At 54.9% G+C, this 115,343-nt stretch carries 101 protein-coding genes and 10 pseudogenes (2 of these 111 cut by a window edge); 43 read left to right on the top strand and 68 right to left on the bottom strand.

Features of this window, described 5'->3' with window-relative positions:
* From M3A44_08860 to M3A44_08800, 13 genes are all read right to left on the bottom strand, one after another.
* Positions 1–3,198, bottom strand: partial view of a sulfatase-like hydrolase/transferase gene (locus M3A44_08860; GenBank protein ID MEQ6341746.1) — the 5' portion only. It extends 117 nt beyond the left edge of the window; 3,198 of the gene's 3,315 nt are visible here — the first part of the coding sequence; it begins with the start codon at positions 3,196–3,198; the stop codon falls past the left edge of the window.
* Positions 3,195–4,085, bottom strand: coding sequence for an FkbM family methyltransferase (locus tag M3A44_08855; GenBank protein ID MEQ6341745.1), 891 nt, complete (start codon positions 4,083–4,085; stop codon positions 3,195–3,197). Before M3A44_08855 ends, M3A44_08860 begins: the two co-directional genes overlap by 4 nt.
* Positions 4,086–4,179: 94 nt before the next feature.
* Positions 4,180–5,112 carry a glycosyltransferase family 2 protein gene (locus tag M3A44_08850; protein ID MEQ6341744.1) on the bottom strand — a complete coding sequence of 311 codons (933 nt, stop codon included), beginning with the start codon at positions 5,110–5,112 and terminating at the stop codon, positions 4,180–4,182.
* Positions 5,113–5,157: 45 nt separating this feature from the next.
* Positions 5,158–6,045: a glycosyltransferase family 2 protein gene (locus M3A44_08845; GenBank protein MEQ6341743.1), complete on the bottom strand. Its 888-nt coding sequence runs from the start codon at positions 6,043–6,045 to the stop codon at positions 5,158–5,160.
* A gap of 195 nt (positions 6,046–6,240) precedes the next feature.
* Positions 6,241–7,221, bottom strand: coding sequence for a hypothetical protein (locus M3A44_08840; GenBank protein MEQ6341742.1), 981 nt, complete (start codon positions 7,219–7,221; stop codon positions 6,241–6,243).
* On the bottom strand, positions 7,218–7,436 hold the full coding sequence (locus tag M3A44_08835) for a glycosyltransferase (protein ID MEQ6341741.1): 219 nt from the start codon (positions 7,434–7,436) through the stop codon (positions 7,218–7,220). The genes M3A44_08840 and M3A44_08835 overlap by 4 nt, the downstream gene beginning before the upstream one ends.
* 604 nt (positions 7,437–8,040) lie before the next feature.
* A complete protein-coding gene (locus M3A44_08830) occupies positions 8,041–8,826 on the bottom strand; it encodes a polysaccharide deacetylase family protein (protein ID MEQ6341740.1) in 786 nt (261 codons plus the stop codon).
* A complete protein-coding gene (locus M3A44_08825) occupies positions 8,823–9,788 on the bottom strand; it encodes a glycosyltransferase (protein MEQ6341739.1) in 966 nt (321 codons plus the stop codon). Before M3A44_08825 ends, M3A44_08830 begins: the two co-directional genes overlap by 4 nt.
* Before the next feature lie 7 nt (positions 9,789–9,795).
* Positions 9,796–11,646, bottom strand: a complete 1,851-nt coding sequence (gene asnB / locus M3A44_08820; GenBank protein MEQ6341738.1) for an asparagine synthase (glutamine-hydrolyzing) — start codon at positions 11,644–11,646, stop codon at positions 9,796–9,798.
* Positions 11,646–12,806 (bottom strand): glycosyltransferase family 4 protein, encoded by a 1,161-nt coding sequence (locus M3A44_08815; GenBank protein MEQ6341737.1) that lies wholly within the window; start codon positions 12,804–12,806, stop codon positions 11,646–11,648. The genes asnB and M3A44_08815 overlap by 1 nt, the downstream gene beginning before the upstream one ends.
* A gap of 40 nt (positions 12,807–12,846) precedes the next feature.
* Positions 12,847–14,526 (bottom strand): hypothetical protein, encoded by a 1,680-nt coding sequence (locus tag M3A44_08810; GenBank protein ID MEQ6341736.1) that lies wholly within the window; start codon positions 14,524–14,526, stop codon positions 12,847–12,849.
* Between the two features lie 62 nt (positions 14,527–14,588).
* Positions 14,589–15,524: a hypothetical protein gene (locus tag M3A44_08805; protein ID MEQ6341735.1), complete on the bottom strand. Its 936-nt coding sequence runs from the start codon at positions 15,522–15,524 to the stop codon at positions 14,589–14,591.
* Between the two features lie 586 nt (positions 15,525–16,110).
* The gene (locus M3A44_08800; GenBank protein MEQ6341734.1) at positions 16,111–17,298 is read right to left on the bottom strand and encodes a glycosyltransferase family 4 protein; all 1,188 of its coding nucleotides are present in this window, start codon (positions 17,296–17,298) and stop codon (positions 16,111–16,113) included.
* Positions 17,299–17,447: 149 nt separating this feature from the next.
* Here M3A44_08800 and M3A44_08795 point away from each other — a divergent pair, with 149 nt between their 5' ends.
* Positions 17,448–17,603 carry a hypothetical protein gene (locus tag M3A44_08795; protein MEQ6341733.1) on the top strand — a complete coding sequence of 52 codons (156 nt, stop codon included), beginning with the start codon at positions 17,448–17,450 and terminating at the stop codon, positions 17,601–17,603.
* Positions 17,604–17,760: 157 nt separating this feature from the next.
* Here M3A44_08795 and M3A44_08790 read toward each other — a convergent pair whose 3' ends face one another.
* From M3A44_08790 to M3A44_08760, 7 genes are all read right to left on the bottom strand, one after another.
* Positions 17,761–18,777: an FkbM family methyltransferase gene (locus M3A44_08790; protein ID MEQ6341732.1), complete on the bottom strand. Its 1,017-nt coding sequence runs from the start codon at positions 18,775–18,777 to the stop codon at positions 17,761–17,763.
* Between the two features lie 44 nt (positions 18,778–18,821).
* Positions 18,822–20,063, bottom strand: a complete 1,242-nt coding sequence (locus tag M3A44_08785; protein ID MEQ6341731.1) for an ABC transporter ATP-binding protein — start codon at positions 20,061–20,063, stop codon at positions 18,822–18,824.
* 64 nt (positions 20,064–20,127) lie between these two features.
* Positions 20,128–20,433, bottom strand: a complete 306-nt coding sequence (locus M3A44_08780) for a type II toxin-antitoxin system RelE/ParE family toxin (GenBank protein MEQ6341730.1) — start codon at positions 20,431–20,433, stop codon at positions 20,128–20,130.
* On the bottom strand, positions 20,430–20,663 hold the full coding sequence (locus tag M3A44_08775; GenBank protein ID MEQ6341729.1) for an addiction module protein: 234 nt from the start codon (positions 20,661–20,663) through the stop codon (positions 20,430–20,432). Before M3A44_08775 ends, M3A44_08780 begins: the two co-directional genes overlap by 4 nt.
* A gap of 174 nt (positions 20,664–20,837) precedes the next feature.
* Complete coding sequence (locus tag M3A44_08770; GenBank protein ID MEQ6341728.1) at positions 20,838–21,041, bottom strand: type II toxin-antitoxin system HicA family toxin; 204 nt, start codon at positions 21,039–21,041, stop codon at positions 20,838–20,840.
* Positions 21,034–21,240, bottom strand: coding sequence for a type II toxin-antitoxin system HicB family antitoxin (locus tag M3A44_08765; GenBank protein MEQ6341727.1), 207 nt, complete (start codon positions 21,238–21,240; stop codon positions 21,034–21,036). The genes M3A44_08770 and M3A44_08765 overlap by 8 nt, the downstream gene beginning before the upstream one ends.
* A 112-nt stretch (positions 21,241–21,352) precedes the next feature.
* Positions 21,353–22,171: an ABC transporter permease gene (locus tag M3A44_08760; protein ID MEQ6341726.1), complete on the bottom strand. Its 819-nt coding sequence runs from the start codon at positions 22,169–22,171 to the stop codon at positions 21,353–21,355.
* A 301-nt stretch (positions 22,172–22,472) separates the two neighbouring features.
* On the opposite strand from M3A44_08760, the pseudogene M3A44_08755 reads away from it, so the two are divergent.
* Positions 22,473–22,751, top strand: a pseudogene (locus M3A44_08755) (rubrerythrin family protein).
* A 123-nt stretch (positions 22,752–22,874) separates the two neighbouring features.
* Here M3A44_08755 and mfd read toward each other — a convergent pair.
* The 6 genes from mfd to M3A44_08725 all read right to left on the bottom strand — a co-directional run bounded on the left by mfd (position 22,875) and on the right by M3A44_08725 (position 31,500).
* On the bottom strand, positions 22,875–26,378 hold the full coding sequence (mfd, locus tag M3A44_08750) for a transcription-repair coupling factor (GenBank protein MEQ6341725.1): 3,504 nt from the start codon (positions 26,376–26,378) through the stop codon (positions 22,875–22,877).
* Between the two features lie 575 nt (positions 26,379–26,953).
* Positions 26,954–27,841 carry a thermonuclease family protein gene (locus tag M3A44_08745; GenBank protein ID MEQ6341724.1) on the bottom strand — a complete coding sequence of 296 codons (888 nt, stop codon included), beginning with the start codon at positions 27,839–27,841 and terminating at the stop codon, positions 26,954–26,956.
* A 323-nt stretch (positions 27,842–28,164) separates the two neighbouring features.
* Entirely contained in the window at positions 28,165–28,578 is a 414-nt protein-coding gene (locus M3A44_08740; protein ID MEQ6341723.1) for a hypothetical protein, read from the bottom strand.
* Positions 28,579–28,941: 363 nt separating this feature from the next.
* Positions 28,942–29,901, bottom strand: a complete 960-nt coding sequence (locus M3A44_08735; GenBank protein ID MEQ6341722.1) for a catalase family peroxidase — start codon at positions 29,899–29,901, stop codon at positions 28,942–28,944.
* A gap of 251 nt (positions 29,902–30,152) precedes the next feature.
* Complete coding sequence (locus tag M3A44_08730) at positions 30,153–30,743, bottom strand: hypothetical protein (protein MEQ6341721.1); 591 nt, start codon at positions 30,741–30,743, stop codon at positions 30,153–30,155.
* A gap of 55 nt (positions 30,744–30,798) precedes the next feature.
* Positions 30,799–31,500, bottom strand: a complete 702-nt coding sequence (locus M3A44_08725; protein ID MEQ6341720.1) for a YebC/PmpR family DNA-binding transcriptional regulator — start codon at positions 31,498–31,500, stop codon at positions 30,799–30,801.
* Between the two features lie 417 nt (positions 31,501–31,917).
* Here M3A44_08725 and M3A44_08720 point away from each other — a divergent pair.
* Positions 31,918–32,013 (top strand): annotated as a pseudogene (locus M3A44_08720) (antibiotic biosynthesis monooxygenase).
* A 37-nt stretch (positions 32,014–32,050) separates the two neighbouring features.
* Here the strand turns inward: M3A44_08720 and M3A44_08715 are convergent.
* The 3 genes and pseudogenes from M3A44_08715 to M3A44_08705 all read right to left on the bottom strand — a co-directional run bounded on the left by M3A44_08715 (position 32,051) and on the right by M3A44_08705 (position 34,560).
* A protein-coding gene (locus M3A44_08715; protein MEQ6341719.1) for an IS3 family transposase occupies positions 32,051–33,285 on the bottom strand; the annotation gives its coding sequence in 2 pieces (ribosomal slippage) (positions 32,051–33,003 and positions 33,003–33,285; 1,236 coding nt in all).
* Between the two features lie 80 nt (positions 33,286–33,365).
* Positions 33,366–33,469 (bottom strand): annotated as a pseudogene (locus tag M3A44_08710) (IS30 family transposase).
* A gap of 266 nt (positions 33,470–33,735) precedes the next feature.
* Positions 33,736–34,560 (bottom strand): annotated as a pseudogene (locus tag M3A44_08705) (ribonucleotide-diphosphate reductase subunit beta).
* 208 nt (positions 34,561–34,768) lie between these two features.
* Between M3A44_08705 and hrcA the strand changes: the two are divergent.
* From hrcA to lysA, 7 genes are all read left to right on the top strand, one after another.
* Positions 34,769–35,875: a heat-inducible transcriptional repressor HrcA gene (gene hrcA / locus M3A44_08700; protein MEQ6341718.1), complete on the top strand. Its 1,107-nt coding sequence runs from the start codon at positions 34,769–34,771 to the stop codon at positions 35,873–35,875.
* A gap of 340 nt (positions 35,876–36,215) precedes the next feature.
* On the top strand, positions 36,216–36,770 hold the full coding sequence (grpE, locus tag M3A44_08695) for a nucleotide exchange factor GrpE (protein ID MEQ6341717.1): 555 nt from the start codon (positions 36,216–36,218) through the stop codon (positions 36,768–36,770).
* Positions 36,771–36,887: 117 nt separating this feature from the next.
* Positions 36,888–38,813: a molecular chaperone DnaK gene (gene dnaK / locus M3A44_08690; protein MEQ6341716.1), complete on the top strand. Its 1,926-nt coding sequence runs from the start codon at positions 36,888–36,890 to the stop codon at positions 38,811–38,813.
* 165 nt (positions 38,814–38,978) lie between these two features.
* Positions 38,979–40,121, top strand: coding sequence for a molecular chaperone DnaJ (dnaJ, locus tag M3A44_08685; GenBank protein ID MEQ6341715.1), 1,143 nt, complete (start codon positions 38,979–38,981; stop codon positions 40,119–40,121).
* A 375-nt stretch (positions 40,122–40,496) separates the two neighbouring features.
* Positions 40,497–41,255, top strand: coding sequence for a transposase (locus tag M3A44_08680; protein ID MEQ6341714.1), 759 nt, complete (start codon positions 40,497–40,499; stop codon positions 41,253–41,255).
* 187 nt (positions 41,256–41,442) lie between these two features.
* Positions 41,443–41,580, top strand: a complete 138-nt coding sequence (locus tag M3A44_08675; GenBank protein MEQ6341713.1) for a lipoprotein — start codon at positions 41,443–41,445, stop codon at positions 41,578–41,580.
* 252 nt (positions 41,581–41,832) lie between these two features.
* A complete protein-coding gene (lysA, locus tag M3A44_08670) occupies positions 41,833–43,077 on the top strand; it encodes a diaminopimelate decarboxylase (protein ID MEQ6341712.1) in 1,245 nt (414 codons plus the stop codon).
* A 387-nt stretch (positions 43,078–43,464) separates the two neighbouring features.
* On the opposite strand, the gene M3A44_08665 is transcribed toward lysA, so the two are convergent.
* The gene (locus M3A44_08665) at positions 43,465–44,769 is read right to left on the bottom strand and encodes a GGDEF domain-containing protein (GenBank protein MEQ6341711.1); all 1,305 of its coding nucleotides are present in this window, start codon (positions 44,767–44,769) and stop codon (positions 43,465–43,467) included.
* Positions 44,770–45,009: 240 nt separating this feature from the next.
* On the opposite strand from M3A44_08665, the pseudogene M3A44_08660 reads away from it, so the two are divergent.
* Positions 45,010–45,266: pseudogene (locus tag M3A44_08660) on the top strand (diaminopimelate decarboxylase).
* Between the two features lie 333 nt (positions 45,267–45,599).
* Here M3A44_08660 and M3A44_08655 read toward each other — a convergent pair.
* Genes M3A44_08655 through M3A44_08645 form a run of 3 tightly spaced genes read right to left on the bottom strand, consistent with a single transcriptional unit; the run spans position 45,600 to position 46,253 of the window.
* A complete protein-coding gene (locus M3A44_08655; GenBank protein ID MEQ6341710.1) occupies positions 45,600–45,887 on the bottom strand; it encodes a hypothetical protein in 288 nt (95 codons plus the stop codon).
* Between the two features lie 8 nt (positions 45,888–45,895).
* Positions 45,896–46,114, bottom strand: coding sequence for a hypothetical protein (locus M3A44_08650; GenBank protein ID MEQ6341709.1), 219 nt, complete (start codon positions 46,112–46,114; stop codon positions 45,896–45,898).
* Positions 46,092–46,253: a hypothetical protein gene (locus tag M3A44_08645; protein MEQ6341708.1), complete on the bottom strand. Its 162-nt coding sequence runs from the start codon at positions 46,251–46,253 to the stop codon at positions 46,092–46,094. Before M3A44_08645 ends, M3A44_08650 begins: the two co-directional genes overlap by 23 nt.
* Positions 46,254–46,456: 203 nt before the next feature.
* Here M3A44_08645 and M3A44_08640 point away from each other — a divergent pair, with 203 nt between their 5' ends.
* Together M3A44_08640 and M3A44_08635 are read left to right on the top strand one after the other, a co-directional pair.
* Positions 46,457–46,954 carry a hypothetical protein gene (locus M3A44_08640; GenBank protein MEQ6341707.1) on the top strand — a complete coding sequence of 166 codons (498 nt, stop codon included), beginning with the start codon at positions 46,457–46,459 and terminating at the stop codon, positions 46,952–46,954.
* Positions 46,884–47,603 (top strand): hypothetical protein, encoded by a 720-nt coding sequence (locus tag M3A44_08635; GenBank protein ID MEQ6341706.1) that lies wholly within the window; start codon positions 46,884–46,886, stop codon positions 47,601–47,603. Before M3A44_08640 ends, M3A44_08635 begins: the two co-directional genes overlap by 71 nt.
* On the opposite strand, the gene M3A44_08630 is transcribed toward M3A44_08635, so the two are convergent.
* From M3A44_08630 to M3A44_08615, 4 genes are all read right to left on the bottom strand, one after another.
* Complete coding sequence (locus M3A44_08630; GenBank protein ID MEQ6341705.1) at positions 47,594–47,794, bottom strand: hypothetical protein; 201 nt, start codon at positions 47,792–47,794, stop codon at positions 47,594–47,596. The genes M3A44_08635 and M3A44_08630 overlap by 10 nt on opposite strands.
* Positions 47,795–47,934: 140 nt before the next feature.
* Positions 47,935–48,750, bottom strand: a complete 816-nt coding sequence (locus M3A44_08625) for an MnmC family methyltransferase (protein MEQ6341704.1) — start codon at positions 48,748–48,750, stop codon at positions 47,935–47,937.
* Positions 48,751–48,970: 220 nt separating this feature from the next.
* Positions 48,971–49,741, bottom strand: coding sequence for a hypothetical protein (locus tag M3A44_08620; GenBank protein ID MEQ6341703.1), 771 nt, complete (start codon positions 49,739–49,741; stop codon positions 48,971–48,973).
* Positions 49,742–49,776: 35 nt separating this feature from the next.
* The gene (locus M3A44_08615) at positions 49,777–53,607 is read right to left on the bottom strand and encodes a VWA domain-containing protein (protein MEQ6341702.1); all 3,831 of its coding nucleotides are present in this window, start codon (positions 53,605–53,607) and stop codon (positions 49,777–49,779) included.
* 121 nt (positions 53,608–53,728) lie between these two features.
* Between M3A44_08615 and M3A44_08610 the strand changes: the two genes are divergently transcribed.
* From M3A44_08610 to M3A44_08595, 4 genes and pseudogenes are all read left to right on the top strand, one after another.
* Complete coding sequence (locus tag M3A44_08610) at positions 53,729–54,070, top strand: hypothetical protein (GenBank protein MEQ6341701.1); 342 nt, start codon at positions 53,729–53,731, stop codon at positions 54,068–54,070.
* A pseudogene (gene tnpB / locus M3A44_08605) lies at positions 54,070–54,327 on the top strand (IS66 family insertion sequence element accessory protein TnpB). The gene M3A44_08610 and the pseudogene tnpB overlap by 1 nt, the downstream one beginning before the upstream one ends.
* A gap of 79 nt (positions 54,328–54,406) precedes the next feature.
* Positions 54,407–54,645 (top strand): annotated as a pseudogene (locus M3A44_08600) (IS630 family transposase).
* 196 nt (positions 54,646–54,841) lie between these two features.
* A pseudogene (locus tag M3A44_08595) lies at positions 54,842–55,163 on the top strand (AAA family ATPase).
* 172 nt (positions 55,164–55,335) lie between these two features.
* On the opposite strand, the gene purB reads toward M3A44_08595, so the two are convergent.
* The gene (gene purB, locus M3A44_08590; GenBank protein ID MEQ6341700.1) at positions 55,336–56,703 is read right to left on the bottom strand and encodes an adenylosuccinate lyase; all 1,368 of its coding nucleotides are present in this window, start codon (positions 56,701–56,703) and stop codon (positions 55,336–55,338) included.
* Positions 56,704–56,817: 114 nt separating this feature from the next.
* Here purB and M3A44_08585 point away from each other — a divergent pair, with 114 nt between their 5' ends.
* From M3A44_08585 to M3A44_08570, 4 genes are all read left to right on the top strand, one after another.
* Complete coding sequence (locus tag M3A44_08585; protein ID MEQ6341699.1) at positions 56,818–58,080, top strand: valine--pyruvate transaminase; 1,263 nt, start codon at positions 56,818–56,820, stop codon at positions 58,078–58,080.
* A 303-nt stretch (positions 58,081–58,383) separates the two neighbouring features.
* Positions 58,384–59,583 (top strand): IS4 family transposase, encoded by a 1,200-nt coding sequence (locus M3A44_08580; GenBank protein MEQ6341698.1) that lies wholly within the window; start codon positions 58,384–58,386, stop codon positions 59,581–59,583.
* A gap of 137 nt (positions 59,584–59,720) precedes the next feature.
* A complete protein-coding gene (locus M3A44_08575) occupies positions 59,721–60,767 on the top strand; it encodes a hypothetical protein (GenBank protein MEQ6341697.1) in 1,047 nt (348 codons plus the stop codon).
* A gap of 1 nt (position 60,768) precedes the next feature.
* A complete protein-coding gene (locus M3A44_08570) occupies positions 60,769–61,974 on the top strand; it encodes a hypothetical protein (GenBank protein ID MEQ6341696.1) in 1,206 nt (401 codons plus the stop codon).
* Between the two features lie 8 nt (positions 61,975–61,982).
* On the opposite strand, the gene nfi is transcribed toward M3A44_08570, so the two are convergent.
* The 4 genes from nfi to M3A44_08550 all read right to left on the bottom strand — a co-directional run bounded on the left by nfi (position 61,983) and on the right by M3A44_08550 (position 65,371).
* On the bottom strand, positions 61,983–62,642 hold the full coding sequence (gene nfi, locus M3A44_08565) for a deoxyribonuclease V (protein MEQ6341695.1): 660 nt from the start codon (positions 62,640–62,642) through the stop codon (positions 61,983–61,985).
* 5 nt (positions 62,643–62,647) lie between these two features.
* Positions 62,648–63,940, bottom strand: coding sequence for an ABC transporter substrate-binding protein (locus M3A44_08560; protein ID MEQ6341694.1), 1,293 nt, complete (start codon positions 63,938–63,940; stop codon positions 62,648–62,650).
* Positions 63,941–64,127: 187 nt separating this feature from the next.
* Entirely contained in the window at positions 64,128–65,225 is a 1,098-nt protein-coding gene (amrS, locus tag M3A44_08555) for an AmmeMemoRadiSam system radical SAM enzyme (GenBank protein ID MEQ6341693.1), read from the bottom strand.
* On the bottom strand, positions 65,222–65,371 hold the full coding sequence (locus M3A44_08550) for a hypothetical protein (protein MEQ6341692.1): 150 nt from the start codon (positions 65,369–65,371) through the stop codon (positions 65,222–65,224). Before M3A44_08550 ends, amrS begins: the two co-directional genes overlap by 4 nt.
* 28 nt (positions 65,372–65,399) lie before the next feature.
* Here M3A44_08550 and amrB point away from each other — a divergent pair, with 28 nt between their 5' ends.
* From amrB to M3A44_08515, 7 genes and pseudogenes are all read left to right on the top strand, one after another.
* A complete protein-coding gene (amrB, locus tag M3A44_08545) occupies positions 65,400–66,194 on the top strand; it encodes an AmmeMemoRadiSam system protein B (protein MEQ6341691.1) in 795 nt (264 codons plus the stop codon).
* Positions 66,187–66,756 carry an AmmeMemoRadiSam system protein A gene (gene amrA / locus M3A44_08540; protein ID MEQ6341690.1) on the top strand — a complete coding sequence of 190 codons (570 nt, stop codon included), beginning with the start codon at positions 66,187–66,189 and terminating at the stop codon, positions 66,754–66,756. The genes amrB and amrA overlap by 8 nt, the downstream gene beginning before the upstream one ends.
* Positions 66,757–67,086: 330 nt before the next feature.
* On the top strand, positions 67,087–67,665 hold the full coding sequence (locus M3A44_08535) for a hypothetical protein (protein ID MEQ6341689.1): 579 nt from the start codon (positions 67,087–67,089) through the stop codon (positions 67,663–67,665).
* A gap of 337 nt (positions 67,666–68,002) precedes the next feature.
* A pseudogene (locus M3A44_08530) lies at positions 68,003–68,305 on the top strand (hemolysin III family protein).
* Between the two features lie 54 nt (positions 68,306–68,359).
* A protein-coding gene (locus M3A44_08525; GenBank protein MEQ6341688.1) for an IS3 family transposase occupies positions 68,360–69,921 on the top strand; the annotation gives its coding sequence in 2 pieces (ribosomal slippage) (positions 68,360–68,813 and positions 68,813–69,921; 1,563 coding nt in all).
* 39 nt (positions 69,922–69,960) lie between these two features.
* Positions 69,961–70,323 (top strand): annotated as a pseudogene (locus tag M3A44_08520) (hemolysin III family protein).
* Positions 70,324–70,395: 72 nt separating this feature from the next.
* Positions 70,396–71,085, top strand: a complete 690-nt coding sequence (locus M3A44_08515; GenBank protein MEQ6341687.1) for a dienelactone hydrolase family protein — start codon at positions 70,396–70,398, stop codon at positions 71,083–71,085.
* 35 nt (positions 71,086–71,120) lie between these two features.
* Here the strand turns inward: M3A44_08515 and M3A44_08510 are convergent, their stop codons facing one another.
* From M3A44_08510 to M3A44_08495, 4 genes are all read right to left on the bottom strand, one after another.
* Positions 71,121–72,758, bottom strand: coding sequence for an ATP-binding protein (locus M3A44_08510; GenBank protein ID MEQ6341686.1), 1,638 nt, complete (start codon positions 72,756–72,758; stop codon positions 71,121–71,123).
* Between the two features lie 70 nt (positions 72,759–72,828).
* A complete protein-coding gene (locus M3A44_08505) occupies positions 72,829–74,904 on the bottom strand; it encodes an EAL domain-containing protein (GenBank protein ID MEQ6341685.1) in 2,076 nt (691 codons plus the stop codon).
* A gap of 3 nt (positions 74,905–74,907) precedes the next feature.
* Positions 74,908–75,336: a response regulator gene (locus M3A44_08500; protein MEQ6341684.1), complete on the bottom strand. Its 429-nt coding sequence runs from the start codon at positions 75,334–75,336 to the stop codon at positions 74,908–74,910.
* Positions 75,333–77,225: an ATP-binding protein gene (locus tag M3A44_08495; protein ID MEQ6341683.1), complete on the bottom strand. Its 1,893-nt coding sequence runs from the start codon at positions 77,223–77,225 to the stop codon at positions 75,333–75,335. Before M3A44_08495 ends, M3A44_08500 begins: the two co-directional genes overlap by 4 nt.
* Before the next feature lie 301 nt (positions 77,226–77,526).
* Between M3A44_08495 and M3A44_08490 the strand changes: the two genes are divergently transcribed.
* Positions 77,527–79,569 (top strand): TonB-dependent receptor, encoded by a 2,043-nt coding sequence (locus M3A44_08490; protein MEQ6341682.1) that lies wholly within the window; start codon positions 77,527–77,529, stop codon positions 79,567–79,569.
* 329 nt (positions 79,570–79,898) lie between these two features.
* Here M3A44_08490 and M3A44_08485 read toward each other — a convergent pair whose 3' ends face one another.
* From M3A44_08485 to M3A44_08455, 7 genes are all read right to left on the bottom strand, one after another.
* Positions 79,899–81,524, bottom strand: a complete 1,626-nt coding sequence (locus M3A44_08485; protein MEQ6341681.1) for an ATP-binding protein — start codon at positions 81,522–81,524, stop codon at positions 79,899–79,901.
* A gap of 17 nt (positions 81,525–81,541) precedes the next feature.
* On the bottom strand, positions 81,542–82,609 hold the full coding sequence (locus M3A44_08480; GenBank protein MEQ6341680.1) for an ABC transporter substrate-binding protein: 1,068 nt from the start codon (positions 82,607–82,609) through the stop codon (positions 81,542–81,544).
* Positions 82,610–82,953: 344 nt separating this feature from the next.
* Entirely contained in the window at positions 82,954–83,610 is a 657-nt protein-coding gene (locus tag M3A44_08475; protein ID MEQ6341679.1) for an ABC-type transport auxiliary lipoprotein family protein, read from the bottom strand.
* Between the two features lie 17 nt (positions 83,611–83,627).
* The gene (locus M3A44_08470) at positions 83,628–84,554 is read right to left on the bottom strand and encodes an MCE family protein (protein MEQ6341678.1); all 927 of its coding nucleotides are present in this window, start codon (positions 84,552–84,554) and stop codon (positions 83,628–83,630) included.
* Entirely contained in the window at positions 84,539–85,333 is a 795-nt protein-coding gene (locus M3A44_08465) for an ATP-binding cassette domain-containing protein (GenBank protein ID MEQ6341677.1), read from the bottom strand. Before M3A44_08465 ends, M3A44_08470 begins: the two co-directional genes overlap by 16 nt.
* A 15-nt stretch (positions 85,334–85,348) precedes the next feature.
* Positions 85,349–85,486 carry a hypothetical protein gene (locus M3A44_08460; GenBank protein MEQ6341676.1) on the bottom strand — a complete coding sequence of 46 codons (138 nt, stop codon included), beginning with the start codon at positions 85,484–85,486 and terminating at the stop codon, positions 85,349–85,351.
* Positions 85,487–85,517: 31 nt separating this feature from the next.
* Positions 85,518–86,657: an MlaE family lipid ABC transporter permease subunit gene (locus tag M3A44_08455; protein MEQ6341675.1), complete on the bottom strand. Its 1,140-nt coding sequence runs from the start codon at positions 86,655–86,657 to the stop codon at positions 85,518–85,520.
* 93 nt (positions 86,658–86,750) lie between these two features.
* Here M3A44_08455 and petA point away from each other — a divergent pair, with 93 nt between their 5' ends.
* The 4 genes from petA to M3A44_08435 all read left to right on the top strand — a co-directional run bounded on the left by petA (position 86,751) and on the right by M3A44_08435 (position 90,223).
* Positions 86,751–87,332 (top strand): ubiquinol-cytochrome c reductase iron-sulfur subunit, encoded by a 582-nt coding sequence (gene petA, locus M3A44_08450; protein ID MEQ6341674.1) that lies wholly within the window; start codon positions 86,751–86,753, stop codon positions 87,330–87,332.
* A 12-nt stretch (positions 87,333–87,344) separates the two neighbouring features.
* On the top strand, positions 87,345–88,574 hold the full coding sequence (locus M3A44_08445) for a cytochrome b N-terminal domain-containing protein (protein MEQ6341673.1): 1,230 nt from the start codon (positions 87,345–87,347) through the stop codon (positions 88,572–88,574).
* A 5-nt stretch (positions 88,575–88,579) separates the two neighbouring features.
* Complete coding sequence (locus M3A44_08440) at positions 88,580–89,263, top strand: cytochrome c1 (protein MEQ6341672.1); 684 nt, start codon at positions 88,580–88,582, stop codon at positions 89,261–89,263.
* Between the two features lie 81 nt (positions 89,264–89,344).
* Positions 89,345–90,223: a DMT family transporter gene (locus M3A44_08435; protein MEQ6341671.1), complete on the top strand. Its 879-nt coding sequence runs from the start codon at positions 89,345–89,347 to the stop codon at positions 90,221–90,223.
* Positions 90,224–90,230: 7 nt separating this feature from the next.
* Here the strand turns inward: M3A44_08435 and M3A44_08430 are convergent, their stop codons facing one another.
* Complete coding sequence (locus tag M3A44_08430; GenBank protein ID MEQ6341670.1) at positions 90,231–90,845, bottom strand: arylesterase; 615 nt, start codon at positions 90,843–90,845, stop codon at positions 90,231–90,233.
* Here M3A44_08430 and M3A44_08425 point away from each other — a divergent pair.
* From M3A44_08425 to M3A44_08415, 3 genes are all read left to right on the top strand, one after another.
* Entirely contained in the window at positions 90,844–91,533 is a 690-nt protein-coding gene (locus M3A44_08425) for an ABC transporter ATP-binding protein (protein MEQ6341669.1), read from the top strand. The two genes, M3A44_08430 and M3A44_08425, sit on opposite strands and share 2 nt — an antisense overlap.
* Positions 91,530–94,022, top strand: a complete 2,493-nt coding sequence (locus tag M3A44_08420; GenBank protein MEQ6341668.1) for an FtsX-like permease family protein — start codon at positions 91,530–91,532, stop codon at positions 94,020–94,022. Before M3A44_08425 ends, M3A44_08420 begins: the two co-directional genes overlap by 4 nt.
* A gap of 399 nt (positions 94,023–94,421) precedes the next feature.
* Positions 94,422–94,874: an RT0821/Lpp0805 family surface protein gene (locus M3A44_08415; GenBank protein ID MEQ6341667.1), complete on the top strand. Its 453-nt coding sequence runs from the start codon at positions 94,422–94,424 to the stop codon at positions 94,872–94,874.
* A gap of 77 nt (positions 94,875–94,951) precedes the next feature.
* Here M3A44_08415 and M3A44_08410 read toward each other — a convergent pair whose 3' ends face one another.
* The 8 genes from M3A44_08410 to M3A44_08375 form a co-directional block, all read right to left on the bottom strand.
* Positions 94,952–96,352: a PhoH family protein gene (locus tag M3A44_08410; GenBank protein MEQ6341666.1), complete on the bottom strand. Its 1,401-nt coding sequence runs from the start codon at positions 96,350–96,352 to the stop codon at positions 94,952–94,954.
* Between the two features lie 101 nt (positions 96,353–96,453).
* The gene (locus M3A44_08405; GenBank protein MEQ6341665.1) at positions 96,454–97,254 is read right to left on the bottom strand and encodes an ABC transporter permease; all 801 of its coding nucleotides are present in this window, start codon (positions 97,252–97,254) and stop codon (positions 96,454–96,456) included.
* Between the two features lie 8 nt (positions 97,255–97,262).
* Positions 97,263–98,192 (bottom strand): ABC transporter permease, encoded by a 930-nt coding sequence (locus M3A44_08400; protein MEQ6341664.1) that lies wholly within the window; start codon positions 98,190–98,192, stop codon positions 97,263–97,265.
* Positions 98,193–98,261: 69 nt separating this feature from the next.
* Entirely contained in the window at positions 98,262–98,747 is a 486-nt protein-coding gene (locus M3A44_08395) for a L,D-transpeptidase (protein MEQ6341663.1), read from the bottom strand.
* Positions 98,748–98,802: 55 nt separating this feature from the next.
* Positions 98,803–100,314, bottom strand: a complete 1,512-nt coding sequence (locus tag M3A44_08390; GenBank protein ID MEQ6341662.1) for an ABC transporter substrate-binding protein — start codon at positions 100,312–100,314, stop codon at positions 98,803–98,805.
* Positions 100,315–100,319: 5 nt separating this feature from the next.
* Complete coding sequence (locus tag M3A44_08385; GenBank protein ID MEQ6341661.1) at positions 100,320–100,787, bottom strand: CYTH domain-containing protein; 468 nt, start codon at positions 100,785–100,787, stop codon at positions 100,320–100,322.
* Positions 100,788–100,815: 28 nt separating this feature from the next.
* Positions 100,816–101,913: a hypothetical protein gene (locus tag M3A44_08380; GenBank protein MEQ6341660.1), complete on the bottom strand. Its 1,098-nt coding sequence runs from the start codon at positions 101,911–101,913 to the stop codon at positions 100,816–100,818.
* 423 nt (positions 101,914–102,336) lie between these two features.
* Positions 102,337–103,035 carry a hypothetical protein gene (locus M3A44_08375; protein ID MEQ6341659.1) on the bottom strand — a complete coding sequence of 233 codons (699 nt, stop codon included), beginning with the start codon at positions 103,033–103,035 and terminating at the stop codon, positions 102,337–102,339.
* A gap of 100 nt (positions 103,036–103,135) precedes the next feature.
* Here M3A44_08375 and M3A44_08370 point away from each other — a divergent pair, with 100 nt between their 5' ends.
* From M3A44_08370 to M3A44_08345, 6 genes are all read left to right on the top strand, one after another.
* Positions 103,136–104,137 (top strand): zinc-dependent alcohol dehydrogenase family protein, encoded by a 1,002-nt coding sequence (locus M3A44_08370; GenBank protein ID MEQ6341658.1) that lies wholly within the window; start codon positions 103,136–103,138, stop codon positions 104,135–104,137.
* A 271-nt stretch (positions 104,138–104,408) separates the two neighbouring features.
* Positions 104,409–104,642, top strand: a complete 234-nt coding sequence (locus tag M3A44_08365) for a type II toxin-antitoxin system RelE/ParE family toxin (GenBank protein ID MEQ6341657.1) — start codon at positions 104,409–104,411, stop codon at positions 104,640–104,642.
* A 13-nt stretch (positions 104,643–104,655) separates the two neighbouring features.
* Positions 104,656–104,985: a helix-turn-helix domain-containing protein gene (locus tag M3A44_08360; GenBank protein ID MEQ6341656.1), complete on the top strand. Its 330-nt coding sequence runs from the start codon at positions 104,656–104,658 to the stop codon at positions 104,983–104,985.
* 361 nt (positions 104,986–105,346) lie between these two features.
* On the top strand, positions 105,347–105,934 hold the full coding sequence (locus M3A44_08355) for a DJ-1/PfpI family protein (GenBank protein ID MEQ6341655.1): 588 nt from the start codon (positions 105,347–105,349) through the stop codon (positions 105,932–105,934).
* 280 nt (positions 105,935–106,214) lie between these two features.
* The gene (locus M3A44_08350) at positions 106,215–106,439 is read left to right on the top strand and encodes a helix-turn-helix domain-containing protein (GenBank protein MEQ6341654.1); all 225 of its coding nucleotides are present in this window, start codon (positions 106,215–106,217) and stop codon (positions 106,437–106,439) included.
* On the top strand, positions 106,432–107,133 hold the full coding sequence (locus tag M3A44_08345) for an HNH endonuclease (GenBank protein ID MEQ6341653.1): 702 nt from the start codon (positions 106,432–106,434) through the stop codon (positions 107,131–107,133). Before M3A44_08350 ends, M3A44_08345 begins: the two co-directional genes overlap by 8 nt.
* Here the strand turns inward: M3A44_08345 and M3A44_08340 are convergent.
* Positions 107,130–107,999, bottom strand: coding sequence for a DNA adenine methylase (locus tag M3A44_08340; GenBank protein ID MEQ6341652.1), 870 nt, complete (start codon positions 107,997–107,999; stop codon positions 107,130–107,132). The two genes, M3A44_08345 and M3A44_08340, sit on opposite strands and share 4 nt — an antisense overlap.
* A gap of 327 nt (positions 108,000–108,326) precedes the next feature.
* The gene (locus M3A44_08335; protein ID MEQ6341651.1) at positions 108,327–108,569 is read right to left on the bottom strand and encodes a hypothetical protein; all 243 of its coding nucleotides are present in this window, start codon (positions 108,567–108,569) and stop codon (positions 108,327–108,329) included.
* 195 nt (positions 108,570–108,764) lie between these two features.
* Here M3A44_08335 and M3A44_08330 point away from each other — a divergent pair, with 195 nt between their 5' ends.
* Positions 108,765–109,796 (top strand): alpha/beta fold hydrolase, encoded by a 1,032-nt coding sequence (locus tag M3A44_08330; protein ID MEQ6341650.1) that lies wholly within the window; start codon positions 108,765–108,767, stop codon positions 109,794–109,796.
* 117 nt (positions 109,797–109,913) lie between these two features.
* On the opposite strand, the gene M3A44_08325 is transcribed toward M3A44_08330, so the two are convergent.
* The 4 genes from M3A44_08325 to M3A44_08310 form a co-directional block, all read right to left on the bottom strand.
* Positions 109,914–111,161, bottom strand: a complete 1,248-nt coding sequence (locus tag M3A44_08325; GenBank protein MEQ6341649.1) for a dicarboxylate/amino acid:cation symporter — start codon at positions 111,159–111,161, stop codon at positions 109,914–109,916.
* A 265-nt stretch (positions 111,162–111,426) separates the two neighbouring features.
* Positions 111,427–112,245, bottom strand: coding sequence for a polyphosphate kinase 2 (gene ppk2 / locus M3A44_08320; GenBank protein MEQ6341648.1), 819 nt, complete (start codon positions 112,243–112,245; stop codon positions 111,427–111,429).
* An 11-nt stretch (positions 112,246–112,256) separates the two neighbouring features.
* Positions 112,257–114,170, bottom strand: a complete 1,914-nt coding sequence (ftsH, locus tag M3A44_08315; protein ID MEQ6341647.1) for an ATP-dependent zinc metalloprotease FtsH — start codon at positions 114,168–114,170, stop codon at positions 112,257–112,259.
* 81 nt (positions 114,171–114,251) lie between these two features.
* A protein-coding gene (locus M3A44_08310; protein MEQ6341646.1) for an FAD-dependent oxidoreductase crosses the window boundary here: on the bottom strand, positions 114,252–115,343 show its 3' portion. 594 nt of this gene lie beyond the right edge of the window; only the last 1,092 of its 1,686 coding nucleotides appear in the window; the start codon falls outside the window, past its right edge — the gene reads right to left on this strand; its stop codon occupies positions 114,252–114,254.

Here is a 115,343-nt window from a genome sequence, read left to right as displayed (position 1 = left end):
GTTCGAGTAGCACCCGGGGTCATTTAGCAGGTCAAACAATTTGTAGATTTCTCCATTACGCATCGGCTGATAGGTGAGCTTCCATCTTTCGGTTCTAATCATCCGATCTTTCGCGCTGACGATAATTTTCTGATATTCCGGCTTGATCGCCAGAGTACCGTTCCGCTTGTCCGGTACTTCGAGCAAATCAGGCAGGTCGGGGTAATGCAGATGATCCGGAGGCATTCCCGGAGGTGTTGTTAACCAGATGCCAGTTTCATTGTGAGCAGTCAAGCCAAGGTCGATGTCGCGGTTTTCCATATAGGGCGCAAGCGAGACCCCATCCATCTCCGGTGGTTGTTCCATGCCAAGAAGATCCAGCAGGGTGGGTGCAAGGTCCACGCTCCGCGTGATGCGTGAAACCGTGCCGCCTGGTGGTTTACGCGGGTCCTTGATGATTAATGGGACATGTGCGCTATGGTCACCCATGACGCTGTTTCCTTGCCCCCATGTCTCGTGTTCAAAGAACTCCATGCCATGATCACTATAGATGACGATGACAGTGTTCTGCTCCAGGCCGCAGGTCTTAATGTGTGCAACGATCCTGGCCACTTCATCATCGAAACTCTTTACGCAGCCATCGTAGAGGTCAATAATCTGATCAAGGTCGAACTCCTTTTTGCTATCGCCCTGACGGCGGATGATCTCAAATGGATCCGTCAGACGCGCCATCACGAATTTTGACTCGCCCCGATAAGCAGGGTCGGAGTACAGCGTGTAATAAGGGTATTCCGATCCAAAGGGCGGGTGAGTGGTTGCCATGAAGACATTCAGGAAAAACGGCTGCTCTTTGGCGGCCAAATCGCTGATCATCGCCCGCGCATCACGGCCGATTTCGCGTGTTAGCGGGATGCCGCCAAGGTAATATATCTCCGGCAGAAAGCGCTTGCCGAAACCGTTGTGGGTGAACAGGGAAAGAAACAGCCGCAGGTCCTTCGGTCCCTGGCGGATGAGGTATTTGATATTCCACTGATCCTCGGACAGGTCGCGCTGTTCGAAACCGAGTTTGAACTTGCCCATGTCGGCGGCCGCCCAATCACCAATGGCCGCCGTCATGTAACCGGCCTTCGCAAGCAGAGCGGGGAGGGCGGGCACGGGGAGGTCGAGCTGATCGTCACCAATGAAGTTGTCGCGCACGCCGTGGGTGTGCGGCCATGTGCCGGTCAGCAGTGAGATCAGGCTGGGTGCGGTGCGCGCGCATGGTACGTAACAGTGGGTAAAATGCGTGCCGCACGCAGCGAGCGCGTTCAGGTAAGGGGTTAGCTCGCGGTGATGCTCGCCGTTGCCGACGCGATCGGCGCGCAGGGTGTCCGATCCGATCATGACGATGTTCGGCCGGGCGGGATCGGTTGCAGCGCCGCCGCCGGTTGGCAGGGTTTCGTCTCCGGGTGACAGCGCCCAGACCACGGCTGCCACTGCGCCCGCGAGTATTCCCCAGGCCGCCAGGCGAACCCAATGTCTTTGGGTCAGCATATCGGTCAGGTCTGCAATGACCACAAGTGCCGCAGCCAGGGCAAGAGTCCACTGGAAGATCTGCAATCGTCCCGGTGAGAGCCGACGCCACAGCGGATACAACCGGCTCAGCCGGTAATGCGACGAGGCGGCGATCGTGGCGGGCAGATAGAGCAGATGGCGGCAGAACTGCAGCGACGTGACGGCACCGATGCCGCCGAAAGCGGCAATCACCGCGCCTGTAGTGGTGAATTCGAAGCCCGTAATTCGGTTCAGGGATGAATACACGGCGACGCCTGCCGCCGCCATCAGTCCGCCTATCAGCAGCGCCCAAGCGGCAAGGCGCGCGAAAGCGAACAGGGAATAACGGGCGTAGTGTTCCTGAATTTCTTGCTTCAGCGAGGGTCCCGTCCGTGAAAAACCGATGATCGACTTCACCAGAAGGGCAAGGGTAAACAGGATGGCGGCTAAGGCGGCGGACAGCGTGCCCTCCAATAATACCTGCGATGGCGATGACACAATGGCGGAGGCTGTCGCCATCCCAAGCGCCAGTGCGAGGGGGGCGATTCCCGGCGCCATCTTGCCGGTGTCGATGGATGCCTGTTCATTCGTGGCAGAGACAGGTTTTGCCACTGCCGTGTTGCGAATCAAACGGCGAAAACCGGCACGTAGCGGGTTCAGCGCTGCTGCCCACGTCAATTCAAATGCCCCAGATAGTTCCCCTGTACTAGCAGCCAGCCGGACGAGATAAAAAAAGCGGCGATTGTGATCTCGTGAAAAAACGGCACTGCCCAGGTAGCTTAAAACTTTACGGAACATGTAAAGCCTGGGCAGAGTCTCTTGAGAATGTACCAGAAAATTTGACCGCGAGCGGGAGTAACTCTTCCGAAGAATATAAGGTGTGCTCATTCGCTCTGCGTCAATAGCATGTAATTGCCTTACGTGAGACAAATAGCGCGTGGTATATCCATGCAAAGCTGCTCTCTTCAGAAAGTCATGGTCTTCTCCACCCGCCAAGTTGTGGCCTATAGGCCCAAGGTCGATGGAAAATGCTCCAACCACATCGAATACGCGGCGTCGAACTGTGATATTCCCTCCGCTGGGAGACCGATCTCCGGCGTTGAGGCGAATAGATTTGGTTCCCAGATCAAACTCTGGGAAAGGCCGAATCGGTATGGCGTAGGGTTCCTTGGCATGTACCCACGATGGTTCGCTGCCATCCCATGCCGGCCAAATGCGGCCGCAGAAAATATCGTCTTGTGGATAACGCTCGATTCCATCCACGAGATGCGCAAAAAAACCTGGCTCGACGACTTGATCGTCATCGATAAAGCACAGCACATCATGATGCGTGTGGGCGATAGCTGTATTCAACGCGTAGGATTTCCCAGCTTTGGGTTCTTCTAGCCAGCTCAGCCTTAAATAGGCTTGTGAGTGTGCCGAACGGAATTGCGAGAGTTGGGCTAGCGTGTCATCGCTGCAATTGTTTGCGACAACCACTATATCGATCGGTGCCGGCCCCGCGTAGCCATCGGCATAAAGTGAGGCCAAAGTTTCGATGAGCGAGTGACTGCGGTTGTAAGTGCAGATCACAACTGCGAGATTGGAACCAGGGTTCATGGCGTTGCTAAGCTCGCGCACTCCTGGGACTCCAATGGATTGCTCGGCGCACGAAACACTACTGGCCACTCCTTGATGAGTATTCAAATATAGAAATCCCTAACCCTGAAAGGTGGCGCGTTCCGCAATCGTTCCCCGATGATTTCGGAATTACGAACGTAAAGGGTATTACCACTGGCATTGTATTTCCCGCCCAAATCGATCAACTGTCGCTCAAACGGCTTATACCAGTGGCTAGAGAAACCGTGATTAATCAGCGTCTGGTGAATGTCCTCGTCACTGAAGCCGTAACGGTTGCCGCTCTGGTTTAACTCGATAATAACGGCGAGAAGGTCAGGATGGCGCAGCGTGCTCGCGGCACCCTGCAACACCTCGTGCTCCCAACCTTCAACATCCACCTTCAAAAGCGCCGGCATGCGTCCAGCCAGTGCGCGGTCCAGTGTATCAACATCTACAGTTTCGTTCGGTCCGGTGGCTGTCCCCATGACCACGTGATTCATGGTGTCTTTTTGGGAGGTCAGCGTCAGTTTCCCTAGCGCCTTTCCGACACCCATACGCCGGGCGTCGACGAGTTCAGCGATTTGGTTAACATCGACATTCTTCCTTAATTCGGCATAGGAACTTTCAATTGGTTCGAAGGCCAGGCTTCTTGCGCCGATGCCGGCCGATGCTAGAACGGTATAGGCGCCGATGTTCGCGCCAATATCGCAAAATAGGTCTGTTGATCGGAGAAAGTGCAACAAGAAGCCCATGTCGTTAAATTCGTGCAGGCCGCATAATGCATTCGCTTCGCTGCCCCAGCGACCGGGTGTAACTACGAGTCGCGCATTATTAGCGAACGGAACAATGAATTGGCATCCGGGCACCAATCTCGTTGCAATACTCCAACACACTATGGGGAGTATCGAACGGAAGCGGGTTCGACGGTTTAGCGGGTGGGCCGTGAGGTAGCGAAGTAGCTTGATATCGATCATAAACCAAAATTCGCTAGGAGTTCCTTGGAGCTTGGTGCCGACGATATGAGAATATACATCATAGATGTGTCATGAAGAAGTGATCAAAACGATCTTAGTCGAGCGCACGACCGTGCTTGCGGAGCACTTTTAGCCACTCATTAATCAATTTACCCTCGGTGCGCATATCCCACTGATACCCCGTACGACGGAACGGATAGACATTGTTCTCGATTGCCCAGATTAGGTCGGTCAGATATCGAATGTAATTCTCGTCGTGCCGCCATGGATGGATTGCCCAGTACGTATAAGCGGCGAGGTTCCAACGTTCGAAACCCTTCTCTTTGAATGTATGGGTCAGGCTATTTTCAAGTGGCTCACCTGGTTTTGCCTGTATCAGTGGCAGGCAAGCGCGGAACTTTGCCATGTCCATCAGGAAGTACCGCGTTGAAGTAAAGTCGGCCCGTCTCCACTGGGTTTTCAATGTAGGTTCAAATGAACGGCCAGTTAACTTCTCAAGCCAGTTCTTTGCTTGGGGCGGCCCACCCCGCGGGGTTGTGACGATCACACGGGACTCCCGCTGAAATAATTCAATCGCATCAGTGATCCATGATCCGTTGACGGAGCGATAGAATAGCATGTCGGAATCAGTATGAAGCACATAATCACCTTTGCAGCGGTCCAACGCATAGAGATATTGGTAGATTGGCGCGCCCGAAAAGTCTTTGAGGTCGATCTGCTCACTCCCGAAGTACTTGTACAAGATTCGAGTTTGCTCCACTTCGTTCCAGGGAATCACGTCCACGCGATCGATAACATTGTCGTCGAGCAGCCGCTGCAGGATTTGCTCAATTTCACCTTGGGCGCCCTGAATACGGTGGGTGTACTTGCCTTCCTGCTTGCCGGGGTCATAGGCGACCAATCTTTCGTCAAACGGAAAATTGAGCGCTGGCATCATATGCCGTAGAGTTGGCTCCAGGAAGGGAGCATCGGAATTGCAAACATTCACCGTGAAGCTGACTTTACTCTGGGATAGCCTACCGGACATGGAGTCCTCCATTTATTATCTTTGCGCACTCAGCGAAAAACGGTACTAAACGATATCATGTTTTTCCTGTTGGCGTGTTTTCCACAGCCCGTGGAGCATGCCGAGAAAATGAAACACCACGATCTCGCGATTGAAGGCCTCGTCTCGGGGTTGTGTGAAGTAGCCCCAAAGCATGCGCACGATGGCGCGCAGGAATTGAGGAAAGACATACAGCGGTATGCCAAACAGCCGGCGGTCGCCCGTGACTCCACTGCTTTGCGCGATGTTGCGGCTTGTTTGAAAGCGCCAGCGCCGGAAATATCGCTTGGTCAGGCGAAATGCTTCGACCTTATGGTGAACTCGTGACGCCCCGAGGAAAACCGCTTTCAGATTTTCTGCCAGAATGCGTTCGAACATCTCACCATCTTCGCCGCTGGCAAGCACCTTCCCCTTGCGGCCACGATTTGTATCGAACAGGCCAGCACGATCAAATACTGCGCGCCTTATTGCCATATTGGCACCGAAGGGTGCCTGGCTTGCCTCGGTGATCGGGTAATCGTCGGTACGGTCAGTGCGAATTGCCAGAAAACCGTAGAACCGCTCAGTCAGCCATTCAGGTGGCTGCGTTTCCCAGATTGGCGCGATGTATCCCCCGCACGCAGCGGCCTGATATTTTTCCAACCCCTGCAGCGTCGTTTCAAGCCAGTCCGGTTCGGGCAGTACGTCATCGTCGGTAAATAATAGTACTTTGCCTTGGGCACTGGCAATGCCACGGTTGCGTGCATGGGAGAGTCCTTGCTGGCTTTCAAACTCGTAGTGCAGGGCAGACCAGTCTTTAATGAATTCTGTGACTACCTGCCGCGTATGATCACTGGAGTTGTTGTCCACGACAATGACCTCCCACGTGCGATCAGGCGCAGTCTGTTGCGACTTTAGCGCACGAAGCGTATCCATGAGGGATTCGGCTCGATTATAGGTGCAAACTATGACACTGGCTTCCATGGGCGATCAATCAGATTCTTTGTCTAACGCTAGCCGTGGGTGGCCCGGCATAGAGAACAAACATAGCTGCAGCAGCGCGATCCACCTATGCCGGGGGCGTGAATACCGGCTTGTTCGGAAAAATGTCGTACCAGCGGCCATATCAGTTTAGCGAAGCACTTTTTGCAGTCTTTTTATGTTCTTGAAAAAAAGGATTTTTATGGCGAAATGCGTTGCAATGACATCTTGGTCGGTGTAGTTAAACGAGTATGTGTCTGGCAATGGCATGCTTCCTCCCTTGCTCTTCACTAAATAGTTGTAGGCTGCTTGCTCAAATGTTGCGTACATACCCATCCGTTCTTTGTTGGTTCCAATCCAGTTCTCGATGATTTCCAGCTTGAAGGCGCGCTTGTCTAGGCACAGTAGTCCTGCATTGGCATCGGTAGGAATTGGTGTTTTTCGCTCAAAATCGATGATCTCGTTCCGCGTGTTTCTCAGAGGTACGTATTGTTCGACACTGTATAAACTATTACTGTCCTTTGGGTCTTCCGCCCAGTCGATGATCTCGCGAGGCTCTTTAAAAAAGAGTACATCAGCATCCAGGACAAGGGTCTTAATGGTATTTGATAGAAGATTGAAATCAAAAAGCCGGATGGAAAAAATGAGCATGTTGTAATTTATTCCTCGATGATCGGAGGTCTCCTTAGAGGAGAATCGGTATTCGTAACAGTTCGGCAAATTTATTATTTGTTCTTTGATCAAGGCATCTGCAACAGCCTTTCGCACAACCTTGGCATTAATCAGATGTTTTTTTAAAGTTTCAACATCGTCATCAGTAAGGCTTCCATCATCATGTAGGACTACCGTATACTTCTTGCCAGAATAATGGAGAAAGCTCTTCACAGACCACAAGCACATTCCAACATGTTTGTGTCCTAACAAGGTGTGTAGTTCGAAGTGAGGGCAATCTTCTCCGGTGAGGAAAGGTCGGGTAGATAAGACTTTATGGTCATAGAGCAGGCGAAGCGCTTGCAGATGGAGCCTGGCAATCCACTGACTTACACGCCACGGTAACCGTCTTTCCCATATTAAATTGGCGGCTAATGCCAACAGTTCTTTAATGCTGGGCGATATCTTGTTTGTATTCATAATAAAAGTAGCCTTGTTTTACGTTCCGTTTCTGTCCCCATAGCACCCTTCAGGACCAGCTTGGTGATGCGAGAGGCCTGGTTAGCCAGAGAAACCATGGGGTTGCGCCTCTCTAGCGCGCCATACACGACATCGTAGCCCTCCTCCAGCTTGGTCAGCAGTCTGAGAATCTCCTCTGGTGGGTTCTGTAGGTCATCGTCCAGAGTCACGATCACCCCGCCTCGAGCGGCACGGATGCCGCATGGCAGAGCATTGTGCTGGCCATAGTTATGGGCAAGTGGGGGATCCAGTCGGGCCAGTTCATCGATAACATCTCAGCCTCCGTCTTCCACCAACAGCAATTCGAAGTCCGGCCCGATAGTTTCAAGTGCTTGTTATGCCCGAGAGAATGCTTGGCCGCTGCAGGAGAGCTTGTATGTGAGCCGCTCTCGCTTGTGCAGGGCGCTTTGAGCACGGTGGTTAGATACTTCTTAATAGTACAGTCTTTTATATTCGCATATTTGTCTGCGCCACATTGCAAATGCAATGGTGACAAGAATAAAAACCACAACTCATAAAAAAATTTTATGAATCCCCGAATAGGCCGTTCTATGAAATAGTACGATGTAGACGTTACAAGTAACAGCAGTATAGCCAAAAGCGGATATCGAATGTAGTAGATGCCAAAAATCTCATGCTCAAAACCAAATAAATCCAGAAGGAGAAGATATAATTTTGGGATGAAAGGGTGAAAAATGTAGAGCCCAAAGCTGATCGGTGCGCATCTAATCTGACACGGGTTCGTGGCGTGTTGGTTGATATGGGTGCAGATGGACAGCTTCATCCCAATCCCAGTCGGCTCCGCAATTGTTTGAGGTAATACCCAGCCCAGGCCGTGAGGTGGCCGTCGTTGCTGCCGAGGATGATTTTTCTCAGCAGCATGGCCGATGTATCTGTGCCGAAGATATCCAGGCGACGGATGCGAAAAGCGTCCACGTCGGTTCGATTGAAGCCGGGCTGCACCGAAAAGGCCGCCTCAAAACCTGCCGCTTTTACAGCGGTCGCTTCCCGCTCGCCGAAACGGCCATAGGGGTATGCGAAATAGCGGCATGGGATACCAAGAGCGCCCAGTTCGGCCTTGCAGCCCGCGGTTTCATCGGTAAGCTCCGCGTCATTCAAGGTGGTCAGATCCCGGTGGTGGCGGGAGTGGCCGTGAAAGCTGACCCCCCCTTGTGCCATCTCTTCGATTTCAGCCCGATTCAACAGGGGGTAGGTGCGCCCTCCAGGGTTTTCGTTTTTCGACCACGCATCGTCCTGCCCGATCAAATGGCTCACCAGAAACATGGCTGCAGGCCAGTGGTATTGACGCAAGACCGGCCAAGCATGTTCATACACACCTTTGTAACCGTCATCGAAACTAATCAGGAAGGCCTTTTCTGGTAAGTCTTTCAGGCCCTGCCGCCATGCTATGAAGCCATCGGCAGAAATAGCCTGCCAGCCAGAGTGCGCCAGAGCACGCATGTGTTCGGCAAAGCGTTGTGGGCTGATGCAATACCTGCGTTCCCAGTCGCTGTGCACATCACCCACGCGGTGGTACATGAGCACAGGAATCCGCTCGGCGTTCATGTGCGCTTCTCTTTCGGCTGGTCAGCCGTACTGACCAGCCACTGGTAAAGTGTGCTGGGGAGCAGGGCGGGGATGAGATATTTCAGGTCGCCTGCTTTCCACAAGCCCTGCATGAAGGCATGCCGAAACAGTTTTTGCGCGTCAAACAGATTGCGTTGCCAGTAGGCGCGATAAGCTTCACGCAGCAAGAAACCATCGGACAGTTCGCGTACTTTGCTTTCTGACAAATGCGAGACGCGTTCAGGATGTTGAGCCACAAAATCGCGCCGCACCTGCAGGGCATTGAGCACTTGTTTCCATTTTGTTTTGGAAATTTGCCCTTTGTCATGCCAGCGGTAAAAGGCCATCACTTCCGGCACCCGCACGATTTTCTGGGTGTGTGCATAGAGTCGCAGCCATAGATCATAATCCATGGCCGAAAAACACCGCTCTGAAAATCCGTTGACAGCATTGATAGCTTCCCGCCGCACCAGCGCCGCGTGGATGGGCCAGGGGCATGAACGCAAAAACTCCGCCGCCATATCCATCTGGCTATAATCCGGCGGGATGTAGGGTTCCGTTCCGGGTGCGCCAATACCTACGTTTTGCCAGCCGCAGTAGGCGATGTCGGCCTTATGTATGTCGAGTGTGGTTGCGAGTTTTTCAAGTGCATCTGGTGCCCAATAATCGTCAGCATCGAGAAACGCAACATACCCGCCGCGTGCGTGTTGCAGTCCAAGATTGCGTGCCGGATACGGGCCTCTGTGGTTTTGAAACAGCAGACTCAGTCGCTGCGAATGGTGCGCGGCCAGCCGTTGCAGGATATCCAGACTGCCGTCAGTGGAGCCGTCATCCACGACAATCAGTTCGACATCGGCATAGGTCTGGTTCATCACGGAATTCACCGCCTCCTCGACAAACGTGGAGGTGTTGTAGCAGGGCATGATGACACTGATGCGGGTAGGGACGAAGTGTTTGCTCATGATGCGATTATCTCAGGACCGCGCATATTTCGGGGGTACGGTGTAGCAAAGTGTACGCCCAGCGGCGGTTGTCGTGGATACGGGGCTGTTTCAGCAGGGGCACCTGCTTCCATGCGGAAAGCTCGGGATGGTGGCGCAGCCAGCGCCAAGTAGGTACGACGAAACCTGTCTTGGGGCGATGCACGACCCGCTCCGGTAGGGGGCGGGACAGTGTCTGCGGGAGCAGTGACTTGCTTTTGCCTAGCCGTCCGCTGGCGGCCAGGCCGATGACGGCTTCGGTTAGGACGCTGTCGACCAGTGGTACGCGGATTTCCAGCGAATGCGCCATGCTTACCCAGTCGGAATCGCGCAGCAATTGGTTGCGCATATAACGCACGGATTCCAGGCAGGCGACCTGCTGGAAGCTATTGAGATGCTCCAGCGATTCTTGATGCGCAGCATCTTCTGTTGCCAGCGCTTTCATCCCGGCGGTGATGAAGTCGCGATCCAGTATGGCGGAGAGTTCCCAGGGCATGAACACGCCTTTGGCCAAATGATAGGCGCCTTCCGGTGTCTTGCCGTATTGAGGAATGCCTGCGTTGTTGGCCGGCCATTTGAACCAGACGCCCAATCGGGTATGCAGCCTGCGGTATAGCGGTGCGCAGTGGCTCCAGGGGGAGTGCCGTGCCTGCGCCATGATATCAGGCACTTGCCGAAAGCTGGAGTATCCCCCCAGCAGCTCATCGCCGCCCAAGCCGGACAGTGCCACTTTCAGTCCGGCTTGTCTGGCTGCATGGCTGATCAGCCAGGTGTTGATGCCGTCCACCGTGGGCTGATCCATGGCGGCGAAAAAGCGATTGAGTTCCCGATCCAATTCACCCGCTGCGAGGACGATACAATGGTGCGTGACATCGAGATGGCGGGCAATGTCCGCCGCCATCGGGCACTCGTCATTAGGAGTGTTCTGAAAATCGTCGAAGCTCAGGGTCAAGGTCTGCAGCGGTGCGCGTGTGGCTTCGCGCGCCAATCCCACCAGGGTAGAAGAATCCAGCCCGGCGGAGAGAAAGGCGCCCACGGGCACATCGGCGAGCAGATGGGCTTGTACGCTGTCGAGCAATTGCGCGCGCAGGTAATCCCGTTCTTCACCTCGGGGAATAGCATCTGCCTGAAGGGCTGCGCGTTGCATGAGAGAAGACAGGTGCCAGTAACGCTTGGGGCGGGTCACGCCCGTTTGCGCGACCTGAAGCGTACTGCCTGCGGGCAGCAGGCGGATGCCCTTGTGCAGCGTGAAAGGCTCGGGCACGGAGCCCCACAACAGAAAACCTACCATGCCGCCGGGGTCGGGAGTGAGATCGACATTCCCACCTGCCTTGAGTGCAGCGACCTGCGAAGCGAAGCGGAAGGTATGGCCGTCATCAGCATAGTAAAGCGGTTTGATGCCGTGAGGGTCGCGGGCGAGAAACAGACTGCGGGTGTGGGCATCCCACAGCGCAAACGCGAACATGCCGCGCAGTTTTTCTACCATGGCCGCGCCGTCGCGGCGGTAAAGATGCAGCAGTACCTCGGTGTCGGAATGCGAGCGGAAAATCACGCCATCTTTTTCGAGCGTGGCACGCAACGCCGGGTAGTTGTAGATTTCACCATTGAAGGTGACGGCGAAACGGCCATCTGCGCTGTGCATCGGCTGTGCGCCTGCTTTGGTCAAGTCGATGATGGCAAGCCGCCGGTGTGCCAACCCCAGTTTCCTGTCATCGGACAACCAGAGTCCCGCTCCGTCCGGCCCGCGCGCCGTCATGTTGTCGCGGGTTCGCAACAGCGCTTCCCGGTCTACCGGGGGCGCGTCAGATGAATAGGCGTAATGCCCAGCGATGCCGCACATTAGGGCAACCTATCCTGATAGAACGCAGCGACCCGCTCGGCTATATGTACCCAGCGATAGGGTTCAGGTCGAGCGCGGATGGCATCGGCATCGAAGCAGTCACGGCCTTCGAAGTATCGCACCAGGGCGGCTTCGATACCGTCGGCATCGGGCGTGTCCACATAAATGCCGTTTTCGCCATCCACCACATAGTCGCGCATGCCGCCGTCACGTGAGGTGAGCACGGGCACGCCGCAGGCGTTGGCTTCGAGAAAAACGATGCCGAAACCTTCAAAATTCTTTGCCTCGGAATATGAAACCAGAATGAACAGGCCTGTGTCGTGATAGAGGTCGAGCAGTTCCGCGTCGGTCTTGCGTCCGACGAGGGCGACGTGGCCGGTCAGCCCCAAATCGCGGATCATGTTTTCCAACTCAGCTTTGTAGCCGCCAGTGACCGTGCCGCTGACAATCTCATAGTGAAAATCGTAGCGGTCTTTCAGGCGCCCCAGCGCAGTGATGACGTTATGCACGTTTTTGATACGGTCGCCTTCATCAAGCCGTGTCACGGTGAGTAGGTGGGCACGAGAATGGCGACCGGAACGCGGGGCAAAGAAACGTTCGGACACGCCCGGCGGAATGACCGAAGACTTGCTCGCTACGCCAAGATAGCGTTCACCGAAACGGTCACGTGTGAAGCTGCTGACCGTGACGATACCGGCGAGTTTGTCCACAGCTTGCTGGTAAACATTACGATTGTAGATGTTTTCCATACGGTTGATTGCGGTGTCTACCGCAGATTTGACGCGATTCGGCAATCGCCACAGCAGATGGCGCGCCAGGGTATCGCGACCGGGCAGGCGCATCCGCAACTGGAAACTGAAGCCGTCATCGCCATGTACCGTTGCAAACACGTTGCGCCGATGCAGCGCCAGCGGCGCATGGTAGAAAAACAGCGAGTGCCACACGTCCATATCATGCTGAAGCAACACCGGGATATCATGCTCCAGCTTTCGGGTGAGGATGGGATGCAAGCGGTACGCCGGGTCTTCCAGCGCACCCGGAATGGAAAACACATGCACCTCATGGCCAAGACCGCCCAGTGCGCGCGCCAGCTCATAACAATACAGATTGGCGCCGCCGATTTCCGGCATAAAATAGGGGGCGATAAGGCCGATTTTCATGGGTGTTGTCGTCAATATTACGCGCGCAGTATAGCAACTTTCAGGTTGTTGAAACTGGGCGATGTGCGAGCACGGCTTCAGCGTTGCCACCCAATGAAGAGGGCGGCAGGCCCATGTTCATGGCCTCTAGATCGGCGCAGGCTTCCGCATACCAGTTATGGTATTCGCCATGGTTGGGGAATTCCCTGCACAAATGCCATAAAGCTTCAGCCCAGAAGCCCAGCGCATAGCGTTCGTATTTCAACTCTTTCCAGCGTCCACGCACGCCGCTGGTCTGCGCGAATTGCGCGGCCGCGCTGATGACCACATCGAATCCGGTACCGCCGAAGCGCCGCCGGGCGCGCACCAGATCCATGAGATTGACGGTGTGATAGTGAAACGCCCAACTACACAGCCCCAGGTGACGATCAATATATCCCCCCGGCATGACCAGGCGCGGAAAGCAGTTCTTGATGCGGTACAGATTCGGAATGAACACCTGCCAGCCGATGCGTTTCCACAGGCGCTGCCACAACGGCAGGCGCATGGCCTGTGTGGCGGGCAAGAGTGTTAGATTGATGGAGGAAAAAAGTAGTCGATAAAGCCATTCGGCGGATCTCAGTGCCAATACTGCATGCGCGCTTTTCACGCCGGAATCGACCAATGTGACATATTTTTCATCACCAGTCATTTGCCGGTAGCGATCCAGTGCGACCAGGATATCCAGATGGGTGTTGAGTACCAGCATGTTCTGAGGCGACTTGCCCAGCGCCTTTCCCGGCAGCCACTTGAAGGGTGCCAAATTCATGCTGGCTTCGGTCAATTCCAGTTCGTCATGATAGAACCATGCACCCACATCTGTTGAGTCGCGTTTGTCCGAAATAAAGCGCATGCCACGTGCCAGCGCAGTTCGTGCCATCGGGTCGTCAGTTTCGCTCAACGCATCCATCATTAAATGCATGGCCGAACAGTGCAGGCGGTAGTGGGATTCCATGCCCTCCGTCCACTCACCGTGCCGGAAACCGCCGTCTTCACTTTGACGTGACAACACCGACAGCAGCAACTGGGTTTTTAACAGTCCATAAATGCGTTTGCCTGTAGTGCGTTCCAGGCCACTAAAAATCAGGCGCAACGCGTGTGCATCGTTTTCCGAACAAATGCGGCGTTTGTGTGGCCACGCATAGCGGTCTTCATACACCCAGCCGTGAATCAGGTGGCGATACAGGTCGGCAGGTTTGTTATAACGGGTGTGCGAACCGAGTAGGAAATAACCCTGGATTTCGATGGGCGCGAGCGTTTGCAGCTCGTCGACCAGGCGGGTGTCGTCGAGTCGCCAAATTACTGCATCAAGAGTCCAGCCCTCGGGGATTATGGCGAACGCAATTGTAACACCGCTCGAATCCAAAGTGAAATCGTCCCATTCGGCGCTACGTTCTTCCAGAATATGGCCTTGCCCGCTGATACGCCGCAGCGTCGCCGGTGCGGGTAGCCAGTAACCCGATGCAGCGAAATCATGGCTGCGTAGCAGCCAGCCACCGGCAGTACAGCGTTGCAGGGCGTAATTACCCTCCAGCCGCAAACGGAGGGCGGCATGGGCACGCAAAAACACACAGTATGCACCCTCGAACGCATCCCCTACCTGCCGCATGTCGCTGGAGTGAACGTGGCAGCGCTGCCCGTGAACTAGGCACAGCTGCGGGTCATCCCCTGCAAAGAATGTGTTAATATCGAATTCGGTCATGGTTTGGTTATGGTTCGTTTTTTTGGTTGAACACTACGTGCTACGCGCTTATGTGCCATCCCCTAGGTGCGGGAAGCCCCAGTATTGTAGTACTCGAACGTCTGCGCGTTGAGAAGCTTCTGGATGTGTTCACCGCGACGCATCGAAGTAAATTTCAGCAGCGTCTCGCGTTTTCCATCGAAAGTTGGCGAGATATAACGTGGATGTGTCGGGTCGCGCGTGTCGTTTGCCGTGCCATGAGCCGGCCAGTGTTGCGAGAATAGCGAAAGCTTTTCGCAAACATAGCGGTTAAAAGGATGTATTGGTTCCCGAACTCGCTGGCGCAATATGTTCTGCTCCCCAAATCGAGCCATGAAGGCGCGGTAAAGAGCTTGCTCGAGATCAAGTCTAGGAATTGGTTCCAGTGTCAGGAAGCATTCCAGCATCTCGGGGGTCGCGCGTATTACAAAGAACTGCGTTGCAAGACTGTCCCTGCACGTCAAGCGGTAGGGGTAGCCAAACTTACGTACGACACCTGCAAACCAAAGATGTAGTCGCGCTGTTACCCTCGGCTGCTTCAGATACTTGAATGCAAGAGGATCCTCGTCCCAGGCGGACGTGCAGATCATTAATTCTTTCTTTTGGTCCATTTTGGCGATGATGTCGTGGATGACCCGCTCATCCATAATCCATGTATCACCCTCTAGGTGTACAAGATATTCTGGGGAAAGTTTCTCCGCTGCAGTCGCCAGTGATCGCTTCAATAGGTTCAACGCGCCATGCTGCAAAGTCTCTATCGCTGAAACCTGTGATTGTGGCAACGACGGCTGTTCGCAGGGAATCAATACATCCTCAAGATATTTCTGGTAGTTACTGCTTGAGCATGCATGCACGATGGGGAATGGACTGGTGTAGTTGAGCTTGATGATTTCTTGATTTATGCGTGCGCAGTCGATGCGATTGAAGGTCGTCATGCATACGACGGCTTTATGGCTTTTCTCTTGTGTCGTTGGATTCATAATGCCTGCATTTAAATATGATTACCGGCTCAGCACTTCGAGCAAATATAAGTTTTAAGTAATGAACACTCTTGAAGACGGCTCAAAGACGGCATTCCTATACATTATGGACGGGAATAGGATCAGACATCTTGTTTATGCTCATGAAAGTTCTTTATTCTCTTAGTAAATATAGCTAGCGAACTTTCTTCCCGTACCCTCGGTACTATACGTTCGGTGCCGTCTGTTGAGCCATCGCAACTATGATTATCCTGTGCGGCGTGAGGGTTTGCGCAAGTGAGCTTTCAATAGCCTCCGCAATATACTTTTGCCCATTGAATGTCGGCAGAACAACACTAAAGGATCGATTCATAGTAATTCTCCAGTCGAGACAAGTGGCGCGAACACCTCGTCAACATTATAAATCTTTTGCCTTCCGATGAAGCAAGTCATCATTCAATACCCCAACAACAACTATCGACTCTCGGTAGCCAGTGAAGTGTACTGCGCTCCATTAAATACATCTTTCCACTCAGTGTCACCGCATCAACCCACACGCAACTAAATCAGTTTCTTACAACGAATGGGGACGGGTGAAGCGTAACATCTAGATGCGCCATGCTATGTGGTGTCGCCATATTTCTGCAGCGGTCAACCTCATGCTCGTTAAAATCTCTAATTTTCTAACAGGTAGTTTCAATATTTCCTGAAAGTATGATTCAACTTTGCGCTCCAAAGCCTCTGGGGTGAACCGGTCTTGGATAAGTGCATGCCCCGCTCGACGCATCGTCCGATACAGCTCATTGTCCCGTGCCAAGCGTACGACTCCCTCTGCGAAAGCCTCCGGATCATCCTCCACGATCGCATGCTTCCCGGGCACTAAGTTGAAACCCTCCGCACCCACAGGCGTGGTGACCACGGGCAGACCATACGCCATCGCCTCGCCGACCTTACCCTTAATGCCACCTCCCCATCGCAAGGGCGCTACCGAGATATCCGCCTTGAGGAGCAAGGGAGATATGTCTGAAACACGCCCAAGCACCTGAAAATCCGGTCCGTTCAACTGCTGGATCTCATTGGGCGGATGCTCACCAATCACCATCATCTTGGCCAACGGAAGGTGGGCTTTTACATGCGGCCAGATGTCATGTGTGAAATAAAGCACTGCATCAATATTAGGCGCGTGACTGAAGCCTCCAACGAAGATCAGCTGCGGTGGATCGCCACAGTCTTTATCGATCAAAGGGGGTACAGTGTGAATGTTCGGAATCAGCCCGGCGTGAACGTACGGGTTCTCTATCTTTAGCGCCTCAACGTCCTCTGGCGTTACCAAAACGACTGAATCCGCACGTTTGTACGTTGTGAGCTCTTCGCGTTTGATCTTGGCCGCTTGTAAAAAACTCTCGGCAGATCCGTCTATTTTGGCTTTTGTAAGGAAGCGCCGAAAGTGCAGATCCACAGAATCAATAACAATCCTCGCAGTTTGCTGATGGTAGCGCACTGCATCCAGATGTCTAAATGCCGCATCGTAAAACTCAAAAACCACCATGTCGAAACGATCATTACGGACGAGGTTTAGAAAATCTTCCCGTACTATGCAGCCCATATTCTCGAGCTCTAATAAGCTATTGCCCACCTCCATATCACCAGCCTGCCCACGCTCAATCCACACGGGTAGAGTGCAGAAAGTAACGTCTGCGAAAGAAGCAATCATCTTAATTAGCGCAGAAAACCGCACATCACCTGATGCCCGCGTGATAAGCGGCGGTTGATCCGCATAAATTAAAACTCGCATCTATTGTCTCCACGAGAAAAACGGGAAAAGAAAATGAAAGAAAAGAAACCAAAGCCAAATATCGCGCAACACTGGACAGATTTTCGCGTGACTGAGGTGGAGAAAGATTCCGTGCCTGAAGTCGGCAATGTCAGCGTTGAGGCGCTTGAGTGCGCGTAGGAGGCCAACTCACCCAGCGTGATGCTGGTCTGCCCAAGTCGCGCGCTGGCATCATTGCGGGGCTGGGTCGCGCCATCCGCATTCAGGGCGCAGAAACGCACATCGTGCTTGCGCGCCAGAAGCGAGAGCGGCGTGAAAAAACGTAGATCGCCGGAGGCTTGATCTGGTTGAGGAGAAGAACTAGCAAGCACAAGTAATCTGCTCATGACATTATCCAGAAAGTGTAGCCAGATTTGAAACCAGCAAATGAAGTCGGATCCCCATGACCGGAACGACAATATTGTTTCAAATTCAACAGGGTCACTAGATGTCAGGGCAAATATTCGGTTGCCTTGACAATACGACGTCTACATAGTTGTCAGGACTCTGACTCTTAGCCAAGCTGTAAAGTATCTCCGTAACTTTCTCTATGGGTAGAAACTGCCCTATGTATGCAGCGCCGGCGACTGTCGTGCTGTCAAACGATAAAATCATCCCGTAAGGCCAACCCTCAATTTCCTTTATGAAGTCGGCTACATCGGCCCCCATTCTCCCCAAATGGTAAGGTGAAAATTCAACGACCAATAGGTCCACTGATTTGAGCGTTTCTCTCGCTCCGCGCAAGACAGTTACTTCGGCGCCCTGGGTGTCGATCTTAAGAAAGATCGGCCGTATGAGTTCTCGTGAATCTAGGGTCATGTCTAGTGGTATTGCTTGCACATTTACTACATGGCGCTCTGTTTCATTAAATGAAGGTGTAACTGACGCCATCTGTCCTGGAATGCGTAGTCTGTGGTCACCCCAATTATTTTCTGACAGCTCAAAATCAAGGACCCCCTGCGTATCGTGTAGCGCAACATTGAATATAGTTATCCTATCGGCAACTTTATTTCTTTCTATATTCCGCTTTAGAAGTTGAAAATTGACAGGGTCTGGCTCAAACGCGAAGCATTGGATACCGTGTCTAATTGCGGCAGGAATCGCTGTTAGGCCAATATTGGCGCCTATATCTAAGAATGTTCCCTTCCCATGAATGAAGAAGCGATCAATTAGTTCGCTTTGAAAAGAGGACGACCAAGATCCGGTTTGTGCGTAGGTATAAAAGATTACCCGGTCTTTTGGACTACCCTCAATAATTCCTTGGTCCCCCGCCAAGACCAAGGAAGCCGCATTGGTCCTATTCGCGGCAGCGCCAAAAATGAGATCGATGAGTTGATGTTTGGGCAAGTTCATATACAAATCGCTCATCGAGAATGAGTCTCGAACGACTTTAGCCCTGCCCGCAGGAGTGAGGTGTTTGCAGATAATTTTTGCGATAGCCGCTGCTAATGATTTTCCCATTGTACCTGCTCGTTTAGTTCAGTATTCGACAAGTAATTCGCGCATCAAGATAATGCATTTTTGATCGTGTCTGCGCGGAAATGCCATCGGCCAGGCATGTAGAACAAAGCCTGCGAGTGCTGCCTGCTAATCGCGTAGTCGTCCGATTCAACACGAAATGTTGCAACATTTTCTGCGTGGTAGGTGACCTTGCCAGCCGGCGTACCTAGCCAAACTAGCACTGAATAGACGCCGGGGATGAGCGTTATTTTTTGAAGCTCAAGTTCGACGGTATGACGACCGGGCTCAAAGTCTCGGGTTTGATAAGCAGTATTATTATTCGTCAGATACACGAAATCAGTTGTATGTATTCCGATGTAGATAGCAATGTCCTGAATATGTGAATTCGCAGTGAAAGCAATACGTATTGTGGCGGGCTCCCCGAATACAAGCATATCCCCGGGTTCACTCGACGCACTCTGAAATTCAACTCTGAGGCTTGATATTTCGTCGCTGCTCTGTATTTCTCTCGATTCGGAAGCTGATTTATTCTGCTGAATGATAGCATTCATAGAATTTACAAATTCGTTGCATACATCTTTTGGCAATCCATCGTGTGTAACTCGACCGTGTTCGAGCGAGATGACCCGCGAACAAATACGCTCAACTTGTCGGATGTTGTGGGAAACCAACAAAACTGTTTTTCCTTGTCCTTTAATGAGATTTTCCATCCGATCAAAGCACTTCCGCTGAAACGCTAGATCACCCACGGCTAGCACTTCATCCACAATCAGAATGTCAGATTCCACGCTGGTAGCAATCGCGAACCCCAGCCGCACTGACATGCCGGAACTATAACGCTTGATCGGGGTGTCAATGAATTCTTCCAACTCTGCGAAGGCGACGATTTCATCGAATTTTCTCCTGATTTCGGCCTTGGGTATGCCCAAAATTGCGCCATTGAGGAAGACATTCTCGCGCCCAGTGAGGTCACCTATTAGTCCCGCGCCGACTTCGATCAGCGGCGCCACTTTGCCATGTACTTTAACGCTCCCTCGGGTGGGTACGCTGATTTGCGCCAGCATCTTCAACAACGTGCTCTTACCCGCGCCGTTATGGCCGATGATACCGAGCACTTCGCCTGCATCAACTTTAAAGTCCACATCGTCCAGTGCCTTGAACAACGGGCGTTCGGGCAAGGGTTGCCCGCGCAGTTTTGCGGCAGTACGCTGTATAGTATGCTTCAGGCTTTGCAGTTGCCCGAGGCGGTATTCTTTGGTGACGTGATTGACTTCTATGATGGGCATAAGTGTAGTTGTTAGCGTATAGGGCTTAGTTTAAAGGGCATAGTGGGTGGCGTATAGTGGTCATTTAATTTGCTGGATTTGCGATACGTTCGCGCCAATATCCTGGTTCGCGGTGACGGTGCATGAGCGAGATGATCAGTATGTAATCGGTTTCAATCGAGTAAAGCACTGCATAAGGAAAGACGCGGGTAAGGCATCGGCGAATATCCTCTTCAAGCACCGGCCAACGGTCAGGCGCTTCAATAATCTGCTGGATGACATGTTCCACCGCCGCAATGAACCGAAGTTCCAGGCCATTCTGACACCCTGCGTAATGGCGAGCGGCAGCTTCATACTCGACCAGTGCCTCCGGGTGAAACTCGAATCTCATCGCGTGACTGACTTCCGAATGCGATCCAGCGCTTCCTGACCCGGAATGGTTTTAACCCGGCCAGTCCTGACGTCATCACGGCGAGTGCGCGCTTCAGCAACCCAAAGCTGCCGTATATAGCCGTCCTCCAAGGGATCAAGGCTTTCAACAAGGCGATCAGCAAGCAAAGCCCGTGCTTCGCTAGGGAGGGAAAGCGCTTCCTCGGTGATTTGTTCAATTGTGAGGCTCATCTTCAGGGCTCCTAGCGGTTAGTGAAGTAGCGTGGGTGATCAGACACCAATTCTCGGTTTTCGTGGCTAAAGCCGCTCCTATGGCGATGTCGTCCAGGGCCGTGTGCTTGAGACTGGTGAGTTGCCCCAGCTTGTATTCTTTTGTGACGTGATTGACTTCAATGATGGCCATGGCTATTTAAAATCGTTTTTGCTAAGACCAGATTGCCTGAGAATGGAGGCAAAGGTACCTAACGGTATTTCCCTTTTGAGATCAGGAACAATGACGATTCTCTCGCCTTTCCGGAATTTCTTATGGCTGCCCTTTTGAGAAATAAAGATGAAACCATGTCGCAGGAGGATGTCAATAATTGCTTTCGATGAATACAGCTCAGCCATTGACGGCATATTCTCCGAGCAAGGCTTCTTCTATAGGATGATATTCAGCATCCCCTTCTTCAAAATAGAGTTCAATCGCTTCTCTTAGATTCCGAATCGCTTCGTCAATAGTTTCGCCGAAGCTCGATACATCAACGTTCAAACACTGCGAGACGTAATACTTATCTTGCCTGTAAACGACAAACTTAAGGTTTTTCATGGCTCACTCCATCCAGAAAAGGAACAACGGACTTTCCTGTGGGGACGGTCTGGTTGATGCGTCATTATTATTTTACAGATAAACTTCATGATTTTAATGTGTTATAGAACTTTCAAACCACATCCGCAAAATAGGATTCCGCGCGCTTGAAAACGATGTAGCTGATAGGTAGCAGGATGGCTATCAGGATCATTCCCGGCAGCATGGCAGCAAAGTCGGGGGGTTGGTCATAGAGCAATACCCGCTGAAAGGCGTCGATGACGCCGGCTATGGGATTAAGGGTATACAGTGTGTAGAGCATGTTTGACCATTCTCCGGCAGCCTGATTGGTCAGGAGTTTTTCCTTGACCAGGGTCAAGGGATAGATGACCGGCGAGGCGTACATGAGCAGGGAGAGCAGGATCGGCAAAGCCGTGGCGACATCGCGGTAATAGACGTTCATCGCTGCCCCAATGAGGGCGATGCTCAGTGATGCCAGGACTGTATACAGGATGATCAGGGGCAGCCAAAGTGCGTAAATACTGGGCATCATTCCGTAATAAACCATTAAGCCAGCTAGAATGCCAAAGTTGATGCCGAGTTCCACCAGTTTGGTCATGACGCTAGTGAGGGGAAAAATCTCACGGGGAAAATAAATTTTGCGGATCAGGTTGGCGTTGGATACCACACTGCCGACGCCTTCTGCGGTGGCTTCCTGGAAGAATATCCAGGGAATGAGTGCCGCGAAGGTGAGAATAGGGTAGGGGATGTCACCGCTGTCGATGCCTACAAAACTTTTGACAAGGGTAAAGATGAGCATCAGCGTAACGGGTTTAAACACCGCCCAAGCAATCCCTATATAGGCTTGCTTGTAGCGTAAGGTGATGTTTTTCCACGCAAGCACCATCAGCAATTCGTGGTAGGCAATGATGTTTTTGGCGGCTTGAATCATAATTTTCAGGGGGCAGGCTTTCCGTATAATTCGTTGATTTTACCACACACGGGGACTTTTCATCGTGTAAGCCAGGAAGGAAGTAATGCGTAGGATATTCCCGTCCGATTAACTGTTTGTTTGAGTGCGATTAGCTCAGGTCTAGTTCTATCGGCCGTTCTCGGCTGTCTCTGAAGTCAAGTTGATACGGAGGCAGAAACCTTATACTTCAAATGAAACGCTTAGACAAAGTCTAGGCGCTGGCGTGAATGAAACGATCCTCAGACAGTTGATGTGGACGAACATTTGTAAGGAGATAGCCATGAACCTGAAAGGCAGCAAAACCGAAGAGAATCTGAAGGCCGCCTTCTTGGGCGAATCCCAGGCCAATCGCCGTTACCTGTATTTCGCCGCTAAGGCCGATGTGGAAAGCTACAATGATGTGTCCGCAGTGTTTCGTTCCACTGCGGAAGGTGAGACAGGGCATGCGCATGGCCACCTGGAATGCCTGGAGGTCAGCGGTGATCCGGCTACCGGCCTGCCCATAGGCGCTACCGCCGACAACCTGAAGGCGGCAATTGAATACACCGATATGTACCCCAGCCAAGCATTTTGACGCGAACATCTAATACGCCGAATCTGCGCGAAAAAATGACAAAACGAATCATCTGGCGAACTACGGCATCAAGTGGTGAAAGTCCTGTGTTGTTTTCCATCCTGCGTTTTAAGATTTAACCCCCAGTTTATCCAGCACTTCTCCAACCTGTTTGATCCGCGCCGCGTTGTCCGGCATGGCGAGGGTAAAGCGCAGTTTGTCCTGGCCGTCCAGTTTGTAGGTGTGTGACTGGGTCTGGATGAGGTGGATAATGGTGCGCGGGTCGATGTTTGGCTCTGCGTTAAAGATGATGCGTCCGCCGGAGGGGCCTGCTTCGATCTTGCGTATCCCCAGCGGGCGGGCCTTGATCTTGAGCTCGGTTACCTGGAACAGATTCTTGGCCGGTTCCGGTAACAGACCGAAGCGGTCGATCATTTCCACTTGCAGTTCACGCAGTTCTTCCTCGTTCGCGGCGCTGGCGATACGCTTGTACATGACCAGGCGCGCGTGCACGTCGGGCAGGTAGTCGTCGGGTATCAAGGCCGGAATATGCAGGTCGATCTCCGCATGAGTATCAAGCGGCTGCTCCAGGCTGGGCTGCTTGCCGGACTTCAGCGCCTTCACGGCGCGCTCCAGCAGTTCGGTGTAGAGCGTGAAGCCGATCTCCTGCATCTGCCCGCTTTGATCCTCGCCCAGCAGTTCGCCCGCACCGCGGATTTCCAGGTCGTGGGTGGCGAGTGTGAAGCCCGCGCCCAGCTCCTCCAACGATTCGATAGCCTCCAGACGCTTCACGGCATCGGCGGTGATGAGGCTACGCGGCGGGATAATGAGATAGGCATAGGCGCGATGATAGGAGCGCCCGACGCGGCCGCGCAGCTGATGGAGCTGCGCCAGGCCGAATTTGTCGGCGCGGTTGATGACGATGGTGTTGGCGCTGGGCACGTCGATGCCAGTCTCGATGATGGTGGTGCACACCAGCACGTTGAAGCGCTGATGATAGAAGTCCAGCATCACATGTTCCAGGTCGCGCTCGCGCATCTGACCGTGAGCGACGCGCACGCGGGCTTCGGGAACCAGTGCCTCAATCTCAAGCGCCATTTTTTCGATGGTGTCCACTTCGTTATGCAGGAAGTAAACCTGGCCGCCGCGCTTGATCTCACGCAAACAGGCCTCCTGAATCAGCGCTCTATTCCATTCCCTGACAAACGTTTTTACGGCAAGACGGCGTGCCGGGGGTGTGGCGATCACGGACAAATCGCGCATCCCTGACAGCGCCATATTGAGGGTGCGAGGGATGGGTGTGGCGGTCAGGGTGAGCACATCGACCTCAGCACGCAGCGCCTTGAAGCGCTCCTTTTGGCGCACGCCGAAACGGTGTTCCTCGTCGATGACAACCAGCCCCAGATTCTTGAATTTGACGTCGCCCTGCAACAATTTGTGGGTGCCGATGATGATGTCCACCTTGCCATCCGTGATTCCTTCCAGCGCAGTGTCCTGTTCCTTTTTGGAGCGAAAGCGCGATAGCATCTCGATGCGTATAGGCCAGTCGGCGAAACGGTCCTTGAAGTTCTCATAATGCTGCTGGGCAAGCAGAGTGGTCGGCACCAGTACGGCAACCTGTTTGCCGCCATGCACAGCCAGGAACACGGCGCGCATGGCGACCTCGGTCTTGCCGAAGCCGACGTCGCCACACACCAGTCGATCCATGGGCTTGCCGGACACCATGTCGGCGAGCACATCCTGGATTGCGGCTTGCTGATCCGGTGTCTCCTCAAAGGGGAAGCCCGCCACGAAGGCGGCGTATTGCTCATCGGCAGCAGGGAAGGCGTGCCCTTTACGCGCCGCGCGCCGCGCGTAAACGTCGAGCAATTCCGCGGCAACATCGCGCACCTGCTCGGCGGCCTTACGTTTCGCGCGCGGCCATTGCTCACTACCCAGCTTGTGCAGCGGCGCCTGTTCGGGGGTGGCGCCCGAATAGCGGCTGATCAGGTGCAGTGAGGATACCGGCACATAGAGCTTGTCGCCACCGGCGTATTCCAGTGTCAAAAACTCTGTTTCGATATCGCCGACATTGAGGGTTTGCAGGCCCAGATAGCGCCCCACGCCGTGTTCCTCATGCACCACCGGCGCGCCGATGCTCAGCTCAACAAGGCTGCGTACCAGCGCATCAGGATCGCGGCCGCGCGTCTTACGGCGGCGCCGCTGCATTACCTGTTCACCGAAGATCTGTGGCTCGGCGATGACGGTGATGCGCGGCTCATCAATCAGCAGACCATGTTCCAGCGGCGCAACGGTGATGCCCACAATGCATCCGCTCGCGAGGAAAGCCTGCCAGTTATCGCACGCAACAGGATGGAGATGACCGCCTTTGAGCAGCTCAAGCAACGTTTCGCGGCGGCCAGCGGTCTCGGCGGCGAACAGCACCCTGCCATTGAAACTGGCGACAAACTCCAGTAGTGCCGCAGCAGGTTGTGGTGCGCGCGGCGCCAAGGTCAAGACTGGTGTGGACTGAGTGGCGAAGTTGCAAGCCCCGGCACGGTTGTCTGTGTCTGCGCGCTGTATCGCAACGCGGGGAAACACCTGGCTGGCGCCCATAACCTCGTTGGCCTGCAAAAACACCTGAGCCGGAGCAAGCAACGGGCGTTCCCGGTCGTAGCGGTGCTGCTCATGGCGCTCGCCGATCTCATTCCAGAAATCTGAGGCAGCTTGTTCGACGCCTTCTGTAGTGATTAATATGCTGGTGCGCGGCAAGTAATCGAACAGGGTTTGGGTCTGATCAAAAAACAACGGCAAATAATATTCGATGCCGGGTGGTGCAAGGCTGTTGCTGATATCGCGATAGATCACACTCTTCTGCGGATCACCTTCGAAGCTCGCGCGGTAGGCCTGGCGGAAGCGCGTCACGGCGTCTTTATCGAAGGGGAACTCACGCGCGGGCATGAAGCGGATGTGTTTGACGCTATCCAAAGAACGCTGGCTTTCCGCGTCGAAGGTGCGGATGCTATCCACTTCGTTGTCAAAAAGGTCGATGCGGTAGGGCAGGGGGCTGCCCATGGGATAGAGGTCGATCAAACTGCCGCGCACCGCAAATTCGCCATGCTCCATGACCTGAGACACACACTGGTAGCCTGCGCCTTCCAGGCGTTTGCGAAACTGATCCAGGTCGACTTTCGCGCCCACATCCAGCAGCAGGCTGCTGCCTTCCAGCCAGGTGCGCGGCGGCAGGCGGTGCATCAGCGTCGAAACCGGCACAATCAGGATGCCGCGCTGCAATGATGGCAGTTGATAAAGTGTGGCCAGGCGTTGCGAGATAATGTCTTGATGCGGTGAGAAATTGTCGTAGGGAAGAGTCTCCCAGTCCGGAAAAGTCAGCACCGGCAGCGCATCATGGTCCGAGATGTAGAACCGCAGTTCATATTCCAGAAGGCTGGCGGCATGGACATCGGCAGTGATCACCACCATGGGTCCTGGATGGCGCTGCGCCGCAGCGCTGATGACCAGGCCGAATGCGCTGCCATGCAGTCCACCCCAAAATACCCTGTCACCCGGCTTTTCAGGCAGAACGGGTTGAAAGGGAGTGAGCCTGAGGCTGTCTGTTGTTAATGGATTGGATGCTGGGGCCGATATCGTCATGTAAATAAGGCTGTCTTCTGAACGTCTGGGTGTAACTAGGCATTTTCCCATAGTTACTGATGTTGCGCACCATTGGATCTGGGCTTGCTAACAGAATATCTCTATGACGAGCGCGGCAACCAGGTCACCACACCTTTTCAGGACGATGTGATGGTCGGTTTGCGCTTGGCGCTTGGCCGAGAATGACGTGCAAAGCACTGAGGTGCTGATGGGCGCCATCTTCGACCGTACCACCAGTGCGCGTTTTTTCAACCTGGAAGCCAGCCCACGTTGGGTGATAACTGGAAGCTGAACATGGAAGCGCGCGCTTACTCCGCTCCGGTCTGCCGCCACCAACATACTTTACGGCTTCCGTGACGATGATTATCTGCAAATCGAGCTGGCAAGGTACTTTTGAGAGAGCACCATGCCCCGCAACACAACACATCCTATTCCTATAGCGTCACAGAGTGCTTGAAAGGGCATTGCTGCGTTAAAATCGGACTCAAAATGCTCATTTGCTCCGTGCAAACGCCGCTTTTTCACCCGATTTTGCCTTGCACTGCATCCCTTGATCACTTTGTGACACGGTAGGGCTATCCCCCTGGCACGAGATTCAGTTTCCCCACAGCCTCGGCAACATCCTTGGGCCAGATAAATATCCGATTGTACGGCTTGACCTTGAAATAATCCTGCGGGTAATAAATTTTCTGTGTAATCATATCCACGCAGTATCTCTCGATCCATCCATAGCGCTCTGATGAACTCAGATCATCCCCCTTCGCCAGTTTGGCAGTCACTTGCCACAACTTGTAGCACATGCGGTATTCATAACCGATAAGCGCCATCGGGTCACTCCAGGCACCTTTTTTGTTTTCAAAGGCATCTTCAGCTGCTTTTTGAAGCATAACGAGATCCGCGTACTTGGGCAGGCTGGGGTAAACCGGAAACGAAGCGGCCCAGCCTGATTCGATCATCAGCAGATTGAATGTTGCTCGCTCCGAGCGGGGCAGGGTGGCCAGCTCTTTTTTGTCATAATTGGGTGCCATGTAGGCAAGCAGACGTCCATATTGATCAAACGGCTGGTTTGAGGCACGCAGAAACACGGGGCGCTTTTTACCGTTGGGTCTGGTCAGTTTCAGGTCCAATATTTTCTGGAATGCTTGCGAGGCGGCATCACCTTGTTGCTTCTGTAAGGTGCCCGCGCTTCCGGTGGCGAGTTTTGGGTAAAGATAAGAAGCCAAATCGGAATCAATCGGCGCTTTGCCCGCTTGAATCCAGTCGGCGAGTTCCTTTAATTTGGCATCATGTTTTGACGGATCTTCAATTCCCTGGTAATGCGCCTCTGGCGTGTCGATGCTTAACATGCGAATCGCCATCGAAATATTGGGTGTATCTCCGTCAGAGACAGTTTCAAGTTTTGTCGTGCCCAGTGAATTTAATTCGAACCCCATGGGATCCCAGAATATCTTTACTTTCGACATGATATGCTCCTTGCGTGTTAATTATTTGCTGATCAATAGTCCATATGCGCCCATAACTTCTGTGTATTCTCAACCAGCATTCTTCCGTATTGCAGCCCCATTCAAAATGATTGCCATCCCTGAATCGAGGAGAGTCGCAACGCAACCTTGTCAGGCTGTGTACCATTGCGACTGTGCGATTGCCGATGGAATCATAGAATAACCCCAACGCACCGCGCGAAACAACATTGCACGTGCCCAGCCTGAATCAGGTATGTAATAGTTTTCGCTAAACTCCTCGCCTTGCCCCAGCATTGGAATCCCTTTTGCCGTCAGCAGGCCAATCAGGTAAAACTGCACCTTGTACCATAGGCCGCGGTTTCCTTCGCCCAGCAAGTCATTGTCACGGCTGGCCATGCCAAAGTTGCAGACAAGGCGGGCGTGATCTGACTTTCGATATATTGCAGTGCTGTTTTCTTGATGATGTCGCTATTGCTAGTGATTTCAGCCGGATAACCCGAAAGACCAAGTCGAAGGCCAAGATTGACCAGATCACCTTTATTGCCTTGCGCCACCGCTTTAGCCGAGCCGAGTGTTTCATTCTGCCATGTGCAGTTGCTATAGGTTTTCTCCAGGATTTCCTGTGGTCCTTCCAGGCAGGTGATCGGGCAGGATGTGCGCACAGCGCACGCTAGCGTGCCCGGCATGGGCATGTACACGTTAGCTGAAAGGAGGTAACCGCAAGCAGTGGCGGCCATGGCACCTCAATAACAACCTTAACAAGCCCAATAAGGGGCTGTTAAAAAAATGACGATAGCAGTTTTTGTTTCCCACCATTTTTTTGGGTGTCTCTTCATTTATAAGTATAAGTTGTTGCTATCACTCCATTGCTAAATAATCCGATTCTCAAATTAAGATAGCAAATAACGCGCTCTTAGCCAGAAAAATTCCTCCACCGCGCATGATGTGCCGATACTGTTTGAGCGCGTCGGTCGTCTTGTCACGGCGACCGAAGGTGGGCATCCGGACAAAGCCGACGCAACGAGGGTAAGGCGCAAAGCCCGCAGGTTTTGTGCCTTAGTGGGCTACCCGGTTTTGTCTCGCCACATGGCCCAACGCATTTACTGGCCGCTAAGCCGCTTGGCGAATGAAACCGCATAGGCCGGAGAACGGAACAACAGTATTGGATCATTCGTGGCTGCAACACCGTCGCTCATCACCAGTGGGTCAAAGTTGATTTTTTCGCACCCGGCCCCTTTTTGTGGCATGACTTCGGTGATGCTCAAGGTTCCCGCCTTGATTTGCTTGCGGCTCTCCGGCCATGCAATCGTCGGGTTATCCTGCGTGTCATCAGGCTCGCCCAACACCACCATCATGTCCCATTTCACTGCACCCTGCGCGGCTCGTTTAATCAGTGCCTGCTCGAGAAAATTCGCGGGCGAGGATTTGAGTGCCGACTCATCCAGTTGTTTTTCGCCGTCATGTGGAACGAAGCGCCAGCGCACTAACGTCTTCTTGTCGTTCCGATTAATGAATTTGAAGGTATGAATGCCAAAATACGCGCTATTGGCGTAACTGCTGGGCGGGTTGTTGTTAGACATGAAGTCCGCCTGAGCCTTGTTGTCCGGGTGGCTGGCTTTGAATGCCTTGATGCGCTCTGGATCAGGTTTTCCGGTGGCCGGATCCGGTTTCGTCGCCACCATCAGATCGAGAAAGGTGCGTGGATGTGCCGCCCCGAACATGGGTGTATTGAGCATGGTCATATGATGCAGATCGCCGTCGGGCAATTTGAATTCCAAAGCCATCCCGCGTGGACTCTTGGCGGTATCCGGTGCTTTTGGATTACCGCCTGCCAACGAGAAGCGAGCGATCACGGGGATTGGTTTGCCGGAAAACAGCGCGGAACGGCTGAACTTTGAGGCTTCTTTCGAGCCGACAAACTCACCAATGGCACACGTTCCCTTAATGTGGTTGCGACGCTCACCGGGGGTTACGCCAAACGTCGCTTCGATGGCATCGACTACCTGCATGGGTGTGACCTCACCATCGTCCGCCATCACACCATGCGAACCCAGCACCATCAGGCCAAAAGCCAGCCAACTTTTCAAATCCATATTGATCTGCATTTTTGCTTCTTCCCTATGGTTGAGAGTCGAAATCAGCGTTTCGTGCGCGTAGCGCACGTTACTCATTATTGTCCACCTCCAAGGTTAAAACCATCGGCTTTAGCGGGGGTGTTTATGTTCACCTCTGATTTGTAGTGCGCAGAAAGTGAAGCGGATTGGAGTGAAAATGGTGGCACTCTAAAGGCAGGGGGGGCGCCAAGCCAAGTTTATGCAGCCTCAGCGCGGCTGGTGAAGTTATTTTCGATTGTTTCAATGATCTCAGTGTTGGTGAAGGCGCTGTTGCTGCTGAGACTCTGATAGAGGGCGTGAATGGTAGCGCAGATGTCCTCGGGCGCCATCTTGATCAGCCTTCCCTCGCGCGAGGCCTTGATCAGTTCTTCTATATCAATCTTCTTCAGAACCATCTGTTTCAGCAATGGTTCATAGCGCCATAAGGTGCCATCCGCGCCTTCAAAGGCGGCGATGTGGGCACGGATATCTTCACGGATGGGGAATTCGCGGCGGTTGCCGCTGAGCAGGAAGGCGAACAGCCCCACCACCGTGGCGGGGATCATGAAGATAAAGGCAAATGTGTTGAGCATGATGGTGTCAATGCTCTGTTGAGTCCAACTGTAGTAGGCCAAGCCGAAACCGGCGAGGTAGATGCCCCCCGCGAATATCACCCCCACGACTTTGGCCATGTCCTTGGCCGGTTTACTGCGGCGGCTGTAGTCAAGACGGTTGAGGTCGAACTGCCCCTCAAAACGGCGCAGGAGGTTTTTGCGGATGTTGCGTTTGTTGGGCTGTTTGATACTCATGTTTGTTTGTCTTCAGCTGGGGTCGGCGAGCAGTTCGTTGAGGGTCGCGCCGGCCCTAACCAGCCAGCCCGGCAAATACGTTTTGCACATCATCATCCGCATCGATGGCTTCCAGGAACGCTTCGACTTCCGCGCGCTCCGCTTCGCCCAGCGTTACCGGATTTTTGGGGCGGTAACCCAGTTGCGCGGACTGCACGGCAAATCCGTGCGCCGGTAATGCGCGGGATACCGCGTCCATCTCGGCGGGTTCGGTGAGAAATAGCGTTGCGCCGTCTTCGCCAGGCTCCAGGTCTCGGGCTCCGGCCTCGATGGCCGCAAGCTCTGCGTCGGCTTGCGCGGCCTCCGGCGTCGCCTCGATCATCCCAAGATAATCAAAATCCCAGGATACCGAACCCAAGGCGCCCAGTTGCCCCTTGCGAAATAACACACGAATGTTGGAGGCGGTGCGGTTGGTATTGTCCGTTAGGCACTCGACGATCACGGGAACCCGGTGCGGCGCAAAACCTTCGTAGGTGAGCTTCTCGTAGCTCACCCCTGCGTCAAGCAGGCCAGCACCCTTCTTGATCGCTCGTTCGACGGTATCCTTGGGCATGGATGCCTTCTTCGCCTGATCCACGGCCAGGCGCAAGCGCGGATTCATATCCGGATTGGCGCCAGCGCGCGCCGCGACCATGATCTCCTTGGCGAGCTTGGTGAAGATGCGACCCTTGGCGTTGGCTGCGGTTTCTTTGCATTTTGTTTTCCACTGTGCACCCATGCTGGGTCCCTCGGTTCGTGTGCTTAACGCATAAATTATAAGAATAAATCGTGCCGCGTGTCGGCCGGAGTAATCCGACCCTGTTTCCTCACCGCTGTCCAATCCAGCGGATAAATGCCTTGCTCCACCACGTCGACTGCGGCCAGTCAGTCACGTGTTTGACTAAACCATGCTTCATGGGATTATATGAAAATTATCTACCTATGCGCACGAAAATTTAGTAGTTTTGCAGGGTGGGTGCCAGGTGCGACGGAAATCAGGCATGGGGGTGGTGTTGTGGTATTTGCATTCGGCTCAATGCCTTTCGGTTATTGCGCACGCGCTGCCCATCCGTGCCAGATCATGGAGACTTTAGTCAATCCCTGCCACGATAGGCATATCGTAACGTCATTTAATTTTTCAGTGGAGACAGTATCCATGTTTATAGCCATGAACAGATTCAAAATCGCCAAAGGCAGTGAGGAAGAGTTCATCTCTATTTGGAGAAATCGTAAAAGTTATCTTGATGAGGTATAGTGGACCCCACAGTCAAGACAATAATGCATCGAGTTTAAGAGGGTAACCTTTCACATGCAGCAGAACGGCGCTGCCCCGTTATTGCTTCTATTTTTGAGTGAGTTTTTTCTGTCTCACTGAATTTGTCTACAATGCTTGCACCGCCTCCGCTCGCTGTACGGTAAACCTCATCAGGCGTAATGTAGTTCAATGATTGGTGTATTCTTTCTGTGTTATAAAACACAAAATATTCCGTCAATCCCAGCAGTAATTCAGGCATCGTGGTGTAGCCTTTCAGATACACATCTTCGTGTTTGACGCTACGCCAGAGCCGCTCCACAAAGATGTTATCCAGTGCCCGCCCACGTCCGTCCATGCTGATGGCAATACCGCGCGCCTTGAGGACGCCCGTAAAAGCTTCACTGGTAAACTGGCAGCCCTGATCGGTGTTGAATATCTCGGGGATGCCATAGGCCAGTAGCGCCTGCCCCAAACAATCCACACAGAACACGCTGTCGAGCGTGTTCGATAATCGCCATGCCAGCACTTTGCGTGAGTACCAGTCGATCACTGCCACCAAGTACACAAACCCCCGCGTCAGGCGGATATACGTAATGTCAGTACTCCACACCTGGTTGGGTCGTGTCACCACCACGCCTCTGAGCAGATACGGATAAACCTTGTGCTGCGGGTGCGGTCGGCCGGTGTTCGGCCCCGGCGCCATGCCTGCCAGTCCCAATAGTCCCATCAACCGTTGCACCCGCTTGCGATTGATATTGTGACCTAAACCTCGCAGGTAATGCCGCATCTTGCGGCTGCCGTAAAACGGATGCCGTGTGTATTCGGCATCAATCGCCGATAACAACGCTAATTCCTGTTCGCCCGGTTTCGCGGCCATTTGCGGCGCGTAGACGGTGGAACGGGCAATACCCGCCAGTTCACATTGCCGGGTCAACGTCAGTGGCTCGATGGCGCTGATCCATTGCTTACGCGCCGCTACTGGCTGATCCCGGACTTTTTTTTGAGCCAGTCCAGCTCCATCTTCAACCGCCCGATCTCAGAGTAGAGTCGCTCAGGACTCGCCGAGGGGTCGGCAGGCTTCGGGCCGCGCTTGGCATCAAACAGGCTGGATGCCTGCTCCAGGAGATCTTTCTTCCATACCCCAACCTGGGTCGGATGAACCCCAAACTCCTGACCAATTTCGTTCGCTGTCTTGACCCCTCGGATCGCTTCAAGTGCAACCTTGGCCTTCAACTCACCACTAAAATTCTTCCGCTTCGTTTCACTCATGACCTGCTCCTTTTTACAGCAGGCTACCATCTTAATTTACTGTCCGAAAACTGGGGTCCACTATAGATGGCCAATATGTCTTCCTGATTCAAGTGCTGGAAGCTTTTCCCCTTCGACAAATACTGGCGAATCAGTCCATTCATATTTTTATTCAGCCCACGCTCCCATGATAGGGATGAGAAAAGCATCCATTTGCATTGAGCTGTTATACGGCAAGCCGATGATAATTGAACTATTTTTCATTGTCGTAAGTAGGCGCATGAAATCTCTTCGCATGAGGCCGGAGCGAACTCACAGGCGCATTCTTCACGGCCTCTGCTGTTTTATTGGATGTCAGCGCGGGTAAGGCGTAATCGTAAGGTGCCATAGCATAGCGTATTGCACCGTATGCCGCGCCATTTGGTGCTATGCCTTTCGGTTATTGCACCCTACCTGATTACATCACGCCCATCAATCCCAACTCAACGCCCCCCCACTCTGATACTCAATAACCCGCGTCTCGAAGAAGTTTTTCTCTTTTTTGAGGTCCACCACTTCGCTCATCCAGGGGAAGGGGTTGGTGGCGCCGGGGTATTGTTCTGCCAGGCCGATCTGGGCGCAGCGGCGGTTGGCGATGTATTTTAGGTATTCGTTGAACATGGCGGCGTTGAGGCCGAGCACGCCGCGTGGCATGGTGTCGATGGCGTAGCGGTATTCGAGTTCCACGGCCTCGCGGATCATGTGGGCGATTTCTTCCTGGAATTCGCGGCTCCACAGGTGCGGGTTTTCGATCTTGATCTGGTTGATCACGTCGATGCCGAAGTTCATGTGCATGCTTTCGTCACGCATGATGTACTGGAACTGTTCGGAGGCGCCGATCATTTTGTTGCGGCGGCCGAAGGTGAGCATCTGTACGAAGCCGACGTAGAAGAAGATGCCTTCGAAGATCACGTAGAACGCAATAAGGTCGCGCAGCAGGCGCCGGTCTGCTTCGGGTGTGCCGGTGTGGAAGTTGGGGTCGGCGAGGCTCTGGGTGTAGGGCAGGGACCAGGCGGCTTTGTTGTGGATCGCGGGTACTTCACGGTACATGTTGAATACCTCGGCTTCGTCCAGGCCGAGGCTTTCTACCACGTATTGGTAGGCGTGGGTGTGCAGCGCCTCTTCGAAGGCCTGGCGCAGCAGGTATTGGCGGCATTCGGGGTTGGTGATGTGAAGGAGGTAGGTTTCATCGACTTCAACCTCTCCTCGGAGTAACTCCCTGTCAGGTCGAACCATTGCCCGGTGCAACCTATGCAGCCGACGTTGGCTGCGCACGTTTTCTTGACAGGCTGGGGTGGGAATTGGTAGTGTTTCTGGCACTCTTTTGACATGAGTGCTAATATGGGACGTTAGTTGAAATTTAACTATTATTAATAAGTTGCTGTCACTTAATGAGACATTGCAAGAGATTTTTATCAGTAGGGGTATGTTTGGCGGCCCAATAATATTACGAGTTGGTTATGGTGTGACACGAGAAATCAGCGAACGCGCGCAGCTTATATTGAAGACCCTGGTTGAATCCTATATTCGTGAGGGGCAGCCGGTAGGGTCGCGCCTGCTTGCGCGCGATTCCGGGCTGGATTTAAGCCCGGCAACGATTCGTAACATCATGATCGACCTCGAAGAGTTGGGAATGGTGGCGTCTCCTCATACCTCGGCGGGAAGGATCCCCACGGCCAAGGGCTACCGGCTATTTGTGGATGCCTTGCTGACCGTTCAGGCCCCGGACAGCGGCGACATGGTGCGCCTGAAAAACCAGCTTAATCCTGGCGTTAGTGTGGAAAATTTGCTGGAGTCAGCGTCCTCGATGCTGTCGAGCATTACGCGCATGGCGGGCCTGGTGATGGTGCCGCGTCGTGAGCATACCGTGCTGCGCCAGATAGAGTTTCTGCCCTTGTCGGGAGACAACCGCGTCCTGGTGATCGTCGTAATCAATGGTCATGAGGTGCAAAACCGCGTCATCCAGCCCCGTCGGCGCTATACGGAGTCCGAGTTGCAGCAGGCAGCAAATTACCTGAATTCGATGTTTGCCGGCAAGGATCTGCCCACAATCCGGAATTGCCTGCTGTCCGAAATGGGTGCGGCGCGCGAGACGCTGAACGGGATGATGCAAACCGCCGTCGAGATGGCGGAAGAGATATTCGCCCCGACGCCTTCCGACGCGCAGGGAAGAGCGGCAGCGAAGGGTTTTGCTAGTGCCGTGGGAGGCGGAATGCCGGGAGCGGCCGAACCCGGCTACCTGCTCGCAGGACAGACCAATTTGATGGATTTTGCGGAGCTGTCGAGTGTAGACACGCTCCGCCAGCTCTTTGAGGCCTTCAACCAGAAACGCGACATGCTGGATTTGCTGGATCAATGTATGCGTGCCGAAGCGGCACAGGTGTTCATTGGCGCGGAATCCGGCTACAAGGCGCTGGGTGAGTGCAGTATTGTGACCGCCCCTTATGAGGTCGAGGGGCAAGTAGTCGGGGTGCTAGGAGTGATTGGTCCGACCCGCATGGCCTATCATCGTGTGATCCCCCTGGTTGATGTGACGGCAAAATTGCTGGGGGCGGCCTTGAATCAGCGATAATTGCCCATATTTGGAACTGAGAGCCTGTCTGTGAATAAATCATCCCTGCGACGGGAGCCGGTTTTGCGCAGGGCAAGGAACGCTGAGTGTAGTGTGCTTGTTGCACGTGAGCGAAGCGTGACGCCGCACTGCGCAAAACCGGCCCCGTCCCTTCGGGTTGCGCCCCAAAACACGCCATGCGGCGTTGCTCGCCGCTCATTTGGAATCACCAAACATCGCGTCTCGCGTCTTGCCTGGCGTGTTTTGGGGCGGCAACGCAGGGATGATTTATTCACAGACAGGCTCTAAACTTGCCTGTCCACGCAGCAGGCTTCGTTTTTAGTCTACGGGAGAAGAAAAAGTGACAAGTACCGAGAACCTTTCTCAAGAAACGGCGCATCAAGCAGAAGGTGAGCAATCGGAGGCTGCCGTCGAAGCGGTGTCTTATGAACAACTGGCGCTGACATTGCAGGATGCGCAAACCAAGGCAGATGATTACTGGAATCAATTACTGCGCGTACGCGCAGATATGGAAAACCTGCGCCGTCGTGCCGAGCGAGACCTGGAAAACGCTCACAAGTATGCGTTGGAGAGGTTTTTCGGTGAGTTGCTGCCGGTGAAGGACAGCCTGGAGATGGGGCTGGTGGCGGCCAGCGGCGAAGCGGCGGATATCGCCAAAGTCCGCGAAGGGCTCGACCTGACAGTAAAAATGATGCAGACGGCCGTGCAAAAGGCAGGCGTGCGGGAGATTGATCCGCAGGGTGAGAAATTTAACCCGGAGTTGCATCAGGCCATGACCACTCAGGAAAGTGCAGGCCTGGAGCCCAACACGGTAGTGGCAGTGTTTCAGAAAGGCTATCTGCTCAATGACAGAGTGGTTCGTCCGGCGATGGTGGTGGTGTCCAAAAAACCTTAAGCCGCTCCTGCAACCTTGAAATCACCCTGAAAACCCCAATTTAAGCAGACATACGTGGCGATTTGTGGCCCGCCTGCTGAGTAATTTATAGAAAATTCATACTGGAGATAGAGAAAAATGGGAAAAATTATCGGAATTGACCTGGGCACCACCAACTCCTGTGTTGCAGTGATGGAAGGCGGGAAGCCCCGCGTCATTGAAAATGCCGAGGGAGGTCGCACCACTCCTTCCATTATCGCCTACTCCGATGACGCCGAGATCCTGGTCGGCCAGGCCGCCAAACGGCAGGCTGTGACCAACCCGGAGAGCACACTGTTTGCCGTGAAGCGCCTGATTGGCCGCAAGTTCAGTGATGAAGTGGTGCAGCGCGACATAAAAATGGTGCCGTACAAGATCATTGGCGCCGACAATGGCGATGCCTGGGTAGAGGCCAAAGGCAGAAAAATGGCGCCGCCGGAGATCTCTGCACGCGTGCTGATGAAAATGAAAAAGACCGCCGAGGATTATCTGGGCGAGCCTGTCACCGAGGCGGTGATCACCGTGCCTGCCTATTTCAACGACTCGCAGCGCCAGGCCACCAAGGACGCTGGGCGCATCGCCGGGCTGGATGTGAAGCGCATCATCAACGAGCCAACTGCGGCGGCGCTGGCCTATGGTATGGACAAGAAGCCGGGCGAGAGCAAGGTTGCGGTGTTTGATTTGGGCGGCGGCACGTTTGATATCTCCATCATTGAAATCGCCGAAGTCGATGGCGAGCACCAGTTCGAGGTGTTATCCACCAACGGCGACACCTTCTTGGGTGGTGAAGACTTCGATATGCGCTTGATTGACTACTTGGCGGCCGAATTCAAGAAAGACAGCGGCATTGATCTGCACAATGATGCGCTGGCCCTGCAACGCCTCAAGGAGGCTGCCGAAAAGGCCAAGATCGAGCTTTCTTCCAGCCAGCAGACCGATGTGAATCTGCCTTACATCACGGCCGATGCCAAAGGCCCGAAACACCTGAACATCAAGCTCACGCGCGCCAAGCTGGAATCGCTGGTGGACGACCTGATTGAGCGCACCATGGCCCCCTGCCGGATTGCCATGAAGGATGCTGGGGTGCAGGCGTCGGACATCGATGACGTGATTCTTGTCGGTGGCCAGACCCGCATGCCCAAGGTGCAGGAGAAGGTGAAAGAGTTCTTCGGCAAGGAGCCGCGTAAGGACGTCAACCCTGACGAGGCCGTGGCAGTCGGTGCCGCGATCCAGGCCGGCGTGCTGGGCGGTGAGGTGAAGGACGTGCTGCTGCTCGACGTAACCCCGCTGTCACTGGGAATTGAAACCCTGGGCGGCGTAATGACCAAGCTGATCGAGAAGAACACCACCATCCCGACCAAGGCGGCTCAGGTGTTTTCGACTGCGGAAGATAACCAGAACGCCGTCACCGTGCACGTGTTGCAGGGTGAGCGCGAAATAGCCGCCGCCAACAAATCACTGGGGCGCTTTGATCTGGCCGACATCCCGCCCTCGCGGCGTGGCACGCCCCAGATCGAGGTGGCCTTCGACATCGACGCCAATGGTATCCTGAACGTGTCCGCCAAGGACAAGGCCACCGGTAAACAGCAGTCGATTGTCATCAAGGCCTCCAGCGGTCTCTCCGAGGATGAAATCAAACGCATGGTAAAGGATGCCGAGGCGCATGCCGAGGAAGACCGCAAGTTCCATGAGCTGGTGCAGGCCCGCAATCATGCTGACAACCTGATTCACAGCACCCTCAAATCCTTGAAAGATCTGGAGAGCCAGGTGGAAGCCGATGAAAAGCAGCGCATTGAGGCTGCCGCCGAAGCCCTCAAGGAAGCCATCAAGGGTGACGACAAGGCTGATATCGAGGCCAAGACCAATGCCTTGATGGAAGTCGCCAGCAAGCTCGCCGAACGGGCCTATGCACAGGCAGCGCAAAGCGAGGCCGGGCAGCAGGGCGAACAGGCAGGCGCATCCAGCAGCAAGGATGATGTCGTCGACGCCGAATTTGAAGAAGTTAAAGACGATAAAAGCAAGTAAATTGTTGACACCAGAAACCTCCCCCTCTTCCGCTTGCGGGAGAGGGCTGGGGAGAGGGTGGTGATTTAACAAGGGTACGGTACGCCGTGCCCTTGTCTTGTTTAAGCTGTCGATCAGGCTGTGCGTAGCATTACCTGACAACTAACCAGGTGGAATTTATACCGAATGGCGAAACGCGATTATTACGAAGTGCTGGAGGTGGCACGCAATGCCAGCGAGGCCGAGATCAAAAAGGCATACCGGCGCCTCGCCATGAAACACCACCCCGACCGCAATCCTGATGACAATGCGGCGGAGGAGCAGTTCAAGGAAGCCAAAGAAGCCTACGAAGTGCTTAGCGATGAACGCAAGCGCGCCGCCTACGACCAGTTCGGCCATGCCGGCGTAGATCCTTCCGCAGCGGCGGCAGGTGGTGCGGCCGGGGGCGGCAACTTTGGTGACATCTTCGGTGACATCTTTGGGGACATCTTTGGCGGCGCAGCAGGGGGCCGGGCGGGCGGCAGCCGTGTCCACCGTGGTGCGGATTTGCGCTACAACATGGAGCTGGATCTGGAAGAGGCGGTGCATGGCACCACCACCAAGGTGCGCATCCCCACCCTGGTCGCATGCTCGGTGTGCGAAGGCTCCGGCGCCAAGAAAGGCACCAGCGCGACAACTTGCACAACCTGCGCCGGCCATGGCCAGGTGCGTATGCAGCAAGGCTTCTTCTCATTGCAGCAGACCTGCCCCAAGTGCCGTGGCGCTGGCAAAATCATCGCCAATCCCTGCGTGACGTGCCATGGGCATGGGCGTGTACAGGAGCAAAAAACCCTGTCAGTCAAGATTCCTGCCGGTGTGGATAACGGCGATCGCATCCGTTTAACTGGCGAAGGCGAGGCGGGTGAGAGCGGCGGGCCGCCCGGTGATCTTTATGTCCATATCCATGTGCGGGAGCATGCCATCTTCACGCGTGAGGATAATCACCTGATGTGCGAGGTGCCCATCAGTTTTGTTACCGCAACGCTGGGTGGTGAGCTGGAAGTGCCGACGCTGGGTGGTCAGGTTGTCTTGAAAATACCGGCGGAAACGCAGTCTGGCAAGATGTTCCGTCTGCGTGGCAAGGGTGTCAAATCCGTTCGCGGAGGAGATGTTGGCGACCTGTTGTGCCGGGTTGTTGTCGAAACCCCAGTAAAGCTCACGCGCCAGCAAAAGGATTTGTTGATTGAGTTTGAAAAAAGCATGAAAGAAGACAGCGCCATCAAGCATAGCCCCCGTTCAATCTCCTGGCTTGATGGGGTGAAGAAGTTTTTTGATGCGATGAAGTTTTGAGTGACAGGGGGCGATGTAAATGGCCTCTTTTTGTCCACGAAAAACACGAGATAAAACAGGTTCATCAGAAAATTATGTGGGCTATTAACGTGGTTTCTGCGGATAGGAGCACGTTAGTGATCGGAAGACGAATTCGGGCATCTTCCGACATACCAAATCCACGGCAGACGCTCACTAAGCAGCCCCAGGGCACTGAGGGACTTCCTGTATTTAACATAATATACATTATGCGAACTAGAGGCAGTAAATTCACTGTTGCCTTTTGAGTCACTTTTAAAACAACATAATTGGGCTGCGGCGTGGGCATTGCTGTTTGGTGCACCATTGGCCGACTCAACTTTAAAAAGGCACCTAACCAACATTGAAGCGTTTTATTTGAATTCGGACGCCGATCGATATCCTGGCGCGCTGGACACGCCCAACGTGTTGGCCCCGGTGCAATACGGCCCGCGCGTCACAGCCCTCTCGGTCTATTTGCACCAACAGCAGATGATCTCTGAAGATCGTCTGGCGGTGTTATTTCAAGACGTGTTTGCGCTGCCCATCAGCGCCACGACCATCGCCAACCACAGCCAGGCGTTTGCAGCGCAAGTGACGCCCTTAACGCAGATTGTTTTGGAAACCTTGCGCACCGCGCCAGTTAAACATCTGGATGAATCCGGGCTACGCGTTGCGGCCAAATTGCCGTTCCCGCCGTCCCTGTCCAATGACGAATGGACGTACTACCGGGTGACTGAGAAACGCGGCGACATCCCACAGGGACTCACCGGCACCCTCGTGCACGATCACTTCAAACCTTACTACACCCTTGAGCATGTCACCCACGCGCTCTGCGGTGCACATCATCTGCGTGAACTCAAAGGGCTGGAAGACATCGAAAAAGAGTCCTGGACCCAGCGCCTATCCAGACTACTCAAGTTGGCTTGCCACCACGCCTTCACCAACAACCAGGCCGAACAAGATATCCGCATGATCAAGGTCAAACAAAAAATCAGCGGCGGCTTTCGTACGCTGTCAGGCGCACAGGTCTTTGCAACCACGCGAACCTTCTTCTCATCCATGCGCAAACAAGGCGTCAATCTCTTTCAAGCGATCCTGCCTCCCAAATCTATCCTGCTCTCACGAGTGAGTTGAGGGGTGCTTTGGGAGTTACCTAATGAGAAACAAATAAAAGGATACCGCGCAAGTCATTTTTGTGGGCCTGCCGAAGGGCTACTCATGATTCAACCAACTCACTACGAACGGCGGTATACGCGCTATTTCACCTAAGGAACAATCTGGGTTTATACTTAACGCTTTTCCAAAACTCGAAGAGAAAATAATGACCCGCACACGCCACCGGATATGCCTGATAATTGCACTGCTCGGTATCGGCATCATCTCCGGTTGCGGGCAGAAAGGTCCTTTATATCTGCCCGGCGAAAAACCCGCGCCTACCCAACCGCAACGCGAATCCTAAAAGCGGCAGTTGGACGGGGGCAGAGTGTGCGGTTTTCGGGGTGCAGGGCAAGGCGCAACGACGCGGAATGGTTGTTCCATTCCAAGGAGTTGCAACGCTGCCATGCACCCCGAAAACCGTGCAATCTACCCCGTAGCGGACTCATCAAACAGGTGAATTTGCAGGACAGATAAAACTTATTAAAAACATATCACTAGCCATCCAGAAAAGCGGTCAACTGCCGTTTTTAGGATAATACAGAGTCAATAATTCATGGACCACTTCACCTACCGCAATGGGCGGCTGTGCGCCGAAGACGTCGAACTCGCCGAGATCGCCCGCACGCATGGCACCCCCTGTTATGTCTATTCGCGCGCCACTCTCGAGCGCCACTGGCACGCCTTCGACCGCGCCTTCGCCGGGCGCGACCATCTAGTGTGTTACGCCGTCAAGGCCAACTCCAATCTCGCCGTGCTCAACATCCTGGCGCGACTCGGCTCAGGGTTCGACATCGTTTCCGCCGGTGAACTGGAACGCGTACTGCGCGCAGGAGGTGATGCGCGTAAAGTGGTGTTTTCCGGGGTAGGCAAGCGCGCCGGCGAAATGCGCCGTGCGCTGGAAGTGGGTATTTATTGCTTCAACGTCGAATCCGTAGCCGAACTGGAGCGCCTCAATGCCGTAGCGGCGGAGATGGGCATGCGCGCCCCGGTGTCGCTGCGCGTCAACCCCGACGTGGATGCACGCACCCATCCCTATATCTCCACCGGCCTGAAGGAAAACAAGTTCGGCATCGACATCGCCGAAGCCCCGGCGGCATATGCCCGCGCCGCCGAACTGGCGCACATCGACATCGTAGGCGTGGACTGCCATATTGGCTCCCAATTAACCGAGGCCACACCCTTTGTCGACGCCCTGGATCGGGTGTTGAAGCTTGTGGACGAACTCGCCGCACAGGGCATCGCCATCCAGCATCTGGACATCGGCGGCGGACTGGGCATTCCCTACAGCGACGAAACGCCGCCTAGCCCGGCGGAATACGCCACAGCATTGCTGAAAAAACTGGAAGGAAGACCCTACAAGATACTGCTCGAACCGGGCCGTGCCATCGCCGGTAATGCCGGCGTGCTGCTCACCACGGTCGAATACCTGAAATGCACTGCGCACAAAAATTTTGCGATAGTCGACGCAGGTATGAACGACCTGATCCGCCCTGCCCTGTACAAGGCCTGGCAAGAAATCATTCCCGTGCTGCCCAACACAGGCAGTGAGTCGCGCCTTTACGACATCGTCGGCCCGGTGTGCGAAACCGGCGACTTCCTGGGCAAAGACCGCCAACTCAACATCCGGCCCGGCGACCTGCTGGCAGTACGCTCCGCAGGAGCCTATGGTTTCGTCATGAGCTCCAACTACAACACCCGTCCACGCGCGGCGGAAGTGATGGTGGATGGAAACAAGACACACCTGGTACGGGCACGAGAAAAACTGGAAGACCTGTTCGCGGGAGAATCGACCTGTTAGCAGCCGGTCGCCCTTTCGGTCGACTGACACCAGAAATTTAAGGGTTGCAGTTGAGAATGTGAGAAGTTTTCTCGACCACACCGAGTTGGTACTTGACTACACAATAACCATTGCCATCGACCTAAATAGAGGTGGCAAAACAAACTTGCTCGATACTATCGCAAACATACTTCGACGGCATCTCTTTGCATCAATGTATGAAGGCCATGCGCCGGAGCAGCGTAAGCGATACGATTTCCGTCACAACGACGTATAATCCACATTATTCCGGAACGTTTTCAACAGGTAAATCGGGCAGGATCTTGGCGCGCACGATATTACTGTTAGCCGAGCGGGCCAGAAGTACGTATACATGCTCGTGAGCCGTCCGGAGAAGCGCATCGGCTTTCACTCCTCGTTTGCATATACCCGGTTCTTTCCAGCCTTCTTTGCGACGTAACAGGCCGCATCGGCCGCTTCGATAGCGTCTTGGGGGCTTTCCAGCTTACTTGTTATGCGGGCGAGACCTATGCTAGCGCCGACGCCGATGGAATGTCCGTTCCAATCCACCTGGGTTTCTTGGATGGCTCGGCGGATTCCTTCCGCGATCTCTTGTGCATGCTCCAGCGGGCAGCCGTGCAGCAGCACAGCGAACTCGTCTCCGCCAAGACGGGCGACCAGATCAGAGTTGCGAAGGCAGGCCTTGATGGTCTTGGAGACGGCCTTAAGCATCTCGTCACCGGCCTGATGGCCGTAGGTGTCGTTGATAGGCTTGAAACCGTCCAGATCGATCATGGCCAGGACGTGGGCCGTGTTTTCCTCAATGGCTGATATCCAGAAACGGTGGAGACTGCGCTCGAAGCCGCGCCGGTTAATGAGTTCAGTCAACGCGTCGTGCGTCGCTTGCCAAGACAAGTGGGCAACCTTGCGGCGCTGCTTGGCGCTCCAGACGTATGCGCCCAAGATGAGGGCGAGGCTGGAGACGAGTATCGCTACGATCCACAGCACGGCCCGGCGGATCTGGTCTGCGGCGAGGGTTTCGATGCGATCGAGAGGAACCGTAACCGAGAGCGCGCCGAGCAGCTGGTGCAGCTTCCATTGTTTGCCGGGCGCGACGCGAGCAAGCTTGCGCTGGGTGATAATATCTGACGAGGACTCATAACCGTTATGGCAGTCGACGCAGAGTTGATTTGAGGCTGGATCAGCAGCTAGATAGCGCAGCACCTTCTCGCCATTCTGCTGCTCTATACGCCACACGGGGGTCCACGCTATGGGGCGCACTGGTTTTTTTAGATCCTGCGCCTCTAGCCGGGGCCAGGCCCAGCGCAGGAAATCGTCATCCAGTCCCTGGGTCGGCTCGAGGTTCCACTTGCTGACAGGTTTGTAGCGAAACAGACGCGCCGTGTCCTTGGTGGAGGCCTGGCCCAACAGTTTCAGGAATTGCGCTGGCAGGGGGATGAAACCAGGCTTGTGGACATAGTCCACACTGCTACCGGTGCCATCTTCCTGTAATTTTTTGACGACCGCCTTGGAGTAGATGGAACGGGCAGTCTTCGACAGGGTGACGACAATATCCGCCACTGCTACCGCTTGGCGTTCAATAAAGTAGTCGGCCGTATCACGGATCAGAAACGTAGCAAGCATCCCCATCAAGGCAAAGCTCGCAGCCAGCAAAATGAACGTTCTGATTGTGCGACGCGCGAGATAATTCATAGCTTGTGGCGATCCATATCGATATCAACCATGAAGTCGAGTCACGGGGCAATTCCCATGCTGGCAGTGTGAATTACTTATCGGCTGGGGTGCGTGAGGCTTGAGTGGCCGCTGACAAATTTTTAGTGCAGGACACACCCATAACGGCGGAGCAACCTAATTTCTTCGCAGTGAACGCTTAAACGCTATCGCGCGCGACGAAGATAGGCATGTCGCAAACAGGAGGATGCCGTGCTCAGAGGTGATACAAGCAAAGTGGTGTTTTCCGGGGTAGGCAAGCGCGCCGACGAAATGCGCCGTGCGCTGGAAGTGGGCATTGCTTCAACGTCGAATCCGTGGTCGAACTGGAGCGCCTCAATGCCGTAGCGGCTGAAATAGGCATGCGTGCCCCGGTATCCTTTGTCGACGCACTGGACCGGGTATTAAATCTTGTGGACGAACTCGCCGCACAGGGCATCGCCATCCAGCACCTGGACATCGGCGGCGGCCTGGGCATTCCCCCTCCTACAGCGACGAAACACCGCCCATGCGCGACGGAAGCGATAGCTGATGGAAACAAGACCCACCTGGTACGGGCGCGGGAAAAACTGGAAGACCTGTTCGCGGGAGAATCGACCTGTTAACATTTTATGCTGGAGTTCATCAGTTTTTTCTTTGTCCTGACTGACCTCTAAGAACCTGTTCACGATCTCGCTGAAGGGCGCATTGCGGCGTTAGCATCGAACTCAAAATACTCACATTCTTCATGTAAACTCCGCTTTTTCGTTCGCTTTTTCCTTGCGCTGCATCTTTTTATCGAGATCGTGAACAGGCTCTTAGGGAGTTAGAAATTACAAAAGCATCATATTAGGATGAATGGTTATATCCCACCAGTTCAAATCAGTGGAGCGCTGCAGTCGGTGCTCAAGGTCTCTTTTCTCGCGGCCACAAACTGTCACAACCTTCTCGCAAATGGCGTCCACCAAGCTTACGATGGTGCGCACTCCTTTCCACCAAAAATTCCCGGCTCGATTGAGTACCGTATTCACGGTACTCAATAAATAGCCATTCCATGACCTTTCCAGTCCCGCCCAGTAGCGCTCGATAGCGTTGTAGTGGACGGTGGCCTTCGTGTCCATGCTTATTCTCAAGGTGTGCGGATCAGCGTCTGCCAACGTGTTCGCCCGTCTGACCTTTTCAAAGATTGCGTCGGTTTCGGTGGTTTTTTTTGAACCTTGGCCTTGACCACAGTACGCAGTCGGTAATCCTGGCGATTCAGGAGATTGGAGATTGTGCGAACGCTGGGCAGGGATTGCGTTGACCATCCCTTTTGAACAAGCGCCTCATGTACCGTCTTGGCCGTCATGTTGGTGTACAGCAAGGGTGGTACGCAGGCTCGATTCGGACGCGCTGTGAGGCTCCATGATGGCCTGTATCTCGGCCAGCAGCTTGGGGTGCTTGTCTTCCGTTTTTGGTTTGACTCTGGCGGTAACGGTGTCCGGCACACAAAGACTCGCACAGCCAATAACATCAATGCAAAGGGCCGTAGCAAGTCTCTGGCGAGTTCATTTATTGAATAGGGCATTTTTGTTGGGACATGCTTTATTACGCAGCGCGCCAACAAAGCGAAATAGCTAAAAATAGTTCTTGACATGTCTGGCAGGGTGTGTGAAAAATTTTTTACATCCCCTTCTTTTTAAAGATATTTATGCCCGCTGATCGCCGTCACATCAAACAAATATTTACCACTGGAACCGTGCTTGAAGAGTGGTTTTCTCCCATGACAAAAATTCTGGAAAGATGTCGCTTTAGCGATGCGCCTTTTAAGGCATTGCCGATGGCTCCGTTTATTTTGTCTGGCTGCCTACGGCAGATACTCGCTTCAAGTTCATTGCGTGAGTACGTTCAAACGCTATTTCATCTCGATTCCAGCCAAACGCTGCCACCGCTAGCGCGCTCTACTTGGTCGGATGCCCTTGCCTCGGCCGGGCGTAAAAATATTCTACGTCCGGCCGTCCTGCAACTCGTAGCGCTGGCACGTAGCACTTTGCCTGATCTACTCGCTCACGTGGAAGGGATAGGCTCGCGTGAAGTCATCGCGACCGATGCAACCTACCAGAGCGAGTCGGCACATTATGATCCTCGCTACCCAAAACCTGACGGCGGTGATGATAATCAAAAGGGTCATATATCGCGCTTTTATTGATGGACGCTTTTGGGATCAACGATTCAAGCTCTATCGCAGTACCGTGATTACGCGCATGAAGTCAGTACTCAAGTACACCTGCATCAAAGAAAACGACATCGCCATTAGCACCAGTAATGCGGGGGTTTTGTATGATCGTAGCGTGACCTTGCAGAGCTCGCAGGGAGCATGGCGCTTGATCGGCTTTCGGACACAAGACGGCATCGATTACGAATATTTGACCAACGATATAGAGCTATTGCCAGGTGTCGTGGCGTTTCTTTATCATCGTCGCTGGGATAAAGAAAAATACTACGATTGCTTTAAAAATGATTTGGCTGGCGCTAAAGCGTGGGGCAAAAATTCCATCGCGATTGAACAGCAAGCATTGCTGGGGATTGTCACTACCATTCTGACGCGTTTATTCCTACATCGGCGACAAATCGATCTGGCATTGGTGCAACCCGATGCAACGCAAGATAAAAAATTTCAGCAAAAGCGGGAAAACCATAGGCAATCAGGTATGGGCATTTTTCTGCGTGCTCAGTGGAACAATTTGTCCAAAATCGCACGTCAGGTTTGGCGCTTCTTGAAGAACTGTTTTACCTATAAACACGAGCCAGCGCTCTATAAACGGCAGCTTGAGCCATTATTAAGGCGTTACCTTTGAGATGTGCCGGACACCGTTACTCTGGCGGTGATGTCATTGATGCAGGCTATGCCGGTTTGAAGTTCATGGATACCCACTTCAATGGCTCGTCGATTCCAGCCAAACACATTCTCCGCAACACGTTGCTTGCCATCGAGCAGCAACACCGTTACATCACCCATCGCGCGGCGCCGCGCTGGCCAGGGTATCATTTCAACCAGAGACGCCCAATCAAATCCACCATCTCTGTAGACACACCGTTGCGTGCCAGGGTGCTTGTCTTCATATGCAGTGACTCTGTTTGTGCAGGATGAAGACATTATAAATGGTACTTTAGAAATTACCTGCCACCTTAGCTCTTTACCGCCAACACCCCATCGCCGCTCAACTCCGCGACGAAACCCGCGCGCCGCAAGCGCTTCGCCACTTCATTGGGTACGTCGCGGCCGCTGGTCAACTTGTTAGGGGCGCCGGTGTAGTGAAACAGCTTGCCCTTGCGCTTCAACACCCTGGCAAGCTGGTCATAAAAAATCTGCGAGTAGAGTTCACCGGCGATACCGAAGCGCGGCGGGTCGTGCAAAATGGCGTCGACCGAGCCGCTGGGCAGCGACATGATCTGCTCGCAAATGTCCCCCAGCGTTAAACTCAAAACGTCGTCCACCTTGGGTGACCAGGGATTCAGGCCTCGTAACCAGGCCACGTCAGGATTCTTCTCATAAGAAAGCACCTGCTTGGCCAGACCCTGCATACACCATGCGGCAAAATAGCCGAGGCCACCGCAGGTATCCAAAATCACCTTGCCGCGCGGCTGAATCAAAGCGACCTTGCGCTCGGCGTCCGCATAGGGAGATGATTGCGCAGTGGGCAGCATCTTGATGCCATCGATCTCGAAGGTCGGCGGCCCCCAATGCGTCGGCACCAATTTGATCAGCGACGTCGCATACCGCGACACGGGCTGAAACGACTCGTCGACCCAGTAGTAGATAGTTCTGTCATTGCAGGTTTCAAGATAGGGAAATAATCGGCTTTGCCAGACCCAGCCTTCAGCGCCCACCGCAACAGTCGACATCGATCGACCCAGATCCAGCGAGCACTCGACATTCGTCACGTCGGCCTGCACCGCCGCACGCAATGTCTCGTGCTCTTTCAAGGTTAACAGCGGTCCCATCAATTTCTCATTCGTCATAAATGCTGGCGATCACATCGCACGTGGCGTCTGGTCGACGTAAATCAGCGCGAACGTTTCTGGAGCAATGCCGAGTCCGCTTCGCTTGGCCCAGGCCACAGAGTACGATGGTGGCATCCATCTCAAGTGCAGTGATGCCTGCCTGAATAATCTCCAAATGTTCCATCGCGTCTGGACGGCGAGGTAAGTTTGAAACTCGCCACTACTTCGCATTGCCGGTGGCCAGCGGCATTTCCAGCGTGTGAACGGCGTTGGTATCCTTTTCCATGAGTTGAAGGCGCAACACTTTGGCCGATGTGACCTCGCCGGGAAAGAACATGAAACCGTAGGCAATGTCACCCGGTTTCACTGGCTTGTTCTGCAACGACTTGGCCCGGAAATCGTCCATCACCCGGTCGCGGGCTTCGCCCACATTGGCCGCACCACCGGCCCCTCCCAGCACGGCACCAGCGGCCGCGCCCGCCACCGCACCCTTGCCTGCGGCGCTGGCCACATCCTCACCGCTGACCACGCCGACCGCCGCACCGATCAAGCCACCCGCCATACCACCGAGAAAGCCGCTATAAGCCCCCTCACTGAAGATCTTTTTGGTCTGCGCATACTTGGTGACACGCTCGTAGGCAAAGCGTTCCTCCAATACCGGCCAGAGCTTGCCTTCGTTATCCACCAAAAAGGTTTGACCGGGATTGATTACCAGCGGGTGCGTACCCTTGTTATCAAAAACCACCTGTACCGGCAACAGCCCCGCGCCGCGCACGTCGAAACCAAAGGCGTTCCCCGCCTGATCCTTGCCCACATAGGCCTCGGCGCCCAGCGTCGCACCCGCCACCACGGTGGCATTGGGATAGGAGGAAGGCAGACGAAACGGCAGCGGCTGAGCCTTGTATGCCGTTGCGCACGCCGCAAGGGCGAGCGTTACGCTCACCAGAGTAATCAAGGATAACCAGCTTTTCCCATAGTGCATGGATGTCATAATCGCTCTCCTGATGCTGTGGCTAGTAGTTCGTTTCAAAACAACCAACGCAGGCCCGCCTTAACGCCGATGAAATCAATATCACCTCCGCCAAACAGATGGAAGTAATCGGCGCCGATCTCACCGCGAAGCCTTGGAGCCAGTGCGCGGCTCACGCCAGCGCCGAAACTTATCCCGCCCCTCTTGCTCAAGGACTCGGGGCGATAGGCGCCCAAACCTGCTTCGACATACCCTTCCATCTGTGACGCAAGCGGTTGATAGCCTCGCAGGTAAAGTGTACCACCAGTGATGTCGAAATCAGGATCGAAGCGGTAGCGGCCAAGCACGGCGTTGAGCGAATAGCGTGGCGAAGGCCGATACTCGAAACCCAGTTCGCCCAGCATTCCCGCACCGTATTGATTGTTGAAGTTGCCCAAAGGCACACCCCAGCCCAGGTGCGCGCTTAGGGCGAAACGATAGGCGCCCGTGCTTGCCTGCGAGAGCGGTCCGTCGTAGAGAGGCTCGTCCATCACCGCCACGCGAATCTCGGGGTCGGAGCCGGTAGGCACAGTTAGAGCATACTCATATCGTCCGTCCAGCAGATCACGGAAACCCGGCGCGACGTTTCCCGTCGCGGTGGATATTTTGATCCGCTGCCCATAGTCAGGCCCAAGATAATTGCCGCGTGCGTCACGCGGGCGGAGTTGCAGCTTGATGAGGGTGGCATCACCCATCACGTCCCTACTCACCACGCGCATATCTGAGGCATCCAGACTCGCCTTGCCGAACTCCACCGTGGCCACACGCGTTTCGGTGCGGGTATATGCGCCGATATACTCGTCCGTGCCGCTGACGCGAAACACCACGGTGTAGGCGCCGGGCACACTGGTATCGTCATAGGTTGCGGCATAAATGCCATTCCCCTGGCTGACCAGCGCCAGCGCTCCGTCGGTGGGCTGAACACGATCCCAGAACCCCTCCTGTTGCAGCAATGCTTGCAGTTTCTGCTGGGCAGGGTTCATTCCCGGTTCGGATTGATGGCCGGTCGCGACCAGTGCTGCGGCGCTGATCCATGCCGGGGTAGATGTTGTCGAAAGCGCCGTTCCAACGCTGGTTCTGGGCCTGAAGACCTGTGCGACCACCCGTTTGGCATCGGACAGCGGCCTGCCGTCCACCGCGAGGCGAGCCGTCAATCGGAGCGGCTCTCCCACCTTGCTCAACCCCCTGTGAATCTCAAAGGCGTAATCGAGTCTTTTCTCGTCGGCGAGCGCCGCAACTTCGTAGCGCGCACCCTTCATGCCATAGATTTGCAGGCGCCAGTCTCCCTCAGCCTCGATCCGTGCACCCTGCACCGTGAGCGGCAGGTTAAAGGCATAGATGCGGTAGAAGTTGCCGGTGGTGAGCCTGGCATGAGCGATGAGGTTGACGCCGTCCTTTTCGATCTGCTCAATCGCCAGAGGCGGTTCACCACGCTTCCAGCTCAGCTTGAAAATTAGCTTTTTCGCCGAACGATCGACACTGAAGACTTCGGAAAACCGGTCGGCACTAAGGTTGTTAACTCGGTAGTCGATCAACTGCGGGCTGGCGCCGCGCAGGGCATCTACCAGTTGCTCCACGAAGAAGCGGCGCAGGTTATTATCCGGCGCCATGGTCGTGTAACTTTTCCCGCCAGTGCTATTGGCAATGCTCTGCAACAGCGTCACGAATTGCGGCGTGGCGCCTACGCCGATGGCGTTGATCCTGCGTCCCAACTGCTGGTCCAGCACGGTGGGCGGTGTGGTGGGGCTGATGTTGGAAGTGATAAAAATAGTAGGGTCGGTGTCAATTTTCAGCGCGGCGCCCTGCGGCAGCACCATCGGATTGACGTTCTGCATACCATCGGTGAACAGGATGATGCGGCGTGGACTCATGCCGGCGAGACGATTGATGGCTGATTGCAGTCCGCCTCCCATTGCCGTCATATTGCTGGGCACGGTGGCTTGATTGTCGACATCGTCAATGATGGCCTGGGCATGGTTGTTGCCGGGACCAATCGGCAAGAGGGCCTCACCACCAACGCTGAATTCGTTCACAGTGGTTCTGAAATAGGTCACCCCCAGCCGGTGCTGCGGCTCGGCCACGGCCAGGCTGTTCCATAATTGCACGAAGATCTCCACCGCATCCTTCAGCACATCGAGCTTGGCCGCGCAATTGGGACACCCCGGTGACAGCATGCTACCGGAGATGTCCAGCACCAGCATGGCGTCCACCGCTTCCTGCGAGAGTTTGGTACTGAAGATTTCCTGATTGCCCAACCTGTTGTCCATCCACACGGCGTACGCCTTATCGTTGACGGAGGCGACTGTGTGGTAGTCGCCAGCGAAATCCTGCGTCGGAGTGAAGCCTGGCACAACATCCGTGATGCGGGTATTGACGGCCCACGTCGTTCCGCCATCGATCGAGGCGGCGTAATAGACGCTCAATTTGTTGGTCACGGCATCGTCCCGGTTGTCATACCAGATTACATCCACCCGACCGTTAGGTGCTACGTCCAGGCTTGGCCAGAACTGTGCCCTGCCGCTGCCTACTGGGTCATCGCTGATCCGCGTTACCGCCCAGGGGCCGGCAGCCGCTGCGGCGCTGGCCACGTAGATGTCATGATCGCCCGGCCAAGCGGGCCTGTCGGCGTAGGCAATGTAAATCCTGCCACTGGCCGGGTCCGCGCCCATGCTGATGAAGATATTGGGCTTACCGAACTGTTGGCTGGCAACCAGCTGGTTGGCGCCGAAGCTCACGCCCCCATCAATTGATTCGGCGATCCACAGCCTGGGAGCGACCCAATTTGCATCGCCCGGATTGCCGTTCTCCAGTGTATGCCATGCAACATAGATGCGGGCGTTCGCTCCGACTGCGATTTGCGGCCCAAACGAGCGCGAACTGCCGGTCGCGGGATTGAAGGTGCTAACCTGAAATGGCGCGGAGAAAGTAACGCCGCCATCGATGGAGCGTGTGAACCATACCGTCATCGACTCAGCACCACCCACGCCCCACGCGTTGGCACGCTGCGTCCAAGCCAAATAAATATGATTGTTGGCGGGATTGACGAACAGCCAGGGTTTGTCGAGGTGGTTTGCCGTTCCTTGTCCGGCGGCGACAATATTCTGGAAGACGGCGAAGGTATGACCGCCGTCATTGGATTTGGCCAGAAAGATACTACCGTCCCTGCCACGGCTGCCTGGCATGTTGTCGGGATTGTAGGCCAAGCCGGCAAGGTAGGCTGTACCCGCGCTGTCGAAGGCCACCACGGGATCGCCGCTTTTCGCATAACCCGCCAGGGCGATCGTCCCGCTATGGGTCCATACGGTGCCACCATCATCAGACCACGACCAGCCGACCGCCACATTGCCAGTGCGATTGTCGTTATATCCCACCACGAGCCTGTCGTGATCCTGGGGATTAACTGCGACCATCGGCTCATTTTGCCACGCCACATGATTGGTAATGTTGACGTTGGGAGGGGCCGCAGACACCAGCATAGGAAAACACAGAACGCTGATCGTGAGAAACAACAACGCCAGTATATTTTTCTTTTTACTCCCGATGAATAACCGGGAACTTACCGTGACCTTAATCATAGCTGCCTCCGCCCCTGCATGACACATCCAACCACTACCGTTTGATAAACGATAGTAGACGCTCGCCAGAATATTTCCTTGATCTAGATCAAGATTGGATGCATTTCCGCGCCGCGAATTGATGAATCTCTGAAAGGAACCTCTTAAAGTGGCTGCCGGCATCGGCAAAATATCCTCGCGGCGTGACTTGTTGTGCCGCACCGTGATTATTTCGCTGCGCCAATCGATGTTGGTGAGAGCAAGCTTCGCGATTTCGTTGGTGCGCAATCCCATGTGCAACGCACCATGGCATATCCTCGTCGGAAAGTAAGCGCTCCACCAACCCCAGGCTTGCCGCCTGATTTCAATTTCCGCATCCTTGCAACCTCTAAAACGAGAAGGAGCGAGCATGAAGATGGGAATGGAATTTTGGGTGGGGCATGTGGCGGCGGCCAAGCTTGAAACAATTTCGGCGAGTGAGTATGCGAGGCGGCACGGCATCTCGGTGGCGGCCTTGTATTATTGGCAGCACAAGCTGAAAGCCGCCACCGTCGGCATACCCAAAAAAGCATCGAAGCTTGCCAAGTCAGTACACGCCAGTACATTCGTGGCACTACGCGTAACTGATACGGTTACTATGCAGTGCCCAAGCCTGTGTGCCTTGGTGCTGCCGTCAGGCATGCGCCTGGAGATGTCGGCGCTGCCGCCGCCTGACTGGTTGGCAGCGCTGGGTCGTGCTGCGCCGGAACTGCGCTAATGCACCCGGGCTGCTCTATCGAGCAAGTGTATTTGTTCCGAGTGCCCATCGACTTCCGCAAATCAATCAACGGGTTGAGTGTACTGGTTGAGCAGGAACTGGCGTTGAACCCGTTCGGCAGCGCGCTCTATGTGTTCATCAATCGCCAGCGCACCAAGATCAAGGTGTTGTACTGGCATCGCAATGGCTTTTGTCTGTGGCCCAAACGCCTGGAGGCGGAGAAATTCGCCTGGCCGCGCGACAATGAATCGGCTACGCAGATGATCGGTCTGCACGAGTTCGAATGGCTGCTGGAAGGCTTTGATTTATGGGCAAATAAACCGCATAAAACACTGGACTGTGGCGTCGTGGCTGAATATGGTGGAGCGGTTCTTCCGCGACATCTCGGAAAATCGCCTTCGTCGCGGGGTATTCAGCAGCGTGCCAGAACTGATTACGGCCATTATGAATACGTCGCCCATCACAATACCAAACCCAAGCCGTTTATCTGGACCGCCAGCGCTCGCGACATCCTGCAAAAGGTCATTCGCGCCAACAGTCGCTTAAGTTCCAAACAGAATGCAACTCTACACTAGAGGTGACAACCTGTGGCGACTGCGCGCACGCATTCAGGCCGAGCAATTCAAGCGCAACAATCCATGCGATTCAAGGCAAATGTTGCCTCCGACGCACGGAGGATGAGAAGAAAATAGGCACTAAAATCCCCTGTGAGAATTTAACAAAGCACGTTCGTATTCTAACGGGTTTTGCATCAAAAAAGCACGACTCGACAAAGACTCCCCGCCGGGCTATGTCGGCTATGGAGAGGGGGGTGTGTTGACCGAGGCGGTGCGGCGCAATCCCTAAAGCGTGGTGCTGCTCGACGAGGTGGAAAAGGCCCATCCCGATGTGCTGGAGCTGTTCTTCGATGCAGGCGTGCCTGAACAAGGACGCGGCGGACCTGCCCACGCCCGCCGAGCTTGAGGAAACGATCCGACCGCAGCTCATGAAGGCGTTCAAGCCCGCGTTTCTGGGGCGTTTGAAGGTGATCCCCTATTACCCGATCTCCGACGACGTGCTGGCGAGCATCATTCATTTAAAGCTGGGCCGCATCCAATCACCACGAACGGCAGTGTGTGCTTTACTTCGCCGAATGGCGCAAGCGAGTGACCGGAGGGCTTCTACTCCGGCCCGGGCAAGGCGCAAAACCTGCGGGCATTGCGCCACCCTCCTCGATAGCCACAGGAATGTGTCAGACAGCTCGCGCAACCTGACCTTCCGCCTCGTTAAATACCGCGCGCTTGTTGTTCGGCGTTGCCGATGTAGGTGGCGGGAGACATCGCAAGAAGGCGCGATTTGTCCTCCTCGGGTATCTCCAGTGTGTTTATAAACGTCGCCAGTATCTGGCGGTCGATGCCACGCCCACGTGTCAACTCTTTAAGTTTTTCATAAGGCTTTTCGATGCCATAACGACGCATGACGGTCTGCACCGCCTCGCCCAGCACCTCCCACGCCGCATCGAGATCGGCGTTCATGCGCGCCGCATCGCTCTCCAGTTTGGATATGCCCTTGAGGCACGACTGATAGGCGATTACCGAATGCGCGACACCCACCCCAAGGTTGCGCAGCACTGTGGAGTCGGTGAGATCGCGCTGCCAGCGTGAGATCGGCAGCTTGGCGCTCAGGTGATGGAAGATGGCATTGGCCAGGCCCAGATTACCCTCGGCATTTTCAAAGTCGATGGGGTTGACCTTGTGCGGCATGGTGGATGAGCCGACCTCGCCCGCGACGGTTTTTTGTTTGAAATAACCGATCGAGATGTAACCCCACACGTCACGGCTGAAATCAATTAGCACGGTGTTGAATCGAGCCATAACATCAAAATATTCCGCTACGTAATCATGTGGCTCGATCTGCGTGGTGTAAGGGTTCCAATCCAGCCCCATGCCCGTGACGAAAACGCGCGCGATGGCCTCCCAGTCGAGATGGGGATAGGCTGCAAGATGGGCATTGTAATTACCCACTGCGCCATTTATTTTGCCCAGCAGCGGCATGGATGCCATCTGCTCGCGCTGCCGCTTGAGGCGATAGGCGGTGTTGGCCATTTCCTTGCCCAGCGTGGTGGGTGACGCAGGCTGGCCGTGGGTGCGAGACAGCATGGACTGCGCGGCATGGCGATGGGCCAAACTGGTGATGGCGTGGATCATCTCATCCATCAACGGCAGGATAACCTGGGCGCGCGCCTCGCGCAGCATCAAGGCATAGGCAAGGTTATTGATATCTTCCGAGGTGCAGGCAAAATGGATGAACTCACCCACGGCCTCCAGCTCTGCGTTGCCCGCAATCTTTTCCTTGAGAAAATACTCGACCGCCTTGACATCGTGATTGGTGCTGCGCTCGATATTTTTGACACGCAGGGCGTCTTCTACGCTGAAATTTGTAACAAGACCCTCCAGCACATTGATGGCATGCTCGCCGAGCTTGGGTATATCGGCAATACCAGGGTGATCGGCCAGCATGCGCAACCATCGCACTTCGACCAGCACACGATGCCGGATCAGACCAAATTCGCTGAAGATGGGCCGTAAGTCGGCACTTTTATCGCCGTAACGGCCATCGATAGGGGAAATCGCGGTGAGCGCAGAGAGTTCCATAGTTTTTCCTGGCAAGTTGTAGGCTCGCAATTATACAAGATCAATACAGGCAACAATGCCGCCTGTTGTACAATATGCTGTCACAAAATTGAAATATTTTAGGAAAAATCAACCGTGCAACCCCATCTTAGCCTAATCGGGCAGAAAATGTCCCAGCTCAGCGGCGTCCGCGCCATCATGAAGGATATCGTCGAAACCCTCCAGTCGGAACCCGGCAAGTGGACTAACCTCAGCGCAGGCAACCCGCTGATACTGCCGGAAGTGGAGACCATGTGGCGTGAATATACCCAAAAGCTGCTGGCGGGACCGGATTTCGGCGAGGTAGTGGGGCGATACGGGGCAAGCCAGGGTTATATGCCGCTGATCGACGCGGTGGTGGACTGGTTCAATACCCACTACCATTGGGGCATCACACGCCGCAATGTGTTGATCACTCCCGGCAGCCAGGCGCTGTATTTCTATGCGGCGAATTGTTTCGGCGGTTATGATGCCGAAGGTCGGTTGCGCAAGATCGTATTACCCCTAAGCCCCGATTACACCGGCTATGGCGGGGTGACGCTCACCACCGAATCACTGCACGCCTACAAGCCCACCATCGACATTGTGGCGCCACACCGCTTCAAGTATCGCCCTGACTTCGATCAACTGCGCATCGACGAAACCACGGGTGCGGTGCTATTTTCACGCCCCGGGAACCCCACCGGCAACGTTCTGACGGATACCGAGGTGCAACGGATAGTGGATATGGCTGCGGGACACAATGTACCGGTGCTGATTGATTCGGCCTATGCCCTGCCCTTTCCCAATTTGGTGTTCACGGAGATGACGCCGGTGTTCGGCGAGAATGTACTTCATTGCATGAGCTTGTCCAAGGTGGGTTTGCCTGGCGAACGCGTGGGCATAGCCATTGGTGATGAGCGCAACATCCATGCGCTGGAATGCTTCCAGGCAAACGCGGCCATCCATTCCTCGCGTTACGGGCAGGCACTGGCGGCACAAGCCATCAATTCAGGCGAACTGGCGCGCCTGTCAGAAACCGTCATCAAACCTCACTACCAGCACAAGGCCGAGATCCTCACCGCTGCGCTAGACCGCGAAATGCCGGATGATGTGCCGTGGTATCTGCACAAGGCGGAAGGGGCGATCTTCGCCTGGCTGTGGCTGAATGATCTGCCCATCAGCGACAAGCAGTTGTACCAGGAAATCAAGAAGGAACACGTCATCGTCGTACCGGGGGCATCGTTCTTCCCTGGGCTCAATGAAGACTGGCCGCATAAGGAACAGTGCCTGCGCATCAGCCTCACTGCCACGGAGGAAGAGCTGCAAGCAGGCGCGATGGCGATTGCGCGGGTGGTGAAGCGGGTGTACGGCGGCTGAATCCAGACGGGGAACAACGACAGCTCCGGCCGACGGCTGCCCTGCCCCCAATGCCGTTGACTTAAGCATCGCAAGCCATTTTTTTCATAGCCGTCAAGTGACGTGGCTGTTAGAATAAACCGATGAAAAAGGCTATCAATTCAGCTACAAAGACCAACGCAAAGGAGTCCATCATGGCACACACATTGCCTTGAAAAACCATGCCAACTCGACGCATTCTGGAAACAATTTTCTGCTCTTATCCCTCGTCTCCTTCCCGATCATCCCGACCACCATTCCCAGCATTTTATTCGCGATCGCAAACTGCCCTTGCCCAAGCTGATGTCGTTTGTCTTGTCGCTGGCCGCCTCGGGCGCTGAGCAGGGCATGGCGATGCTATTTGAACAGTTCGCGGAGCGCGCCTGCGATCAAGGTGCATGGCCACGGGCGGACGCCGTTCATGCCTCGGCGTTGACCAAGGCCCGCGCTAAGCTTTCGTGGTGCGTATTCGACACCTTGCTCAAGCAAACCGCCGCGTTGGCGCAAACATTGTTCCCCGCCGCAGACTGTTACCAATGGAAAGGCATGAGCGTGTACGCCATTGACGGCTCCAAATATCAGCTGCCCGCGAGTGTAGCTATTCGTGCGCATTTTGACCCTGATAGCGGCCTGCATCCCGACAATCCAGGGCGCGGCCACTATCCGATGGCGTTGGTGTCCACCGCGTATGATGTGTTTCGGCAGCTGCCGGTCGCACGCGCGGTGGTGTCCATTGCCGACGCCGATGAGCGTATTCAAGCACAAGCGCTGCTGCCGCACATACCGCCCGGCGGGGTGCTCGTCTTCGACCAGGGTTACCCCAGTTACGACATGCTGCTGAAGTGCCAGCAATCCTATGACGGCTATTTTTTGTTTCGCTGCCCCGCCAAAAATTCTTTCTCGGCTGTTGAGGCGTTCATCCGCGGCGGGAAGTCATCGGCGATGCTCGAGTTGACTCCCACCTTGCGCGTGCGCGCGATCCGGCTGCGCTCGCCCGACGGCAATCTCTCGGTCTTGCTGACCAATCTCATCGACCCAAAAACGTTTTCGCGCCAATCCATCGTCAAACTCTACCTGCGCCGCTGGAAGATCGAAGATCACTACCGCGCCGAAAAGCGCGATTGCAAAATCGAATGTTTTCACTCGCGCAGTGTTAACGGCGTCAAGCAAGAGCTGTTCGCCGCCGCCATTACGATGGTGATGGCGCAAACGCTCAAGGCCATCGCCGCCCCGCCGCGCGTCACCAATAAATGCATTGTCTTCGCACAGTCTAAAAACGCTGTCGCCGCCTTCGCGCAGAAACTCTATGTTCTCACCACCGCATGCCGGCATAGCGCCATAGCGTTGCTGGAGCGACTCGCCGCATCGTTCGCTCGACACCGTTATTACCAACCCAAGACCTCGAAACCTGGGCAGCCGCGCGTGTCAAAAACACCTCAGAATAAATGGCGCAACGCCAAGCAAAAACGGATGGGGAAGGCTTAAGTCAACGGCATTGTGCCCTGCCCCCCCCCTGCAATAGAGTTGCGAATGTCATACATTATGCTAATGTGGGCGACAACGCGGTATCTTGACTGTGCGCATGCGGCTCAAGGAATAAGACAAAGCATATAGGGGGTAACATGGGAAAACACGTCCTCTTCCTCGTACATGGCATGGGTGACACAAAGCCGGGGTGGTCAAAAGAAGTCCAGCAACTCATTCGCGGACTGTACAACAAGTACAACCAACTCAGCCTGCTGGTTCCTTTCGATCAAAACTTTGCCTTCCAGGAAATCTATTACAACGACAAGTTCGATGATCGCCGCAAGGCCTGGAAGGAACACGCCGAACAAGTCTTGCAAGTCATCGGCCAGGGCGGCCTGGATGCCAATGCCGCCAAACTTCTGGCCAGCTACGCGGCCGAAACCGATCGCGAAACTTTCCTCAACACCCATGTACTGGATGTCATCCTCTACCGTTTCATACCCCAGATCGCGGAACAGATACGCAATGCGGTACGCCTGCAAATCCTGGAGACATTGAAGGCTCAACCCCAGGCCGACACGTTGCGTTGGTCTGTCATCGCCCATTCTCTGGGCACATCGGTCACTCACGACACTCTGCATGCGATGTATACCCAGTCCGGCACGGCGGGGCCATTGCCGCCCAGTGTCACGCGCAGCAAAGTGCTGGCGATGATCGCCAATGTCAGCCGTGTGCTGGAGACTGATGCCGACGTTTATACTTCGGTGGTTCATCCGGACGTGAACCTCGCCAGCGGCGTGTGCGACTACTTCCTCAACGCCCGTCATGAATGGGACCCTATCCCGGTGCCCAAGCAGTTCCGTCCCCTCGACGACTGGCCAAATGTTGAGACACGCCGCGACAATCGCTATCAGAGCCTGTTGATCAACGCCATCGAGAACAAGAATGTTCACGACCTCCAGCATTATCTCAAGAACCCCAAGGTTCACATTCCCCTGTTTCGCGCCCTGACCTGGCAGAACATTATTGATGACGCCACCGCCACTGCGGCCAGCGCTCAATACGAAGCCAGCACCCCCATCGGCGAGTTCCAGGGCTGGATTGCGAAACTGAAAAAGATTTGGCCCAGTGAGCAGAGCGGCTGGCGAGAAACCATCAAGACCTTCCGCAGCTTCCAGGATCTGTTGAACAAGGATGATTAGGATGACTATGACGCTGCGGCTCATTCGCTATTTTGCTTTTGCTTTTGCTACCTTCATTCTGACCACGCCCGCCGCCCTGGCGGTGACCCCGGAATGCGCGCGTTTCGACACGTCCCCCATCGTCGACACCGTTGCATCTCGTAACCGGCTCAACGCCCTTGAACAAAATGGATGCCTGGGCGGTGACCTGGACGACAATGCCCTCACCCGCGCTGTCACTGCGACACTTTCTACCGCAAGCTCACACCAAGCACCCGGAGTGAGCGACGAGGAGCGGCGGCAAGCCACAGTGCGGGCGCTGGAACAGGTAACTCAGCCCATTGCTACGCAACGCGCTGCCGTCAGCGGGGAAGACAGGCTCGGCGTGCGTGAACGGTTGCAGCGTCTTGAGTCCGCGCTCAGAGAGGCACGATCAGCGGTAGCAAGCGGGCGTAGTGACGAAGGATTGCAGCGGCCTGCTTACTGGCAATACGACCGCAACACGGGCAGCTTAAGCAAACCCGTGGACGTGACCCTGCGTATCGACATCACACTCTTTGCAGGCTTCATCGACACAGCCTGCCCGGCGCTTCCGCCAGGACCTGACTGCCAGCAGGTGTACACAGCCGCCCAGGATATCCTGCGCTACGTCCGACTGGTGGAAAGGAGCCTTACTTACTATTCACGGCCTATCATCGACGCCCACTATGCCGATGCCCGGCGCCGTGACCGCCAATGGGGTGCCTACTTCGATGAAGCCTTGTTCCAGTACCCCTGGGAACTGGCGTTGAACGGCGTGTGGCTGAAGAAACACGACCCGCGCCCGGAAGACGCGCACGGCAACAAGCTCGGTTTCCTCCCGCCGCCCACATCGCAATGGATCGTATTGCACCCGAATGTCGGCATGGAATACGTGGGAGCCGCGCCCGATGGCCAGCAGTTCAAGCCCGTTGTGTATATTGAAATGTTTGGCTACAACCGCTGGCGCTGGGGAGAGTCGGGCGACATGAAGAACGCACTGGGATGGTCGGTGCTCGCAAGTTATGCCGACCGCGCCGCCACCAAGGATTTGCGCTATGGCCTGATGGTGCACTACCGCAACAGTTTTGATCTGGGCATCACCTATAGCGACAAGGATACCGGCGTGATACTCAGCATGGACCTCGCCCAAGCCGTGAGCCGCGTAAGCGACACGGCACGGAAAGTCTTGCGGTTCGGGCGCGATTGACGCAACGTCTACCCAGAGGCGAGCCGGTGCGCCCAGCGCGTGGTCTCGGGCAGCCGGTATTTGGTGGTGCAACGCATTACATGAACAATGGCTGTTTCCAGACTCACGAAGTGACCGATGGACACGTAAACGGGTTTGACATGGACGCGGGTACGCAACACTGCGCCTATGACCTCGCCTTTATCCAATAATGGCACCCACGCACCGCGCTCATCCGGCACGGGCGCATGTATTTCGATCAAGCGCGCCTTCGCCACGCCGATGGACGGAATGCCGGTCAGCACGCCAAGATGGCTGGCGATGCCGCAGCGGCGCGGATGGGCGATGCCCTGGCCGTCGCACAGTAAAAGATCGGGCAGCGTAGATAACTGTTCAAGCGCCTTCAGTACTGCGGGAACCTCACGGAAGGAGAGCAGGCCCGGCACGTAGGGAAAGGATGTCGGCAGGCGCGCAATCGCACTGTCGAGCAATTGCAGATCCGGCAGGCCAAGCACCGCCACTGCGGCACGGGTGATGGCATTGTTCTGCTCGAAGCCCACATCCACACCGGCCACGTGGCGCACTTCTCCTAACCTGTCTTCAGTGATGACTTCCTTGCGCAATTGCTGCTGGATGGCGACGGCTTGCTCGGACGTAACATCCCAAGGGTGACGTGGTTCGAATTGCATTATCGTCATTCAGCATCGACGAATTGATATACGCCATTTTCCTTCTTCACTTCCCAGATGCGCCATTGGGCTTGTTTATTGTTACCATTGTGAGCAAACTGGTATTCGCCCAAAACGCCTGAAAATTTGCGCTCTTCGAGAACCGCCTTCATCATCCGTGATTTCAATGCGGATCGGGCATCCTCGACCTCGTGCCTGTTCAAAAGCAACATGCTCCAGTATTTGAATCGTGAATGCGCCTGGCTCTCCTCGACGAAATGTTGATCGGTATCGACAAGCAACCAGTCAATGATCGATCGGGCATCTTTTCCGAATAACTCAAAACCACTGTCCTTGAATTGGACCGCCTTGAGTGGATAGCCCAGATATATGCTCAACCCATCCAACTCCTTCCCTCCGTATTTGAGAAGTTGTTGATCTACGGCTGCGTCACTCAAGAAAAGCACAGGCATTCGATGCGAAGGAAATATGCGCTTGATCTGCCTGATCAATATCAATGCGTTCGACCAGTCTCCGGCAAAGAAAACGAAATCGATTTTTAGCTTCCTGAGCGTTTCAGCAGGCGGCACCGACATATTGGTCGACCATAGCACCACCTTCCCTTCCCTTTCTTGCACCCGCCGGACAAACTCCATGGCCAAGTACTTGGAGTAAACCGGATTGCGCTCATCTTCCACGACCCACAAAACCTGTGATTTGGCGTTGTCAATAGCAAACTGCGCAGCCTTGACCGCTTGTGCATCATCCGTAGGCGCCAAGCGAAATATCGGATCATAATCGCCCCCCGCTTTTTTGGCGGGAATCAATTGCGGATTAGTCTCTGCGGTGAGAATTACGGGAATGGCAGGCTGGGCTTGTCGCAGGTAATTGGGCAGCGCCTCCTTCGTCAGTGTGCTGTAGATATGCCCCATAACCATGAGGGTGTCATCGCGATGCGCAAGATCATTGGAGATCCGGCGAACCTCGGCGGTATCACCCCGGTCATCCAGACACTTAACCCTGATGGGCACGCCGTCGATACCCTTGTCACGGATAATTTCCCCATCGGATTTCTCGCACGGCGCACCCAGAAAACCTTCAAATATCTTGGCAGTCGCCGGATCGTTCCTATAATCGCCCGCGAGATAAATGTAGTAACTGTCCGGGCCGGCCCACCAATCCGTGACCCGGCCCACAATGACGACCCCGATAATCGCCATCAAGATGGGTATCAAAACAAATCTACGAAGCGGTGCCAGCAGAAAACGGCGCGACAATGATGCAAACTGCTTGATGTCCGACGCAGTCCTTTTCAGCATGTGCTCCCCTTGGTCATTGTTCTTATCAGCATTAAGGTCAACACCATTAAGTTAAGGAGCATGCCGCTCCCCGTTTTTGATGTAGGGTGCGCCCTACGGCGGCTATTATTCCTTGAGCCAACCTGCATTTACGACCTTAACTAAACGGCATTGAGTATAAGGTAGTTTCCCTCCTTATGGCTTATTGTTACACCGCGAAATCCTTAAGCCGCACCGGCAGCCGCCGCGGCCCCCAGTCCCCCGCCGGGCCGTGAAATACTCCAGCGCATTGGGTACCGCAGCTTTGGCAATGGCCATCGTCAGTAAGATGCCATTCAGTGATCACATACCCATCGCGTCCGATCAGTTTTTTACCGCAGTGATGACAATAGGTGCTGCCGCCCTCAACGTCACGCACATTGCCGGTGTAGGCATAGCGTATACCGTTCTTCATGGCGATGCGACGCGCGCGGGCCAGGGTTTCGGGCGGGGTGGGCGGTTTGTCCATCATCTTCCAGTCGGAATGAAAGGCAGTGAAATGGTGGGGCACATCCGGGCCAAGATTTTCTACCACCCATTGCGTCATCTCTTCCAGCTCCTGATCAGAATCGTTCTCCCCCGGTATCAGCAAGGTAGTGATCTCGAACCAGACATTGGTCTCGTGCTTGAGGTATTTGAGCGTGTCCAGCACCGGCTTCAAATGCCCACCGCAGATCTTGTGGTAAAACTGCTCTGTGAAGGCCTTGAGGTCGACATTCGCCGCATCCATGTAGCTGAATAATTCCTTGCGCGGCTCCTCGGTGATATAGCCAGCGGTGACGGCTACCGATTTAATGCCCAGCTCACGGCACGCCTTGGCGACATCGATAGCATATTCCATGAAAATTACAGGATCATTATAGGTATAGGCAACGCTACTGCATCCCAATTTTTTCGCGGCGCGGGCAATCAATTCCGGCGAGGCTTGGTCGGCGAGCACGTCAGTCTCGCGCGCCTTGCTGATATCCCAATTCTGACAGAACTTGCAGGCGAGATTGCATCCGGCAGTGCCAAAAGACAGGATCGGTGTTCCCGGCAGAAAATGGTTGAGCGGTTTTTTCTCGATGGGATCGACACAAAAGCCACTGGAACGGCCGTAGGTGGTCAGGACGATCTGATTGTTCTGGCAGGCACGCACAAAACACAATCCATGTTGTCCTTCGTGGAGTTTGCAAAACCGTGGACAGAGGTCACACTGGATGCGTCCATCCTCAATAACATGCCAATATTTAGTAGGAACTATGGCGCTCATGGATTGGGTGGTCATGTCATTTCTCCTTTTACCCCCTCGCCCTTCTTCCATAAGGAGCCGTACAGGTCAGTTTGGCGGCAGGTTATCTTATATAAATGGCGAGCGATCACCGGAAATTCAAGCGCCGTCTTGAAAGTTTCAGGTATTGCCGCCATTTTCAAATAATGAATCCAATGGAGGGAAAAAACGATGACCACCGTGCGCCACCCGGCTGTCGCAGGCCTGTTTTATCCCGCCGATGCGCGTGCGTTACACGCCATGGTGGCGGGCTTTCTAAACGAGGCTGAATCTTCCGGGTCCGTGCCAAAGGCAATTATTGTGCCCCATGCCGGCTATATCTACTCCGGCCCGGTGGCAGCAAGCGCCTATGCGCGCCTCAAGCCTGCCCGCGACATTATCAGGCGAGTGGTGCTGCTCGGCCCGGCGCATCGTGTGGCGTTCCGTGGACTGGCGGTAAGCAGCGCTTATGCCTTTTCAACCCCACTGGGCAATATACCCATCGATTACGTATCCATTAATCTGATTCTGACCCTACCCCAAGTGCATGTGCTGGATCAGGCGCATGCTGAGGAACACAGCCTGGAGGTGCATCTGCCCTTTCTGCAGGGAGTGCTGCGTGACTTCACGCTGGTGCCATTGGTGGTGGGTGATGCCACGCCGGAGGAGGTAGGCGAAGTGCTGGAGATGCTGTGGGATGGGCCGGAAACCCTCATCGTAATCAGTTCCGATCTCAGCCATTATCATGACTACGAAACCGCCCGCAAGCTAGATAGCGACACGTCGCACGCCATCGAGGCGCTACGGCCGCAAGACATACATTATGAAGATGCTTGCGGACGCAATCCTGTCAACGGCCTATTATATGCCGCGAAAAAACACTACTTGCGGGCAGAAACCGTTGATCTGCGCAATTCGGGAGATACCGCCGGACCGCGCGATCAGGTGGTAGGGTATGGCGCTTATGTCTTTGGCTATCATGAATAACAGCACAACTGATCTGCACCTGCACAGGGAAGCACTGCTGAAACTGGCGGCCGACTCCATCGAGTATGGCCTGAGCTACAACCAGCCCCTGCCCGTCGCCATTGGGGATTATCCCCAGACACTGCAGATACCCGCCGCCAGCTTCGTCACGCTGCACATGCAGCACAATCTGCGTGGCTGTATCGGTGCCCTTGAGGCATTCCGCCCCCTGGCGCTCGACGTGGCCGCCAACGCCTATGCCGCCGCCTTCCGCGACCCGCGCTTTCCGCCGCTGAGCCGGTTAGAGTTCAAGCAATTGGATATCCATATCTCGGTTCTATCTCACCCTGCAGACATGCGCATTGACGGCGAGGCGGATCTTCTTGCCCAACTTCGGCCTGGTATCGACGGCCTGATTATTGAGGAATACAGTTACCGGAGCACTTTTCTGCCCGCCGTATGGGAGTCACTCCCGCAGCCTGAAGATTTTCTCCGGCAACTCAAGCTAAAGGCCGGGCTACCCGCCGATTATTGGTCGAAAACAATCCGAGCGCGGCGGTATACAGTGCAATCTGTTGAGTGAATTATCAACAACCATACCTGCTCCCTCCACGCAACCAAGAAGCCAAATCAAAAAATCCCTGCCGCGTTTTTTTTGGGTTGACATGGCAGCACTCGCCAAACTGCAGTCCGGCCTCCGCGCTTTTATCCAAAAATGATCCGGTTTATCGTGAAGAAAACAGCGTGCCTACATGGTGTTCAAAAAGTGAGAACCACCCGACAAAATACGGCTTGCGTTAATTTTTAAAGATACTTATAGTCAACCATTGTTTTGAAAAAACATTTACTATATTTCGAATAAGAATGACTATCGCCTTATTCAATCCACCTTTTTTAACGCATGAGGGGAAAAATGAATATCTCAACTCGTTTATATTTGGGCTATTTGGGCCTATTTTTCTCGGCACTATCTCTCAATTCACTGCCCGTTTCTGCAGATATGAACCGGGCATGCCGCTTGGATGGTTCGTATGGTTATCTATACAATGGAACCAGTTATATGCCAACCGGAACATTGTCTCTGACAGAAACCGGTATTTTGTCGGCTGGCAATAGTGGTAACTTGGGCGGAGAAGGCATTCTTGTGTTCCAGTTTTCCAATTTCAGCGGCAAAGGCCCACTTTGGCTTCTTCTTCGCGAAGTGCAATCGGGTGGCGTGGTAACCCCCGATACAAATATTCCATGTGCCGGCGTTATAAATTTCGTTGCCACCGCAACTGTCATTAAGACCTCTAATCCAGCCATAGTGCCCGAAGGGACCGTTCTTTTTGCTAATTCGCCCAGATCAATCGCTTACACAATTAGCGGATCGAAGAATGAGGTTGTTGATATAATTAGCACTTCTCCGGGAACGGTCGCTTCCGGCGTGGCCCATAAACAGGATAAGAATAAATCTAAAAACGGTGATTCGAACCGTAGCGAGAATGACTAATAGGCCGTGAAGGTTTTGGGAGCATCAAATCCGCCGATAGTGTCGCCATTTTTTGAAAAATCTTTTTTGGGACATCCAAGCCCCCCGAACAGTTGCTTGTGTGGCGACAAGTATGCCTTCGGTGGCCTGTGTTCGTCCTGCGTACGCTACGACACCCCACTGCGTGGGGAGCCCATATATGACTTGACGCCGTGCCGCTGCTCTCCCATTTTTTCTACGCCCGTGCTATCCGCACAGACTCCGACAAAACAGGAGAGCCTACGGCCACACAGGGGTCGTCGCACACGCTTCCGCTTCCCTGTGCTCCTTCTCAGCAATATGGAAAACAGGTTTGATCATGCGCCTATTTCTTGTCGCCCCCAAGCGTGAGCAATCGCACGCGGAAGAAATTGCGAATAGCATTAGCCACGGAATAGGGCTGGCCGCAGCACTCGTCGGAACCCCGTTTCTTATCATGCACGCAGCACGGCATGGTGACGCTGGATTCATTGTCGGTACGAGTGTCTTCTGTACGACCATGATTTTTCTTTACCTTGCCTCCACGCTCTACCACGCGTTACCCACGGGCAAGGCCAAGAGTATTTTTCGGGTCATCGAGCATTCCGCGATCTTTCTTCTTATCGCTGGCACCTACACCCCCTGTGTCAGGCTAGTTGTCGCCTCTAAATTTTAATTTTCTAAAATAGAGGCAACGATGAAAATAACGTATTCTGGGGCATTTATAGAACAAGCGCTGGTCAAGGTATTTTCTCGTGGAGATCGGACAATCCGGTCGGTGGCGGAAGACCTGAACGTTAGTTTCCATACGTTAAAGAATTGGATGAAAAGGAAATCGATGGGCAAGCTCAGTATATCGGTGACAAAAGAGAAACGGCCCCAGGACTGGAGCGCGGAGGAGCAGCTGGTGGCATTGCATGAAACCCATGGCTTGTCAGGCGAGACCTTGCATGCGTGGTGTCGTGAAAAAGGTTTATTTGCCCATCATCTGGCAAGCTGGAAAACGGCTTTTTGTACCGAGGTGAAAGCGGTGCAAGGCATCCGTGAATTTCGGACATTGAAAGATGAAAATGAGAAACTCAAGCGTGAGTTAGTGCGCAAAGAGAAGGCATTGGCGGAGGCGGCAGCCTTGCTGATCCTGCAAAAAAAGTTCCGCGCGCTCTGGGAGGACGAGGTCAAATGACCTCCCTCGCAGAGCGCGGCCAAGTCATGACACTGGTGGCGGAAGCAATCGCTGCGGGTGCGCACCAGGATCGCGCCTGTGCGGCGATCTCTCTCAGCGAACGCACTTTGCAACGCTGGCAGCTCGACCCATTACGCGGCGATCAGCGACCCATGCGGTTGCAGGCACCCAAAAACAAGCTCAGTGTGCCGGAACGCGAGCGCCTGCTGGCAGTCGTGAATTCAGACGAATTTGGGGATCTTCCGCCAGGTCAAATCGTTCCTCGGCTGGCCGACCGTGGGCAATATATCGCTTCTGAGTCAACCATTTACCGCGCTCTGAGAGAAGCACATCAGCTCAGGCATCGTGGCGCAGAACGACCCGCGCAACAGCGCCACAAGCCGCGTGCGCTCTGTGCAACGGCGCCCAATGCGTTATTTAGCTGGGACATCACTTATCTGCCAACGCAGGTGAAGGGAATCTATTTTTACCTGTATTTGTTCATGGATATTTTTAGCCGAAAAATCGTTGGCTGGCAGATCTATGATGCAGAAAGTAGTGACCTGGCAAGCGAAGTTATGCGCGATATTTGCAAGCGGGAAAACATCGCACTGAATCAGGTGGTGTTGCATTCTGACAATGGCAGCCCGATGAAAGGCGCCACGATGCTGGCCACCCTGCAAGCGCTGGGCGTGATGCCATCGTTCAGTCGCCCGGCGGTCAGCAATGACAATCCTTTTTCGGAGTCGCTATTCAAGACGTTGAAATACCGGCCAGTCTATCCCTTCCGACCGTTTGAAAGTCTCATTGCCGCCAGGCAGTGGGTCAGCACATTTGTTCATTGGTACAACCATGAACATCGTCACAGTGCCATCAGATTCGTTACCCCCGCAGAGCGCCATGCGGGCCTGGACACCGCGTTGCTACAGAAGCGCGTCGACGTCTATGAAGCAGCGAAGAAAAGGCATCCAGAGCGTTGGAGTGGCGTTACTCGAAACTGGCGGCCAGTCCGCGTAGTTCACTTGAATCCCGATCAACAAGTCGCCGAAAAAACCGATCCAAAGGAGGAAAATTTAGAACTCAAAAAGGCAGCATAAATTCAAGCATTCAGGCGACAACTAGCTTGACAACTACCGTACACGCCGTTCACGCTGGGGGTGCTTCGTGGCGCATGGGGCTGGACGCTTTTCGGGGTTGTTTGGAGCCTTGCCGTAGCCGGGGTGGCAATGAAGGCATTCGATAAAGCCGCCCATCCGATATTCTCCACCAGCCTTTATCTCTTGATGGGCTGGGTCATTGTGATCGCGGTCGATCCGTTGCTTGCCAGAGTGCCGACAACGGGCTTGCTCTGGTTGCTTGCGGGAGGCTTGTCTTACACAGCCGGTGTAGCCTTTTTCGCAACCGATTCGCGGCTGCGGTATGGCCACCTGATCTGGCACCTGTTTGTGATAGCAGGCACCACCTGCCATTACTTCGCAGTGCTTTGGTATGCGGCCTAACATTCCTTATCCTCTCGGCTATGCCTTCCCGTGCAGTGTGGGTTGAAATATAGTAAGCAGGAGGTAATTACTATGCTGAAACAACTGGTACACATTCCCGCCGGCGCAGTCAGCCTGGAAGGAATGCTGGAAGTGCCACAAGATGCCCAGGGCGTTGTGCTGTTCGCCCATGGCAGCGGCAGTAGCCGCCACAGTCCACGCAACAATTATGTGGCTGGGGTGCTGCGTGAGTCAGGCTTGGGTACGTTGCTGATCGACCTGTTAACCCGCGAGGAAGACAGCGATTATGCAAACCGCTTCAATATCCCCCTGCTCACCCAGCGCCTGCTTGCCGCTGTCCACTGGCTTGACGAGGCTCCTCAAACCCAGACACTGCACATCGGTCTATTCGGTGCCAGCACTGGCGCTGCAGCGGCGCTGATGGTTGCAGCCCAATTACCCGGGAAGATCGGCGCCGTGGTATCTCGCGGCGGACGACCCGACATGGCGGGGGCTGATGAGTTAAGCAGGGTCAAGGCACCAACTTTGTTATTGGTAGGCGGCTTTGACGATGTGGTCATTGAGTTAAACCAGCAGGCCTACGCATACCTGGATTGCCAAAAGGAACTGGTCATCGTTCCCGGCGCCACGCACCTGTTTGAGGAGCCGGGTACACTGGAAGAGGTCGCGCACCAGGCAGCGCGGTGGTTTAGCGGGTATCTCAATGACGGTGAAGTGTATAGTGGGTCGATAAGTGTCTTGCACTTCCCCTTTTTGAAATAGAGGTGCTAAAGTCGTCAGCATGCTGCTTTTGTTCGTCAACCTGACACCGCACTTGTCGCCGAAAAAACCTGCTTTATCGGCAGGCATACCCTGAACGTCGTTCCTTTACCCACTTCGCTTTTCACCTCAATCCTCCCATGATGCTTCTGGATAATCCCATACGACAGCGACAATCCCAGACCTGTACCTTTGCCTATTGGCTTGGTGGTAAAAAACGGATCAAATATCCGTTTCAGGTTTTCCTGGGCAATGCCCTTGCCGGTATCCGCCACTTCTACCCACACTTCCTCGCCCTCGATGCCGGTACGGATGGTGATCGTACCCCGCGCTTCAATGGCATGCGCCGCGTTCACCAACAGGTTCATGAATACCTGGTTAAGCTGCGGGGACAGGCATTCCACCTCCGGGATAACGCCATATTCCTTCACGACTTGCGCCTTGTATTTTATCTCGTTGTTAACGATGCTCAGCGTGCTATCTATTCCCTTTCTCAAGTCCGTCCACTGCCATTCTTCCGTGGCATCCACATGGGAGAAGTCCTTCAAGTCCTGCACAATTTTTTTGACGCGTGTAATCCCTTCTTTCGACTCGCTCATCAATGCGGGCACATCTTCTTTCATGAATCCCAAACCAAATTTCTGTTTGGCTGCCTGCAACCGCGACAATACCGTCCCATCGGCAATCATAGACTCTGCCTGCTCATACACATCAAGCATGCCAAACACATCCTGTAGATACTTTTCCAGTGTGCCCAAGTTGGAGTGCACATAACCGATTGGATTGTTAATCTCGTGCGCCACGCCTGCCGCCAGTTGACCGACCGCAGCCATTTTTTCTGACTGCAGCAGTTGATTTTGAGCTTCCTGGAGTTTTTGATTCAACTCACTAAGCTCAAGATTGTATTGCAGAATGCCTGTCTCGGCTTTCTTGCGTTCTGTGATATCGCGGAAGTAGACTGAAATGCCATCATTGCCTGGGTAGCTGTGGGCCTCGATCCATAGCCCAGACTGTGCGTCAAAACCCTCGGTGGTGAGCGGCGCTTTCTGGATCATTACCTTGATCAGGGCCTCGCGGAACCATGGCGCGAAGAGGGGTAGGCGATCCCAGAGATTGTGATCCAGCAGGTTCTCCCGTTGCGTTTGGAGCAGGCGCTCTGCTTCTTTGTTTATATATGTCACATGCCAATCATCGGCCACTGCGAAGAATGCGTCGCTGATGCTCTCCAGGATATCGGTGATGCGTCGATTGGATGCTTGTAGCTCTCGTTCTACTGCTTGCCGATCCATCTCCGCCTGGTGCAGGCGCATTGCGTGCCGCAGGCTGTGGGCGAGTTTCTCGGGTGAAATATTACCCTTGGGCAGGTAATCATTGGCACCTGCCTGCATCATCTCCACCGCCAGTCTTTCATCACCGTGGCCAGTGAGCATGACAATCGGCGTGGCAACGCCTGCGGCCCGTGCCGCGCGCAAGATTTTGAGGCCATCACTGTCCGGCAGGAGATAATCGAGGAAGGCGCAATCGAAGGCTTGCATTTGCAATAGTTCCAGGCCAGCCTTACCGTTTTGCGCTTCCGTTGCCTCAATATTGAGCCCGGCCGATTTGCAGGCACGGAGGATCGTCATGCGATCCACATCGTCATCGTCAATGATCAATATGCGCAGAAGATCATTCACGGAGGAAGGAGACTCGATCGCAAGGTGGCCTGGTACACGCGCATGATGTGGCCGCTGGTATTCAACACAATCAGGCTGTCCAGTACGTGGCTGATTGTTTCAGCCACAGCGCGTCCCATTTCTCGGCCGGGACTGGCGGGCTGAACAGATAACCCTGCATGACGTCGCACCCCTGCTCCTGGAGGAAGGCCCGTTGCGCCTCTGTCTCCACTCCCTCGGCGACCACTTCCAACTTGAGCTTGTGAGCCATGGCGATGATAGCCTCGGTGATGGCTGCGGCGTCCGTGTTGCCGGGCAGATCGGTGATGAAGGAGCGGTCGACTTTGACGGTTTGAATTGGGAAGCGACGCAAGTGGCCTAAAGAAGAGTAACCGGTGCCGAAGTCATCGATGGCGAGTGCGATGCCCATGGCGCGGATGCTCTCCAGCAGGGCCGAGGAGTGCTTCATGTTGCGCATTACTATCTCCTCGGTCAACTCGAGTTCGAGGCACGTTGGTGCCAGTCCCGTTCTTTCCAAAGCATTACGTACTGCGCCGAGCAGATTATCCTGGCGGTACTGACGGTTGGATAAGTTGACCGCCATGCGCAGCCCGTGATGCCCGCTCGTAGCCCAAGCCTGTGCCTGGGCGCAGGCCGTGTGCAGCACCCAGTTGCCGATGGGAATGATCAACCCTGTTTCTTCGGCCAGCGGTAGAAAATCCATCGGCGAGATCATGCCCAGCTCGGGGTGTTGCCAGCGTATTAGTGCTTCGGCGCCGACGATGCGGCCAGAGACCAACTCCACCAGAGGTTGGTAAAATACGCGGAATTCTTCCCGCGCCAACCCATGGCGCATAGCGCTCTCCAGGCTGAGACGTTGCGTGTGTTTGGCGTCCATCATGGGCGAATAGAATTGATAGCCGTTCTTGCCCATGTCCTTGGCGCGGTACATAGCCACATCCGCCTTTTTGAGCAAGGTGTCGGGGTCGGCGCTGTCGGTGGGATAGAGGCTGATGCCGACGCTTGCGGTGACAAAAACCTCTTGCCCTTCCAGGTTCAGGGGCTGGCCCAAGGATTCGATGATCTTTTGCGCAATGGTGCCGACGTCCTCGGCGCGCGCCATATCGGTGAGCAGGATCACGAATTCGTCGCCACCAAGGCGCGCCACGGTGTCGCCGCTGCGCACGCACTGTTTGAGGCGTCGTGCCATTTCCTTGAGCAAGTGGTCGCCAACGTTGTGCCCCAGGGTGTCGTTTACTATCTTGAAGCGGTCCAGATCGCAGAACAACACGCCCAGTACACGATTCTGCCAGGGCAGGCGGGCAAGCGCCTGGGCGAGCCGGTCTTTGAGCAGGATGCGGTTGGGCAGGCTCGTGAGGGCGTCGTAATTGGCGAGAAAGCTGAGTCGTTCTTCAGCCTGTTTGCGTTCTGTGATGTCGTGGAAGTAGACCGAGATGCCATCGTTACCTGGGTAGCTGTGGGCCTCAATCCATAGTCCAGACTGTGCGTCGAAACCCTCGGCGGTGAGTGGCGTTTTCTGGCTCATGGCCTTGATCAGCGCCTCGCGGAACCAGGGGGAAAAATGGGGTAGGCGTTCCAGGAGGTTTTGGTCAAGCAGGTCCGCGCGCCGGGACTGAAGCAGGCGCTCCGCCTCTTTGTTTACATAGGTCACGCACCAATCACTGGTCACCGCGAAGAACGCATCGCTGATGCTCTCCAGGATATCGGTGATGCGTCGATTGGACGCTTGTAGCTTTCGTTCTACTGCTTGCCGATCGATCTCCGCTTGGTGCAGGCGCATTGCGTGCCGCAGGCTGTGGGCGAGGCTCTCCGGCGAAATCTTGCCTTTGGGTAGGTAATCGTTGGCGCCTGCCTGCATCATCTCCACCGCAAGGCGCTCATCACCGTGACCCGTGAGCATGACGATCGGCGTGTCGACACCCGCAGTCCGCGCCGCGCGCAAGATTGTGAGACCATCACTGTCCGGCAGGAGATAATCAAGGAAGACGCAGTCGAAGGTATGCGTTTTCAATAACTCCAGCCCTATCTTGCCGTTGGGCGCTTCTTCCGCGTGCATGATGACCCCGGCCGATTTGCACGCACGAAGGACCGTCATGCGATCCACGTCGTCGTCGTCAATGATCAATATGCGCAACAGTTCGTTCATGGCTCAGGGCAGCTCGATGAGATTCCAATATAGATTCAGGGTGCCAATTGCCTCAATGAATCTTTCCGGCTCCACGGGCTTCAAAATGTAACCCGCGACGTTGAGGTTGTAGGCCGCCACCTTGTCGCGTTCCTCATTTGAGGTGGTCAGCACCACCACACTGATATCGTGCAATTCGGGATCGGCACGCAGTTCATGCAGGAACTCGATGCCGTTCATGCGCGGCATATTGAGGTCCAGGAGGATGATGCGCGGCTTGGGGATGATCTTTTCCACCCCGCCCGTACCGCGCAGCATGTCCAAGGCCTCCAGGCCGTTCCCTGCATGAAATAACGGGTTGCAGATATTGGTCTTCTTGAACGCCCGTTTGACGTTCATGGCGTCGACTTCGTCGTCTTCCACCAGGAGTATATTCACCGAATTGTCTTTCATGCATCCTCCTTTTCTTCGATTAACTTGGGCCAAGTGAAGCGGAATGTCGCTCCTTGTCCCACCTCTGATTCCAATGTGATATGCCCGCCCACGCTCTCCACGATCTTCTTCACCAGGGTTAGGCCGATGCCGGTGCTATCGACCTTGTCGCGAGCGGCGAGGGTTTGGAATATGACGAACACCTTCTCGTGATACTCGGGCGCGATACCGGGACCGTCGTCGGTCACCGAGAACTCGTAAAAATCGCCTTTATCCGCAACGGAGATGGCGGCGCGGCCATCCTCACGGGCGCGGTATTTGATGGCGTTGCTGAGCAGATTGCCAAAGACTTGGCTGAGGCGGACTCGCGCCGTGGGAAAGCGCGGCATATCGGGGCCAATTGTGATGGTGTAACCCGCCGGAACGGGCAGGCCGTCGATGATGTCATTGAGCAGAATTTGTGTATCGACGTCTTCTAGCTGCGCAGTCACTCGGCCAACCCGCGAATATTCCAGCACGCCATTGATCAGACCCTCCATGCGCACTACCCGACCCCGCAGCAGGTCCATCTGTTTGCGGGTATCTGGAGGCATCAGATCACACAAGTCTTCCTCTATCCACTGCGAAAGATTGGCAATGGCGCGCAGCGGCGCCTTGAGATCGTGCGAGATTACGTAGGCAAACTGGTCCAGCTCCTTATTGGTGCGCTCCAGTGCGTGTGTTTTTTGTATCAAGGCCTCTTGTGCCTGTTTTGTGCCGGTAATGTCCTGCGCCACCAGCACAAGCCCCTGGATGTCGCCGTTGTCGTTGCGCAGCACGGCGACGGAAAACAGCATAGGCCGTAGCTGTCCATCCTTTGTGCGGTAAATCGTTTCCGCGCTCTCATCCACGGCAGAATTCGCATAGTCTTCGGCATGAAAGCCCGGCAGGAAATCATCTTGCACAACCACACTGGCGGGTTGTCCCAGCAGTTCTGATTCCGTATAGCCCAACAGACGCAAGGTGGCCTGGTTTACGCGCACGATGTGACCACTGGCATCCAGCACAATCAGGCTGTCCAGCATGGAGCGGATGACGTTGTCCAAAAAGCCCTTGGATACAGTCGTCGTGCCCAGCTCTTGAGCCATGGTGTTAAAACTTTGCGCCAGCGTCCCTATTTCGTCACTGGAACAGATGTCGACGCGCACGCCCAGGTCACCTTTTCCCAAGGCCAGGGCGGCGTCCTTGAGGGCGACGATGGGTCGCGACAGGTTGCGGGCGATGAGCACACCCAGAGCCAGGGCGAGGAGGAGGGCCAGCAGGGCTGCGAGGACGATGGTCTGCAGATATTGATGGATGGTGGCATCGACATGTTCACGCTCTTCCGCTATCTCCTTCTTTTCCTGATCCAGGATTTGATCGGTTTCATGGAAGAATGCCTTTGCTGTGTCTGTCATGCGGCTCTTTGCTTCCAGGAGCGACGTGCGACGCGCACTGCTATCCCGGGCGGCTATCACTTCGGCACTGCGGGCCTTGAGTTCGGTTGCGCGCTGGCGGATGCGGTTGGCCTGCGCTGTCTCAGCCGGAAACTTGCGACATATCAGGTCGGCGTACTGGTCGATTGACTGGTCTAAGGGAGCCAGGGCCTTGTCACGCAGCGCCACTATTTCTGCAGTTTCTGGATCCCGTCCGAGACCATTACCCCCTTTACCTAGCGTCCTCAAGTATAGGAGTTCAGTGGTGGCGCTGGTGAGTTGGAGTCCATAGTAGCGTATGTTTTGGATGGCTTGCGCAGCGGGGATGGTGTCATCAAGCAACCGTTCGTAGGTGCGCTCTGTTTGCCGCGTGCCCCAATAGCCGGCATAGCCCACCGCCGCGACGAAGCCGGCGATGAGGCAATATCCCAACATGATCTTAGGTGCGATCTTCATGTCCAGTACATCCTGTGTTTGGTGATGACCTTGGCTTGTCAGGCAGGGCCGCTGCTTTTGTTTAGCGGCTCGGTGATAAAATTATTTAAGGGAACACGGATTAATTCCTTTATTTCACACCAGAAGCTCCTTTCATTTCTTCATGATGCACCTTGTTTTCAGGAGGCCGAGCAACTTGGAGATCCGCATCGCCTCAAGTTTTCTCATCGGCATCCGTTACCGAGGCGTTGCCCCCTCGATTTATTGCATGGGCTGGGGCGCGGAACGCAAATGTTTGCACAACATTCAAGGAGCACGGACGATGAAAAAAGGTATCGTGGGGTTAATGCTATTGACCGCCGGCCCGGTAGGCCATGCCGCCGAACCAGCCACAGCGTCGACTCGTAGCAGTGAGGAGATGTCGCTGTTCTTCGACGACGAACAGCTGGTCGGCATCGCCACCAGGCACCTGCAGAAGATCGACAAAGCACCGGCCATCGTATCGGTGGTGAGCGGTCAAGATATCGAGAACATGGGGGCACGCAATCTTCAAGATGTGTTGCAACGCATCCCCGGTTTTGCCATCACCATCAACACTTTTGGCCGCTACGAGGTCGCTGTGCGCGGTGTAAAAAAACTTGACAGCAACCATGTCAAAATACTGGTGGACGGGCATGCAGTGAACGACGACTACAGTGGCGGGGCCAGCTGGATTTTCGACAGCCTGAGCCTGGTCAACGTCAAGCGCATCGAGATAATCCGCGGCCCCGGGTCTGCGCTCTATGGCGCCAATGCCATGGCGGGCGTGATCAACGTCGTGACCAAGGATGCCGGCGACATCGATGGGGTCAGAGTTACAGCGGGATTCGGCAGTCACACCACGACCCACGCCAACCTCCAGGCAGGCAAGCGTTTCGGCGACCTCGCCATCGCGAGCAACATTGATCTGTTCCACACCGATGGCCCGAAGCTGTTCGTGGCCAGCGACAAGTTCGGTGGCTCGGGAGACACCAAATTCGATCAATGGCGCCTCGATGCCGGCTTCAAGGCCTCTTATCAGGACTTCACCTTCAATACGCGCTATATCAACCGCAAGCGTGGCCCCTACATCGGGGTAGCGAGCGCACTGGGTCCGGACAGTCGCGGTGACTATGCACAGTACTTCACCGAGCTCGGCTACCAGCGCCAGCTCAACAAGACCATGCATCTATCGGCCAAAGTCTACATGGATAAGGTGTCACGTTTTTACAACTATGCCCAGATATTACCCGCTAGTGTCTATCCGGCCCCAGGCGGCATGATCGGCGTACCCGAGGGCATGTTCGGGGGGCATGGGGCCGAGGTGGCCATGGACTATCAGTGGACACCCACCAACCTACTGACCAGCGGTATGGTGATGGAAAATCGCAAGGCCGGTAACGTATCGCATCACGCCAACTTCGACGCCAACATGACCTCGCCCACCTTCCTGTTTCCCCTCGGGTCTCTCCAGGACGTCAGTAACGGCGGAAACTGGCTCGATGAGTCCAAGGCCAAGCGCCGCGTCTGGGCCGGTTATGCCCAAAACGTGTGGCAAGCCTCCGAGACCTTGGGCGTGACACTGGGTGTGCGCCACGACAATTATTCCGATTTCGGTGGCACCACCAACCCGCGAGCAGCGGCGGTGTGGCAGTTTGCCAAGGATTGGGATACCAAGCTGCTGTATGCCACCGCGTTCAGGGCCCCGGCCTTCGATGAGCTCTATCTGACCAACAACCCGGCCTATGTGGGCAATCCAGATCTCAAGCCAGAGAAGATGAAGACTCTGGAGTTGAGCCTTGGGCACACCTATCAAGACCACACCAAGGGACGGCTGACCTATTTCAATAACAGTTACCAGGAGAAGATAGGGATTATCTCGTCGGGTCTCGGATATCAAATCGTCAACAGAGGCGGTGCCAACATCCAGGGTTTGGAGCTGGAGATGCAACACCGCTTTACCCAGGGTAGCGAGATCTACGCCAATGCCACCTACCTAGACACCAAGGACAGCGACAGCCATGCCTCACTGGCGGATGTAGCCAAGCGCATGGCCAATGTGGGCGCTAATATCGTTGTCATACCGAATGTGAGCGTCAACGCCAACCTGCGCGCCACCAGTGGTACACCGCGCGCCTTGAGTGATGCCCGCCAGGCGGTGACGGGTTATGGTGTGATGGATGTGGCCGTCAACGTCAAGAAGCTCACAAAGGGGCTCGATGTGCGCGCCGTGGTGCATAACCTGTTCGACAAGAAATACGTCGATGCGGCCGCGATGGGTGGTGTCATCAGTGACTATCCACGTGATAGGCGCACCTTTATGTTGGAGCTCGGTTACAAGCTGTAGGCGCAACCGTTATCGAGCCGCAGCACCCCGCGCGCTGCGGGCCGGCCGTTTCCATGACGACCGGCCCGCGGTTTTTTTGTGCTGGGGGGCTGTGCCAGGTATCGCTGTTGCGTTGACATGAGTTCTTGGGAGGAGAGTGGCCCATCATCGCGGATCGCGACCCGTGGTATCACAGGACTGCGAATCATGAGTACCACTGAGACAGATGAGCCCGCTGACCATGAAAAAGTCTATATAAATTATACTGTCAATTAAAAAAATAAGCGGTCAACTGCCGTTTCCAGGATTATGCTTACCTGGCTCCTTAGCGTGTGCTGACGGGTGGCAGGTTATGCGGCCGACGCCGGTTCATCGTATTTCCCACCGTCCTTCGGCCAAGTGAAGCGAAAGGTCGCGCCGCGACCCTCGTCCGACGCCACGCTGATGCGCCCCCCATGCTCCTCGACGATCTTCTTGACCACGGGCAGACCCACGCCAGTGGTCTCCATCGTGTCCTTGGCGTGGAGTGTCTGGAAGATCTCGAATACCTTGCCGTGAAATTGCGGCGCAATACCGGGGCCATCGTCGGTCACTGTGAATATCCACTGATCGCCACCGTCTTCGCTGCCTACCTCGATCCGGCCTTCGCTGCGGTGATGAAAGCGGATGGCGTTACCGATGAGTTGAGCAAATACTCGCGCCAACGGTTCCGGTACTGTCTCCACTCGTGGCATATCCGTGGCCACCGCAATCGTGAATCCAGGAGGAACCGCCAAGGTCCCGATGACCTTTTCGACCAGGGCACGGCTATCAACGATTTGTGGCGCGGCGCTCGAACGTCCGGCACGGGTGTATTCGCGCAGGGCGTCGATAAGGTTTTCGGCGCGCAGCACCCGCGCCTGTAACAACTGCATCTGCGTCCGTCCGTCGGCGGACAGCAGGACGCCGATGTCTTCCGCGATCCAGCTGGCGAGGTTGGAGATGCCGCGCAGCGGGGTTTTCAAATCATGCGCTGCCACGTAGGCGAACTGATCCAAATCGCGATTGCGTCGCTCCAGCACGGCATTGTTGCGTGCCAGCTCCGCAGTACGTTCGGCGACGCGGCGTTCCAGCCCATCGTGCGCTGCACGCAGCGCCTGGTCGCGCTCGCGGATTTGCGCAATCATGCCATTGAAAGACGTGGCGAGTTGCGCTACCTCGTCATTACCATCGACGTCTATGCGCTGCGTCAGATCGCCTTGCCCGACCGCCTGCGTAAGTTGGACTAACTGCGCCAAGGGTCGCGTCACGCCGTTCGCCAACAGATAGGCGATGATGAGGCTGAGCGGTAGAAACAGCGCCAAGATCACCAGCGCCGCCACCAGGGCTTCCTGTGTTTTAGCGTGTATTCCCTTAAGCGACAGGGTAAGAGTGACATAGCCGATGAGGGTGCGACTGGCGGTACTGGGCGCGACGGCCGTGTCGTCCAGCAACAACGCCTCATTTTCGAGTGCCTTGACGGTCACAACCGGGGCCCAGAACTGATAGACCGGAACCCCCTTTAGAGTTATCTCACGCCACACCGGCGCGAGTTCGCGCGCCATTTGTTGTCGAACGGCATCCGGCAAAGGTAACAGCAACTGACCGGAGGCGCCCGGCGCGGTGACCTGGCGGATCACCGCAGCGTGTGCATCCAGCGCCGCCACTGCTACCATGTCGGGTTCGGCCAAGGCGCCCTCCATCACCGGGGCAAGAAAGCCATCGTTACCCGTCAATACGCCCAGCTCGCTGGCTCGGGCGAGACCGCGCGTCACGGACAGGCCGCGATCCGTGATCTGCTGTTGCAGAGAGGTCGCACGCTGGTACACCGAAGCCGCTGTAAGTGCGCCAGCCAGCAGTACCATCAACACTGCCACAGCCCAAAACACGCGGGCACGGATGCCCTGCAGCAAGCTTTGGCGGAGTCTGGCCCCCAGCGTGACCAGTGGCATAGGCATGGCAGTCAGTGTCGACACTAGCGGTAGACTACAGTGGCGGTGTCGATCACGTCTTGCGGCACGCTGATCCCCAGACTGGTGGCACTCTTTAGATTGATCGACATGGCAAGCTTACGCGGCGCCACAGAGGCCAATGGCGCGGCCGGGATACCGTCCAGCAAGCGGATCGCGAGTTCGGCGGCTTGGCGCCCGATGTCTTTCGCATCGAACGACAAGGCAAATAACGCGCCCATCTTGACGTACTTGTCGGCGATGCCGATAACGGGAAAATTATTACGCAGCGAGAACAGCATGAGAAACTTTAACGACTCCGGTGAAATCGCCGTGGCATCAGGCACCATCCACATGACATCCGCCTCGCCGCGTAGCGCGGTATAGGCGTCGATGGCCTCTGCGGCGGACTTGATGGGACGATCCACCAGCGTCATGCCCAAGGCACGGGCGGCACCGCGCGCCTCGTCTACCAGCGCCTGCGAGCGACCCGGGTCATAAACCACGCCGACCTTCTTGGTCCCCGGCCGAATCTTGAGCAGGGCAGTGAACTGGGCATGCGCGGGAACATTCATCGACAGTCCCGCGATGCGTGCGCGTTCCGGCGCGGCCATGCCCGCCAGTGCCGCACCGGGATCAAGGACAAAACCGTACACCACAGGGACAGTATTGACATGGCGTTTGGCTAGCGCGAGGGCATCAGTACCCAATGACAACATGATATCTATCCTGTTCTTACGCAAACCTTCCTGTAATGCGTTCTCAACACCGTCGCCCGGGGCCAGCACGTACTCGGTGACCTGACCGCTGAACTTCTCTTTGAATCCCGCCACTGCCTCTTGGTAGGGCAAAATATCAGCGGCCTTGATAATCGCAACCTCGGCGGCCACTCCTGAACCGGCCAATCCGCATCCCACGGCGAGCCAGAATAGGCGGAAAATACGGTACCGTGCGCCACTACACCCGATTGCTGGCCTGTCCGCTCCGATGCTGTGCATATCCCTATCCGTGCCCATTCCTGTGTCATTCACCGTCTTGTCCCGATTCGCATCTTGCAATGATGCGGCAGGCGGGCTAGCACCGTTGGCCCTCACCAGTGCCGCGCCTCTGAAAAGGCGCACACTGTTGATTATCGGCGGCTAATAGAACGACTTTAATCAGAGGCTTTGTCAATTTGCTGCCATCACGCGAAAAGTCGAATTAAAAACGGTGCAATACGCTCCACTCATTGACAAGCTATGCTTGCGCACGCTGGCGTGTTCAGTCAGAGACCACTAGTGTCGTGAATCATAAATATCGAAACAAGATAAAATGAATGGATTTTTTCGCAAGGCAAGGCGCGAGGAGGCTACAATAGCCGACTCTATGGCAACGACGAGCAACGCCGCCATGCGGAAAAAGACGCCATTTTATGTTTCGATATTTATGATTCACGACACTAGCGCTGAGCGGAACTTGTATCCTTGCGCTTTTCAGCCGAGACATTACCGCAAAACTCGGCCAGTGGGACAAGTACTCGTGCGAGAGCTTTGTTGGCCGCAATTACGCCGCCATAGGGATCATCACTGGGAGCTGGTTCAGTTGCATCGAATTCACGGGTGCCGAGCACCTTCCCCTCTGCAACATCCACAACCTGTGCGCGTAGCGTGAGGCGTACTTTGCTTGGGTTCGTGGTGAAATCCTGCTGCAGGCGAATGAGTTCACTGTCCAGTTTTAAGTCCGTCACTATGGAATTCGGCGACTCCACCACTGCAAGGAAGTGGCCGCTGCGCTCTAACGCTCTGACCAAATGAGGCGCGATCATACGTGCCGGGGCATCTACCCATTGGTTCCTTGAGAAATAGGATAACTCCAGCGGCTTGTTTACGTATGCCATGCGCGAGGTGTCGAAGCCAGGCATGGCGCGTGGCGCGCTGACCGCTATCGTGAGAGCATCAGACCTTGCGGCGTTTGCAAGAGGCAGCTCGGGATTAAGCGAAAACGTGGTGATCGACTGCGGCTTCACCGGTTGCAGCGACGTGCATGCCACGAGCAAGACCAGGCATGATGTGAGAAGGAGGCGTCCCGTGATCCAGGAGTGATGCGATCTAGGCATGATGGTTTCTCTTCTTTTTACTCTCCAGGCCCCGGCGGCGGAAGCTCTTTCCCCCTCACCAGCATTTCCGGGTTCCGTTCCAATTCGTCTATTACCCGCCGGGCAGAGGTGGTTAGCCCCTGCATATCCATGAGCAGCGTCTGTAACTCAGGCAACGCTTCCCCTGTAAATCGATGCATGTCACTTCCCATACTCTCTGCTGTCTGGCGAGTGCTAACACTCGCACGGCCGACCTCCACTGCCATTTTTTCCATAGCATCGGCACTCCGGCCCATCCGCCCGATCAGGCCCGTTAACTCTGAACTCGCACGGGCGCTGTTCTCTACGGTACGCCCCGCATTGGTCAGCATAGCGTTGAGCGTCTCTCGCTGTGAGGCGATCTGGTGGGACAAAGCAGCAAGATCAGTGAGCGTCTGGCTCAGCATACGCTGGTTTTTCTCATCCAGGAGTGTGTTGAGATTCTCCGACGTCCGGTTGAGATTGGTCAGCAGCGTGCTTACCCCGGTATCCAGGCGCGCCAGGAAGGATTTCCCGCTCTGGATCACCGGTGGCTCACCATTTATTGTCGATGTGAGCATTTGTGCTTCATGACTTCCGCCCTCCAGCTCCACATAGGCGATTCCGGTTAATCCCTGGAGCCTCAACATGGCCCTGACATCGGTCTTGATGGGTGTGCCGCGTTCGATGGCCAGCTCCAGACGCACTTGCTCTGGGTTTGCCACGTCTAGGGATATTTTCCGTACCAGACCAACTTCAACGCCCCGGTATTTCACTGGCGCATTGAGGCTCAGTCCAGATACGGATTCAGTCATGTACGTTACGTAAAGGTCATAGGTTTTACCGTACTGTTTGCCGGAGGCGAACCAAAGCACGCCAGCGGCCAATGTAGCCATCAGCGCCAGTACAAATAGCCCGACTATGGCGTAGTTTACTTTCGTTTCCATGCCTGGTTCCGCGCTGTCCGCCCCCGTGGCCCATAGAAATACTCACGAACAATAGGATGCTCCGATTCTGATAGCTCTTCCATCGTCCCTACCGCGAGCACACGCCTGTCACCCAATATCGCGACACGGTCCGCAACACGCCACAACAGGTCGAGATCGTGGGTCACCAGCATAATGGTCAAACCCAGGAGTTCTTTCAAGTGCCGCACCAACTCATCGAACCCGCTCGCGCTCGAAGGATCAAGTCCCGCCGTGGGTTCGTCAAGGAACAGCAACTCCGGATCGAGCGCAATGGCACGCGCCAGCGCCGCGCGTTTCCGCATACCCCCGCTCAACTCATTGGGATACTTGACACCGGCGCTCGCCGGTAAACCGGCCAGTGCGATCTTGAGGGCAGCCAGGTCATCGGTCAATTCGTCGCTTAGCTGCATGTGTTCGCGCAGCGGCATGCCTACATTTTCCGCAACCGTCAGCGCGCTGAACAATGCACCGCGCTCGAACATGACACCCCAGCGTCGGCGCAGCGGCAAAGCCGCTTGATCGTCAAGCCCAACCACCTCCTGGCCGAATACCCGTATCGAGCCCGACACAGGGCGTTGCAGCATGATGATCTCTCGCAGCAAGGTCGACTTGCCAGAGCCGCTGCCGCCAGCCAGGGCAAAGATCTCCCCGCGCCTGACCTGCATGCTCAGGTTCTCATGCACCACAGCGTCGCCGAAACGGGTGCACAGGTCTGTCACCTGAATGATGGGCTGTTGCGCTTGCTCCGTTTCGTTCATATTATCCTAAAAGCCTCAGTTGGGGTCGTAGCGAGAATGACTAAGGTGCTGAAGATGGGCGAGAAAATCGCAAAATATTCCGCAGCCGTAGCCATCCGCTACGGTGAGGATAGATTTTGCGATTTTCTCGCGCAGATTCGGTGCATTAGGCATTCGCAGTAGGCTCCAACTGAGGTTTTTAGGATTATAGATCCAGCCAATTGAAGACGACGGAAAAAAGGGCATCGGCGACGATAACCAGAAAAATCGACTGAACGACACTGACCGTGGTCTCCCGGCCTACGCTATCGGCACTGCCACTCACCTGAAAACCGCGGAAACAGCCGACCACGGCGATGATGGCGGCGAATACGGGCGCCTTCCCTACCCCGACCAGATATGACGACAGAGTAACAGCATCACCCAGACGATTCAGAAAATCGCCGTACCCCACATTTAATTGAGTTTTTGCCATTACCATGCCACCGAACACGCCGAGGACGTCTGCAAAGACGCTGAGCAGCGGTAACGCAATGAGCAGCGCCAGGAGCTTTGGCAACACCAGCTGTTCGATTGGCGAGATGCCAATGGTGCGCAGGGCATCGACCTCCTCCGTTATCTTCATGGTACCAATTTGCGCCGCATAGGCGGATCCAGAGCGGCCTGCGACAATGATCGCCGTAAGCAGAGGGGAAAGTTCGCGCAACATCGACAAACCAACCAGATCCGCGATAAAAATACTCGCACCATAACGGCTTAACTGCCCTGCCCCCTGGTAAGCGATTACGATCCCCATGAGGAATGAAAGCAACCCTACGATGGGCAACGCATAGAAACCTGAGGTCTGAAGATTATATAAGACAGGACGCCAGCGAATGCGTCTTGGCTGGAATATGGCACGCATAAGCGTGAGCGCTGTTTCGCCCACGAAGGAAAGCATTGCTAAAATATGCTCCCAGCGCTCCCACGCCAGGCGCCCGATTCGCTCCAGGATTACTGGCCGAGCAACCGTGGCCCCATCAGCCTCCATCGTTTGAGCCTGAATGATCTGCAGCAATGACTGAAATTCGGGACGCAGGCCTTCCAGTTTCACGTTGTGGCCTGCCCGTTCAAGCGAGCGAATGGCACGGTGCAGCAGCCAGGCCCCGGCTGTATCCATCGCCGTAACCGCAGAACCATCGACAATCACTTGCGCGCTGGCGGGCCATGTCATAGTTGCAAATTGCCGTTCCAGATGCCGCGCTTCGCGAATCGTCCAAACCCCACTGCAACGCACCTCATGAGATGATGCAACAACTTGGGCGGCAGGACTGGACGGGGAATAAGAGCATTGCTCGGTTGTCATCGACTCGTCACCTTAGCCAGGTCCGTCCCTAGGGTAGAACATGAATTTTTAGAAGGATTGAAAACGATTATAGCGACTATGGAGTGTGTTAAAATGAAAATTGAAGTGGCGTATGTCATCTGTGCTGTAAACAGCGGTGGAGACCAAGGTGTGACAGCAACCAGCGACGATGATAATGATCTGCGGAACCCCGCACGGCGCGATTTTCTTGGTACAGTGACAGCAGCGGTAGCAACCGCTGGTGCCGTGACGGCCTGCTGGCCCTTCATTAGCAGTATGAACCCGAGCACAGACGTGCTGGCGGAGGCAAATACCGACGTCGATCTGAGCAGCATCGCTACCGGCCAGATGCAAACCGTCGCCTGGCAGGGAAAGCCCATTTTCATCCTGCATCGCACACCCGATGAAATCGCCGCGATGGCCGCATCGAATGGCGGCAAGGACCCGCAACCTGATGGGCAGCGCGTTAAAAATCCGCAATGGTTGGTCGTGATAGCGCTGTGTACCCACATGGGTTGCATCCCCAACAAAAATTCCGAAGGGTGGCTCTGTCCCTGCCATGGCAGTGTCTATGACAATAGCGGACGCATTCTCAGTGGCCCAGCGCCACGCAATCTTGACATCCCTCCCTATACCTTCGCTAGCGCCGACAAGATTGTGATCGGCAAGTCATAAAGGGAACCACCCATGTCCAACCGTGTCATCGCATGGATCGACCAGCGCTTTCCACTCAGCTCATTCATCAAGCACGAACTTACCGAATATCCGACGCCCCGCAACCTCAGCTACTGGTGGAACTTCGGTTTTCTCGCTGGTTTTGTGCTAGTTCTGCAGGTGGTGAGCGGCCTTTTCCTGGCGATGCACTACAAACCGGACACGGCTCTCGCTTTCGATTCCGTGCAGCACATCATGCGCAACGTTAACTACGGCTGGCTGTTGCGCTACATGCATTCAACAGGCGCTTCGGCCTTTTTTGTGGTGATCTATCTCCACATGGCACGCACTCTATACTATGGGTCTTATCGTGCGCCACGCGAACTGATGTGGTGGTCTGGCCAGATCATATTGCTGACGATAATGGCGACCGCCTTTATGGGCTATCTGCTACCGTGGGGACAAATGTCATATTGGGGCGCTCAAGTGATTACCGCCCTGTTCGGCGCAACACCCTTCGTCGGCGATCAGATCGTGATCTGGCTGCGGGGCGGCTTTGCTGTCGGCGACCCTACGCTCACGCGATTTTTTGCATTGCATTATCTGCTTCCTTTCGTGATCTTCGCCATGGTATTCATTCACCTTATCGCGCTGCACAGCGTGAAGAGCAGCAATCCTTCGGGCATCAACCTTAGAGCCAAGGACAACATCCCCTTTCACCCGTATTTCACCATTAAAGATTTCTTCGGACTGGGCATATTCCTTATCGTTTTTTGTGCCTTCTTGTTCTTCAAGCCTGATTTCTTCATCGAAACAGAAAACAATATTCCTGCAAATCCTTTGCATACGCCCGCCCATATAGCACCGGAATGGTATTTCCTACCATTTTACGCCATCCTGCGTGCTGTACCTGACGCCTTGGGTGGAGTCGTTGCCATGGCGCTGTCAATTCTAATCTATGGTGCCCTGCCTTTCCTGGACCGTTCAAAAATACCAGGAGGAGCGCGTTACCGGCCGATCTATCGATTCCTGTTTTACGTATTCGTGCTGGATATCATAGTGCTTGCCTATGTGGGTGGCCAGCCGCCGTTGGGCTCTGTAGTGTCTATCGACCGAATTGCCACATTTATCTATTTTGGCATATTCCTGATTCTGCCTTTCGCCTCCATCTGGGAAGAACGCTGGCTGCGCGCACGCGGATTGCCGCCCGCTGTGCAGGAAATCCTTGCCAGCGAAGCATCCCAGCGCGGCGTAGGACAGTGAGTACGATGCGTCTTTCTCGTTATAGTCTGCTATTCATGCTTATGTTGCCTTGCATGGGCGCATGGGCCGAACCCACGAAGCTTGCCGATGTCACCATCCCGGATAACCCTGAGGTACTGAAACGTGGCGCGCAGACCGCCGTCGGCACCTGCATGGGTTGTCATGATTTGAAATATGTCACCTATCACGACCTGCTGGCGTTAGGATTTACGAAACAAGAGGTCGACGAGATGCGTGCCGACAGTGCCCTGGGGGCAGCCCTGATCAGCCAAACACCCCCCGAGGCCAGCCTGGCCGCCTATGGAAAAATACCACCGGATCTCTCCTTGATGGCCAAAGCTCGCGACGGAGGGCCGCGTTATATCTACACACTGCTTACCAGCTTTTACCAAGACTCCGCCGGAAACACCAATAACCGGCTGTTCCCGGGTGTCAAAATGCCTGACATCCTTGGCGCAGGTAGTGCAAATGATCCTGCTGCGCGGCATGAGCTGCAAACCAAAGCCACCGAGGTGGCGGCGTTTTTAAACTGGGCAGCAGACCCCCATGCCAATGAACGTCGTCATCTTGGCTACTACGTCATCAGCTATTTGCTAGTTCTTACAGGATTGCTCTATCTGCTCAAAAGAAAGATTTGGCGCCGTCTTGCGCCGACGCCCACGAAATACGCCACCAAAGCCGATCTCTAACGCCTGTTACACTGCACATGGCTTTTTCAGGAGCTTCAAGAAAGGTTTCCATGGCAAAGCACCGAAAAAAATCTACGGCTCATGTATCCTGAAAACCGTGCCCGTGGCGCCATGTTAGCCATCGCCGCCGCCTTGATGTTCGCCGCCATGGGCGCCACCATCAAAACAGTATCAGCGCATCTACCCAATGAAATGGTGGTGTTTTTCCGCAATTTCTTTGGCTTTCTCGCCCTCCTCCCCTGGCTATTGCGTGGTGGCGTCAAGGCGTTGGCGACACAGCATTTTGGTTCGCATTTGATGCGCTCGCTGGCCGGACTGGCGGCAATGTATTGCTTTTTCTATGCCATTGCTCACCTGCATCTTGCCGCAGCGGTGCTGCTAAATTTTACCGCGCCGCTGTTTACGCCTTTTATCGCCCTGCTCTGGCTGCGCGAGAAAGTGGGACGTGTACTGTGGGTGGCGATAGCCGTGGGATTTGCCGGAATTACGCTGATTCTCAGGCCCGGCATGGGGCTATTTTCGCCAGCCACCTTGATCGGCCTGGCCTCGGGCGCACTGGCGGCGCTCGCAGTGGTCAATATCCGGCGCATGGCAGAAACCGAGCCGACTACACGCATCGTGTTTTACTTCAGCACTATCAGCATTGTGGTGTCCGCCTTACCTCTGCTGTGGGGCTGGCGGACGCCCGAGCCAACACTATGGGGCTTATTGGCCGTTGCAGGGATATTCGCCACAGCGGGGCAGTTGCTGCTCACACGCTGCTATGCCTTGGCGCCGGCCGCCTTCATTGGCCCTTTCACCTATAGCGCGGTGGTGTTTGCCGCACTTTTAGGCTGGATGTTGTGGGGCGAAAAACCGGATGCTTTGACTCTGGCAGGAGCGCTGCTGGTATGCCTTGCGGGAATCATGGCGCTACGGCGCGAGGGGATGGCCGCCGCAGCGATCAATGGAAGCAAATAGGCCTGCTCTATTTCCGCAGCATACCCTGCAAATATTTCCACACGTTGTCCAGAACCCTTGGTTGGGCAGCGGCAGCAGGATGCAAGCCGTCACCCTGCATAAGCGAGAAATCGGTGGCGACACCTTCCAGCAGGAACGGTACGAGCGGAACGCGGTAGCGTGTGGCAAGATCCACGTAGGTCTCATGGAACTTCTGGGTATAACTCAGGCCATAGTTGGGAGGCAGACGCATTCCCACCAACAGCACCTGGGCATCACCCCTGCGGCTCTGTTCGATGATGGTGGCGAGGTTGCTGCGCATTTCATCCAGTGGCAGGCCACGCAAGCCGTCGTTGGCGCCCAGCTCGACAATCACAATGGCCGGCTGATGGATTTTCAGGACTTGCCCGATGCGCGCCAGCCCACCGCTCGTGGTTTCACCGCTGATGCTGGCGTTGATGACCCGGTAATTGCGCGAGCGTTCGGTGAGGCGCTGTTGCAACAAGGATACCCAGCCTGAATTTTGATCTATGCCATACCCTGCGCTTAAACTGTCACCCAGCACTAAAATAATGGGCGCAGGCGCCGCACTACTGGAGAATGGAATTGCAAAAAAAATCAGCAACAGGAGTCTATTGAACATGCCCGATGGTTCCTCTTACCCGATCGTGCGGGCGGAAAATTTAGCCAAGCAGGTCAACAGCCCGGAAGGTGAGCTGGTGCTACTGCATGACATAGATCTTACCATTGTACCGGGTGAGGCCGTGGCGATTATAGGCACCTCGGGTTCCGGCAAGTCCACCTTGCTTGGGTTGTTGGCAGGCTTGGACACCCCGAGCCGCGGCAAGGTATGGATTGATGGCACAGACTTGTTCGCACTGAATGAGGATGGCCGCGCCCGCCTGCGTGGGGCGATGATCGGCTTTGTCTTCCAGTCGTTTCAACTGCTGCCCAATCTCACCGCGCTGGAGAATGTGATGCTGCCGCTGGAACTCGCCGGGCGAGACGACGCGCGTGATGCGGCACGGGCAGTGCTGGCACGCGTGGGGCTGGACGCGCGCAGGAATCACTACCCCAAACAATTGTCGGGCGGTGAACAGCAGCGTGTGGCGATTGCGCGCGCCTTCGCACCACAACCGAAGTTGCTGTTCGCCGACGAACCGACCGGCAACCTCGACCGCGCCACTGGCAAGCGCGTGGCCGATCTGCTGTTCGAAATCAATCAGGAACTGGCCACGACCCTGGTTCTGGTGACCCATGACGAGACACTTGCGCGGCGCTGCAACCGGCGTCTCGAACTGGAAACTGGCAGATTGAAGGTGGAAGCATGAACACACTCGCGCTGGCCATGCGCATGCTGCGGCGTGACTGGCGCGCCGGCGAGCTGCGTGCGCTGGCGCTGGCGCTCATCGTCGCTGTTACCAGCGTCACGGCTGTGGGGTTTTTCACAGACCGCATCGACCAGGCGCTGCACCGTCAGGCTAACGACCTGCTGGGTGCGGATCTGTTGATCGCCTCGGATCACCCGCTGGCAAATGAGCTGCGTTCAATCGCGCATCAGAATAATCTACGCAGCGCCGAAACACTGGATTTCCCCAGCATGGTAGTCGCGGGCGAAAAAACCCATCTGGCGGAAATCAAGGCGGTGAGCGATGGCTATCCATTGCGGGGGAAACTGCACATCGCGCCGCAGCGCTTTATGCCCGACGCACCCGCCTCCGGCATCCCCCAGCCGGGCACGGTATGGCTGGACGCAGGACTGCTTGCCCCGCTCGCTATTGCGGTCGGCGACCGTATCAGTGTGGGTGAGGCGCAGCTCACTATCGCGGCGGTGCTTACCCGCGAACCCGCACGGGGCGGTGATCTGTTCAGCATCGCACCGCGCCTGATGCTCAATCTGGCCGACCTGCCCAACACCCAACTGGTGCAGCCTGCCAGCCGCATCCGCTACCGGCTGCTGGTGGCGGGCGAGGCAATTAATATTGCGGCCTACCGCTCCGCAATCACGAAACATTTGAAACCAGGCGAACGCATCGAAGGCGTGGAAGATGCCCGCCCCGAACTGCGTACCGCGCTGAACCGCGCGCAGAGCTTTCTCGGCCTGGCGGCGCTGGTCAGCGTGATGCTGGCGGGCGTCGCCGTAGCCATTGCCACGCGCCGCTTCATGACACGCCATCTCGATAATTGCGCCATGATGCGCTGCCTGGGGGCGGTGCAGGCGGACATCACACGCATTTACGTATACCAGATTCTTTTTCTGGGACTGGCCGCCAGCCTGGCCGGCTGCATGCTGGGCTATGCGGCACAGGGTGTGCTGGCACAGGTGCTGGGGACAATGGTGACCGCCGAACTACCGCCGCCCTCATTGCAGCCTGTGGTATTCGGCGTGCTCACCGGCATGATTACCCTCACCGGCTTTGCCCTGCCACCGCTGCTGCATCTCAAGCGTGTGCCACCGCTCCGTGTATTGCGGCGCGACATTGGTGCCCCCCCGGCAAGCAGCCTTGCTGCCTATGGATTTGGAGTAATGGCGCTGGCGGCACTCATGCTATGGCAGGCTGGAGACCTTAAACTCGGCGCTTACGTACTGGGAGGAACCGCTGCCGCACTGCTAGTGCTCACCGTATTCGCCTTGGCGTTGATCAATGCACTGCGCCTGTTGCGCCGCCGTGCCGGTGTGGCGTGGCGCTTCGGCATCGCCAACATCACGCGCCGCGCACAGGGCAGCGTAGTGCAAATCCTGGGTTTCGGCATTGGCATCATGGCATTGCTGCTACTCACCCTGGTGCGCGGCGACTTGCTCAAGGACTGGCAGAAGAGCCTGCCTGCCGATGCACCGAACCGCTTCCTTATTAATATCCAGCCTGATCAAGTGCCTGCCATACACACCTTTTTGGCGCGAGAGAACGGCACTGAACCCATGCTGTTTCCCATGATCCGCGCACGCCTCATCGGCATCAATGATAAAGCGATATCCGCGAACACGTATACCGACGAACACGCGCAACGTCTGGTATCGCGCGAATTCAACCTGTCCTGGGGCGCACACATGCAGTCCGACAACCAGCTCGTTGCCGGGCACTGGTGGAGTGCCAAAGATTACGGCAAACGTTTCTTATCAGTGGAAGAAGGGCTTGCCAAAACGCTGGGGATTAACCTCGGCGACACGCTGCGCTATTTGATCGGCGGAGAAGAGTTCACTGCCAAGGTCACCAGCCTGCGCAAGGTGGAATGGGATTCGATGCGCGCCAATTTCTTTGTGATGGCACCACCCGGCGCACTCGACGGTTATCCCGCCAGCTACATCACCAGTCTCTATGTGCCGCAGAACAAACCGGACCTGATGAATAAGCTGGTCAAGGCGTTTCCCAACGTCACCGTGATCGACGTGGCCGCGATCATGGCCCAGGTGCGCCTGATCATGGAGCGCGTCAGCCTTGCCGTGGAATACGTGTTCCTGTTTACCGTTATGGCGGGTCTGCTGGTGTTATATGCCGCCATCCAGGCCACGCTGGATGAACGCATCCACGAAAGCGCCATCCTGCGCACCCTCGGCGCGCGGCGAGGACAATTACTGACAGGGCTATTTTCAGAATTCGCCGTGCTCGGCCTGCTCGCCGGACTGGTAGCCTCCACCGCCGCCACACTGCTGGGATATCTATTGGCTACCCATGTGTTTCATCTACCGTTCGCACTGAATCCGTGGATATGGCTAACCGGGATCGTAGGTGGCACGTTGGGCGTGGGCTTGGCAGGCCTACTCGGCACACGGTTCATCTTGCAGAAGCCACCTTTGGAGGTGTTGCGGAACAGTTATTGACCGGCAGCCTATCCGGTTAGAGATTATCTGCTAGCAAGGTGTTCGAAAAGCCGGAGCAGGATCACCTATGCGAAAACAGATAGTTATCGGATGACTTCTGTTTTTGTGAGCACTTGAGACTTATTTGATCTAGATCAAAGGAATATTGTCCATTGCGTGCTAGAGTTGCCCTAAACTTGTGAGACAGGTCTGTCGAGTCACGGCTGAACGCCAAGATTACCAGACTCAAACCTTGGACTGCACTCTTGGTGGGGCAGCATGTGGAATGGCCAAGTTAAGAAAATGAAAAATAAGAAACCAACAACTCAAATCAGACATATTTTCTCGTGCCTGTACTGCTGGATATATGAGGGTTCAAAGGGAGATACATTATATTTTTCATGACACGGAGGTAACGATATGAATAGGTTAACGACTATGATATCGGCCGGGACACTCGTTGTGATCCTAGCTAGTGGATGCGCCACCCAAGAGCAGGCAGGAGGCCTCGTCGGTGGAGCCATCGGGGCTGCCGTGGGCTCCACTGTTGGTGAGGGCGGTGGACGCATCGCCGCCATTATTCTTGGAACCATGGCCGGTGCCATGATAGGCACTCACGTGGGACAGCACATGGACGAACATGATCGCATTCGAACGGCACAGGTATTGGAGCAAAACAGGACCGGGCAGCAATCCACTTGGCGCAACCCTGACACGGGTAGCACCTATACAATTACTCCTACCCGCACGTATGACGTCGAGCAGAGTCCATGCCGCGAATTCACTATGAAGGCCAATGTAGGAGGCAAGCAGGAAGACGTCTTTGGCACCGCTTGTCGCCAGCCGGATGGCGCTTGGAAGATCATTAAATAACGGCACAACAAATAAATATGTAGGGTGCGTCCTACGCACCCTACGATCCTATTGTTGGTTTAGAAGTGGAATCACCTTCACAAAATCTCCGCCGCGTGATCGGCCAGGCGTGAGCGTTCTCCGCTCTTAAGGGTGATGTGCCCGCCATGAGCCCAGTCCTTGAAGCGGTCTACAACGTAGGTAATGCCCGACGTAGTCTCGGTGAGATACGGCGTGTCAATTTGTGCGACGTTGCCCATGCACACAATTTTAGTGCCGGGGCCGGCACGTGTGATGAGGCTTTTCATCTGCTTGGATGTCAAATTTTGCGCCTCGTCGATAATGACGTATTTTTTCAGGAAGGTGCGGCCACGCATGAAGTTCAGGGAATGAATCTTGATGCGGTGACGCAGCAGATCGTTGGTCGCGGCGCGGCCCCATTCACCGCCATCGGCGCTGGAGAGCACTTCCAGGTTATCCATTAACGCGCCCATCCAGGGCACCATCTTTTCCTCTTCTGTGCCCGGCAGAAAACCGATATCCTCGCCCATTGGCACGGTGGCGCGAGTCATGATGATCTCCTGATAACGGCGCTCATCGAGCACCTGGGCAAGGCCCGCCGCCAGCGTCAACAACGTTTTACCCGTACCGGCGTTACCTAAAAGGCTGACAAAATCAATCGCCGGGTCCATCAGCAAGTTGAGGGCAAAGTTCTGTTCGCGATTGCGCGCGTTGATGCCCCATACGGCGTGGTGCGCACTGCGGTAGTTGATGCAGATCTCGACAGTAGCAGTGTCGTGCTCAATGCTGCGCACGATGCCTTCAAAACCATTCTGTGCACCGTCATGCACCAATTGGTTGGGATACCACTGCGCGATGTCCGGCCCGGAAATCCGGTAAAAGGTACGTCCCTCTTCCTTCCAGGAGGTCAGCTCCTTGCTGTGCCGGTCCCAGAATTCCGGTTCGATCTCAACCTGGCCTTTATACAGCAAGGTGAGGTCATCGAGCACCTGGTCGTTTTGATAATCCTCGGCCGGGATGCCCAGCGCTGCGGCCTTGATGCGCAGATTGATATCTTTGGAAACAAGGATAACTGTCGCGTCGGTGTGCTTGTCCTGGAGCGCCAAAACGGTTTCGAGTATGGTGTTGTCCGGCTTGTTGCCCGGCAGGCTGGGCGGTAGGTCGTGCGACAAAATCTGGGTTTGAAAAAACAGGCGCCCGCTTTCGAAGCTGGCGTTAACGGAGGTAGGCAGCTTGAGGCCCGCCTCCATACCTTGCTCCAAACCACCACGCATTAATTCTTCCATGAAACGGCTGGCCTGGCGGGCATTTCTTGCCACTTCAGAGGGGCCGCGTTTGTTGTTATCAAGCTCTTCCAACACCATCATGGGCAGAAAAATATCGTGCTCCTGAAAGCGGAAGAGTGCTGAGGGATCGTGCATCAGGACGTTGGTGTCCAACACAAAAAGACGTTTTCCGGTGACTTTATTTCTTACCATGGCCTTGCCCCTTCATTGATTAAAACAACATAAGGTGTAAAACGATGCGCCAGATAAAGTGCTCTATTAACTTTATCGGCAATACGAAAATATTTGCCACCTCACAAAACCCGCCGAGTCCGCACATCCACCCAATCGCGCAAGTGATCGCCAAGAAGATTGACGGCGAGCACCACCAGCATCAAGATTATGCCCGGTGCCAGCACCATGTGCGGCGCAACCAGCATGTAGCGCGTGCCGTCGCGGATAATGCTGCCCCACGAGGCGGCTGGCGGCTGAACGCCCAGCCCCAGGAATGACAGACCTGCTTCGGCGATGACTACACCCGCCACGGCGAAACTGGCCTCGACGATTAGTGGCGCGAGGGTCAACGGGAGAACATGACGCATGACGATACGCGCATGCCTCACGCCCATCGCCACCGCTGCCTCTACATGCAGGCGCTGCTTGATGGACAACACCTGGGCGCGCGCCAGCCGTGCAAAGCCAACCCAGCCCACCGTGCTCAACGCGATGATGACGTTATCGACGCCTGGCCCCATCAGGCCGGCCATGGCGATGGCGAGCAGGATGCCGGGGAAGGCGAGGAAGATATCGATGATGCGCACGATCACATGATCCCACACGCCACCCACATAGGCGCCGACCGTACCGATGGCGGTGCCCATCAGTGCTGAAATCATCACAACCCACAGCGCCACGAAAAATGAGGTGCGCGCACCAACGACAAGACGATCCCACAACGGACGGCCCAGATCATCGTAGCCCAGCCACGCATCCGTGCCGGGCGAGGCAAGTATCCGGGAAAGCTCGATATGATCGGGCTGTAAATCCAGCAGCGGGCCGAACATGGCCATGCCCAACCACAACAGCAAGATACCCAGCGGCAATCCCAGACGCATCACCCTCACTACGTGTCCTCGTGCAGACGCACGCGCGGATCAAGCCAGACATAGGCAAGATCGGTGAGGGTATTCACCAACACATAGGTCACGCTGATTAGCAGTATACATGCCTGCACGACAGGGTAATCGCGCCGGTGGATGGCCTCGATGGTCAACTGTCCGAGCCCCGGCCAGGAAAATACCATTTCCGTGACTATCGCGCCCCCCAGCAACGCACCGAGTTGCAGGCCGAGCACGGTGATCACCGGCAACAGTGCGTTGCGTAAAGCATGGTGCAAAACTACAGTGTAATCGGTAAGCCCCTTGGCGCGCGCGGTGCGGATGTAATCTTCATTCAGTGTTTCCAGCAGCGTGGCGCGCACCATACGCGACAGGATCGCCGCCAGCGCCGTACCCAGCGTCAGCGCGGGCAGCACCAGCGAGGCGAATCCTTCGCGCCCGCTCACCGGCAGCCAGCCCAGCCACAAGGAAAATACCAGGATCAACAACGGCCCCAGCCAGAAGTGCGGGATGGAAATACCAAGCAGTGATATGACCCTGGCGCCATGATCCAGTATCGTATCTTTGCGCACAGCCGACAGCGCACCGAGGGGAAAGGCAATCACCACAGCAACCAGCAATGCGGCAACCGCCAGTTCCAGTGTCGCCGGCATGCGCTCCAGCATCACTTCGGCAATGGGGCGCTGACTATGCAGCGATGTACCAAGATCAAAATGCAGCAGGCCATTGAAGTAATTGAATAGCTGCACAGGAACAGGCTGATCCAAGCCCAGCGCGTGGCGCAACGCCGCCCGGTCCGCGGGCTGGGCGGACTCCCCCAGCATCACTTCCACCGGGTCACCGGGCACAAGATGGATCAGGAAAAACACCAGGGATGACACGCCGATCACCACTATGGCGGCACTCAGCAGGCGTGAGAGAATAAACCTCAGCATAGCGATGGCGGCCAAGAAAAGATCATGTGGCTGAAATACATTATAAATGTACGGGCACTATTATATATTTCACTCTTCAATGAATACCTTTGTTCCCGCGTCCACACGCTCGAACAACTCTACAATATCCTGATTACGCATTCTCACACAGCCATGTGATCCGGGAATGCCCATCGAGACATCATCCGGCGAACCATGGATATAAATATAGCGGCGCATAGTATCAATGCAGCCCAGCCGATTCTTCCCAACCTCCATTCCACTCAACCAGAGAATGCGCGTAAGTATCCAGTCACGATCCGGAAATTTCTCTCGCAGTGCTTGGGTATAGATTTCACCCGTGGGGCGACGGCCCACAAACACCGTATCGGGAGCACAACCACCGCCAATTTTGGCGCGGATCACATGCCAGCCGCGCGGCGTGCAATTAGTGCCGGACTGTTCGCCCGGGCCATTAGCTGCAGTGGAAACGGGAAACTCCAGTAATACACGGTCACCATCCCACAATTGCAAACGCTGTGCGGCGATGTTGATGTAGATTGTTTTTTCAGACACAGGATAGCACCCCGATTGCTAGATATCAGGCCGTAGCGCGGACTGACGGCAGCAACTACATTGATTGGCCGTTTACATGGACCAACCCATCATAATTCCCATCCACTGCCACTGTATAGCCCGTGATGCCGCGCTTCGCCACAAAAACGTGATCTTCATACCACAGCGGTACATACGGCAACTGCTCCAGCAAATAGCGCTGTATTTCCCGATATTTTTCAGCTTGCGCATCCAGATCCGGCTCAGCCTCGGCCGCTTCAATCAAGCGGTCGGCCTTGCTGTCGGCGAAACGTCCACGATTCGCACCGTCGGGCGGGATGGATGTGCTGTGATAGGCGTAGCGAAAGATATCGGGAGTTTTGATGCCTACCCAGCTTAGGCTGAACATCTGAAAGCGCCCCGCCTTGATATCGCCATAAAACGTGCCCCAGTCATAGCTGCGCAGATCGACATGGATGCCGACATCGGCGAGCTGACTTTGGATGATGGTGGCCAGGCGGATACGAAATGGGTCGCTGGAGGTTTTATAGGTGAGATGCACGGGATGTTGTGCGTCAAAACCCGCCTGTTTGAGCAACGCGCGCGCCTGCTGCGGATCATGGGGATAGCCGGATAAATCCTGCACACCCGCCCAGTGACCGGGCGGGAACATTGCACCCGCAGGACGCGCCGCGCCGCCCAGCACATATTTAATAATCGCCTCGCGATCCAGGGCATAGGCGATGGCGCGGCGCACCTCAATCCGGCTGGTCAGCGGGTCGTTCATGTTGAAGCCGAGATAACTGAAGTTGGATCCGCTACCGCGCTGCACCTGTAGCTCTTTTTTACCTTCGAGGTATTTAACAAGTTCGGGCGGCAGGTCGTTTTGCAGCATATCGATCTCGCCACGCATCAGCTTGAGGGCGCGCACGGTGGGATCGGGCACATGAAGAAATTCCAGCGCTTGCCGGTCCGTAACACGGATAAGATGCAAGCGCCCTTCTTCCGGCCAATCAAGGAATGAAAACGGTCCACTGCCTATCGGCTTTTGATTGAATGGATGCCCGCCAACAATCAGCCGGGCGGGCAGTATGCCGATCACCAGCTTTGCAGGAAACAAGGCATCAGGCTTGTTTAGATGAAAGTCGATGGTGTTGTCATCCGGCGCTTCAATACTCCCGATCATCTCCAATGAAGCGCGATGCGGTGAGGCATTGCGCGGAGCGAGGATGAAGTCATAGGTGGCCTTTACGTCGGTCGCCGTCAAACGGCTGCCGTCATGAAATACCCTTCCCTCTTTCCGCAACGTAAAACGATAATGCACGGGCGTGATTTCTTGCCAGGCGGCAAGCGACGGCACCGGCAACGATGCGCTGTCAAAGTCCACCAATTGCCGGTACAACAATCGATTGAGTCGAGTGGAGGCAGCGTCAGTGGCAAAACGCGGATCGAGACTGACCGGCGCGCTCGCAAGCCCGAAGCGCAAGACACTATTATTAGCAGGTGTGGAACAGGCGGACAACGCCACCAGCAAAAACAGGAAAATCAGTGCAGGAAAAATCCGCCTGCACGGGTTAAAAAACAACACTAACTTTACCAATCCTTAAACGGGTGCGTCACAAGGCAAACATTATAATAGCGTGAATCGTGCGACACCTCCTCGCCCGCCCAGCCCGGCAACTCAAAAGCCTCATCGGCATCGTCAAGCTCGATCTCCGCGACGATCAGCCCGTCATTATCCCCCGCAAACACATCAACTTCCCAGATATGCCCGGCATGTTCGACGTTATAGCGCGTCTTTTCGATCAATGGACCTTCGCAGAACAGGTTAAGCATTTCATTGGCCTCCTGCTCGGGAACCTCATACTCATACTCCTTGCGGGTCACACCAAGCGTGGCGCTCTTGAGATTCAGATATCCCTTTCCGCCACCCGAACGTACTCTTATCGAGCAACTTGGCGAACTGGCCAGGTATCCCTGACGATAAAAAACACCGTCAGCGGCGTGGTTACGCCACGTGTCATTGCGCACCAGGAATTTACGCTCTATCTCTATTGCCATGTTTAACCCAAAAATTGTTCACTTACATCTACAAGCTTACCCAGTGATATGAAAGGTAGGTTTTTTTACCTTCCTGAACCAAAACGTTTTGAAACTCCTGAACTGCAACAATATTATCCATTCGATCACGCAATTCAATTTTGACCGTATAACTGCCAGCGCCGAGTGGAAAACGCGCCAGATAAACATCATGTGGCAAAGTGGACCAGGCACGCGTATCGGCCTGCTCAGTGATAAAGCCGATGATATCAATCACTGCGGCTAATCCGTCATTTTTATTTTTCCTTGCCTGTACTGCCATCTGTTGTTTTGCGACAACACGCGCCATGCTACGGGCTGTTATCACCGGTATTTTTTCGGCAAGATTCCCGGTGGCAATTGCATCTATGTTTTCCACTCTTTCCCCTTCAACCACCTCATCTGCCGCACTTACACGCATCTTGCTTACCGGTGATGGGCGCGGCTGGTAATAGGGCAAGGAAATGCGCACCAGGCTACCCCGTGATGGATTCGGCACTACCACGCTATTTTCTTTCTTAATTGGAGAAAGTCCATTATTCAGGACAAAAACAAGCTCTCCTCCTGCGCTCCCCTGATTTTTATCCTGCCAATCCTGAATGCCAAATTCACGCCGGTATTTATCCTGCTCTTCGCCAAGATCCAGTTTATGCGCCAATCTAAGCAAATCCATTTTCAAAAAATCCGGTACATCGACCCGGTATTTTGATTGATTTTGGAGATAAGCCTCATAGGCCTTGCGATAGGCGATCATTGCATCGCTCCATTCGCCAAAGTCCTCATAAATAATGCCAGTCAGATAGCGGGAAAACGCTTCGCCGAGATGTTTTCCAGACTTCTCCCCCAGTTCGCGCAGCTTGAGATCAATCTGCAGCGCCTCCACCCGCGCTCCGTCACGCTCCCCCAACTGAAGATAATTAAGCGCTTTATATACATGCACCATCACCTGCTCAAACGGCTCGCCCTCATAACTGCGAGTGCTGTCATTGATGATAAACGATGTACCCTGTTCACGCAGACTCAACGCAGACAGCGCCCCCATGCGCTGCTGCGCCGCTTCAAATGATGCCGTGCTGGCCCGGTAATCACCGGCGATGCGCAGCAACATGGCCTTATTTAGCAAATAGAGAACTTCATCGGTGCGGGAACCCTTCTGCTTATCCAGAGCCTGCAACGCCAGTTCCGGCTGCTGGTTTGCCAGATTTTGTTCGACAACCCTAAACGATTCGCTGTGCGTGGCGCACCCCGTCAGGCATAGGGCATAAAACGCGACAAGGCAACGACGCGCCAGCGAGGGATGGCTGACAACTCCCAGATGGCCTGGGGCGTCCTGTTTTACCATGAAGGGCACGTGTCGGAGTCTGCGTTCATTGCCACTTTCACGGAGAGGATGGTCCGGGACGCCGAAGGCATGGTTGCCGCTGAGCGCAGGCATTTTGGGATGGGAGTATCCCAAAATGTATACCGATCACGGCGGCACAATCATTCATTTTTTTCTTCATATGCATACAATAGCGGTCAATCAACAACCTTATTTAACACTCCTGGCAACAACCACGTTATCGATCTCCGACTCGATATAGCCACGCAAATGGGCATCCAAGCCCTCCACTTGTCCGAACGAACCCTTGGCCTGATTCATATCCAACTCAGCAAGAGAATACAAATAGTTGCTCTGCTCATCGCGCCAGCGCGCAACAATCCTCACGCTCTTGAGCATGGCAGCGGCCGCGCCCTTGATCTGCTGCGCCATCTCAGCCTTGCTTATGGCCTTATCTTCTGGTGCATTATAATTTTTTGATAGTCTATCCAGCATCGTGGACAAAACACGTGCCACCTCGGCGCGGGCACGATCATCGGCGGCAGGGCCCTGCGCAGAGATGTTCCCCAAGGTCGCCGCACCTATCGGAGGCAGGTCATTCCGCGTATTGTTAGGCTGTGGTGCCGGCGAGAGATAACCCCACGGCATAATCTGCGCGGGCGGCAAATTATGCTCGTGGGTAACGAACGGTCTTTGCATCGAGAGGTCTGCCAAAGAGGCCATTTTTACGCCGTGGATCACCCAATGCCCATCATCTTTCAACGTCCGGGTGCCTTTGATCACCCAGTCAGGCATTCCTTTGATGTTCATGTTATCACTGGTCACCAGGGTCTTCCCTGAGCAGGCTACCAACAGACATCCCGCCGCCAGCAATAAGACCATGCGGATCACTGAGCAATGTTGTTTCATATCTCCCCCCTGCGGCTGTTTAACCAATATGATGCAACAGGTCACGCAACTTGTGTATGCTAAATTACATAAAACTATCAGTTTTCAGAGAAACATCGCCATGAAAGCTATGATGATGACTGCCATGGGTGGCCCCGGCGTATTGCAACTCCGGGAAATCCCAACGCCCGCCCTCAGGCGGAACACGGATATACTGGTGCGCCTGAAGGCTGCCGGGGTGAACCCGCTGGACACCAAGCTGCGCAGCCGCGGCACCTACTATCCGGGGTGCCTGCCCGCCATCCTTGGCTGTGATGGCGCGGGAATCGTGGAAGCGGCCGGGCCAGCCGTGACTCGCTTCAAGGTGGGCGATGCAGTGTACTTCTGCAACGGAGGTATCGGCGGCCATCCCGGCAATTACGCCGAATACGCCGTTGTCGATGAGCGATTCGCCGCCCACAAACCTGCCGCCCTCAGCTTCGCCGAGGCCGCCGCCGCGCCCCTGGTCCTCATCACCGCCTGGGAAGCCCTGCATGACCGTGGCCGTTTGCAGGCAGGGCAGAAGGTGCTCATCCATGCCGGCGCGGGAGGTGTCGGACATATCGCGGTGCAACTGGCACACATTGCCGGAGCACGGGTATGCGCCACCGTTGGCTCCTCGGACAAGGCCGACTTTATAACCGGCTTGGGTGCGGACCATACCATCCTCTATAAAGAAACGGATTTTGTGGGAGCGACACTGGAATGGAGTGATAGTTATGGCGTTGATCTGGCGCTGGACACTGTGGGCGGCAAAACCTTCGCCGCAACTTTTAATGCTGTACGCTTCTATGGCGACATCGTCACCCTGCTCCAGCCCGGCAACGATATTGACTGGAAAGAGGCGCGGCAACGCAACCAGCGCGTCGGCTATGAACTGATGCTGTCACCCATGCACTATGGATTGGCCGAAGCACAACAGCACCAGGCGTGGATTCTGGAGCAATGCGCCGCGCTGTTCGACACCGGGAGATTAAAGATCAGCCTCGCGCATACATTCCCTTTGGAAAAGGCTGCCGAGGCGCATCAACTATTGGAAAAGGGTTCCATTACCGGCAAGATCGCATTGATTATTGAGGAGTAATTCCAATCCCACTTCAATGGGACAATCAATACATCCCCTCACCCCGCTTGCGGGGAGAGGGCTGGGGTGAGGGGTATGTTTGGTGGGTTCGCATCGCGAAACCCACCAAACGTTGCGCAGCAACACAATGCCGTAGCCTTGCCTCATTCGGTGCAATGCACTTCGTTTATTGCACCCTACAATACTGGATTGATGGTGAGGATAAGTCGGGGGAGCGTGGATGAAAATAAGTTTTCTTGACATAACTTATAAATAGCTTATATTTCATTTTATGAATACCATTGAATGGTCTACTAAAGCAGCCAGGCAACTTCGCAAGATAGCCGATAGGGTCAAACGCCAGAAAATCTTTGCTGAGGTACAGCAATTAGCAAACTGGCCGGACTGCCAAGGCAACATCAAGCGCTTGCAGGGACGCGACGATTACCGACTTCGGGTGGGTGACTATCGGGTGATCTTTGAGATTGGCCAAGACAGCACCCCCATCATTGTCACTATCATGTAGGTGGAGAAACGCAATGAACGTACCTATTAATGTTCAGATTCTGAAAGATGCGGAGGGGAAACCCGCTTTCGCTGTGATTCCGTATAGTGACTATTTAAGATTACCCCAACGCCGTGAGCCAACCGTTCCCAACGATGTCGTCGGCAAAGTGGTTAATGAGGGGATGACGCCTGTCCGGGCATGGCGTGAGCATCTTGGGCTAACCCAGGCAGATGTCGCGCAACGCCTTGACATCTCTCAAAGTGCATACGCGCAACAGGAGGCAAAAGAGAGCATACGGAAATCTACTCGCGAAAAGATTGCGCGTGCTCTTGGCATTGAACCCGAACAACTGGTGATTTAAATCAGTGATCTGCGCGGCCTGATGATGCTACTAACTGGATCCGGGCCGCTGCTTCCAGCGCAACGCCACTCACGGCCTACTTGCTGGGAAATTAAAAATCAGCCTCGCGCATACATTCCCTTTGGGGGAAACTGCCGAGGCACATCAACTATTGGAAAAGGGTTCCATTACTGGCAAGATCGCATTGATTATTGAAGAGTAATTCCATTTCCCAATTCCACTTCAATGGGACAATCAATATATCTCCTCCCCCGCTTGCGGGGGGAGGGTCAGGGAGAGGGGGAAAATACACCTTTGAAGTGGAAATGGAATAACTCTTCGTTTCGTTAACACTGTTTACAATGACAAGGAGGAAGTGGGCATGGCCAAGAAGAAAATACTCATGTTGGTGGGTGATTTTGTAGAAGACTACGAGGCAATGGTGCCGTTTCAAATGTTGACCATGGTCGGCCACACCGTCCATACAGCCTGCCCCGGCAAAAAAGGTGGCGAAACCGTGCGTACCGCAATCCACGATTTCGAGGGTGACCAAACCTATAGTGAGAAACCCGGCCATAACTTTGCCATCACGTCCAATTTCGATGAACTCAACCCTCAGGATTACAACGCGCTCGTGATTCCTGGGGGTCGTGCGCCTGAATACCTCCGCCTGAATGAACGTGTGCTGGACATCGTGCGGCACTTTGCTCAAACCCGCAAACCTATCGCATCGATCTGTCACGGTGCGCAGATACTCACTGCTGCGGATGTCGTGAGAGGCAAACAATGCATGGCCTACCCCGCCGTCAAACCCGAACTGATCCAGGCGGGCGCCACCTGGGTGGAAACCAATGCAACTTTTTCTAACGCCCATGTGGACGGCAACCTGGTTACCGCCGCAGCTTGGCCCGCCCATCCAGAGTGGATGCGGAAATTCCTTCAAATACTGGACAGCAAACTCGAGCCATAACCCTAAAACGGCAGTTGGCTCGTATTAGTTGTAGTGGTTGAGGCTTAACTTGGCAGACTGTGTTATATCTTGCATGGCGGGGGTGCCAGGAGAGGACTTTGGGTTCTTTTCAATGTAGGGTGGGTTCGCATCGCGAAACCCACCAAACGTTGCGCAGCAACACAACGCCGTAGCCTTGTCTCATTCGGTGCAATGCACTTCGTTTATTGCACCCTACTACACTAATGATACCTAAAGTCCGTGGACTCATTGTCATCTATAGTGATTCACTTATGCCCAGATGGATAGACAGTGTGAAACCCAACTTCAAAAGTACTTCGGTGAGCGAGTGCGAGAACTTCGAAAGCAAAAAGGGCTTTCGCAGGAGTCGCTCGCGCTCACCTGTGGCCTGGACCGGACGTATATTGGAGGTGTTGAACGAGGCGAAAGAAATATCAGCCTTCTAAACATCCACAAAATCGCGACTGCATTAGGCGTTCCCGCAAAGGAACTGTTCAATGCCTGATGTATCCGACTTTCCGAAAGAGCTTCTCGAACGAATCTCGGCTGTAACGAACAAAAGGGCGCGATTTGTTTTGGATAGCATCATTAAAAACGGTGCTGTCACGACGGAGGAAATCAATCAGGCCGGATACGATCACCCGCCTCGCGCCGCTCAAGACGTTAGAGATTTGGGATTCCGTCTCAAAACCATCAAAGTTAAACACACCAACGGTCGCTCAATCGCGGCATATATATTTGATGAAGGGGAACTAGAGGCAGGGAAGGAGGGGCGGCGACTCCTGCCAAAGAAAGAACGGGATGCGCTCATTCATGCTGCTGGCGATAGATGCCAAATTTGCGGAGCCGCGCACAATTTGCAGGTCGATCATCGTATCCCGTATGAGGTCGCGGGTGAATCACAACGCGGAGAGGAATCGCCGTACCAAATTCTTTGCGGTTCATGTAATCGGAAAAAGTCATGGGCATGCGAGCATTGTAAGAATTGGTTACAGATTAAATCCCTTGATGCCTGCCTCTCTTGCTATTGGGCCGAACCAACCTCTTATAGTCACATCGCCATGCAGCTGCAGCGACGAGTAGACCTTGTTTGGATTGGTGACGAGGTACCCGACTTTGAACGAGTCAGAAGTGAGGCGGAACATCACCAGAGAAGCGTGGCTGAAGAGATCAAGCAAATTTTAAAAAATACACGCTAGATAAATGTAAATAGTGTTGTCTGTTCCGCAAAGTCGTCAAGTGAAAGGGTGGCTTTGGTTGCTTTGCGTATAGCCGGAATGAAGTGCGATACGTAAAGGGATTCAATTGTCACGTCGTCACGACCGTTAAGGGTGGCCTGACTAGACCGGCCAACATCCAATAAAATTCGATGCGCGACAGTCTGAGGAAGTGGGTCGCCATACTTTCTTTCTCCACTAAAGCCGTCGTAGCTAAGAATAAATGGTATGCGCTTTTCGTTGAGGATTGCTAGTGCCTCAATCATTCGATCACGGCTGACACCTGCAATATAGCGTTGATCTCGGCCTTCGCTTGTTCCTTGATACGGCGGGTCTAAGTAGAAAAAATCTCCTTCCTGCGCGGATAGAAACAGCGACAAAAAGTCTCCATGCACTGCCTGAGATTTGCCCGCAAGGGCTTGATGTGCGGCGAATAGCTCTGCCTTCATCAGTTGTGGGCGCGTACCCTTCCGGCGCTTGTCCGGTGACTGATTAAACTCGCCTGCTGGGTTGAATCGAACGGCGTTCTTTACGCACCTCGCCAATAAATACAGCAACTTGGCGGGGTTACGATCTGCGTTGAACTCGGAGCGAATTTCGTAGTACGCATCAATCGGCTTTTCGCGTTCCCGATGCCACAGCTTACTGTACTGGTCAGCAGCTTCCGTAGGGTCATCAATAATCATGTCCCACAATCTGATAAGCGGTTCGAGCGCATCCCCGATCACGTAAGAAGAAAACGTTTTTCGAGACGCAGCTGCCAAAGTAACTGCGGCTGAACCGGCGAACGGCTCTACAAGGCGCGTGTATTGGTTTGCAGGAACGTGGCTGAGAATGGCTGTAGCCAATCGGCGTTTGCTGCCTTGGTAAGGAATTGGATGGGGAACAGAGAAGCGCAATTTGTTGCCTCGCTACCGTTTTTTATGATACATAAAGTCATCATAACAGAGAAAATGTCAATAGCCAAGAACGCCATAACTAGGCCGCCTTCTTGAACAAGCATGGGCAATTGCGTAAAGATTTACAGTTTTTATTTAAAATATCACGTTATCAATTAGATACAGGGCTTACCATTCACACACCTAACCACTAAATTAGAGTAGTTCATGGTTAGTATAACTCATTGTTTTCTAATGAATCGACTTGTCTTATTTACCCAAAGCGTAAGATTCTGCTTAAATGCTCCCGCATTTTGCCCGCAAAAAGCCGTGCGCCAGAATCCCGCGATCCAGATAACGATCGAACTCCTTCATCACAAAGTCGGGGAGCGTGTGTCTCGTCTCCACATCGATCTGGTGGTAGAAGATCTCAACATTCTCCTGGATGAGACGATAGAACACCGTCGTCACCGGACGGTGCCGTTCGTAATGGATCTGAGCGGGCGAGACCGAGGCGTGCTGTACTGCTGTCGCTAACATGGCCAACAGCGTAGAGAGTCATCGTCGAAAACGGCATCCGTGGACGACGGGTTATCGCGTCAGCGAATGCCTGCTTTCGCCCCACACCAGGCATTCGACCCCGATGCCTTGAGCGTCTCTTCCGGATCGATTTCAACCATTCTGGGCTAAAACACATCTGACACTGCCTACCTGATCAAGTGCTATATACTAAACATTACAAACGTCATACCGAGGCACACCCTGTCATACCTTGCTCCTTCCTGGCTTCCTGGCGGCCATTTACAAACCATTTATACAGCCCTGCTTACATCCGCGCCACGCATCGCCTATACGCGTGAGCGCTGGGATACACCGGATGGTGATTTCATTGATGTTGACTGGCTAAATACTTCTTCTTCTGGCCCGTTAGTGGTGTTTTTTCATGGACTAGAAGGCAGCTCACGGGGACATTACGTGCGCAGCCTGATGGAGAAATTGCAGCACAGCGGCTGGCGTGGAATAGCCGTGAATTTTCGCGGGTGCAGCGGCGAACCCAACCGCCTGCCCCGCGCCTATTTCGCCGGTGACAGCGCGGAGATTGATTGGATTTTGCGCCGGTTGCGCGCACTAAATCCTGATTCTTGCATTTTTGCAGCAGGTGTATCGCTAGGCGGCAATGCCCTGCTGAAATGGATGGGGGAACAGGGAGATAATGCGTGTGGGATTATCAACGCAGCGGTAACGGTCTCTGCCGCGATGGATCTGCAAGCCACCGGCAAGGCGCTGGACAGCGGGGGATTTAATCAGCTATATGCCGCTCACTTTCTGCGCACGCTGAAGAAAAAAGCGTCGCAGAAGCTCGAACAGTATCCAGGCCTATTTGACCGTGAGGCACTAAGACACGTCACAACCTTGCGAGCATTTGATGACCTTTTTACTGCGCCACTACACGGCTACAAAAATACTGATGATTACTGGACAAGAACCAGCAGCAAACCGGGGCTCATCAACATCCACATCCCTACATTGCTGATCAACGCCCGCAACGATCCCTTCTTGCCGGCATCGGCGTTACCCCGTTCATCACAGGTATCGGCCTGTGTAACACTGGAGTTCCCAGAAGAAGGCGGGCACATGGGCTTTATTTCCGGGCCTTTTCCCGGCAGACACGCGTGGCTGCCGGAGCGTATTTTAGAGTTTTTCAACCACTCAACTCATCTTAAAAACCGCTTTTTGTCCACGAAAAACACGAAATTCACGAAATAAAACAAAAACATGGATTGCTACAACAATTTACCGGATGGGTAGAAAGTAAAATCGCGACATGTATTTGAATGTTTTCGTGTTTTTTGTGACTTTCGTGGATGACTGAGTTTTTCAGGCTCATTCCTCTTTCTCGCCGCGCGCTACGTAAACTGCCGCAGCCAAATCACCCGTCACGTTCAAAGTGGTGCGGCACATGTCGAGAAAGCGGTCAACGCCAAGGATGAGGGCCAGGCCTTCCACGGGAATCCCGAACATCACCAGGATCATCGCGATTACCGGCAATGACCCCGCAGGAACGCCCGCAGTGCCGATTCCACCCAGGACACAGATCAGCATTACCGTAAATTGCTGCGTGAAATCCAGTGGCACACCAAAAAGCTGGGCGAGAAAAAGCACCGTCACTCCCTCGAAAAGCGCGGTGCCATTCTGGTTCATCGCCGAGCCTGCGGTGAGGACAAACCGGCTGACATGGGGAGGCAACTTGAGATTGTCATTCGCAACCTTGAGCGCAGTGGGAAGCGTTGCGCTTGATGAAGCGGTAGCAAAGGCGGTGAGCATTGCCAGCCGGATATCCCGAAAGAACGCGATCGGAGACATTCCACCCAGAAATCGAACAGAGAGTGAATACACAACGAACATATGAAGAGAAAGCGCCAGCAGCACTACGCCAACATAGGACAGTAGGCTTCCCAGCACTTCTACGCCCAAACGGGCGGTCATGGTGAAGAGCAGTGCGGCCACGCCATAAGGCGCCAGCTTCAAAATGCCATTGATCAAGGTCATGCTGACATCGTAAAGCCCCTCAATCGCCTCGCGCAGACGGAGTGCCCCTGGTGTCTGGGTGTATGAAAGGCCGACACCAAAGATCAACGCAAAGAGGATGACCCCGATCATCTCCCCGTTGGCCGCCGCCTTGACCGGATTATCAGGAAACATGCCAACGATGAACGCGGCCCCCGTGGTTTCCGGCGGCTTCGGGACGGATATCGCTGTTCCGTTTGCTGAGGCGAATGCGCGTAGCGAATCCGGCAAGCCTTCACCCGGCCGGAGCCAGTTCACCAGCGTCATCCCGATCAGCACTGCGATCAGAGAGACAACCACGGTGTATCCCAGCGTCCTCGCCCCCATTCGCCCCATGCGCCTCACATCGAGGCTGCAAATACCAATCACCAAGGCCGAAAACAGTAGTGGCACTACCAGCATGAAAAGCAGTCGCAGAAAGATCTGCCCTGTTGGCAGGGTCACATACTCCACGAGCCAGTTGAGCCATGGCGCACCTTGTGCGCCCAGCCTGGCGATGATTCCCAATATTGAGCCTGCCAGCAGACCGGCAAGAATCTTTACACTGAGGTTGCGTTGGCTCAAGCGATTTCCTTATACCACTTCTGAATTAAACGAGTGCCATAGCGCACCAATGAAAAGGTACGGTCCACGAAAAACACGAAAGGCACGAAAAATGGGTGGGGAAACTTGGTACAAGAATGCGCCTGGGCTTGCCAGTCAACTTCGCTCGTTATCCGAACACAACGGCCGAACGGACTGTGCCATGAAGTTTTTTCGTGCCTTTCGTGTTTTTCGTGGACGGTGCGTAACACCAATTCACAACCCGGCCGATGGTAACATGCTTATGTTACCCTGCAATCATGCCGTTCTTCAGATAGCTTTCTTCATACGCAAAGACAATAGCCGGGTTGGGGATGAGCAAATGCTCGTCCTTGCCCTGGTAGTGCAAGCGGATCAACAGATCCTTGATCAGGTTGATGCGTGCGGCGCGCTTGTCGTTGGCATGCACCACTGTCCATGGCGCCACTGGGTTGTGGGTGCGGGCAAACATCTCGTTTCTCGCCAGGCTGTAATCCTTCCAATACTTGATAGCCTGATCGTCGATGGCGCTGACCTTCCATTGCTTGAGTGGATCATCGCGACGCGCCTTGAGGCGTTTTTTCTGCTCGTCCTTGCTGATGTCCAGATAATATTTGAACAGCTTGATTCCCGAGTTGACCAGCATATGTTCGAAATCGGAAACCGTTGTCATGAATTCTTCGTATTCGTCATCGTTACAGAAGCCCATAACGCGCTCAACGCCTGCGCGGTTGTACCAGCTCCGATTGAACAGCACGAGATCCTGCGCAGCGGGGAGATGGGGTGCATAACGCTGAAAATACCAGGAGCTGCGATCACGGTCGGAGGGCTTGCCCATCGCCACTACCCGCGTCTCGCGTGGACTGAGATGCTGAATGATGCGCTTGATCATGCCATCCTTGCCTGATGCATCCCGGCCTTCCAGCAGGATCAGAATTTTATCACCCTCTTTGATGATGTGTTTCTGGAGCTTGACCAGTTCCACCTGTAGTTTATACAGGCTTTTTTCATACTCCTGTTTGCTAATATCGGAGTCGCCGTTTTCCGTGTCATTATTTTTGTCGTTATTTTTGATTTTTTTGCTCATGCCGTGCTCCGCTATTGGGATATCAAGCTCGTTTCATCGCTTTTCGCCGCCACCTTATTTATACCAAATTGCCCAATAACTTTCATGAATTCCTCGCCATCGATCACTTCTTTTTCCTGCAAGCGCTGCGCGACGCCGAGCAGCGCGTCTTTATGCTCGCCCAGCAGGGTGCGGACCCGTCCATGGGCCTCTTCCACGATGCGACGCACCTCCGCATCGATCTGCTTGGCGGTTTCCTCACTATAGGGTTGCTGGCCACCGCGCAGTGCGCCTTCAAGAAACATGGATCGCTCGGGCGCATAGGTAACCAGGCCGAGGGCCTTGCTCATGCCGTATTCAGTCACCACGCTGCGCACCATCTGCGTAGCCTTTTGCAAGTCGTCCGCAGCGCCAGTGGAAACTTCGTCAAACACCAGCTCCTCCGCGACGCGGCCGCCCAGCAATACCGCCAGGCGGTCGAGCAGTTCCGCTTCCGTGAGTAGATGACGGTCTTCCGTTGGCAACTGCATGGTGTAACCCAGCGCCGCCACACCGCGCGGGATGATGGAAATCTTGCGAATCGGATCGGCATGAGTCACCAACGCCGTAACCAGGGCGTGGCCTGCTTCGTGATGGGCGACGATGCGTTTCTCGCGTGGGGTCATCATCCGCGATTTTTTCTGAAGGCCGGCGACGATCCTGTCAATGGCCTCATCCACGTCGCTCATGTCAACCGCCTTCTTGTTGTTGCGTGCGGCCAGCAAGGCGGCCTCGTTGATCACATTGGCCAGATCGGCGCCGACAAAACCCGGCGTGCGCGCCGCTAGTATTGGTATATCCACATCCGGCGCGAGCGTGACGCCTTTTATGTGGATTTTGAGGATGGCTTCACGGCCTTTGATGTCGGGCCGGTCCACCACCACGTGGCGGTCAAAACGGCCAGCACGCAACAGGGCGGGGTCGAGAATCTCCGGGCGGTTAGTGGCCGCCATCAGGATCACCCCTTTATTGGGATCGAAACCATCCATCTCTTTGAGTAACTGGTTCAGGGTTTGCTCCCGCTCCTCGTTGCTCCCCATGGGATTCATGCCGCGCGCCCGACCCAGCGCGTCCAGCTCATCAATGAAGATAATACACGGTGCCTTCTGCTGCGCCTGTTCAAACAGATCCCGCACCCGTGCGGCGCCCACCCCTACGAACATTTCCACGAATTCCGATCCCGACAAACTGAAGAAGGGGACCTTGGCCTCTCCCGCCACGGCCTTCGCCAGCAAGGTCTTGCCGGTGCCCGGTGGCCCAACCAGCAGAATGCCCTTGGGCAGGCGTCCGCCCAGCGCGGTAAACCGTTCGGGCGTGCTCAGGAAGGCAACCACCTCGCGCAACTCATCAACCGCTTCATCAATGCCGGCCACATCGGCGAAGGTGATCTTCATGTCGCTCTCCATGTAGATCTTGGCCTTGCTCTTGCCGATGGACATAAGCCCGCCGCCTGCTCCGCCCATCCCACCCCCCGCACCCATGCGCTGAAACAGAAAGGCCCAGATCGCCGCCAGAAAGATAAAGGGCAACAGCCACGCAATAAGACTCTGGAAAAAGGTGGACTCAATCTGGCCGGAATAATTGACATGAGCGGCATCCAGCTCTTTCGTCAAATCGGGATCTTCCACACGGATCGTTTCAAAGTCGTGAAAGTCCTGCTTGTCACGCCGGATCTGCTCCACCTGCGCGGGCCGCAACACCTCCTTCAACCCTTCAACCTTCAGCTTGCCCCGGATGACCTCCTTGCCCAGAGCAAGCTCAGTCACCTGACCGGCTACAACAGCCTTCTTGAAATCGCTATAGGAAAGGAGCACCTGGTGCGTGCCCATGATAAAACTCTGAAACCAAAAGGCGAGCAGCAGCGCCAGCAGAAGATACCAGACCGAAAAGTGCCAGCGTTTTTCCATGGTTATAATTCTACTCTGTTATTTTTCATTTTTTAAACCTGCCAAGTTGCCAGACTGCATATCAACCCAGCAAACAATAACTCACACCTCATCCTCCATGACAATATATCCCGATGGGCACTCGCGCGCGCACAATCCGCAACCCTTGCAGTAGTCATAATCGAACACATAGTGTGAGCCATCGCTCGCCAGCTCTTTTATTTTCAGCACTGATTGATCCGGGCATAATGTCCAGCAGTTGTCACAGGCAAGGCACGCACCGCAGGAGAAACAGCGTAGCGATTCCGCCATCACCTGAGACTCGATCAACCCACCAGCCACCTCGGCATCGCCGCTCCGCTGCTCCACAGAAAGAAGGGGTTCCTCGGCCCGAGGCTCATGTTCGAAATAATTCAAATTGAGAGATTCCAGAGGGATACTCACTGCGCGGTGTTCCGAAGTCGCTATGCCCCGCAGATATCCGTCGATGGCCAGTGCCGCACGCCGGCCATCACCCACCGCACCACTCACTGTGCCGCGGCTCCCCTTCCGGGCATCACCTCCGGCGAACACTCCCGGATGGTTCACCACATGTCCCCACAGATCCACAGTAAAGAAAGGGCTGCCTTCCAGGATGCGCTCCATCCCAGCGGCCAGCACCACTTGACCGATGGCAGGAATAACCTGGTCCACGTGCAGAACGGTTTCCGTGCCTTCGAAGGGCACGATCTCGATACTCCCATCGGGACGCGGTAACTTTTTCATATGGACCATCTCCACCCCCACCACCCGTTCGCCGCGCAGAATCAAACGCTGGATGCCACGATGCTCGTGAAACACCACGCCTTCCTCCTGCGCCTGTTTTACTTCCCTGGGGATCGCCTTCATCGCACCTTCGGGCGGCACCCCGAGTTTGGGCAGTGCATCATGGGTGATGACATGCACCTCGGCGTCGGTCTTGCGCAGCACGCGCGCCAGATCCACGGCGCTGTTCCCGCCCCCTACGATAGCGGCTGATTTCACATTCGGGGTGGTTCCCACGGCCACCCATTCCTGGAGAAGACGCAGGCCGGTATGCAAATCCGCCGGCACTCTGCCATCCACGTTCCACTCCCGCCCCTGCTGTCTACCCGGACCCAGGAAAACCGCACCATAATCAGTACACAGCTCATCAAGCGAGACATCGCGCCCCAG

It is taken from the genome of Gammaproteobacteria bacterium, from assembly GCA_040183005.1.
Taxonomy (GTDB): domain Bacteria; phylum Pseudomonadota; class Gammaproteobacteria.
The sequence above is the reverse complement of the archived record's forward strand: the minus strand, read 5'-3'. Positions and strand labels throughout refer to the sequence as shown.

Bases quoted from the DNA above. Each gene is read 5' to 3' on its own strand.
- M3A44_08855 (MEQ6341745.1), bottom strand. From the start codon at position 4,085: ATGATCGATATCAAGCTACTTCGCTACCTCACGGCCCACCCGCTAAAC.
- M3A44_08850 (MEQ6341744.1), bottom strand. From the start codon at position 5,112: ATGTCCGGTAGGCTATCCCAGAGTAAAGTCAGCTTCACGGTGAATGTT.
- M3A44_08845 (MEQ6341743.1), bottom strand. From the start codon at position 6,045: ATGGATACGCTTCGTGCGCTAAAGTCGCAACAGACTGCGCCTGATCGC.
- M3A44_08840 (MEQ6341742.1), bottom strand. From the start codon at position 7,221: ATGAATACAAACAAGATATCGCCCAGCATTAAAGAACTGTTGGCATTA.
- M3A44_08830 (MEQ6341740.1), bottom strand. From the start codon at position 8,826: ATGAACGCCGAGCGGATTCCTGTGCTCATGTACCACCGCGTGGGTGAT.
- M3A44_08825 (MEQ6341739.1), bottom strand. From the start codon at position 9,788: ATGAGCAAACACTTCGTCCCTACCCGCATCAGTGTCATCATGCCCTGC.
- asnB (MEQ6341738.1), bottom strand. From the start codon at position 11,646: ATGTGCGGCATCGCTGGGCATTACGCCTATTCATCTGACGCGCCCCCG.
- M3A44_08815 (MEQ6341737.1), bottom strand. From the start codon at position 12,806: ATGAAAATCGGCCTTATCGCCCCCTATTTTATGCCGGAAATCGGCGGC.
- M3A44_08810 (MEQ6341736.1), bottom strand. From the start codon at position 14,526: ATGACCGAATTCGATATTAACACATTCTTTGCAGGGGATGACCCGCAG.
- M3A44_08805 (MEQ6341735.1), bottom strand. From the start codon at position 15,524: ATGAATCCAACGACACAAGAGAAAAGCCATAAAGCCGTCGTATGCATG.
- M3A44_08800 (MEQ6341734.1), bottom strand. From the start codon at position 17,298: ATGCGAGTTTTAATTTATGCGGATCAACCGCCGCTTATCACGCGGGCA.
- M3A44_08790 (MEQ6341732.1), bottom strand. From the start codon at position 18,777: ATGGGAAAATCATTAGCAGCGGCTATCGCAAAAATTATCTGCAAACAC.
- M3A44_08785 (MEQ6341731.1), bottom strand. From the start codon at position 20,063: ATGCCCATCATAGAAGTCAATCACGTCACCAAAGAATACCGCCTCGGG.
- M3A44_08780 (MEQ6341730.1), bottom strand. From the start codon at position 20,433: ATGAGATTCGAGTTTCACCCGGAGGCACTGGTCGAGTATGAAGCTGCC.
- M3A44_08775 (MEQ6341729.1), bottom strand. From the start codon at position 20,663: ATGAGCCTCACAATTGAACAAATCACCGAGGAAGCGCTTTCCCTCCCT.
- M3A44_08770 (MEQ6341728.1), bottom strand. From the start codon at position 21,041: ATGGCTGAGCTGTATTCATCGAAAGCAATTATTGACATCCTCCTGCGA.
- M3A44_08765 (MEQ6341727.1), bottom strand. From the start codon at position 21,240: ATGAAAAACCTTAAGTTTGTCGTTTACAGGCAAGATAAGTATTACGTC.
- M3A44_08760 (MEQ6341726.1), bottom strand. From the start codon at position 22,171: ATGATTCAAGCCGCCAAAAACATCATTGCCTACCACGAATTGCTGATG.
- mfd (MEQ6341725.1), bottom strand. From the start codon at position 26,378: ATGACGATATCGGCCCCAGCATCCAATCCATTAACAACAGACAGCCTC.
- M3A44_08745 (MEQ6341724.1), bottom strand. From the start codon at position 27,841: ATGTCGAAAGTAAAGATATTCTGGGATCCCATGGGGTTCGAATTAAAT.
- M3A44_08740 (MEQ6341723.1), bottom strand. From the start codon at position 28,578: ATGGCCGCCACTGCTTGCGGTTACCTCCTTTCAGCTAACGTGTACATG.
- M3A44_08735 (MEQ6341722.1), bottom strand. From the start codon at position 29,901: ATGGTGCTGGGTTCGCATGGTGTGATGGCGGACGATGGTGAGGTCACA.
- M3A44_08730 (MEQ6341721.1), bottom strand. From the start codon at position 30,743: ATGAGTATCAAACAGCCCAACAAACGCAACATCCGCAAAAACCTCCTG.
- M3A44_08725 (MEQ6341720.1), bottom strand. From the start codon at position 31,500: ATGGGTGCACAGTGGAAAACAAAATGCAAAGAAACCGCAGCCAACGCC.
- dnaK (MEQ6341716.1), top strand. From the start codon at position 36,888: ATGGGAAAAATTATCGGAATTGACCTGGGCACCACCAACTCCTGTGTT.
- dnaJ (MEQ6341715.1), top strand. From the start codon at position 38,979: ATGGCGAAACGCGATTATTACGAAGTGCTGGAGGTGGCACGCAATGCC.
- M3A44_08675 (MEQ6341713.1), top strand. From the start codon at position 41,443: ATGACCCGCACACGCCACCGGATATGCCTGATAATTGCACTGCTCGGT.
- lysA (MEQ6341712.1), top strand. From the start codon at position 41,833: ATGGACCACTTCACCTACCGCAATGGGCGGCTGTGCGCCGAAGACGTC.
- M3A44_08665 (MEQ6341711.1), bottom strand. From the start codon at position 44,769: ATGAATTATCTCGCGCGTCGCACAATCAGAACGTTCATTTTGCTGGCT.
- M3A44_08655 (MEQ6341710.1), bottom strand. From the start codon at position 45,887: ATGGACACGAAGGCCACCGTCCACTACAACGCTATCGAGCGCTACTGG.
- M3A44_08650 (MEQ6341709.1), bottom strand. From the start codon at position 46,114: ATGACGGCCAAGACGGTACATGAGGCGCTTGTTCAAAAGGGATGGTCA.
- M3A44_08640 (MEQ6341707.1), top strand. From the start codon at position 46,457: ATGCCCGCTGATCGCCGTCACATCAAACAAATATTTACCACTGGAACC.
- M3A44_08635 (MEQ6341706.1), top strand. From the start codon at position 46,884: ATGATCCTCGCTACCCAAAACCTGACGGCGGTGATGATAATCAAAAGG.
- M3A44_08630 (MEQ6341705.1), bottom strand. From the start codon at position 47,794: ATGATACCCTGGCCAGCGCGGCGCCGCGCGATGGGTGATGTAACGGTG.
- M3A44_08625 (MEQ6341704.1), bottom strand. From the start codon at position 48,750: ATGGGACCGCTGTTAACCTTGAAAGAGCACGAGACATTGCGTGCGGCG.
- M3A44_08620 (MEQ6341703.1), bottom strand. From the start codon at position 49,741: ATGACATCCATGCACTATGGGAAAAGCTGGTTATCCTTGATTACTCTG.
- M3A44_08615 (MEQ6341702.1), bottom strand. From the start codon at position 53,607: ATGGGATTGCGCACCAACGAAATCGCGAAGCTTGCTCTCACCAACATC.
- M3A44_08610 (MEQ6341701.1), top strand. From the start codon at position 53,729: ATGGGAATGGAATTTTGGGTGGGGCATGTGGCGGCGGCCAAGCTTGAA.
- purB (MEQ6341700.1), bottom strand. From the start codon at position 56,703: ATGGAACTCTCTGCGCTCACCGCGATTTCCCCTATCGATGGCCGTTAC.
- M3A44_08575 (MEQ6341697.1), top strand. From the start codon at position 59,721: ATGGGAAAACACGTCCTCTTCCTCGTACATGGCATGGGTGACACAAAG.
- M3A44_08570 (MEQ6341696.1), top strand. From the start codon at position 60,769: ATGACTATGACGCTGCGGCTCATTCGCTATTTTGCTTTTGCTTTTGCT.
- nfi (MEQ6341695.1), bottom strand. From the start codon at position 62,642: ATGCAATTCGAACCACGTCACCCTTGGGATGTTACGTCCGAGCAAGCC.
- M3A44_08560 (MEQ6341694.1), bottom strand. From the start codon at position 63,940: ATGCTGAAAAGGACTGCGTCGGACATCAAGCAGTTTGCATCATTGTCG.
- amrS (MEQ6341693.1), bottom strand. From the start codon at position 65,225: ATGACCACCCAATCCATGAGCGCCATAGTTCCTACTAAATATTGGCAT.
- amrB (MEQ6341691.1), top strand. From the start codon at position 65,400: ATGACCACCGTGCGCCACCCGGCTGTCGCAGGCCTGTTTTATCCCGCC.
- amrA (MEQ6341690.1), top strand. From the start codon at position 66,187: ATGAATAACAGCACAACTGATCTGCACCTGCACAGGGAAGCACTGCTG.
- M3A44_08535 (MEQ6341689.1), top strand. From the start codon at position 67,087: ATGAATATCTCAACTCGTTTATATTTGGGCTATTTGGGCCTATTTTTC.
- M3A44_08515 (MEQ6341687.1), top strand. From the start codon at position 70,396: ATGCTGAAACAACTGGTACACATTCCCGCCGGCGCAGTCAGCCTGGAA.
- M3A44_08505 (MEQ6341685.1), bottom strand. From the start codon at position 74,904: ATGAACGAACTGTTGCGCATATTGATCATTGACGACGACGACGTGGAT.
- M3A44_08500 (MEQ6341684.1), bottom strand. From the start codon at position 75,336: ATGAAAGACAATTCGGTGAATATACTCCTGGTGGAAGACGACGAAGTC.
- M3A44_08495 (MEQ6341683.1), bottom strand. From the start codon at position 77,225: ATGAAGATCGCACCTAAGATCATGTTGGGATATTGCCTCATCGCCGGC.
- M3A44_08490 (MEQ6341682.1), top strand. From the start codon at position 77,527: ATGAAAAAAGGTATCGTGGGGTTAATGCTATTGACCGCCGGCCCGGTA.
- M3A44_08485 (MEQ6341681.1), bottom strand. From the start codon at position 81,524: ATGCCTATGCCACTGGTCACGCTGGGGGCCAGACTCCGCCAAAGCTTG.
- M3A44_08475 (MEQ6341679.1), bottom strand. From the start codon at position 83,610: ATGCCTAGATCGCATCACTCCTGGATCACGGGACGCCTCCTTCTCACA.
- M3A44_08470 (MEQ6341678.1), bottom strand. From the start codon at position 84,554: ATGGAAACGAAAGTAAACTACGCCATAGTCGGGCTATTTGTACTGGCG.
- M3A44_08465 (MEQ6341677.1), bottom strand. From the start codon at position 85,333: ATGAACGAAACGGAGCAAGCGCAACAGCCCATCATTCAGGTGACAGAC.
- M3A44_08460 (MEQ6341676.1), bottom strand. From the start codon at position 85,486: ATGCCTAATGCACCGAATCTGCGCGAGAAAATCGCAAAATCTATCCTC.
- M3A44_08455 (MEQ6341675.1), bottom strand. From the start codon at position 86,657: ATGACAACCGAGCAATGCTCTTATTCCCCGTCCAGTCCTGCCGCCCAA.
- petA (MEQ6341674.1), top strand. From the start codon at position 86,751: ATGAAAATTGAAGTGGCGTATGTCATCTGTGCTGTAAACAGCGGTGGA.
- M3A44_08445 (MEQ6341673.1), top strand. From the start codon at position 87,345: ATGTCCAACCGTGTCATCGCATGGATCGACCAGCGCTTTCCACTCAGC.
- M3A44_08440 (MEQ6341672.1), top strand. From the start codon at position 88,580: ATGCGTCTTTCTCGTTATAGTCTGCTATTCATGCTTATGTTGCCTTGC.
- M3A44_08435 (MEQ6341671.1), top strand. From the start codon at position 89,345: ATGTATCCTGAAAACCGTGCCCGTGGCGCCATGTTAGCCATCGCCGCC.
- M3A44_08425 (MEQ6341669.1), top strand. From the start codon at position 90,844: ATGCCCGATGGTTCCTCTTACCCGATCGTGCGGGCGGAAAATTTAGCC.
- M3A44_08430 (MEQ6341670.1), bottom strand. From the start codon at position 90,845: ATGTTCAATAGACTCCTGTTGCTGATTTTTTTTGCAATTCCATTCTCC.
- M3A44_08420 (MEQ6341668.1), top strand. From the start codon at position 91,530: ATGAACACACTCGCGCTGGCCATGCGCATGCTGCGGCGTGACTGGCGC.
- M3A44_08415 (MEQ6341667.1), top strand. From the start codon at position 94,422: ATGAATAGGTTAACGACTATGATATCGGCCGGGACACTCGTTGTGATC.
- M3A44_08410 (MEQ6341666.1), bottom strand. From the start codon at position 96,352: ATGGTAAGAAATAAAGTCACCGGAAAACGTCTTTTTGTGTTGGACACC.
- M3A44_08405 (MEQ6341665.1), bottom strand. From the start codon at position 97,254: ATGCGTCTGGGATTGCCGCTGGGTATCTTGCTGTTGTGGTTGGGCATG.
- M3A44_08400 (MEQ6341664.1), bottom strand. From the start codon at position 98,192: ATGCTGAGGTTTATTCTCTCACGCCTGCTGAGTGCCGCCATAGTGGTG.
- M3A44_08385 (MEQ6341661.1), bottom strand. From the start codon at position 100,787: ATGGCAATAGAGATAGAGCGTAAATTCCTGGTGCGCAATGACACGTGG.
- M3A44_08380 (MEQ6341660.1), bottom strand. From the start codon at position 101,913: ATGTTGCTGCGCATCGCCGGTGATTACCGGGCCAGCACGGCATCATTT.
- M3A44_08375 (MEQ6341659.1), bottom strand. From the start codon at position 103,035: ATGAAACAACATTGCTCAGTGATCCGCATGGTCTTATTGCTGGCGGCG.
- M3A44_08370 (MEQ6341658.1), top strand. From the start codon at position 103,136: ATGAAAGCTATGATGATGACTGCCATGGGTGGCCCCGGCGTATTGCAA.
- M3A44_08365 (MEQ6341657.1), top strand. From the start codon at position 104,409: ATGAATACCATTGAATGGTCTACTAAAGCAGCCAGGCAACTTCGCAAG.
- M3A44_08360 (MEQ6341656.1), top strand. From the start codon at position 104,656: ATGAACGTACCTATTAATGTTCAGATTCTGAAAGATGCGGAGGGGAAA.
- M3A44_08355 (MEQ6341655.1), top strand. From the start codon at position 105,347: ATGGCCAAGAAGAAAATACTCATGTTGGTGGGTGATTTTGTAGAAGAC.
- M3A44_08350 (MEQ6341654.1), top strand. From the start codon at position 106,215: ATGGATAGACAGTGTGAAACCCAACTTCAAAAGTACTTCGGTGAGCGA.
- M3A44_08345 (MEQ6341653.1), top strand. From the start codon at position 106,432: ATGCCTGATGTATCCGACTTTCCGAAAGAGCTTCTCGAACGAATCTCG.
- M3A44_08335 (MEQ6341651.1), bottom strand. From the start codon at position 108,569: ATGTTAGCGACAGCAGTACAGCACGCCTCGGTCTCGCCCGCTCAGATC.
- ppk2 (MEQ6341648.1), bottom strand. From the start codon at position 112,245: ATGAGCAAAAAAATCAAAAATAACGACAAAAATAATGACACGGAAAAC.
- ftsH (MEQ6341647.1), bottom strand. From the start codon at position 114,170: ATGGAAAAACGCTGGCACTTTTCGGTCTGGTATCTTCTGCTGGCGCTG.